Below are 115,343 nucleotides of genomic sequence, written 5' to 3' on the forward strand. Positions count from 1 at the left end.
GAACTTACTGTCTTAACATAACGGTTCTTAGATAGTGTTGCGATGTCTTTCTCTGTAAACAGTTTTTTACTCATAATTCTCCGTCTCCATGTATATCTCTATGTTGTTCTTTAAATTATACAAAAAATACCCTATAGAAAGAGCACTTTTTTAAAGTGTCTATACTATAGGGTACATTTTACATTTCGGAATGCTTGTTTTTTTATCATCCATTATGGAATTTATAAAGCCAAAGGACACCGGATTTTAATAGACGTGCAACCCGGCCGGTAATGGCACGGTCTGCCATCATTCCAAATCCTTGTTTTTTTCCAAGAGATCCGAGTACACCCTTCAGCTTAATTGGCGGGAATTCAGCCGGAGGTTCTTCTCCATTCCAGCGCTTTTGTAAAACCTCGACAATTTGTACGGCCTGACCTTCTGCTAGCTGAGCACTTGGGGCATGCGGCAGGCTGGCACAGTCACCAAGAATAAAAATATGTTCATCATTTGGCAGGTGATGGCGAGGAGTGATGACCATCCGTCCGGAACGGTCCTTTTCGCCTTCCATATCCCGGACAACTTTATTTGCTTGAATACCAGCAGTCCAAACAATAACATCGCATTTTACTGGTACGTCATTATTATAAAGTGTATTTTCTTCTACTCTTGTAATATTAGAATGATTGATAATTTCAACATTATGTTCTTTAAACCAGCCTTCAACAAATTTACTTAAACGGTCTGGAAAGGCTGAAAGAATATGGTTACCGCGATCAAATAATTTTATTTTTAAATCTCCGCGGCTCTCGCTCAACTCACTTGCAAGTTCAACGCCGCTTAGGCCGGCCCCGACAATGCCGACAATAGATCCAGGTCCCAAATTATTTAAGGCTGAATAGGTTTTACGTGATTTTTCGATACTCTGGATACTAAACGAAAATTGTTCTGCACCAGGAACGTTATGATATTTATCCTCACAGCCTAAACCAATGACCAGGTCATCATAGGAAATGGACTCATCATCCTTTAGAAGGACCTTTTTTTCTTTAGCATTGACACCGATTACTTCACCATATTTTACCGTCAATTTTGGGTGCTCAGGAAATTCGACACGAACCTCTTTATCTGGAACAGTTCCAGCCGCCAATGCATAGTATTCCGTTTTTAAACAATGGTATGGGACACGATCAACCATGGTAATTGAAACATCTTCAGGCAGATTATTAGGCAGAAGTTCACTTAAAATCTTCATGCCGCCATAGCCGCCCCCGAGAATAACAAGATTTTTCATTTAAATTCCCCTTTGCGAAGCATTTTGAAGGTTTTACTATTTGTCATATTTAGCCGTTTCAAAAATAAAAAAGTTCTTCAGAAATATTATTCAAATATACTCTCCCTATTTAACACACAAATATGAGTATATCGAAATTGTGTCAAAATAACAACACTTAAAGGGAAATATCTTGACAAATATACCAGTAACATGGTATTTGACGTTGTTGTCGAAAAATAGTAGGATATGTAGTGGTGGAGAGGTGAAAATATGTTTAAACCGATCATAGAATTCTGTGTCAGCAATCTCGCTTCAGGGTCACAAAAGGCACTTGAAAAATTAGAAAAAGATCCTAATTTGGATGTTATTGAATACGGCTGCCTAAGCTATTGCGGGATATGCGCAAGAAATTTGTATGCTCTTGTTAATGGAGAAGTGGTAACTGGAGAGACACCAGATGAATTGGTAGATAACATTTATCAATACCTGGAAGAAAATCCGATGTTTTAGATAGATGGGGAGCAGATGCTCTCCTTTTTGATTTTGGTTCATATACTGTTTATAAGGTTTAAACATTTGTGCCTTTATAAAACGGTGTTATACTATATGAAAAGCAATAAAGTCAGGAGGGGAATTTCTTGAGTAAAGATGTCGTTATTTTAACAGAAGCAGCATCACTGCACATTAAAGAAATGATGAAACATAATGAAGAAGAAGGTGCATTTCTTCGCGTCGGTGTACAAGGCGGCGGATGCAGCGGATTATCATATGGCATGGGGTTTGAACATGAAGTTAAAGAAGATGATCTCAAGTCTGAACAATTTGGAATTCAGATCATAGTGGATAAAGAAAGTGCCCCCATTCTCAACGGTACGAAAATTGATTATAAAGAGTCCATGATGGGCGGCGGCTTTACCATCGATAATCCGAATGCTATTGCATCCTGTGGCTGCGGATCCTCATTCCGCACTGCAGTAAATGCCGGCACACCGGAAGAATGCTAATAAAATACTGAGTGTACACAAGACTAAAAAGATGACTTAAACCAACATCTGCAAATAGGATGTGTTTTGCCTTCCCGGTAGTTAATGCCAAAACATTACTAATCGGGAAGGTTTTTTTATGGATAAAAATCGAACGCATCTGAAGAAAAGCGCAGGACCTTCATAGGATTATGCGGCACTTAAATATTCTTACTTTCAGGGGGGCGCGGAAATAACAGAGGATTCGGCGGAAATGCAGCGGATGAAGGACAAAACGGGGTTCAAGAATCCGGAAATAGTCCTTCATCCAAGCGATGAAGGACAAAACGGGGTTCAAGAATCCAGAAATAGTCCTTCATCCAAGCGATGAAGGACAAAACCAGGAACAAGAATCCGAAAACAGTCTTTCATGAAGGTGATGAAGGACAAAACGGGGTTCAAGAATCCTTAAACAGTCTTTCATGAAGGTGATGAAGGACAAAACGGGGTTCAAGAATCCGGAAACAGTCTTTCATGAAGGTGATGAAGGACACAATGGGGTTCAAAAATCCGGAAACAGTCTTTCATAGAGATGATGAAGGACAAAACGGGGTTCAAGAATCCGGAAATAGTCCTTCATCCAAGCGATGAAGGACAAAACCAGGAACAAGAATCCGAAAACAGTCTTTCATGGAGGTGATGAAGGACAAAACGGGGTTCAAGAATCCGGAAACAGTCTTTCATAGAGGTGATGAAGGACAAAACGGGGTTCGGGCAGGCGAAAACAGTCTTTCATAGAGCAAACCCGCGGAATCAAGGAGCAGACCCCCGCGGAATCAATGGCCCAACCCGCGGAATTAATGAGCAAATCCGCATAATCAAGGCCAAAACCCGCGGAATTAGCCTTTGTGCCGAATTGAACAACCCGCTAAATTGGGGATTCGCGAATAGAAGGCTTGGACTCGCTAATAAATGAGCTGAATTCGCTAATAAATAGTCATTTGCCGCTAATAAGGGTTGAGAGCTGAGGACTGATTTTTTCACTATTATTAAGTATTTTTTTAATATTGCCGGTATAGGTCAAACGTGCTATATTTATTTAGAACCAAATATTCCGAATAGTTAACCCGAGATATGTAAAAAAACACAAAAGATTTATTTTAACTAAATCAGCAGTAAATCCTGATTTTGTATACATATCAACTTTTGATTCATTTGAATCCTGATTGAAAAATCAGAAGTTGATGTAAAGGCGGTTTAATACAATGACCCCCTTTACTAACAAAAATACATATCGGGGGGAATACGAAATGTTTATTAAATTTGAAAGGAATATACACAAGAGCAGTAATGGAGAAGTGAAGGAATCCAGCAGATTAGATATATCATTTTCTGGTAAATCTGATAAAAGGTTAAGCTTTATTTCTCTGTTACCGGCAGTATTGTCATTCCTTGGGGATATTAATGCATTTCATTGGTTCTAAAAAGAGGCTTTGTCTGTGTGACAAGTCTCTTTTCTAATATAAGCCAAACAGAGTCTAAACAGGCAGGAATAAGTTGGATGGAAAACAGCTGAAAGCTTCTGAAGAATGATAACAATATACAGTAAAAGGGCGTCCATGATTTGGACGCCTTTTGTATAACTAATGATCAAACATAGAAGAACTATGCAATGGCTGAATTCTTGCTTTTGGATCCATGTATGCTTTTGCATTGTTTACGGCTGTCGGGGCTTCGCCAAAACCGGAAGCAATTAATTTTACTTTGCCTTCATACGTGCAGATATCACCTGCAGCATAAATTCCCGGGATATTTGTCTCCATTTTGGAATTCACGATAATGGAGTTCTTTTGAATGTGAAAACCCCAATTTTTGATCGGTCCAATGGAAGAAACAAAACCATAGTTACAGATGACTGCATCAACATCAATCGTTTCTTTGCTTTTGTCGCTTACAGATTCAAGGACAACTTGTCGGATGCCTGCATTATCGCCAATCAATTCTGCCGGAACAAATGGTGTTTTTACATCTACTTTTGAATGAAAGAGGTTTTCGACACTGTGTTCATGGGCACGAAATTTATTACGGCGGTGAACAATGGTTACTTTTTCAGCAATAGGTTCAAGCATAAGGGCCCAGTCAACTGCAGAATCACCGCCGCCAAATACAACAACCTTCTGACCGGCAAATTGGTTAAGGTCATTAATAAAATAGTAAAGGTTTCTTCGTTCATATTGTCTTGCACTTTCCAATTCTAAACGGCGCGGCTGGAATGCACCATTGCCTGCAGTAATAATAACTGTTTTTGCATAATGAATTTCTTTATTGGTTGTTAATTTAAATGTCCCATCTTCCTGTTTTTCAAGCTTTTCAACGGATTGTTCAAGCACAATCGTTGGTTCAAACTTTGCCATTTGTTCTTTTAAGTTATTAATCAATTCCTGTGCAAGGATTTTTGGAAAACCGGCAACATCATAAATATATTTTTCAGGATATAGCGCAGATAATTGACCGCCCAGGTGTGGAAGGCTTTCGATGATCTTTACGGTTGCTTGTCTCATACCCCCGTAAAAGGCAGTAAAAAGACCAACGGGGCCGCCGCCAATGATGGTAATATCATAAAGCTTCTGATCTTCCAGCATTTATGTACCCCCCTAACAAGTAATAAATTCCCCATCTACCACAATACCATAAAATGGAAATAATTGTACTTTACTCTGGCAATATTCATAAAAGTTTCAAAAAAGATAATTTAGTATATTATATTTATGGAATTGTATGAAAATACTTGAAATAAATACTAAAACAGCATAAGATGTATTAAAGGATATTGTTTAAATTTTGTGACAATTTAAAGTGTGCTCTTATGAAAAAGCAGGGAAAATGCTCTCCTTTTTATGCCAGATGAAACAGTATTCTTTGTTAATGTCAGATTATGATTATTTCTATGCATCCATTCGTGAAATTCATCACAAACATTTTCCCAGTTAATAAGAATGCACTAAAAAAATAAAAAGGTGGCAGTGATAAAGATGAGGAAACCAAAAATCGTCATTCTTGGTGCTGGATATGGAGGATTGTTAACAACTGTTCGTTTGCAAAAAATGATGGGATTTAATGAAGCAGAAATAGTTTTAGTAAACAAAAATAATTATCATTATGAGACAACTTGGCTTCACGAAGCTTCGGCCGGCACATTGCATCATGATAAAGTCCGCTATGATATCCATCATGTACTGGACAGTAGCAAAGTTCACTTTATCCAAGACACTGTTATGGAAATTAATAAAGATGAAAAGAAAGTGATTTTAGAAAAAGGGGAAGTCGAATATGACTACCTGGTGATTGCCCTTGGAGGAGAGCCGGAAACATTCGGGATTAAGGGTTTAAAAGAATATGCCTTAGGGATTACAAATGTGAATTCAGCACGCCAAATCAGGGAGCATATTGAGTACCAATTTGCAGTTTATCAGATGGAGGAAGAGAAGAATGATAACCGCCTATCGATTGTCGTCGGCGGTGCCGGCTTTACAGGAATTGAATTCCTAGGTGAATTAACGCAACGAATTCCGAAACTTTGCCAGGAATATGATATAGATCAGCAAAAGGTAAGAATTATTTGTGTAGAGGCAGCTCCAACCGCACTTCCTGGTTTTGATCCAGAGTTGGTAAACTATGCCGTTTCCCAATTACAGCGGAGAGGGGTAGAGTTTTTAATCGGTACAGCCATTAAGGAAGCGACTCCAGAAGGTATTTTAGTGGCCAAAGGTGATGAAGAGCCATGGGAGATTAAAGCTTCCACGGTTGTCTGGGCTGCCGGCGTACGCGGAAATTCCATCATCGAAAAATCCGGAATCGAAGCAATGCGGGGGCGGGTAAAGGTACAGCCTGATCTAAGAGTGCCTGGATTTGAGGATGTATTTGTCATTGGTGACTGCTCTTTAATCATTAATGAAGAAAACAATCGTCCTTTTCCGCCGACCGCACAAATAGCCATGCAGCAAGGGGAAGTAACGGCCCGTAATATTATCGCCTTAATCCGCAATATGCCGCAGCTCGAGACATTCAAGTTTGATAGTAAAGGAACCATTTGCTCGCTTGGCGATGATGATGCAATAGGGGTTGTTTTCGGGAAGAAACTGACGGGTATGGCAGCATCCATAATGAAGAAAGCTGTGGATAATCGTGCTCTTTTTATGATAGGCGGAACATCTCTGGTATTGAAGAAAGGGAAATTTAATTTATTTTAATATTCTCTTAAGGACAGGTATTAAAAAGTGCCTGCCTTTTTTCTGCTGTCATCATTATTTCATTGACTCCCTTTCATACGTTCAGTTACACTAAAGAATGATGTAAAAAGGGGGATTTCAATGAACATTGTCGTATTATTGATATCGATATTGTTATTTTTTGTTTTATTTTTTGGAATTGGCTTCATTTTAAATATGATTCTCCGAATGACATGGATTATGGCAATAATTTACCCAATTGTTGCAATTTTAATCATAGATAAAGTAAGATTTCTTGATTATTTTACTGACAGCAAACATGCCTTCGTAGAATTGGGGCACCGATTTAGTTCATTGGCTTCTGCAGATATTATCATTTTAGTGAGCGGGCTGGCAGGAGCTATAGCATCCGGAATTACGATCAAACTTTTAAGAAAAAATGGATATCAAATGTTTTAATGACCTGTTGCTTTCTTAGCGAAGGTCTTTTTTTTTATACCTTTAAAGGATTACCACTTCTTTTTTGAATAATTCCTTCCATCTTGGGAATGAATATTTTGGGAGGAGTGAAAATTTTAATGAATAAAATGAAAAATTGGGCAATACGTTTGGCAATGACATGTCTTTTTATTATGGCATTATTAGTAACTTATGAATCCCTATCAGGTGTGAACGCTAAAACTTTAGTCCACCATTTCACAAATGCTCTTTCTGCCAGCGAAAATGTATCAGGGACAGCTAATTTGGAAGATGCATTTGATTGGTCCAAATATCCTAAACATACTGTGACGGCAACAGGCTACACGGCAGGCTATGAATCTACAGGAAAAAATAAAAGTCATCCTGAATATGGAATCACTTACTCAGGTGTGAAAGTGAAACGTGACCTGTATTCTACCATTGCAGCAGATTTAACTGTGTTCCCAATCGGCACCATTCTATTTATCCCTGATTATGGCTATGGTGTTGTCGCTGATAAAGGCGGTGCAATTAAAGGAAATAAATTAGACCTTTATTTTGAAACAGTTGATGATGTGTATCGTTTTTGGGGGAAAAAACAGGTTGATGTTTATGTTGTCCAAAAAGGGAATGGAAAATTAACGGAACAGCAGCTGCAGGCATTAAATGAAGATAAAGCCATGCAGGTCTTCAGACAGGCATATATTAAATCTGAAAAAAGATAAAACAGGCGGGCAATGCCTGTTTTTTTGCGTTCCCATTCACTATTTCTTAAAATAAAGAGAAGGATGCAGGAAAGCGGGGACCTGATAGTGGAGGATTATCCAATCGAGTATTATGAGTTTTTTGTCAGCTTTAATGAAGGCGATTATTATACATGTCATGATTTATTGGAAGAAATGTGGATGACTGACAAACAGAATTTATTTTTAAAAGGATTATTGCAGATGAGTGTCGCGATTTACCACTATGAATATGGAAATGTAAAAGGTGCGAGAATGATGATGCTGACGGCTTATTATTATTTACAAGAATACCGGCCGAAGCATTGGGGCCTTGATTTGGAAAAAGTCTATCCGTTTATAGAAGAATGCTTGATGACTTTCCCGAAAGATATTGACAGCATTCCCTATGAAAGAATTGATGAACTGCCAAAGCTTCCAGCATTGGTCTTATACATGGAAGATGATTAAAACTAATTTTTTGACTATAATGGAACACGAATAATGTGGAGGTGGCTTGATATGTTTCAGGTAAAGAAAGAATTAGATTTAACGGCTGAACATGAAGGGTTGGTGATTGGACTAATTGATAAACCCGAGAAGTTTTCCGGGTCGCTGGCTAAATTGGATGAAAGTTTTCATGGACAGCTGACAGAGCTCGTAAAATCAGGTGATATTTCAGCAAAAGTTAAACACATCAGCAAAGTACATAGTTTAGGCAAAATAGGATCCAAAAGACTCTGGTTTGTCGGCCTTGGTAAGGAAAAGGAGCTGTCCTTTGATCAGATGCGTGAGGCGTTTGGCAGACTGTTTAAAGAAATCCAGAGCAATCAATTAACAGAGGCGGCTGTTTATTTAGATTCTTTTGTAACGGAAAAAATAGATCAGTTAGATGCAGCCCATGCGTTAAGTGAAGCAGCTGTACTTTCCATGTACCAATATAATGGATACAGGCAAAAATCAAATATACCGGAGAGAAAGCTTTCAGAGCTTACTATATATAGTGATAAAGCAGAGGCAGACGAGGCTAAGGCTTCTTTAACGGTTGGCTATACGTTCGGAAAGGGAACGAATTCTGCAAGAACGCTTGTGAATACCCCAGGGAATATGCTGACGGCAGCTGATTTGGCAAACTATGCTGCAGAACTTGGCGCTAAATATGATTTTGAAGTAGAGATTTTAGACAAAGACGAAATTGAAAAGCTTGGCATGGGGGCGTTATTAGCTGTCAACAAAGGTTCTGCAGAGCCGCCAAAAATGATCGTGTTAAAATATCAAGGTAAAGAGGAATGGAAGGACGTCATTGGTTTAGTTGGGAAAGGAATTACCTTTGATACAGGCGGTTATTCAATTAAAACGAAGGCCGGTATTGTCGGAATGAAGACGGATATGGGCGGTGCTGCCGCTGTTCTGGGAGCAATGGAAATCATCGGGGAGCTTAAACCAGAGCAGAACGTGGTTGCTGTTATTCCTTCAACCGATAACATGATCAGCGGTGGAGCTTTTAAGCCGGATGATGTCATTACATCCATGAGCGGTAAGACCATTGAAGTGTTAAATACAGATGCTGAAGGACGATTAGTGCTTGCTGATGGCATTACCTATGCGAAACATCATGGAGCTGAATATTTGGTTGATATCGCGACCTTAACCGGTGGTGTCATTACAGCGCTCGGACTTCATACAACCGGGGCAATGACAAATTATGAACCATTATATGAACAAGTACTGGAAGCATCCATGGAAGCTGGTGAACAAATGTGGCAGCTGCCATTGTTTGAGTCCGAAAAAGTGCGGGTGAAGAGCAGCCAGGTGGCAGATTTAAATAACTCACCAGGACGTGAAGGCCATGCCATTGTCGCTGGTGCCTTTATTGGTGAATTTGCCGAAGACACCCCATGGGTCCATTTAGATATCGCTGGAACCGCCACCACATCCAAAGCCTGCGACCTTGGCCCGGCTGGCGCCACAGGGGTAATGGTTCGAACACTGGCACTGTTTGTGGAACGATTTGAACCGATTGAAAAATAAGGATTTAAGGAATTGCTTATGAGGACTTAAAGAGGAAAAAAACGAACGATTTGTCCTCATGAAGAGATCATAAGAACATTAAACAGGAAAAAGGCGAGCCGGTTGTCCTCATAAAAGGATCAAGAGAACTCAAAGAGGAAAAAAACCGAGCGGGTTGTCCTCAGTAAACTAAAATATAAAAATCTGGCACTGGATATATAGCCCGCCCACTCCAAATGGCCCCTCCCCGCATATGAAATAGTATAGGCAAATATAAAGGAGGTAAGGCCTTTTATGCACCCTTATTATTATCGAAATGCATATCCGGTTGCTGATCAACGGTTTATTGGAGGCTGGGGATGGCCGCTGTTAGCGGTTGGCGGACTTGGCTTTTTAGGAGGATTAATAGGCGGTGGTATCGGGGGCGCTTGGGGAGCTTCTACTGTAATGCGCCCGCCATTTGGCTATGGCTATGGCTATCCAGGTTATGGAGGATATCCTGGCTTTGGTGGTTATCCTGGATATTACTAGTAACGAAAAAACAGCTGCGGCTGTTTTTTCTTTTTTAAAGGCTCTTTTCTAAAAGATTGTTGCTTTTTGCACCCCTTTTTAAGATTCGTTCAAAAAATAGAGGTAGAAATTCCCCTTATTTAGGAAATTGGATGTTAATTAGCTGAAATAGACGGAGGAATTTCCCTTATTTGATTTTAAACTGCTAAAATCGGGTGCTTTTCATTGAATAACGGAAAAAACTCCGCTTATTTTTTACTATTTAAGCTCTTAATTTTGCAAATAACGGGAAAACTTCCGCTTATTTTTTACTTCCAAGGGGGCTATCCTGTAATCCAGCTTTTTCGCAGAGTCCGCTTATTCCTAAATAGAATAAACTTGGCATAACAACATAGTTTACGAAAACAGCCTTTTTAAAAGAGGAAAATAAGAATGTAAAAAAGAATAGTTGTAATGAAACTATTTAATATCGGAGGAAGAAACATGATAGAAAACACATTAATCGCAGCTCTAGGAATTGAACTAACACATGTAGGAGAGGGAAAGGTTATTGCCACAATGCCGGTTGATGAAAGAACGCGCCAGCCGTTTGGAATCCTTCATGGAGGTGCATCGGTTGCATTGGCAGAGACGGTTGCTAGTCTTGGTGCCTATGAACTGGTGGACAAGGAAACGCAGGGGGTTGCTGGTCTTGAAATCAATGCCAATCATGTCCGTCCGAAAGCGGAAGGGGTTGTCACGGCTGTAGGAACAGTGCTTCACCGCGGCAGAACAACACAGGTATGGGATATCAAAATAACAGATGAACAGGACCGTCTAATCTGTGTCTCTAGATGTACAATGGCTGTTATTAATAAATAAAGTGAAACTTCAATAAGTTGGGGTTTTCCCAACCCCCGCTGATTGTTAGTTGAACCATTCGGGTATTTACGGGAAGTTATCCCCCGCTTATACTTCCTGCTTGTGCTTTGTCTTGTAGCGGGGGTCTTACTGCCCGTAAATGCAGAATAAAAATAAATAAAACGAAAAAATGGAGGCTCCCCCGGCCTCCATTTTTTCGTTCCATTGTAGAAAAATTTAAAAAAATCACTCTTGAAATCTGTTATAATAAAAGAAATAAAAAAATAGCAAAAAGCACAGTTTTTTGTACATGTTTCTCTATATAATGTACTAAACAATTTATGTAATAAATAGGGGGTGGAAATGATGAGAAAACGGCAGTATTTGTTTATTGATTTTGAATTTTCAATGCCTGAGAGAAAGGTTCGAATGAAGGACTTTTATCCAGAAATTATTGAGGTGGGGGCTGTCTTGGTCGTGGATGAGCAGATCGTTGAACAGTTTTCCTCGTATGTTACTCCTCTTAAATTCCCTAAACTATCTGAACGTTGTAAGTCATTCTTACATATTACACAGCAGCAAGTGGACTCTGGGCTGTCCTTTTATGATTTTATCCGAAAACTGGAGGAATTTAATAAAAATCATTTAGAAACTACCATTGTTACTTGGGGAAATATGGATATGAAAGTGCTAAGGCATAATTGTCTTCATGCTGGGGTTAAATTTCCATTCCATGCCCATGAATTAGATCTTTCCATGGAATATAAACGTTTCTTTGGAGACCAAAATCAAACAGGTCTGTGGAAGGCTGTTCAGGAATATGGAAAGGAAGGGACAGGCCGGCATCATCGTGCACTTGATGATGCTTTGACTACCTACAATATATTCAAGCTCGTGGAAAAGGATAAACGTTATTTAGAAAAACCGAAACCAACAACTATTGGAGACCGGGTGGATTTCTCCAAATTATTAAATGAATTTGCTTAAATGGCCAAATCACTTAAAACGATTTGGCCATTTACTATTTTAAGATTTCTGGAATGGTCCTGCTTCCAATGGGCTCAAGGTCACAAGAGGGATCTGAAGAAGGGAAAAAACAGCCTTCTCACCAGCCTGTCTTGTGTTTAGTGACACCCTTGGCCCAAGCTATTATTTAAAATAATCCTTTTCTAAAGATTCAATGGCCTGCAGACTTAATTTTGCCCAATCTGATGGTTTTTCTTCAAGCTCCTGCTTCATTTTTTCAACAGCCTCTTTAAGTGACTCCTTGTAATGAGGGACTTCACCCTCAAAAGGTTTTACCATCTGCTTTGGAATATTGGTCTGCTCCCTAAAGGCGAGGGCACGGCGCTCATGGAAAATCAGGACATCCGCATCTTTCGGGCTGTGTAAGTCCCCTTGCATCGGATGCTTTAAAACCCCGAGTACTTTAACTAAATAATGCTGCGGGCGTATTTCAGTAATTTCTCCGATATATTTACCTGTCTTATAAATCCCTGTGACAATTGTACCAATTTCTAGTTCTGCCATATCAAAACACTCCTAACCAGTGGTTTACTACTTCCATTTTAGTATGAAAACGTTAAAATGAAAAACATAGTGTAATAAAGTGAGATTTGGAGGAAAGATATATGAGGAAGAGCCTGTTAAATCTAGTTACTCTTTTCGTCATTGTTCTCGTGCTTTCCGCATGTGGGACAAGCAATAAAACCAAACCGGAAAATGGAACGAGTTCCGCATCCAAAACAGAGCAGAAAGAAGGAGATCAAAAAGTGGCAAATTCCGTTTATCCTCAAGCATCAAAAGAGGTAGCAGAGAACGAAAGACTGGTTGAAATGCAAACATCGATGGGGAATATTAAAATAAAGCTATTTCCGGAATATGCTCCAAAAGCTGTAGAAAACTTCGTCAAGCATGGTGAAGAAGGCTATTATGATGGTTTAATTTTTCACCGTGTCATTAAAGACTTTATGATCCAGGGCGGTGATCCAAATGGCAATGGAACCGGCGGCGAAAGTATTTGGGATACCCCATTTGAGGATGAGTTTTCAAATAATCTATTTAACTTAAGAGGGGCATTATCGATGGCGAACTCTGGCCCGAATACAAATGGCAGCCAGTTTTTCATCGTACAAAGCAGCAAGCTTGATCCATCCATGAAAGAGCAGATGGAAAAGGCAGGGTATCCAAAGGAAATGATTGATGTCTATGATAAATATGGCGGCACACCATGGCTTGATCACCGCCACACCGTCTTTGGGCAAGTGATTGAAGGAATGGATGTTGTTGATAAAATCGCCAATACTCCAGTTGACGCGAAAGACAAACCGAAAGAAGACGTCGTCATTCAGAAGATAAAAGTATTGAAATAACCTGTCACTTGGAATGATTCCCTTTTTACTGATATAATGACTCTTGATAAGGTCCTTTAAAGAGAGGAAGTAAAAAGATGTTTCATTCGTTAGTATTGTCCTTGTTTTTATATTTTCCAGAGGATAAAAGAGAATATATTCCTGCCGCGATTACTTTTGGTATATTCCTGATAGGGGCAGTGATTGCAACATTTTTAATTATGAAACATTCCAAAAAGGAAGAAGAAAAAGCGAAGAAGTTTGAAGAACAAATTTTAAATAATCAATCAACAGATAAGAACAGTTAATTCCGGCTGTTCTTCTTTTTTATTTTTACTGACTTCTTCATTCCGAATAAGTGTCCAGCCGTTTGCCTATACTAGAGACAAATTGTCGATTTTGGGGGTTGTATACTTGAAGAAAATTTGGGCTATCATTCCGCTCCTTTTACTGACAGGCTGTATGGAAAAGGATGTCACGAAAACAAATGTGAAGATGTATAATGCGGCTGGGGATTCGCTTGGCTCGATTGAACTGCAGGAACAGTCAGGGGGCGTAAAACTGACCGGCAAAGTAAAAGGGCTGCCTCCGGGTGAACATGCGATTCATATTCATAACAAAGGGAAATGTAAGGCACCAGATTTTAAATCTGCGGGTGACCACTTTAACCCGGAAAGTAAAGAACATGGCCTTCTCCATCCCAAAGGATCTCATGCAGGTGATTTGCCAAACTTAATTGTAGAAGATGATGGCTCTGTCAGCATTGATTTGATGGCACCTAATGTCACACTATCAGATGGAAAAAAATCATTGTTTACAAAAGAAGGGACATCCATTGTCATTCACCAGGGGAAAGATGATGGGATGAGCCAGCCAGCCGGTAATTCCGGAAAACGCATTGCCTGCGGTGAAATTTCCACTGATAAAAAGAAACCAGGACAAAAGGAATCACAGGACGATTAAGAGGGAAACAGAAATCACTTAAAAATTAAGCCGGTAATAGGTTAATAAGGGCATTTTCCAACAAGGAAAAGTGCCCTTTTTTTCTTTATATGGGTACAAATCTATGCTTATCCGAAAAATTGTACATACACTACCATGAGAATAAATAGGAGGGATTTACATGGGAAAAAGACAATTTAACCCAATGTTTGGCCAGTTAATGGGGCAAATGGGTTATCCGCAAATGGGCGGCTATCAAGGCTATCCACAAATGGGAGGATACCCGCAAATGGGAGGATACCCTCAAATGGGCGGCTATCCACAAATGGGAGGATATCCTCAATCAGGCGGTTTTCCTCATTATCCGCAGACTGCTGGCGGATACCAGCAATATCCACAAATGGGCGGCCATCAAGGCTTCCCAGGAATGATGGGCGGCACTCCACAAGGATATCCATCTCAAACGGCTTATCCGTATCATGGGCAGCGAAGCAAAGGAAAAAAGGATAAGAAATAACCGGATTTTTTAAAGAAGGAACTTGTTCTGAGGGGACAGGTTTTTTCTTTGTCATTAATATTACTAGACTGCTGAATCAAAATATTATTTAAAATAGCCTGATTCATGTAAAATGAGTAACGGATGAAAAGTGATTCAATAGCAGCAAGGGAAAGAGGAACATTACAAGGATGAATGCTTTTCATAAGGTGAATACTAAAATAAGCGAAAATAACACCACGAAAGGATGGTTCAGATTGGGTAAACAACAAATAGGTGTGGTTGGTGTAGGAGTTATGGGAAGAAGCCTTGCACTGAACTTTGAAAGCAAGGGCTTTTCTGTTTCCATATACGACCTTTCTGAAGAAAAAGTAAACGAAATTTTAGAACATAATAAAGGAAAAAATATCGTTGGTTCGGCGAATATTCAAGAATTCATCCAATCACTTGAAAGTCCGCGGAAAATATTATTAATGGTCAATGCGGGTGTCATCACTGATAAAGCCATTGAATCACTTCTTCCATATTTAGAAAAAGGCGACATTCTCATCGATGGCGGCAATACATACTTCCAAGATACGATTCGCAGAAACAAAGAGCTTGCGGATAAAGGAATTCTGTTTATCGGTGCAGGGGTATCCGGCGGTGAGGAAGGGGCATTAAAAGGCCCGGCCATTATGCCGAGCGGACAGAAAGAAGCTTATGATGCTGTTGGACCGTTACTTACTGCTATTTCTGCAAAAGTAAATGGAGAACCATGCTGTACATATATCGGCCCGGATGGAGCAGGACATTATGTGAAAATGGTTCATAATGGGATTGAATATGGCGACATTCAGCTTATTTGTGAGTCCTACCATTTAATGAAATCACTGCTTGGTTTGTCCGTAAACGAACTGCATGAGGTATTTAAGGAATGGAATCAAGGGGAGCTTGACAGCTTTTTAATTGAAATTACGGCAGATATCTTCACAAAAATGGACCCTGAAACAGGCAATCCATTAGTCGAGATGATTCTTGACCGTGCGGGCCAAAAGGGTACCGGTAAATGGACAAGCCAAAATGCCCTTGATATTGGTGTACCATTAACCATGATTACCGAATCTGTTTTTTCCCGCTATCTGTCTGCTTTGAAAGACGAGCGTGTGAAAGCCAGCAAGGTATTAAAGGGGCCTAATCAGAACCAATTTAATGGTGATAAGAAAGAATTTATTGAGCAAATCCGCAAAACATTGTATTTCAGTAAGCTTATTTCCTATGCACAAGGTTTCTCCCAATATAAAGCAGCTTCCAAAGAATATAATTGGGATTTAAAACCAGGTGAGATTGCAAAAATCTTCCGCGGAGGCTGTATCATCCGTGCGGCATTCCTGCAAAATATCATGGATGCCTATGATCGCAATCCTGATTTGGATAATCTCCTCATGGATTCTTATTTCCAATCTGTTACCGCAGATTATCAGGATGCAGCACGTGAAGTGGTGGCAATGGCTGTCAAAGCAGGAATTCCTGTTCCAGGCCTTTCAAGTGCCCTTGCATATTATGACAGCTATCGTACGGCAGTTCTTCCTGCCAATCTTCTGCAGGCACAAAGGGACTATTTCGGTGCCCATACTTACGAGCGGATTGATAAGGAAGGAACCTTCCATACAAACTGGCTTGAAAAATAATCCTAGGATCCAGGCGTGGCATTGTTTTCACGTCTGGCTTTTTTATGTTTGGGCAGTTTTGTATAATGAAGAAATCAACAGCATAAAGGAGTGGTATGGATGGGATTTTTAGATGGATTAATGGGAAATGCCTCTGAAGTGAATGTGACGGAGGTGCAAAATGATTTTGCAAAGGTTTTAGCACCAAATGAGCAAATCGAACGGGCCTATAAGTTGATTCGTGATCTATTTATCTTTACGAATAAACGTCTTATCTTGGTGGATAAACAAGGGGTAACCGGCAAAAAGGTGGAGTACCATTCGATTCCATATAAAAGCATCACTCATTTCAGTATTGAGACTGCCGGCAATTTTGATTTGGATGCTGAATTAAAAATTTGGATTTCCGGCAGTGCACAGGCTCTCCAAAAGCAATTTAATAAAAACTTAAATATCTATGAGCTGCAAAGTGTACTTGCCGAGTATGTTCTAAAATAGGGCTATCGATATGAGGAAAGATATTCAAACAAACTTAAAGCTGGTTGATATCCTAACGGAATGGAACCCATTCGATTTAGAAAATGAAAGCTACGAAACAGAGATTGCCGATGTCATTCAAGCGGTTCATATCTATGATCATCCATTAACGTTAGCGAAAAAGATTCAAAACATATACGAATTCTCTTTTGAAAAAGTAATCCCGCTTAAGAGCTGTATGGAAACAGCTGTGGCATTATTAAATGTAATGGAGAATGAAACCTGCTCTTTTTAATAAAAAGGTGTGTTAAACAAGGCTGTTGGTTCAGTCAGCAGGTACAAGCGGTTCTCAGATGGTTCTGGGAGCCTCTTTGGCGTTTAATGCCTTTTGGGGTTCCCCCCTGCTCTCCCGCAGGACAATAGCATCCTTGAATCCCTCGCGCACGAAGGAAGTGCGTCAGCATTTGCGAGGACACGGAAATAGCATCCTTGAATCGCCCGCGCACGAAGGAAATGCGTCAGGATTTATGAGGAGTCTTTGCCTTCCGCTCCAATCAACTGAGTTAATTCAATCAACAATCCCTCTAATACAGCAAATAAAAAAAGTGGACAAACCAATTGGTTGTCCACTAAAAAAGGGGGGAATACTAGAAAGCTTATGGTAGTATATTTGCCAAAATTCCCCTGTCTTATACATAAAAAAGCAGAAATTTCCGCTTTGTTTTTTAATTATTTGCTGGTTCACTGTTTTTCAATTTATCTAAAAGGTCTGATGCTGCGATATCTAGAACAGTAGATAATTTTAAAATTGTCTGGGTACTTGGGATTTGTTCTCCTGATTCATATTTCTCAATTGTTTGTGTACCGACTCTGGCCTTCTGCGCCAATTCTTCCTGGGTCATTTTCCGCATTTCTCTAGCCATTTTAATTGTTTCACCAATCGTATTCATACTGTTCACCTCTCATTGAAATATAATTTCTCATTATAAGTTTATCATGATATCAAATCGTTTTCTTATTCCTTATTTGAACATTATGTTACAATCTTCTGATATCAACTAATTTTTCTTCGCAAATTGGGTAAGCTTTTGTTTTAGTTCCATACTTGTGATATAATTTTATACTGCGTATATAAAGATATAAATAATATCGATTTAGGAGTGTTCTCATGACAGGAAATATTGAAACGGGAAGTATTATAACAGGTAAAGTTACAGGCATTCAGCCCTATGGTGCGTTTGTGGCAATAGATGAAAATACACAAGGACTTGTGCATATTTCAGAAATTACACACGGATATGTAAAAGATATTAACGATCACCTTAAAGTGGGCGACGAAGTAAAGGTGAAAGTTTTATCTGTTGATGAAGAAGCTGGAAAAATTGGCTTATCAATTAAGGCCACAGAAGAAGCTCCTGCACAACCATCACGTCCAAGAAAGCCGCGCAGACGCCAGGCTGCAGCCATCATTCCAGAAGGTGACGGCCAGCAAGGATTCAATACCCTAAAAGAAAAACTACAAGATTGGATTGACCAATCCCAGCGTGAAGATTTAATTAAAAAATAAATTATTTTTGGAAAAGCCTAGGAGCCTAATGGTGAACCTGGGCTTTTCTTTGTTTAAAATTTGTTAACATTCTTTTTCCACTCTAAGCTACAATAGAATTATGTAAGAGATTACATTAGAAGGTGAGGCGTAAGTGTGGAAAACAATGTTCATTCTCAGCAAATTATTGAGTTAACCGATAAATATGGGGCTCATAACTATCATCCCCTGCCAATTGTGGTTTCACATGCGGAAGGGGTATGGGTGAAAGATCCGGAAGGCAATAAATATATGGATATGCTGAGTGCTTATTCTGCTGTTAACCAAGGCCATCGTCATCCAAAAATTATTCAGGCTTTAAAGGATCAAGCAGACAGAGTTACACTTACATCACGTGCCTTTCATAATGATCAGCTCGGACCTTGGTATGAAAAAGTCTGCAAATTAACAAACAAAGATATGGCTCTTCCGATGAATACGGGTGCAGAAGCTGTTGAAACGGCTTTTAAGGCAGCGCGCCGCTGGGGGTATGATGTGAAAGGAATCCCTGAAAATCAAGCGGAAATCATTGGCTGTAACGGAAATTTCCATGGCAGGACAATGACTGCCGTTTCACTCTCCTCTGAAGAAGAATATAAACGCGGCTTTGGACCCATGCTTCCAGGAATTAAGCTTGTTCCATATGGCGATTTAGAGGCTCTAAAGCAGGCGATTACACCGAATACAGCAGCTTTTTTAGTGGAACCAATTCAAGGAGAAGCGGGGATTATCATTCCGCCTGAAGGATATCTCAAGGGAGCATATGAGCTTTGTAAAGAAAATAATGTATTATTTATCGCTGATGAAATCCAAGCAGGTCTGGCACGTACGGGAAAAATGTTTGCCTGTGAATGGGAAGGAATAGAACCGGATATTTACATTCTCGGAAAGGCACTTGGCGGAGGAGTATTCCCCATTTCCTGTGTCACCGCGAACCATGATATTTTAGGCGTGTTTAATCCTGGCTCACACGGCTCGACTTTTGGCGGAAATCCAATGGCCTGTGCCTGTTCCATTGCTGCGCTGGATGTCCTGATTGATGAAAAATTAGCAGAACGGTCTTTAGAACTTGGAGAATACTTTATCAATAAGTTGAAAGAAATCAACAATCCAATAATCAAAGAGGTCCGCGGCAAAGGTTTATTTATCGGGATGGAATTAAGTGAAGAGGCGCGTATATATTGTGAGCAATTAAAAGAAGAAGGACTTCTTTGTAAGGAAACTCATGAAAAGGTCATCCGCTTTGCCCCTCCACTTGTGATCACCAAAGAAGAACTAGACTGGGCCATCGAACGAATCGCCAAAGTGTTGAGTGCATAAAAATCAGCTGAAAAGAAAACCGGGTTACTTCCTTCCCGGTTTTCTTTGTTAAGTCCGCTTTGCCTCTGTTTCGATTATGTACCCATCTTGCGTTTTAAAAAATAGTCCTAGATTGATAAATCCTGCGATTCCAATGACACCATAAATAATTTTTGCCAGCTCATCATTCCGGCCGCCAAAAATACCTGAGATAAGATCGACTTGAAAAAAAATAATTAACCCCCAGTTGATGGCGCCGATAATGGTCAGCAGGAAAGCGATCCGCTGAAACGCGCTCATACAAATTTCCTCCTTTTCAAATTTTATTATTAGGTTTTTACATGCCGTCTGGAATCTATTCAAACTGAAAAGGCAAAACTAGATTTTTGCAATAAAGCACATATTAAATAATAATAATATAGAATTAGGAGGGATTTAGATGCAAAACTTTACATTTTATAATCCGACCAAATTAATTTTTGGCAAAGGACAGCTGGAACAATTAAAAGAGGAAGTACCGCAATATGGGAAAAAGGTGCTTCTAGTATATGGCGGAGGAAGCATTAAACGAACAGGTCTATATGATCGAGTAATGGAAAAGCTTCAGGAAATCGGTGCAGAGGTTTTTGAACTTTCTGGTGTTGAACCAAATCCAAGGGTTACAACGGCCAGAAAAGGGGTTGAAATCTGCAAACGCGAAGGAATTGAATTTTTACTGGCTGTTGGCGGCGGAAGTGTCATTGACTGTACAAAACTGATAGCGGCAGCAGCAAAATATGAGGGGGACCCTTGGGATTTAGTGGTGAAGAAAGCTTTTGCAAACGAGGCTCTGCCATTTGGGACTGTTTTAACGATTGCCGCAACCGGTTCTGAAATGAACTCCGGTTCTGTAATTACCAATTGGGAAACAAATGAGAAACATGGCTGGGGCAGCCCATTTACTTTTCCTAAGTTTTCTATCTTAGATCCGGTTCATACCTTCTCCGTTCCTAAAGATCAAACGATCTATGGAATCGTTGATATGATGTCACACGTCCTTGAACATTACTTTCATTTGGAGGAGAAAACGGAGTTTCAGGATCGTATGTGTGAATCATTGCTCCTTACCATCATGGAAACAGCTCCTAAATTGTTAGAAAATCTGGAGGACTATGATAATCGGGCAACCATTCTTTATGCAGGTACCATGGCATTAAACGGAGTCCTAAATATGGGGTACCGTGGGGACTGGGCCACACATAATCTTGAGCATGCCGTATCTGCTGTGTACGATATTCCACATGGCGGCGGTCTTGCTATTCTCTTCCCGCACTGGATGGAGCATAATCTTCAGGTTAAGCCCGAACGCTTTAAACAGCTTGCTGTGAGGGTCTTTGGGGTCAACGCAGAAGGGAAAAGTGCGGAACAAGCAGGACTTGAAGGAATTCATAAGCTGAGGGAATTCTGGACCAGCATTGGCGCCCCAGAACGCCTGGCGGATTATGATATAGATGACAGTAAGCTCGATCTTATGACAGACAGAGCGATGATTAACGGAGAATTTGGCAACTTTACACAATTAAATCGGGAAGATGTAGCAGCCATTTATCGGGCAGCCCTTTAGAACAAGTGACCGGCAATCCAAACTGCCGGTCTATTTTTTTGAAGTAAGGATACGAATGATGGAATTGGAAACTTTATATAAAGATTGGTCGAAGGAAATTAACCGATATTTTTTTAGAATAATTTTTTGTTGTGATTTACAGTCATAGCATGCAAAGATTCTATTTGGTAATGAATCATTAAAAAACAGGAATAATGGCCGTTTATCAGCAAAAAAATAATTTTTGAAAGTGGACACGCTTTCACAATATTGGTTTCTTGATAATCTCCAAAGCATAGGTTAAAGTGATTATTGGATAATACAAGAATGGAGGATTTATATGGCACATATTCGTTTTGATTACTCGAAGGCCCTAACCTTCTTCAAAGAACATGAACTGAACTATTTACAGGACGCTGTGAAAGTTGCCCACCATTCCTTACATGAAAAAACAGGTGCAGGCAGTGATTTTTTAGGATGGATTAACCTTCCGACTGATTATGACAAGGAAGAATTCTCCCGAATCCAAAAAGCAGCGGAAAAAATTAAGAGTGATTCCGATGTTCTTCTGGTAATTGGAATCGGCGGTTCCTATCTTGGGGCAAGAGCTGCAGTGGAAATGCTTCATCACAGCTTTTACAATGCGCTGCCAAAAGAAAAAAGAAACACACCGCAGATTATTTTTACGGGTAATAACATAAGTTCTACATATATGCGGGATGTGATGGATCTTCTTGAAGGTAAAGACTTCTCCATTAATGTCATTTCAAAATCCGGCACCACTACTGAACCAGCTATTGCCTTCCGAATTTTCCGCAAGTTGTTGGAGAAAAAATATGGAGCAGAAGAAGCTCGCAAACGAATTTATGCAACAACAGATAAAGCGAAAGGCGCTTTAAAAACATTAGCCACCGAACAAGGCTATGAAAGCTTCGTCATTCCGGATGATGTCGGCGGCCGTTATTCTGTATTAACAGCAGTTGGTTTGCTTCCGATTGCTGCCAGCGGTGCTGATATTGTTAAAATGATGGAAGGTGCAGCTGCGGCGCAAAAGGAATACAGCCAATCAGAACTGCAGGAAAACCAAGCATATCAATATGCTGTAGTTAGAAACGCTCTATACAACAAAGGCAAAACCATTGAAATGCTGATTAACTATGAGCCAGGACTGCAGTATTTTGCGGAATGGTGGAAACAGCTATTTGGTGAGAGTGAAGGAAAAGACCAAAAAGGCATTTATCCTTCTTCAGCAAATTTCTCAACAGATTTACATTCACTTGGTCAATATGTCCAAGAAGGACGCAGAGATTTGTTCGAAACGGTGATCAAGGTAGAAAATCCGCGCCGTGAGTTATCCATTGAAGCCGAAGATAATGATTTAGACGGGCTGAATTATTTGGCAGGCAAAACAATCGATTTTGTCAATAATAAGGCATTTGAAGGGACCATGCTTGCCCATACAGATGGCGGCGTGCCGAATTTAATCGTCACCGTTCCTGAGATGGACGAATATACCTTTGGCTACCTCGTTTATTTCTTTGAAAAAGCTTGTGCCATGAGCGGCTACTTGCTTGGTGTTAATCCATTTGACCAGCCTGGTGTGGAAGCCTACAAAGTGAACATGTTTGCACTGCTGGGTAAACCTGGATACGAAGAGAAAAAGGAAGAATTAGAAAAACGGTTAAAATAAGAACAGCGGAAAAAACCGTTTGATTGCGGGGCATTTCTGGCTGGACAATTATTGATCATAAAGGAGTTATTTAATCATGGCAGAAAAACAATTTACAGTAATCGATGAAACAGGAATTCACGCAAGACCAGCAACTTTATTAGTACAGGCAGCAGGTAAATTTAATTCAGATATTAATCTTGAATATAAAGGTAAATCTGTTAACTTAAAATCCATTATGGGTGTTATGTCATTAGGTATTCCAGTTGGTGCCGAAATTAAAATTACTGCAGAAGGCAATGATGCAGAAGCGGCTCTTAATGCACTTGCAGAAACCATGGCAAAAGAAGGCCTGGCAAAGTAAAAGACAGCGCATATGCGTGACTTGAAATATGGGAAGCCATTTATCATGGCTTTTCAATTTTAATTTGAGGGGTGGATTTGAAAGAAATCCTCCCCTTTTTTAATGTCATCGGCAAATCCCGCTTTTGCTGAAACCTCTGTACAATTTTTCATTTCAAATATTCCTCAACCTTCATCAGGCAGCTCCCTCTCATGTTTTCAAGAAATTGGATTCCCTCCAACCTATGATTCCAGAATAATTTAATCCCATTAAGCAAAGTTTAAAGGGAAAATGGATTAAAAGGGTATTAGAGGTGTGAAAAAGTAATGATGGAAACAAGAAATGAGCGAAGATATATCATTTTTGCTTTGATTGTTGTAGCAATTTACCTTGCGCCGCTATTTATCTTACAAGAAAATGCTCATATTCGGGTCCATGATAATTTGGACTCAAATCTTGCGTGGTATAAAGTACTGGCAAAAAGCGGAGAGCTGTTTGGGGGAGTCAATGGAGTCATTCCTCAAATTATGAATGGATTATTATCAAGGAATGCATTTGGAACAGAATACAGTGTAATTGTCTGGCTGTATGCTGTTTTTCCAACGATGACCGCTTATGGATTAAGCCAGGCCTTGACGCGGATTACAGCCTTTTTTGGGATGTATTTATTATTAAAACAACATCTCCTGCCAGGGGAAAGATGGATGCCGTTAAATATTTTTGCCTCCCTTGCTTTTGCGCTGACCCCATTTTGGCCTTCCGGTATGCTGAGCACATTAGGGATGCCGCTAGCTTTATGGGCATTTCTTAATATTCGTAATGGAGAGGGATCGCTTAAGGATTATCTTACACTTACGTTATTACCGCTTTACTCCAGTATTGTTTTAGGATTTTTCTTTTTCTTGAGTGCAATGGGCGTATTTTGGCTGGTCGATGTTGTAAGGGGAAAGGGATGGAATCTTCGCTTTTTATCATCGATTGTTTATATGTCACTGATTTATATGCTTGTAGAGTATCGGCTGATCTATTCCTTTTTATTTAAGGGCGAACCGAACAGCAGGGATGAATACTTTCATGCCCATTTACCTTTCTGGAGAGCAGTGCGCTTGACTCTTAAAAACTATGTATTGGGACATACCCATGTTATGACTGTACATACTTTATTTATCCTGCCCGCAACCTTGATCGCCATTTATTTCGTTTATTCGAAAAAGCTGTGGAGGCAGGAAAAAATATTTGTCTCTTTATTTGCCTTAAACTTTTTCTTGTCCCTTTGGTATGCCTTTTGGTTTTATGAGGGCTGGCTCCCGTTAACAAAGAAATTCCACTTTATGGACACCTTTAATTTTGCCCGCTACCATTTTTTACGGCCGCTTGTAATCTATGCAAGCTTTGCCCTTGCATTAAAGATTATTTCCCTCCAAGGAATCAGCTGGGCAAAAACGGCAAAATGGCTGGCTGTGATGCAAATTTTATTGCTGGGATTATTTAATGATGAAATCATTTACCATAAAAAGCCAGCCGTAGGGGAATTTTATGCGGAAGAATTATTTCAGGAAATCAGGGACCATATTGCCCTGCCGCAGGACAAATATCGGGTAGCGAGCATTGGCATCCACCCTGCAATTGCACAGTATAACGGTTTTTATACACTGGATTCTTACAATAATTTTTATCCGCTAAGATATAAACATGAGTTCAGAAAAATAATCGAAAATGAATTAGCAAAAAATAAAACCATTCGCAAGTACTTCGATAAATGGGGCGGACGCTGTTATATTTTCACGGCACAGCTTGGAAAACGGTACATGATCAAGAAAGATTCGAAGCGCCGATTAAAAGATTTACAGTTAAACACAGATGTTCTAAAGCAATTGGGCGGAAATTATATCTTTTCGGCATTGCCGATTGAGAATGCAGAAGAAAATCAGTTAGCACTTGATAGAGTATTTGTTTCGAAACAATCTGCATGGAAAATTTACTTATATAAGATTTTGTAGACATCGGGGGTATACAGCATGAGGGAAGCAGTCCTAACTATTGTTGTGCCATGTTATAACGAAGAAGAAGTTTTGCCAGAGACGATTACGAGACTAGACCAGTTATTGGACGAGCTGATAGAAGAAGCACTCATATCTGACAACAGTAAAATCCTATTTGTCGATGACGGGAGTAAGGATCGGACATGGGAAATTATTTATAAAGAAGGATTGAAAAATAGATATGTGAAAGGCCTTAAATTAGCGCGCAATGTCGGGCACCAAAATGCACTGCTTGCAGGGCTTGAAACAGCAAAAGAGCACTCAGACTGTGTCGTTTCGATTGATGCTGATCTACAGGATGATATTCGAGTCATCCGCGAATTTATCATGAAATTCCATCAAGGCTGCGAAATTGTTTACGGCGTTCGTAAAGGCCGGGAAACAGATACCTTTTTTAAAAGAACCACAGCGCAGGGGTTTTATAAAATCATGAAGGGTCTGGGAGTTGATCTTGTCTATAATCATGCAGATTTCCGGCTGATGAGCAAGCGGGCTTTAAAGGAACTGGAACGGTTTAAAGAGGTGAATCTATTTCTCAGAGGGATTGTCCCCCTCCTCGGATTCCGGACGGATATTGTCTATTATGACCGCTTAGAACGGAAGGCCGGTGAAACAAAATACCCGTTGAAAAAAATGCTTGCCTTCGCCTTCGATGGCATTACCTCTTTTTCAGTATCGCCGATTCGTTTTGTTCTGGTCATTGGATTTATCTCATTCTTAATGAGCCTTGCCTTTGGCACCTACTTTTTAACATTGAAGTTTCTTGGGGCCACACAAACAGGATGGACGTCTCTGATCACCTCCATCTGGCTGATTGGTGGCCTGCAGTTAATAGCTATCGGCTTGATTGGAGAATATGTCGGCAAAATCTACAAAGAAACAAAGCAGCGGCCTAAGTTTATTATTGATATTGATACGTTAAATCTGCCAATCCCCAAGCACCAGCTGTTAAAGAATACCGGAGAGGATGAGTTGGTCAGCCTTGATTATCGCAAAGTATCTGAAACCGGCAAATAGAGACTTCATCCGTTTTCTTTTAGTTGGAGTTGTGAATACATTCGTTGGACTCGTGATGATGTTTGTTCTGTTAAATGTACTCGGAGTTTCGTATTGGGGTTCAACCTTTATCGGAAATACGACCGGTGCCTGTGTCAGCTTTTTCTTAAACAGAAGCTTCACTTTTAAGAGTGGTGTTTCCTGTCAAAAGGGATTGCCGCGCTTTTTTGTCATCATCTTGGTTTGCTATTTTAGTTCTTATTTTATCAGCGAAAAAATGATTGGGATGTTTGGTTACGTGCTGGCTTTAGATCAAGGTTTAGCACAAAACAGTTCGGTGCTCCTGGGAAGCGGGTTCTATACGCTGAGCAATTATGTGGGCCAGAAGTATGTGGTTTTTCGGAAAATGACCGCTGCCTAGACTGTTTGTTGGTTTTATCGGATTTAGTTCAAATGAGCTAAATACGATTTTTTTAGATTTTGAAATGGGGGTATAAGAACTGCTCTTATAAGGATGATGAAGGACAGAATGAGGATGGAAGTGGTGAAACCTGTCTTTCATAAGGCGAATGAAGGACAGAATGAGGATGGAAGTGGTGGAACCTGTCTTTCATAAGGAGGATGAAGGACAGAATGAGGATGGAAGTGGTGGAACCAGTCTTTCATAAGGCAGATGAAGGACAGAATGAGGATGGAAGTGGTGGAACCAGTCTTTCATAAGGTAAATGAAGGACAAAATTGGGATGGAAGTGGTGAAACCAGTCTTTCATAAGGCAGATGAAGGACAGAATGAGGATGGAAGTGGTGGAACCAGTCTTTCATAAGGCAGATGAAGGACAGAATGAGGATGGAAGTGGTGGAACCAGTCTTTCATAAGGCGAAAAAGGACAGCTGTATTAAGATTGCCCAATCTGTCTTTAAGGCAAACTCAATTCTTTTTGTCGTACAACCCCCTGCACCTGAATATGATTGTGTAGACAGGCTTTTTTGAACAGTAGGGGGAGAATGAAATGAACGTCTTTTTGAGCTATATTTTGTTAGGACTATCGCTGGCTGCACCGATTGGTCCTGTGAATGCAGCCCAGATTGACCGCGGCATTCGAAGCGGATTTATGCATTCGTGGCTGGTCGGCGTGGGAGCAGTCTTGGCGGATGGCATTTATATGCTGGTTGTTTACATAGGAGTTGTAAGGTTTCTAGAAATAGAATTTATGCAGACATTTCTTTGGTTGTTTGGCTTTTTTGTTCTTATTTATACTGGGATAGAAACGATGATGAATGCAGGAAAAGTTCATTTGGAATATGCGAGGTCTAGTGAGCCTTTAATAAAATCGTTTTTTACCGGCTTTTTTATGTCTATTTCTAACCCATTAACAATCTTGTTTTGGCTTGGAATCTATGGCTCTGTCCTTGCTAAAACCGCTGCCACCTATGAGACAGCTCAATTAGTGCTGTACAGCTGCGCCATTTTTATTGGGCTGATTCTATGGGATATCACGATGGCAAGTGTGTCCAGCAGCTTCCGTAAATATTTAACATCCCATTTATTAGTGACCATCTCCATGCTTTCCGGTGTTTCCATGATTGGCTTCGGCATTTATTTTGGCTTTCAAGCATTTCAAAATTTATTTGGGTAAAAAACAGCCAGCACACTGGCTGTTTTTGTTATGCGGTTGGCCAAGGATACAGCACCCGCTTCCGCTTCTTTTTCCACCTAACATTCATGATCAGGGTAATGCCGCCGATAATGGCAATAAACGCTAGACTGATAAAGAATCCTGGCCTGCTTGTTTCGTGAAAAAGAGTACCACTTACCGCGATTAAAACAAATACGGCTCCAATCAAATGCTTTACCTTATCCATTTTCTTCAGCTTCAGCAGTTTTCTAGGCGATGCCAAGATAAATAACCAGTTATATAGCAGCATTAATCCGGCTGCGGTTGTGATATACTCGTATACTTTATTGGGCATTAACAAAGCCGAAAGGACTGAAGCAGTAATACCAAGCACTGTCAGAATCAAGGTCGGCAGCGGGACTTTTAATTTCCCAGTCTTTCCAAAACTGGCCGGCGCATCCCCTTCCTTCGCTAATGTGACCAAAATGCTGGTTACACCAAAAAGAGAAGCAACCATGGTGGAAAAACCGGCAATGATCAAGGCACCGTTAAAAATATGCGGCACAAATGAAAGGTTGTAGGTATCAAGGGCAATCACAAACGGGCTTTCCTTATCATTGAATCTATGCCAGGAAACCATTGTTACAGCCAGTCCGATGGATAGGGCGTAGATAATCATAAGGGAAAATAGCATGACCCGTCCAGCTTTTGGAGCCTCTTTAGGATCTTTTAATTTTGTTGCCATTAATCCCAAAATTTCAATTCCCCCAAAAGCATAGTAAGCGAAAATAACGGCTGACCATAAACCAATTATTCCGCCTGGCAGAATCTCCTTTTTACTATTGGGGTACTCAATCGGCCGGTCGCCGTCAATGACTCCAAAAATCGCCAGAAAAGCAATGATAATAAACATAAGAATGGCAGAAATTTTAATAACGGCCAAAATATTCTCAAGCTTATTCAATAAACCTACCCCAATGATAATGACAACTAGTCCAAGAAAGGCATAACCTGCAGCAAACAGCCATAGCGGGACTTTCGGAAACCAGAACCTTGAAAAAATGGAGAGTGCCGTCATTTGGCTTCCCATAATCAAAACTTCCGAGACCCAATATACCCAGCCGCTGCTAAAACCAGCCCAGCGGCCGTAAGCCTTTTTTGCGTAAGATCTGAATCCGCCCTCCAAAGGTTCTTGAGCTGTCATTTTCGAAAGGGCATCAAAAACCATGTAAGTTCCTATAGCTGCAATCACATATGCAATCAATAGGGAGGGTCCAGTCATCTTAATCGCTAAGCTTGAGCCTAGAAAAAAACCTGTTCCAATTGTGCAGCCAACCCCAAATAGGGACAGCTGCCACCATTTCAAATTATTCTCCTGTGCTCCTGACTTTGGCTTTGCCATTTATCTTCCAGTCGCTCCTGGTGATTGATCTGTGATGCTTTGGTTATTATAATCCCGGTCATTACGACCGCGCTGCTGTTTTTGATTGGTACCTAAATAATCAGGCTCGTGCTTTTTCTGTTCCTGTCTAAACTTATCAAAATCCGGATTAATCATATCTGATCCCCTCTTTTCATTATAAGTTATTCTTTTTTAAGATACACTTACGTCTATTTCTTATACGACACCGCCGTTTGATTTTTATGGAATTATATTTTTAGTACATAATCAGCCGCAAAACTAATGAAAATATAGAAGAGCTATTTATTCTTGGAAACAAACTGATGAAATAGATTATAAAATGCGCTTTTCTCTGAAAGGAGTAGGTACCAATGTTATCGACTGAAAAGCTTTCTGAATTAAGACTGCAGCTGCTGGAGGAAAAGGAAGAACTAAAAGGCCATCTAGATCAAAATGATCATTTTGATTATGAGCGAGGCTTCTGGCATGAATCAATGGGAGAGCTGTCCAGCTATGACAACCATCCTGCTGATGAGGGGTCATCTCTTTTTGAAAGAGAAAAAGATAATGCCTTGTTGGAGCATTATAAACTGCAGCTCAGCAATATCGACAAGGCCCTTCATGCAATGGAGAATGGGACGTATGGAAAATGTGAAGTATGCGGCAAAGAGATTCCATTGGAACGGCTGGAGGCACTGCCAAATACCACATATTGTAAAGAGCATACCCCAGATAGGGTTACTTCCCATGACCGTCCTGTTGAAGAGGGAGTCTTAATGCCGCCTTGGGGGAAATTCGACATGGACAATCAAGATGAAGATGTCGCTTTTGATGCCGAAGATTCGTGGCAGGCTGTAGCAGAATGGGGAACATCAGAAACACCATCTGATTTAGCCTATCCGAAGGACAATTATAATGATGTTTATATTGAAGCTGAAGAGAACATAGGTTATGTAGAGGATTACGAAAACTTTGTCGGAACCGATATGTATGGAAAAAATATTACAGTCTACCCAAATAGTCAGCATGAAAAATATGAGGATGCATTAGATGATGAAGGCATTATGACTACTTTCGGAGACCTCCCAGCATATGAACATGATCCATATGTCGAGGATGATAAGTAAGTAAAAAAGAAAACAGCTTTCGATTGAAAAGCTGTTTTCTCTGCTTTTATCCTTGGTCATTGCTGTTCAATGGAATATCATTACCATCTATATTATCAACAACAGCGCCAATTTCACCTTCTGCATAGACATCACTAACTTGCTCATGTGTCTCTGCCAACCCGGAAGAAAGAGTATCTTTTTCCTGATAGTAACTTGGATGATAAAAGCTCCCGGCTACCTCTTTTTTGGGATTTGCTTTCTGTTTTTGTTTATCCAATTGAAACACTCCTTTTTAAAATGGATTCAACCGTATTTTCGTCTATTTTGTTTATTATTACTCATATAAAGTGAAACTTCCATCAGCGGAGGTTTTGTTTTCTTCTCCTCCGCTGATGGTTAGTTGAACCAATCGGAGCTTTACCGGCGGTTGATCCCCCACCTGACTTCTTCGTTTACTCATAATCTTGAGGCGCGGGAGTTTTAATGCTAGTTAAGACGGAATAAATTGAAAGGAGATGAGGGCATTGAACAAAGAAAATCATTTTCCATCTCGTGAAGAGCTTGATGAAGCCTTCCACTTTCTTCATGATCAAATTAATAGGATTTCTATTGTAGAAGATATTGAGATGATGAAGCAGGAAAAAGACAGTGAAAAGGAATGAATTTGCCCGAACAGGATCTAAGGCTGCCTTCCCGGTAAAAATATGGAGCTGATTTTGCCTGAATAGCGGTGTTATGGGCTTTGGTGGGGAATCTAGAACATGATTTTACCCAGAGATGGATGAAACGGGACTCATAGGTAAAAATCAAGGCTTGATTCTTCCCAAGAGGTAGACAAGATGGACCTTAGCGGTAAAAATAAAGCCTTGATTTTGCCCGAAAGGTGGATGTTGGGGGCTCCATCGTTAAAAACAGGGCCTGATTCTGCCCCGGAGGTAGGTTAGAGGGATCTCATCGGTAAAAATAAAAGCCTGATTTTACCCAAGAGGAGATGAGAAGGACCTTAGCGGTAAAAATAAAGACTTGATTTTGCCCGAAAGGTGGATGTTGGGGGCTCCATCGTTAAAAAAAGGGCCTGATTCTGCCCCGGAGGTAGGTTAGAGGGATCTCATCGGTAAAAATAAAAGCCTGATTTTACCCAAGAGGAGATGAGAAGGACCTTAGCGGTAAAAATAAAGACTTGATTTTGCCCGAAAGGTGGATGTTGGGGGCTCCATCGTTAATAAAAGGGCCTGATTTTGCCCCGGAGGTAGGTTAGAGGGATCTCATCGGTAAAAATAAAAGCCTGATTTTACCCGAGAGGAGATGAGAAGGACCTTAGCGGTAAAAAAAAGCCTTGATTTTGCCCGAATGGAGGATGCTGAGGGCTTCGGCGGTAAAAAAGAGGGCTTGATTTTGCCCCGGAGGTAGGTTAGAGGGATCTCACCGGTAAAAATAAAAGCCTGATTTTACCCGAGAGGAGATGAGAAGGACCTTAGCGGTAAAAATAAAGACTTGATTTTGCCCGAAAGGTGGATGTTGGGGGCTCCATCGTTAAAAAAAGGGCCTGATTCTGCCCCGGAGGTAGGTTAGAAGGATCTCATCGGTAAAAATAAAAGCCTGATTTTACCAGAGAGGTGAAGAGATGGACCTTAGCGGTAAAAATAAAGATATGATTTTTCCCGAAAGGTGAGTGTTGAGGGCTTGGCAGTAAAAAAGGGGGCCTGATTTTGCCGGATGATGATTAAAAAGGATAGGAGCGGTAAAAATGAAAAACTGTTTCTGCCCGAAAGGTAGAGGAACCGGGCTTCAACCGTAAAAAAAGGGCCTGATTTTGCCCAAGAAGCAGCTGAAACGGGTCTCAACGGTAAAATTAAAGTTTGATTTCCCATAGTCCCAAGGCTGAACAACCGTGTAACATAAAGCCAAAAATCCCCAATCCAATGCCCCAGCACACCAGTGGTAATAATCAGCAAAACCAGCTCCAAATATTACCGCCTCAGTTGTTTTCAGGCATTAATTGCGGTATAGTTGCTAGTGTTCTAAAGGTTTGTTAAAAGGTGGTTACTAATTACAATGGTCATCATGAGAGAAGCCCTTGCGAAGAAAATTGCCTGGATCAGTGTGATAAGCAATTTGATCCTTACATTAGGGAAAATCATAATTGGCTGGTATGGAAAAAGTGATGCTGTATTTGCAGACGGGATTCACTCTGCTGCCGATGTATTTGCTTCTGTCATTGTTTTACTGGTGATTAAAATAGCCAATAAGCCTGCAGATAAGGAGCATCCATATGGACATGGAAAAGCAGAAGTAATTGTTTCGGAGATTGTCGGGATTCTTCTTCTCCTTGTTTCCCTTTATGTTGTTTATGAAGGGGTTTCCGGCTTTTTTGAAAAAGTGGAATCACCGAGTGTCTTGGCAGTGTGGGTTGCCCTTTTTTCTTTTGCTGCCAAACTGGTTTTGTACCGCAGTTCAATGAAGGTAGCACAGGAGAATAGCAGTAAAGCGATAGAGGCCATCGCTTATGACCACAAAGCCGATATTGTCGCATCCATTGCCGCGGCCATTGGAGTGCTTTTATCAATTATGGGCGATCGGCTGGCTATTCATTTTTTGCTTTACGGGGATAAAGTTGCAAGTATTTTTGTCGCCTATTTAATATTTCGAATTGCTAAAGACATGTTAACAGAAGCATTCGATATTTTATTGGAGCGTAATATTAACACGGAAACGATTCTAGAATATATTGCTATTATTAACGAATTTCCAGAAGTAAAGCGGATTGACCGAATTAGAGCTAGAGAGCATGGACATTATGTGTTGGTGGATCTGCGGATTTCCATTGACCACTATAAAACCATTAAAGAAGGGCATGACCTTGCTAAAAAGATAAAAGGAAAAATAATGGATCAATATGACAATGTGCGTGAGGTACTGATTCATTTAAATCCATATTTTCCGGAAAAGAAATAATGGTTTGTAGTTTCAAGAAAAGGGGTTTATGATAAAATAGAATGATGAAGATAACCAGCGGTATTTTCTACTGCTGGTTTTACACACTTTGAACATGTAAGGGAGTTGATATTTTTGAGTTATTCCATGGATCCAGACCCTGGAAGTAGGTGGGGGGAAGTCAATCTTTTCTTTGAACTTATATTCAAGAATATCATCTCTCAAAGGGTTGTTGGCTTCCTCAATTAAGCTATGCGAGGAGGTTTTTACATGTTAGAAATTTATAAAAGCACAGAAACCAGGGAATTGGAAAAGGTTGATGCAGTCTCAAAAGGCTGCTGGGTCAATATGTATGCCCCAACAGCAGAAGAGATTAACAAAGTATCACATGATGCCCAGGTTGACATTGATATTATTAAAGATGCATTGGACGATGAAGAACGCCCGCGTATTGAACGGGATGACGGCAGGGTTTATATTATCGTCGACTTTCCCTATATCGTTCATGATGAAACCGGAATGGCCGTATATGAAACCATTCCAATCGGCATTATTTTAACTCAGGAAAATATTATAACGGTTTCCTTGAAGGATTCCCCGATTATTGATGAATTCCGCAGAAATCGTGTGAAGGAGTTCTTTACCTTTAAAAAGACACGGTTTGCCCTGCAGCTATTATTTATGATTTCATCTTACTATCTTCGTTACCTAAAGCAGATTAATAAGAAAACCAATGAAATTGAAAAAGTGGTCCATCAATCATTAAAAAATAAAGAACTATATGCATTTTTAGCATTGGAAAAAAGTTTGGTCTATTTTACGACTTCGTTAAAATCCAATAAAGTTGTTTTAGATAAAATTTTGCGTTTTAATTACGTAAAAATGTATGAAGAAGATAAAGATTTATTAGAAGACGTCATTATTGAAAAAACACAGGCTATTGAGATGGCTGAAACGTATCATACGATTTTAACAGGCATGATGAATGCTTTTGCTTCTATCATTTCGAATAACTTGAACATCGTTATGAAGTTTTTAACCTCGATAACTATTATTCTTGCATTACCGACAATGGTGGCAAGTTTTTATGGGATGAATGTTGATATCCCATTTCAGCATGTTGCTTATTCTTATGTCATCCCGCTTGTCATAGCAGGAGTTTTTGCTTGTTTAACGGCATTTATTTTTTGGAAAAAGAAATACTTTTGAACAGCTGCCAGTCCATATGGGCTGGTTTCTTTTTTTTTCGACATTTCCTCTGCAAATTTTGTAAAAAATATAATTTTCCCAACTTTTTAAATAAATTAGAAATTATTTCAGCAATAGTGTAAAATAATGAAAAAACATAGACTAGCCAGGTGGTAAAGTTATGGAATTTGGAGCCATGATTAAATTCTATCGCACCCAGAAGGGAATGACCCAAGGAGAGCTTGCGAAGGGGATTTGTTCAGTCCCTCACTTAAGTAAAATAGAGAATAATTCTAAGGAAGCTAACGAAGAAACCATCGCTCTTCTGCTGGAACGCTTAAACATCAGCATGGAGGAAGTGGAAGAGAACGAGGAGCAAATTAAATTTCTTTTAAGGGAATTCAGCAGCCATATTAACTTTTTTTTAACAGAAAAGGTGGAACAAACGTTTCAGAAGTTACAAGAAATCGAACATCTTATACCATTTTCCAAGTATATTTATATGTGGGAACTATATAAATATAGATATCTATTATTTAAAGGATTGCTGGACGAAGCGGTACAGAAAAGGGATCACTTACAAAAACAAAAGAAAAATTTTTCCCAACATGAAGACTATTTATTTCGGTATTATAATGCGGTATTTTTAATATTAAAGGGTCAGTACAGACAGGCTGATGAGATACTTGAAATGTTATATATGGAAAATGAACATGATACGACAAGCGGTGAATTTTATTATCATCTTGCGTTAATCAAAACATCACTTGAGCAATCAGGGTATGCTATTCATTTTGGCAAAATGGCTTTGCAAATTTTCATGAGTGAGTATAATTTTATTCGGATTCTTCATACCCTTATGCTATTGGGGATCAATTACACTCATTCTAATATTTTGGAAGAGGCCGAATCCTGCTTTCAGCATTTGATTCGAAATGCTGAAATTTTACAGGAGGAAAGCTTGCTGCCGCAGATCTTTCACAATATGGGCAATTTGCAGCAAAAAATGGGTAATTCGAAAAAGGCCCTTTATTATTTTGAAAAAAGTTTAGCCATCCAGCCGGCCCAAAATCAAGATTATCTCGTAACCCTCTATGTCATTGGAGAACTCCATTATTCTCTTCACTCTGATGAGAAAGCAAGGGAATGTTTTCAAGAGGTATATACATTAGCCAAGAAGTTTGGCATAAAGAAACTTTGGTTATTAGCGGAATTTTATCTGCTTTATATCACAGCACCGGCGAAGGGTTTGAAGTTTTTGGAAACAAGGGTTATCCCTTATTTAGAAGAATCAAATGAACATGCAGATTATTTATTTCTTTTTTATAAAAAGCTTGCCGATTTTTATAACCAGGAAGGAAAGGCAGCAGAAGCAGTTAAATATTTGAGTAAAATAACTGAATAACTAAGGAGGCACCATCTATGAAAAAGTTAGCAGTATTATTGGTATCAATATCATTGGTTTTTATTTTTACAACGAATAAGGGTGTTGAAGCACCAAAAACAACAGATACAGCAGCAGTAAACAGTGTCCAATCCATTCCAATTCTTCCTCCTGTAGGCTGATTGTAAAATCCCTGATGTCAGGGATTTTTTTCTCGGGAAAAAACCGGAAATGTTTCATGGGAATTTAGGGTATACTTGTACTATGTGTGTTAGTTAAAGGAGGATTTTTATGAAATCATTTGTGGTAAGTTTCCATCAAGAAGACAATGTCGATACAATGCAGATTCAAAAATTGAGTGAAGCGGATTTTGAAAAAGCAACCGAAGGCGGAACACGTCATTTATTTGAACTCGATACGAACATCGGCTTTTTCGTATTTTTTGATGGTGCCGATAAGGATGGCACGATTTCCTATATGATGCTTCAATATGAAGAGGACAATGAGGATCCATCTGCTTGTTATGCGTTTCAATTAAGTGATTTTTACGAGTTTATGGCCTTGTATCTAAATGATCTGGAATTTGCTGAGGAAATGGATGAAGAGGATGAAGAGCAGGAATACGGTCCGATTCATCATCTAGCCCACCTATTATTCCATATTGTAGAAGAGGGCAAAGATTTAGCAGTATAAAAAATAAGCACTGGAACATTTGGTTCCAGTGCATTCTTTATTATCCTTTGACGGTCTCTTTCGTTTCTTCAATGCGCGCTTTCCCCATGAAAAAGATAGTAACTGCGGCAAGCGCAATTGGAATTAAAGCGAGCAGGAAGGTTTGAGTAATCGAAGCTGACATGGCATGAACAATCTTGTCTAGGATAAAACCCGGAATTTTCGCCCGTTCACTTGCCTCGAATATTTCACGTGGATCTCCCATTTTAAAAGTTTGCCCCCCTGCCCCGCTCATTCCCTTAAATGCTTCTTTTAATTGGTCGGTAAATACGTTGTTCTGAATGGTTCCAAAGATGGTAACGCCAAGTGTCATCCCAAATGAGCGCAGAAAGGAATTGGTTGAATTAGCTGTGCCGCGGAATCGCGGTTCTAGATTGTGAATCGAGGCTGTCGGAAGCAGTGAAAATGAAAAACCGACCCCAAAGCCTACAATAATCATATACAAAGTAAGCAGCCATCTGGCCGTTTCAACGGTCATCGTCCCAAGCAGGTACATCCCCGCCACATATGAAATGATGGATAAAATCATCAAATTCCGGTACGAGGTTTTGGTTGAAAAGATACCGCCAATCGCACTGCCGGCAACTGAACCAAGCATCATTGGCGTCAGAATCAACCCGGCATTTTTAGCACTGCCTCCATATACCGCTTGAACATAAATGGGAATAAATACAGTTAAAATGATAAACGTGCCGCCATATAAAAAGGCAAGAATTTGAGAAGCGGCAAACAGCCTGCGTTTAAACAGCCAAAGAGGCAAAATCGGTTCCTCTGCTTTCATTTCTGCTATGAAAAACAAGACAAACAAAATGAAAAAGCCTGCAAACAAGCTGATAATGGGTGCCCCGTCCCAAGCGAATTCCTTACCGCCCAATTCTAGTGCAAACATAAGGCAGACAACCGAAATGACTAATGTAACCGCTCCAAGCCAATCAATCTTTTGTTTGGAATGCTGTAAGGATTCATGATAATAGCGGATAATAAGAATAATAGAAATCAAGCCAAGCGGGATATTGACATAGAAAATCCAGTGCCAGCTGATTGTATCTGTAATATAAGCGCCTAAAAGCGGCCCCAAGACGCTTGATGTACCAAAAACAGCTCCAAGTAGGCCAGTCATTTTTCCACGTTTATCAGGCGGGAAAATATCAAATACAATTGTAAAAGCAATCGGCATCAGAGCACCGCCGCCAATTCCCTGAATCGCCCGGAAAATACTTAGTTGGACAATGGATTGAGCAAGACCGCATAAAGAAGAACCAATCAAAAATACCGCTAATCCAAAAATAAAAAAGCGTTTCCGTCCATACATATCCGACAGCTTTCCAAAAATCGGCATTCCCGCCATCACCGCGACCATATAGGCAGATGTGACCCATACAAATTTGTCCAGGCCTCCCAGGTCAGAAACAATCGTTCCCATCGCTGTAGCCACAATCGTGTTATCCATGGCTGACATGAGAATGGCCAGTAACAGGCCGGTCACTACCAAATTAATATTAGTATTTTTATTAATCATGTAAAATCCCCTTAAAAATAGAAATTTTTTGAAATATATAGCGATTTTAAAGGGAAGCAGCTTAAACTGTCAATAAAAATGTTGAACGGGGGAATTCAGGGTATAGAAAAAGCCCTCAGGAAAAACGAGGACTTTCATCAACTATTTATGATTTTAAAATATCATGGTCAACATAGCGTTCGCCATTTATTTCACTAATAACATTGATTGCCACTTTTGCTCCATCGCCCGCTGTAATAATCGTGTGCATGCTTACACCAGCAATGGTGCCAGCGCCCCATACACCCTCAACATTTGTTTTTCCAGCAGTATCAACGTCAAGAATGGTTTTCACTCTTGGCTCAGTACCAGGTTTTGTGTTAAGACCAGCCTTTTCAGCAAGATCTGCCATCATTCCAGTTGCTACGATCACGTGTTTAGCTTCATATTGCTCGCCGTCTGTTTCTACTTTTACACCATTGTCTGTTTTACTGATATTAGTAACAGTAGCTGCAACAAACTCAGCACCAAAGCTGCGTGCTTGTTCTTTACCAATTGCAACAAGGTCTGGCCCTGTAATATCTTTTACACCATAATGATTTAAAAGCCAAGCTCTTTTGGTAACACTTTTGTCATTATCAACCACAAGTGTCTTTTTGCCAGCCTTAGCTGTAAAAAGAGCTGCACTCGCCCCGGCAGGACCGGCACCGATTACAACAACATCATACATTGTAATACCTCCAAATAAGATTTTCATAACACCATTATTATTATCCAAGAAATGCTAAAAGTAAAATAAACTGCTTGATTTGGAATCTTAGGAATTCGAAGAAAGTTAGACTTGAATTTTTTCAAGCTTCCATATACGGTAAAGTCAAAGGAAACTAGGTGATAGTTATGTTTGAGATCAAGCCGCTTGGTGATGCAGCCATCCGGGTTTCATTCAGCAATGATATTAGTATCGCAACCCATCAGAAAATCAAGCGCTTCATTTCCGTGCTGGAGGTTGAAAAGATAAAGGGAATCTCAGAGTATGTCCCAGCCTATAACACGGTCGCTATTTATTATCTTCCGTACATCATCTCTTATAACGAGCTGGCCGGCAAATTGGAAGAGGTTTATAATACTTTACCCCCGGAAGCCAGATATCAGCCAATCGTTTATGAAATTCCGGTTTATTATGGCGGAGAAACTGGGACTGATCTGGCCTATATTGCAAAATATCATAAATTGAAGGAAGAAGAGGTAATCGACCTTCATTCCAGTCAAGAATACCTTATCTATATGATGGGATTTATCCCCGGATTTCCCTATCTAGGCGGCCTTTCAGAGAAGCTTTCGGTACCAAGACTAGAGCATCCAAGACTAAGTGTAGCAGCTGGGTCTGTTGGAATTGGCGGGAAGCAGACAGGGATCTATCCAGGATCGGTTCCATCGGGGTGGAGAATTCTCGGGATCACCCCTGTGAAACTGTTTGACATCCACAATACACCGCCAAGTCTATTTACAATGGGGAATTATATTAAGTTTTTTCCAGTAGATAAAAAGGAGTTTACTAGAATTAAAAATTTAGTTGAAAAGAAAAAATATAGGGTTAAAACGTACATAAGGAGTTGTGAACATGATTGATTTGAACTGTGACCTTGGAGAAAGTTACGGGGCATTTAAAGTAGGTAATGATCACGAGGTATTAAAGTATATTTCCTCCGCCAATATTGCCTGCGGCTACCATGCGGGTGACCACAATGTCATGTTTGAAACGGTAAGATTAGCGAAAAATCATGGGGTGAGAATTGGTGCGCACCCTGGCTTTCCGGATCTTGCTGGTTTCGGCAGAAGGGAAATGAAATGTACACCTCGAGAAATATATCATTTTATCGTTTATCAAATCGGGGCATTAGCAGCGGTCTGTAAAGCCTGCGATACTGAGCTTTCTCATGTAAAACCGCACGGGGCGTTGTATAATATGGCAGCTAAGGACGTAGAAATTGCTGCAGCCATTGCCCAAGCGGTTGCAGACTTTGATTCATCCTTAGTATTATACGGCCTTGCCGGCAGTGAATTAGTACGTGCGGGCAGGGAAAAAGGGCTTTTAACAGCTGAAGAAGTGTTTGCCGATCGAACTTATCAGCCTGACGGAACTTTGACACCGAGGTCGGACAAAAACTCCATGATTCATGATCCAGCTCTGGCTATTTCACGGGCCATTCGAATGGTGGAGGAGGGCTGTGTCGAGGATGTTAATGGAATGGATATGGTGATAAAAGCCGACACCATTTGTGTTCACGGCGATGAACCGCAGGCACTGGAATTTGTGGGGAGATTAAGGAATGCTTTTGCCAAAGAAAAGATCTCCATTAGAAAAAGCTGGCGTAACGAATGACAGCAATATTAAAGGTGATAAAGCCAGGGCTGCAAACGACCGTTCAAGACCTGGGGAGACATGGTTATCAGCAATATGGAATCAGTCCATCAGGTGCAATGGATTCCTTTTCAATGCAGATTGCGAATATATTAGTTGGAAATGCCGTCGGGGAAGCGGTGCTGGAAGCTTCTTTTATCGGTCCGGAATTAGAGGCATTGACAGATATAGTGATAGCTGTCTGCGGCGGCTTTTCACCTAAAGTGGACGGGCGAAAAGTACCGATGTGGAAGAGTTTCCTTTTGAAAAAAGGACAGAAACTCCAAATAGGTCCAAGCGTTAATGGGGCAAGAGCTTACTTAGCCATTGCCGGAGGAATCGATGTACCGGTGGTGCTGGACAGCAAATCCACTTTTTTAAGCAGCGGGTTTGGCGGATATAAGGGAAGGGCACTGCAAAAAGGAGATCGTTTATCAGGAAGTCCCGTGATCCGAAAGCCGTTTAAATCGCTGCATCCCGGGCTTATTCCACAATTTGAAAAAGAGCTAAACATCAGGGTGATCATAGGTCCCCACGAGGAGATGTTTTCTGAAAAGAGTATCATCCGTTTTTTTTCGGAAACGTATACGGTTACACCAAAATCCAACCGGATGGGCTATCAGCTAAAGGGTCCCAAGCTTGAGCATATCAATGGCCCTGACATTATTTCAGATCCTGTTCCATTAGGCGGCATCCAGGTCCCGGCAAGCGGTCAGCCCATCATCCTTATGGCAGACCGGCAAACCACCGGCGGTTACACAAGAATCGGCACCGTTATATCTGCGGATTTGCCCCTGCTTGCCCAGGCAGTGCCTGGAACTAAAATTATGTTTAGCAAGGTGTCAATAGAGGAGGCACAGCGGTTCTATTTGGAAAGGGGCAGGCTGATAAAGCTTTTGGCGATGACAGTAAAATAGTTATTGGGTCTATGGGGCAAAAAGGGTTTTGTGATAGGAAGGACCAGTCCTATAGAAGCTGTCTATGGGACAGAAGTAGTTCAGGGGAATAAGAAACAGTCGCATAGGAGAGGCCTCTATGGGATAAAATGTGTGGAAAAGTAATTAGCAGTCCATAGGAAAGGCCAATGGGACAAAATGGTGCGGAAAAGTAATAAGCAGTTCCATAAGATGGTGTGAAAAAGTAAGAACCAGTCGCATAGGAATGGTCTATAGACAAAAATAGTAAAAAATAAAAAGTCCCATAGCAAAAAGCTACAGGACCAATATTAATATCAACCAAGTTACATTTCGTGCACTTGCTGTTTGCTAGGAACCTTTTCAGCAGCTTTCTTTGTCCTCTTCGTATGAAGGAAATAATAAAGCACGCCTCCGATTAAAACATAGAACGAGAAAACGAAAAACAGTGAACTGTAACTCATATGTGCAGCAATCAAGCCGACGATAAATGAGCCAAGGGCCATCCCTGTATCATAAATAGACAAGAAGGTGGCTGTGGCCAATCCTCTTTTTCGAGGCTCGGCATTTGAAATCGCGATGGTTTGGAATGTTGGAAAAAGAGTTCCCCAGCCAAGTCCAATAATTCCAGCAGATAGCAAGAAGGTAAAAGCACTGCCGCTTTGGCTTAAAATGAACATTCCAATCCCGAACAATGCGACACAAGGAAAAGTAATCACGTTTGGACCGTAAGTATCCAGCCATTTTCCTGTAAAAGGCCGTGAAAGCAATAGAACAACTGCATAAACCACAAAGAATAAGCTGGCAGCACTTTCTACATGAATTTCACTAGCGTAGATTGAGATAAACGACAGAAGCGACGAATAAACAATGGCCATAAAACTGCCGACAACGGAAATTGGAACGGCCGATAATTCAAATAATCCTTTAAAGGAGAACGAAGATAAAACTTCAATCTCATCGTTCTTTTCCGGTTCCGTAACCTTAACACTGAGAGCAGCGAATAATGAACCAAAGGAAATAATGACCGCAAGAACAAATAGTATTTGGGAACCCCATTGCTGCATCGTCATTAGTCCAATAAAGGGTCCTAATACCATGGCCATATTTGTTGATAAAACGAAATACCCCATTCCTTCACCACGGCGTGATGCTGGGATGATATCAGCTACAATTCCCCCAATGGCGGTTGTGGCCATCCCAAATCCGATACCGTGTAAAAGGCGGATAATTAAAAAGCCGGTAATGGTGGAAGGGAAAAAGTAAAAAAGGGAAGCAACTGCAAATACAATAACAGCTGTAAGCAGCACCTTTTTATTTCCAGCACGCTCAAGCCATTGTCCTGCAAGTGGACGTGATACAATTGCAGAAAGCAAAAAGATAGTGGTCATTAATCCTGCCATAGATGCACTTGTATGTAATTGATCTAATGCATAGCTGGGCAATGTGACCAGCAGGATATAAAAAGCAAAGAAAACAAAAAAGTTACTTAACGAAATACTGATAAAGTTTTTCGTCCATAATTTAGGCTGGTCCATTTAATCCTCTCCTTTTAGTAGTTGTTTTAACCAGTTGTTTTGGAGTGTGAAAAGCACTTCCCCCGAGCCCTCCGGCAGATATTGAAGCAGGTCCTGATTCATTTTATTGACAGCCTGCTCCCACTTTGGATACTCCTGTAGTGCCTCTTCAGTTAATTGAATATGTTTCTCCCGTCTGTCCTGACCGGGTAATTGCCGGACATATCCTTGTTTAACGAGACGCTGAATCGTGCGTGTCATCGGCGGTGCTTCAACAAACAGATAGTCACATAATTCTTTTTGGGTTAATGAGCCTTTTTTTTGTAAAATAAAAATAACGGCCCATTGCGAACCGTATAACCCCATTGGTTTTAATGTCTCATTGAGTTTGTTGGTGAGATGTCGTGATAGCTGGTGAAGAGTATGAAATAATTGGTGGTTGGTCATGAAATGCTCCGATACATTAATTAGTTACCTAGGTAAGTATAGTGGGTATATGAGGAAATGTCAAGGGGCCTGCGGGAGAGTATTCAGTATCAAGGCAAGAAAAAAAGGCAGAATGAACACCCATCCCGCCTTAAAAAACCTAATTGCAATACCATTTTTTCCAAATTTCTGCAGAGTCTAGGCAGCCATCATCATTACCCCAGCTCCATTTTTTCTGATCCGTGCACTGATTGTTATCTCCGCCATTATGATAATCCCCTTTGTCATAATCGCACAACCAGTCCCAAAAACTCCCCCACCAATTTTTGTCATTCTTGTAATTATCATAAGAGCTAAAGTCATTTTTATCACTGCTATAATCTTGATAATTTTCCCCATCTAAATGCAAGTATGAAAGAATGCTGGTAAAAGAAGACGTATCAAAAAATTTGGCATCATCATCTGATGATGCATAGGCGGAAGCAGGGGATAGCAAAACCCAACCTAAGACCATGAAAAAGAATAAATTTCTAATTAACATACATCCCCCTTTAGAAAGCGTTCTTTATTTTTTATTAATTGTTCTTTAATAAGAATTTTATTATAAGACTTACCGTTTGTAAATAAAAATTAGTTCCTAGGACCTAGGGATAATCCGGGAATCAGTTTCTTTTTGCGGAAACATTCCTAAAGCCGGTGTAATGTACTCCGCAAATAGCGAAGGCAATATAATTGTCGGAAAGCAGTCAGCAAATAGCGGAAAGCATTCTAATTAGCGGATAAGCGGTTGCAAAAAGCGGAAGTCAATTCAATTGGGGATACCGGTCTACATTAAGCGGTATAAAAGAAAAATCCCGCGGAATCGCAAATCGGATTCCCACGGGATACATCAAAATCATATTAACTTATCGCAGCACATTAAAATATCTAGCCTCTGGATGGGCAAATACAATCGCCGAAACAGATGCTTCCGGTTCCATCATGCAGCCGTCGGTTAACTGAACACCGATTTCTTCCGGATGAAGCAAGCCAAATAGTTTCTTTTGATCCTCTAATTCAGGACAGGCAGGATAGCCAAAGGAGAAACGCTGGCCTTGGTATTTAGCAGCAAACCGGTCCTGCATCGTGAAGTCCAGTGAATCTGGGAAGCCCCAGCGGTCGCGCATTTGCCGGTGAATGAACTCGGCAAGGCCTTCCGCACTCTCAAGCGCCAATGCCTGCAAGGCGTGGGACTCCAAGAAGCGGCCGTCTGCCTTTAACTTATCTGCCACCTCACGGATCCCTCTGCCAGCTGTAACGGTAAAGAATCCAACATAATCCATTACTCCGCTGTCGACTGATTTTAAGAAATCAGCTAAGCAGAGATTTGGTGCTGCGTCCTGACGCGGAAAATCAAAGGTTTCAATGATCTTGCTATGATTTTCAGGGTCATAAATATAGATTTTATTCCCATCTGACTGTGCTGGGAAAAATTGATATAGAGCACGTGGTGTGATCCATTCATTTGCACCAGCATCAGCGATCAGCTGATCTACCATATTTTTAACTTTCCATGCCTTCTCATCTTTCTCTGCCAATAACTTGGCGATTTTCCCTTTGACGCCCAAATGATGACCAAGCAGCATCTGCATATTAATATATGGTTCAATATGGCCCAAGGAATACGAGGTAATCACATGGCGTTTTGTATCTTTTGGAACAAATACCGGAACTTCTGTTGAAATGGCCGGTTTTGTTTTTACTGCGACAGATGAAGCAGGGCGTGCAGGCAGATCAACCGGTATATTGGCTTTTGCCAATTTTTCCTCTTTTTCTGCAAACAGCTTTTCCTTTTCTCCAGGTGTCTGGACCTGATTGGCAAGGGCTAAACCGTTCATCGCATCTTTTGAATAAAGAACAAGTCCGTCGTATTCCTTTGCAATTTTTGTATCAGTGAATTTCCGAGACAGGGCAGCACCGCCGACAAGGATAGGAAGAGAGATTCCTGCTGCTTTCATATCCTGAGCGGTTAAAACCATTTGCTGTGCTGATTTTACCAAAAGTCCAGAAAGACCGATGATATCCGGCTTTTCCTCCCGGATAGCTTTAATCAAATCAGCGGGTGCCACTTTAATTCCCAGGTCATGAACATCGTAGCCGTTATTGCTCAAAATAATGTCTACCAGGTTCTTCCCGATATCATGGACATCACCTTTAACGGTTGCTAATATAACTTTCCCCTTCGATGCTGAGACATCGCCTTTTTCCATATGAGGCTCAAGGAATGAGACCGCCGTTTTCATTACTTCCGCACTTTGCAGCACCTCAGCAACAATCAGCTGATTATCATTAAACAATCGGCCGACTTCCGCCATTCCGTCCATCAATGGACCGTTAATAATATCAAGCGGGGCAGGGTACTTAGCCAAAGCTAATTCCAAATCAGGCAGCAGTCCTTCTTTTGTTCCTTCCACAACATAGTAAGCAAGACGCTCTTCAAGGCTTAAATTGAGAACAGTCTTTTTCGATTCCTTCTTTTTATCACGGTAAAAATCAGTAAATACCGCAAGTGACTCATCATTGGTTTTAAATAATAAGTTTTCGGCTAATTCCACTTCCTCTTTCGAAATGGAGGCAAATCTTTCAAGCTTTTCGGTATTCACGATCGCATAATCAAGACCAGCTTGTGTACAGTGGTACAGGAAGACTGAATTCAAGATTTCACGGCCGACCGGAGGCAGACCGAACGATACGTTACTTATCCCAAGAATCGTTTGAACACCAGGAAGATTTTCTTTAATCAATCTGATTCCGTCAACGGTCGCTTTCGCAGAGCCGATATACTGCGCATCCCCGGTGCCGACAGGGAAGACCAATGGGTCAAAAATAAGATCCTGCGGGTTTACTTTATATTTATTGACTAAAATATCGTAGGAACGTCTGGCAATTTCCAATTTCCGCTCAGCTGAAACACCCATTCCTTCTTCGTCAATGGTTCCAACTACAACCGCCGCACCATAGCGGTGGATTAACGGAACAATGGCTTGAAACCGGTCCTCGCCGTCTTCCATGTTAATTGAATTGATAATTGCTTTCCCTTGTGAATATTTCAGGGCTCTTTCAATAACCTTCTCATCAGTTGAATCGATCACAAGCGGTACTTTTACCTTTTTCACGACTTCTTTGATAAAATTCTCCATGTCTTCAAGCTCATCACGGTCAGGGTTGGCTAAGCAAAGGTCGATCACATGGGCCCCGCCTTTTACTTGAGCACGGGCAATTTCCGCTGCTTCTTCAAATTTTCCTTCCACAATTAACCGTTTAAACTTACGGGAGCCGATGACATTGGTCCGTTCGCCGACAAAAATAGGGCGGAGTGTTGGGTCATCATATATGAATGGCTCAATGCCGGAAACCATGTGGATAGAAGAATCTTTTAGTTCCCTTGGAGCAAAGTCTTTCATGGCTGTAGAAATCGCCCGGATATGATCTGGTGTGGTGCCGCAGCAACCGCCGACAATATTCAGCCAGCCATGGGCAGCAAAATCAGATAGTTTCTTCGCTAATGTTTCCGGTGTTTCATGGTAATGTCCTTCCTCATCAGGCAGTCCGGCGTTTGGATAACAGCTGACGGCTGTTGAAGCCAAGCCTGAAAGAGAGCGGATATGGTCCTGCATGAATTCCGGGCCGGTTGCACAGTTCAAGCCGACAGCAACGGGATTCATATGCTGAACAGAAATAAAGAATGCTTCAATTGATTGTCCTGCAAGAGTCGTTCCCATTGGCTCAATCGTTCCAGAAATAAAGAGAGGCAGAGTTTTGCCTGTTTTGGAAAAAGCGTTTTGAATTCCGACAAAGCCTGCTTTGACATTCAGCATATCCTGGCTTGTTTCGAGAAGCAAAAGGTCAACACCGCCGTCGATTAACCCGATAGCCTGTTCTTCATAAGATTCGGCCAGGGCATCAAAGGTTGTTCCGCCGGTGACGCTTAATGTTTTGGTTGTAGGTCCCATCGAACCAGCCACATAGCGGGGCCAATCCTCAGTCGATACTTTTTCCGCTTCACGTACAGCAATCTGTGCGGATTTTTTATTAATTTCATAAGCTTTAAAACCAAGATCATATTCATCAAGAACAATGCTGGTGCCGCCAAATGAATTGGTTTCAATAATATCGGCTCCCGCTTCCAAGTATTCGCGGTGGATTTTCGCAATCACGTCAGGTGCAGTTAAGTTTAAGTTTTCGTTACAGCCTTCATATTGTTCGCCGCCAAAATCATCGGCAGACAGGTCAGCCTGCTGGAGCATTGTTCCCATGGCACCGTCCATAACGAGGATGCGTTTTTTTAATTGATTAGTAAATGGTATTTTCGGCATAGCTGTTCCCCCTTAGAACATTCGCCCGCTCTTTGGTGTAAAGGGCCAGTTCAAGTGTAAGTTCATATCGTAAAAACGGTGTAATCAAATAGATTCCATTGAATAAATCAAGGGCAGTATCAATTAAATGTTTCGTAATTTCAATTCCTTCTCTTGCAGCCTGAAGCGGATTGTCATTTAAGGCAAACATCCGCTCGCGAATCGAATCGGCAATCTTGATTCCAGGCACCTCATTATGAAGGAACTCGGCGTTTTTACTGCTTGTTAATGGCATTAAACCGATATAAATAGGTGTTTCTAAATGTTTCGTATTTTCATAGACTTCCAGCAGCTTTTTCTCGGAATAAACAGGCTGGGAAATAAAGTAGTCAGCCCCATAGCTGATTTTTTTCTCCAAGCGTTTTACCGCTTTTTCAACAGAGCGGACATTTGGGTTGAAGGCAGCAGCCACGCTAAACGCTGTTTTAGCCCCTAAATCTTTCCCGGAAAAAGATAATCCTTCATTCAGCTGCTTAATCATTTGGATCAGCTCAAAAGATGAAACATCATAAACCGAAGATGCCCCAGGAAAGTCGCCGACTCTTGCAGGGTCACCAGTAATGGCGAGCACGTCATTCAACCCAAGTGTATGAAGCCCCATTAAATGAGATTGCAGTCCAATGATGTTGCGGTCACGGCAGGCAAGGTGGATAAGCGGGCGCATTCCCAGTTCCTGCTTCACTAAATAGCCTAATGATTCATTCGAAATTCTTACCGTTGCCAGGGAATTGTCTGCAAGTGTCAGGGCATCAATCCCGGCTTTTTTAAACGCCTTTGCCCCTTCGAAAAATTTATCCGTATTCAGTTTCCTTGGCGGATCTAATTCTACAATAATAGAAGGACGTTCTTTTACAATTTCATGGAGCGGCTCATATTCCCGTTCTGGAGCATGCTCTTTCACAGATAGTTGTTTCCGTTCAAATTTAACCACTTTCTCAACTACGGGAGTGCGGTCTTTGAGACCTGCCGCAAATGCCTTAATATGCTCTGGTGTTGTACCACAGCATCCGCCTAATAGCCGGACGCCCTGCTCGCGAAAGCTTTGAGCTGATTTTTGAAAATAATTGGCATCCCCATCATAATGGAATTTCCCGTCCGTATAAGCTGGCAGACTGGCATTTGGATAGGCAGAAAGAAATGCATGCTTAGGCAGTTCAATTTGCTCCAGTGAAAGTAACATATGGTGCGGGCCAAGCCTGCAGTTGAGACCGACGACATCAGCACCAAGCCCTTCAAGCTGTTTCAAGGCATCATTGACAGGAGTCCGGTTCTGGAGAACTCCCGGTTCTTGGTGTGAAACCTGGGCAATAATCGGCAGCTTGGTTTCCTTTCGTGCAATCGCCAAAACCGTTTCAAGCTCCTCCAAATCATAGAAAGTTTCAAGCAGCAAGCCATCCACTCCTTCGAGTAGGAGGCAATAGAGCTGTTCACGGAAGCTGCGCTTAATTTCTTCTATTGTAATGGAATCGGGCTTAACCCCGCGGTTCCCTCCAAGGGTCCCAAGAACAAATGTATTGGAACCGGCGGCTGCCTTGGCATGGCGGACCGCCGCACTGTTAATTTCCTTCACCGAATCTTCCAAACCATAGCGCATTAATTTTAAATAATTGGCCGCATAGGTATTGGTCTGAATGACGTCGGCACCTGCGTCAATATAGGCACGGTGAATGGTTTGAATTTGCTCTGGGTGGGAAAGATTTAATTCCTCAAAACAGCAATCTGTGCCATATGAGTAGAGCAGGGTTCCCATTGCACCATCTGCAATTAAAATTTCACTTTTTAATTTTTCTAATAAGTTCATCATCATTCTCCTTGCTGCAGTACCAACTCATTCTGACTGCTTTTCTATGCTTGTGTAAATGAAATCTGGAATCATGATGCTGAGTAATATATGAAGCCCAATGTTCGGAGCTTCCTTTATTTTTGAACAGTTAATTCTTCATTCACTTTTGCTAAAGCATGATTAAGGTCGTGAATAATATCATCTGCATCTTCAATTCCAATTGAAAAACGTAATAAACAATTGTCAACACCCAGCTGAAGACGTCTTTCCAACGGAATATCGGCATGGGTCTGTGTGGCTGGATAAGTGATAAAGCTTTCTGTGCCGCCTAAGCTTTCGGCAAAACAGATCAGCTGTAAGTTTTGCAAAAATGGATTGACCATTGTTTCATCCTTGACTCTAAAAGAAACCATTCCGCCTCTCCCTGGATAAAGCACATCTGTAACAGATTCATGGTTTGAAAGAAATTCCACAACGGCTTTTGCATTTTTCTCATGCCGTTCCATTCTAAGCGACAAAGTTTTCATTCCGCGCATTAATAACCAAGAATCAAATGGACTAAGAACTCCTCCGGCACCATTGTGGTGAAAAGCTAATTCCTTACAAAGTTCCTCACCCTTTGCGACAATCAATCCGGCAAGGACATCATTATGACCGCCTAAATATTTCGTTGCACTATGAATGACAATATCAGCACCAAGCTTAATTGGCTGCTGCAACAGCGGGGTATAGAACGTGTTGTCGACAATCAGTAAAACACCATGACGCTTGGCAATATCCGCAATCGCTGCAATATCTGCCTGCTGCATAAGTGGGTTGGTTGGTGTCTCCAGGAAAATCGCCTTTGTCTGCGGTGTGATGCTGCTTTCAACGACTTCCGGACGACAGGTATCAACATAATGACAATTCAATCCCCATTTTTTGAACCCCTGCTCTAATAAACGATAGGTTCCGCCATACAAATCCTCGCTCACTAACCATTCATCTCCGGATTTAAATAAGGAAAGGATGGTAAAAATCGCCGCCATACCTGAACTGCAGGCATAACCTTGATCGCCTTCCTCTAGATCAGCAATTGTTTTTTCAAGAAGCTGCCGCGTCGGATTTCCGGTTCGCGAATAATCAAACCCCGTAGACTGCCCGATTCCCGCATGACGAAAAGCGGTTGAAAAATATACCGGCGGATTCACCGTTCCTGTAACATTCTCACTGCGGTTTCCGATTTGGGCTAATTTTGTGTCAATTTTATACATAATGCATGCTCCCTTTGAAATGTAATGATGCGGCTTTTTTTATTGTTTTTACTGGCGCTAGGCCATTACATTAAAAAAAGCCTTCTTATAAGAAGAAGACTTTTGTAAATTACTCAATTGTCATTCTTCTTATCTTGCAAATGAGTATTTGCAGGACTTAGCACCTTTTCAATGAAACTGCCATTGAAGGTTGCTGAGGTGTCATCGGGCCCTTCCCTCAACCTCTCTTGATAAGAAAACTATATATTCGATTATTTTTAAAATTTACTACAAATTTTGCGGTATGTCAATGGATTTAGATATTTATACATAAATTTATTTCATTTGAAACTTTTGTTTAAAAAAGTCGAAAAGAGGAAGAAAATGAATAATCCATAGGAGTTTTTGACTAATAAATTTAGTTTATAAATCCCTTAAATAAGAATATAATAATTTTGTTCTTATTTAAGAACAAATTATGGGGTTATAGTTCATAATAGGGAATCTATTTTAAGTTGATAGCATTAATCAAATTAATAAACAAGAATTAAGGGAGGTGGTTGATGGAATCTAACTGTAGTCTAAGTTTAAAAGATAATTTATTTTTGGGTAGGAGGTTAGAAATGGGACGAAAATTTAGAAAAAAGTTGTCTGTAACACTAGTTTTAGTTATGGCTATGTTTACCTTGATTCAAAGCGTAGTTTTAGGGGCTGAGGAGGAAACGAAGAATGTTAAGGAAACACCTTTTCCATCTCAGTCTTCAACATTAAAAATGGCGGCTCTTAACTCAGGTAATATTGGAAATGATTTTGTTCAGGCATTGGTTGGGTCGACAGGAAGGTTTAATGCTGGTCTAAAAAGAGTAGATTCAGATAATTGGTATAACATTATATATAGTTGGCCGTCATCGCCAAATACATCATTTACCACTCTCAAAATTGACGGAAAAGACTTAGTCTACGGAAATAATCCGGATGGAGTTTTCACAAAGGCTCCGACAAATGAAGACAATAATACTAAAAATGAGTCAATCTGGAAAAGTGGTGATATTACTGTAAAGCAAGTTTTACAGCCATCAATTAATCCTGCTACTGGGCTCCCGGATGCTTTGCAAATTAGATATATCATAACGAATACCGGTACTGAAAATCATGATGTCGGTTTAAGGATAATGCTTGACACAATGGTTGATAGAAATGATTCCGCACCTTTTAAAGTCCCTGGTGCAAATGGAGTAGAATCTATAAATTATGAAAAGGATTATCTGGGTGATGAAGTTCCAGCGTTTTGGCAGGTATTTAATAATTTTGATAATCCTGACATTAGTGCTCAATTCACAATGAGCGGTCGTAATGTTTCTACACCTGACCGTTTCACCATTGCAAGATGGGGCAGTATTAATGGTACGAAATGGGATTATAGAATCAGCCCTGGATCCCAAACAGGTGATAGTGCGGTAGGAATGTGGTGGAATCCAAAAGCATTGGCTCCAGGTGAACAAAAAATTATTACCACCTTTTATGGCAGACCGGGAGTTGGTGGAGACCGTGCACTTGTATTAAGCGGAAGAAATAAATTAACGTATGAAGAGTGGTCCACTACACCGTTTAACCTAATTTCATATTTTACAAACAATTCTCAGTCTACTTTAAATAATGTTAGATTGGTACTTGAAGCTGAGCCAGGGGTAACACTTGTTAATAACGATTCTCAGCACTCGTTAGGAGATGTTCAAAGAGGCACAACTTCACAATCTTCCTGGAAACTTAAGTTAACAAAGGCAGGTAAACATAAAATAACCGTTAAAGCAATTGCCGATGGTTCAAATGAACCGTTTGCAACTGCAGATTATGAAGTAGAGGCGCTTGAACCGGTCGTTCCACCAAATATCACTCTTGGAGGAAGTAATGGAGTTTCCGCAGATGGTACTCCAATTACAGGACGGGTAAGCCCAGTAACAATCAATGCTTCTTTTGATGATCCGCAGGCAGCAGGAGTGACATTAGTTGCAACGGATGGAAATGGAACGACATACCGACATGATATGGATTCTACGAATAGAGTGGATTGGTCGCATACCTTTACACCGAGTCGTGTGGGACTTTGGGAGTCACCTATGACCATAACAATTACTCCGCGCTATCCAGATAATACTACAGGTCCATCTCAAGAATTTCCAGTTGTTCTAATTGATCCAAGCGGTTTTATTTATAATGCGAATAAGGGCGAAGATTGGAAATTACCAGGTGCAAAAGTAGTGTTACAATATTTTGATCCAGAAATTGGAACTTGGGTAAATATGAGTGAAGAAGCTTATCCTGGCAGAATGTCACCAATTACGAATCCTCAAACCTCAGGAGAAGATGGCAGGTATGCTTGGGATGCAGCTGCAGGAAAATACAGGGTAGTTGTAAGCCGTTCGGGATTCGCTAGTAAAACTAGTGATGAAGTAATCATCCCGCCTCCTGTAACAGATTTAAATATTGCCTTAACTCCTACTGACAATGTTAAACCTTCAATTACTTCAACGGGTGTATCGGAAGGGACAGTATATACAGAACCAGTAAAGGTAAACTTTACTTCAAGTGATGATGAAGCTGGTATCCGTTATATCACCTATAAGATTGATGCAAACGCTGAAGTTAAAAATAATGGGGATAGCGTAAGGTTGCCTGAAGTAACTACTCCAGGTAAACACACTATTTCATTAACAGCGGTAGACCATGCAGGAAATGAAGCGGTGAAAACCATTAACTTTGAAATCAAGAGTCCTGAACAACAATCTGAAGATATGATGCCAATCGTAACTTCAGCTGTTGAAAAGAGCAAACTTGCTCAAGATAGTATTAAAGCAGCTTTAGCTAAAATAAGTCAAAATGCGACAAAGGATTCAATTAATGAGGATTTAAATAAAGCAAAAGCAACAAATGATGAGGCAAAAGTGAAAATAACTAAATTAAAAGAACTGCTTGCAGCCTACAAATCAGAAAAAATTCCTGCTAATCAATTAACCGTCCTGCGTAACTATGTCCAAACAGCAGAACAGCAAAATATCCTAGCAGGGACTAAGCTTGGCGAATCAATTGCCACAGAATCACTTTCTACAGCTAAATCACGTGCAAATGATGCTCTCAAGGCAAATGCATATTCTTTGAATTACTTAGAATATGTAAAATCTAATTTCAAGGCATATGGAGTTAAATAGAATCTAAGAAAAATAGATTATTTGGCCTAAAATCAATTTGGGTTTTAGGCCCTTTTTTAATAAATTTGAAATTAATAAATAAATATTGAGTAGTAATAATTGACTATAAATATTTTAGGTATGAATTCTTATTATTTTTAAATTTCCTAGTTGACACTAAATTACATAGGTGGTAATTTATTAATAAGGTGTTCTGAATAAAGAACAATATAATTCTTATAAAAACAACATCAAATACTTATAATTGAGCTAGTGTAACTAAATATGGAGCTTCAGGGAATAGGGTGAAGTAATGAGTGCAATTGCTGGGATTGTTCATTTTAACAAACAGCCGGTTCTAGTAGAGCATAGTAAAAGTTTAATAAAGTCTTTGCAGGAATTTCCGGCAGATGATATTCAGGTCTGGAGTAAGGATAATGTCTTTTTGGGATGTCTTGCTCAATGGATTACGCCGGAATCTATCGGAGAAAAATTGCCATATTATGATTATGAAACTCAGTGTACCATCACAGCAGATGCAATCATTGACAATCGTGATGAATTATTTGAAAGGCTGCAAGTAAAGCGGGAAGATAGAAAAACAATAACAGATAGCAGGCTAATATTACTTTCTTATTATAAATGGGGAGAAAAGGCACCTGAATTTTTAGTTGGCGATTTCGCCTTTATGATTTGGGATGCTAATAAGAATAGATTATTTGGAGCAAGGGATTTTTCAGGCTCTAGAACTCTTTATTATATTAGGAATCAACAGCATGTTGCTTTTTCCACATTAATAAAACCGTTATTTACGCTTCCGTTTGTTGAAAAACAATTGAACGAAAATTGGTTGGCAGACTTTTTAGCCATTCCAGACATGATAGATTCTGCAGAACCTGCTACTACGATTTATAAAAATATTGCACAAATACCTCCATCCCATATCATTTTAATTGAGGAATCAAATGTTACCTTAAAAAAGTTTCGGGTAATAGATTTTGAAAAAAAACTGCGATTCAAGTCAAATGGAGAGTATGAGGAAGCATTACGTGAAGTTTTGCAAATCGCAGTAAATGAAAAAATTAGAACTCATAAAAATGTAGGTGCCCAGCTTAGCGGTGGCTTAGACTCAAGCACTGTTGCTGGCTTTGCAGTAAATACTTTAAGGAAAGAAAATAAGAAATTGTATTCATTCAGTTATATTCCAACAGAAGATTTTAATGATTTCACTCCACAATATAGAATAGCAGATGAGAGGCCATACATTAATTCAATCGTAAATCATTTGGGAAATATTGATGCTAAATATTTAGACTGTGATGGAAAAAGTCCTTTAACAGAAATAGATGATTGGCTAGAAATAATGGAAATGCCATATAAGTTCTTTGAAAACTCATTTTGGTTAAGAGAAACTTATGTAAAAGCTAATGATTATGGTGTTGGTGTATTACTTAATGGGGCTGGTGGTAATTTTACAATTTCCTGGGGTCCTGCAATTGAATACTATTCTATCTTATTAAAAAAGTGCAGATGGATAAAGCTACAGCATGAAATAAAATTACATAGTAAAAATACAGGGGCAGGAAGAAAGAGAATTTTTTCTGCAATTAGAAAAAACACATTACAATCAATTTTTACTAACTTTAAATCAGGAAATTCATTTCAATTTCCAATAATTATTAATGAGAAATTTGCAAAGGATCTCAACATAATTGAAAAACTACAACAATATAACATAGATATTACCAACTCTTCTAATATAAACGGCTATGAGGCTAGAAAAGAGTGGTTCCTAAGGGAGTATTTTAGGAATGCGTCTGGAACGGCTGCTACAAAATTATCACTTCGCTATGCATTATGGAATCGAGATCCAACTAATGATGTAAGGGTAATTCAATTTTGCTTAGCAGTACCAGAAAATCAATATGTACAAAACGGTTTTAACCGTTCATTGATAAGGAGAACAACAAAAAATTTGTTACCTGATAAAGTTAGACTAAACCAAAGGATTCGTGGAATACAGGGGGCAGATTGGGTCCATCGTATAATGCCCTCATGGAAACCATATATGGAAGAACTTCATCATATGGTTCAAGACCCTATTATTTCAAGCTTTCTAAATATTGAATTACTGAAGAATCTATTAGTAAAATTTGAATCAAATCCTCGTAGTGACTATGCTTTTGATCCAGAATTTAGAGTAATAATGCGAAGTTTAATTTTCTATCGTTTTATAAAAAATTTGACATGAGAGGGGGTGAGAAAATGAAAAAGGAATGGCAAAAACCAGAATTAGAAGTACTTAATATTAGTATGACAATGCTAGGAGCAAATAATGGAGGCGTTGATCTTACAGTAAGAGATCCATTTGATGGTGAAGAAGCACACCTTTTTAGCTAATCAAAATGTTGCGGTAATCTGCCCTTATACAGTCTTGGACGGTATAAGGGCTTTCTAAAAACTCATTATTGAATTACTGGGATGTGTATAAATGATTAGAGTTAGCCAGAGGGTATTCTACAAAGCTTTTGGATTAAATATAGTAAGTGATATTATTTTTCCAGAACTAGACATAGTGAAAGGGAAGCTTGATAATGTTGATGTTACTTTGCAAATAAAGGATTTATCAAAAGAATGGGACGAATTACTTTTTGATAATGAGACCTTCAGGGTTAAAGAAGATCTTGTTTTATTTAAAATTTTAGAGACTGCTATTTTTTGTATAAAGAATGGCAATGAAATTTTGGTTTCGCCTATGAATGGAGCAGATTTAGATAAGATTAGGCTCTACATTCTAGGAACTTGTATGGGAGCATTGTTAATTCAGAAAAAAATAATTCCATTACATGGAAGTGCGATAGAGATAGAGGGAAAAGCCTATGCTATTATCGGGGAATCAGGTGCAGGGAAGTCAACTCTTGCCTCTGCATTTATCAACAAAGGTTATAAATTGTTAAGTGATGATGTAATAGCTGTGACATTATCTAAGAATCATGTGCCAATAGTTACTCCTTCGTATCCTCAACAAAAGCTTTGGAAAGAAAGTTTAAATGAATTTGGGATGGATTCTAGCCAATTTCGCCCAATTATAGAAAGAGAAACTAAATTTGCTATACCGGTTTTAGAAAACTTTAACTCAGAGCCGGTACCATTAGCAGGCATAATCGAATTAATTAAATCAGAGAATGATGAACTAAACTATCGTAGAATTAATGGGATGGAACGCCTGCAAACTTTATTTGCACATACTTATCGGAATTTTTTAATAGAATTATTAGATTTAATGGAGTGGCACTTTACCAGTTCTGCAAAAATTATTGATCAAATTGATTTTTTTCAATTACAACGCCCAATTTCCACATTTACAGCAAACCACTTAGTTTCGTTAATTTTAGAATCTATTACCAAGGAGAATGTTGAATGTTAAAGGTGCAAAATATCTCATATAATAGCATCATATCACAAAGTCAAGGAAATATTGCTGCTGATATGGATGGAGAAAAAGTGTTAATGAGTATCAAGAACAGTAAATACTATAACTTAGGAGAAATAGGAGGAGAAATCTGGAGTCTAATTAGTAAACCAAAGTCTATCAAAGAAGTGATAGATCATTTAACAAGTGAATATAATGTGGGGCATGATGACTGTGAGCAGCAGGTTATTACCTTTCTAAAGGAATTAAAAAAAGAAGGATTAGTTATTATTGAATAAAAATTACTTTAAAAGATTAATTAAATTTTGAAAGGACTAATTGTTCTTTATGAAGAAGGTAAAACTATTTATCACATTTGGATGGAAAACAAAGCTTATGCTTTTAGAGGCTTTCCTATTTCTTGGGTTAGCCAATATTTTTAAAAAAATGCCATTTCATAAAATTGTACCAAAATTGGGTAGGTCAATGGATGAAACTTCTTTCTCAAGTGGAAATACTGACATAAAAATCTTAAAGAGTGTATCCCAAGCTGTTCACATAATGAGCCGTCATACATTTTGGGAAAGTAAATGTTTAGTGAAAGCAATTGCAGCGATGAAAATGCTTGAAAGAAGGAAGATTGAAAGTACTTTATATTTAGGAACCGGGAAAGATGATTCCGGAAAGATGACTGCCCATGCCTGGCTTCGCAGCGGACCGTATTATATAACGGGTGCAGATGGAATGGAGAAATTTACCGTGGTTGGAAAGTTTGCTAAAAGATTATCCGAGTATGAAGGAGAAAGACATGGATCATAATTTCTCTTTAGACCTTAAAACAGTGCCTAATGAATTAAAATTTTTGTTAGAAATATTAAGAAATAAAAATCGAGAGGTTATAGAAACTTTACTTCTTGGGGAATATCAAAAAATTAATTGGGATTTATTTTTAAAATTAGCGGTTCATCATAGAATTTATCCAATTATTTATTCAAGATTAAAACAGTTTAATTGTGAATTAATACCTTCTTATATTATTCAATCACTTTTCCAATTATATAAAAAAAACACATTTCAAATGTTATTTTTATGTTCAGAAATGGAACAGATAAACAATATGTGCTCAGAAAATCAAATTCCAGTTATTTTTCTAAAGGGACCAATCCTGGCATATGAACTATATGGAGACATCTCTTTAAGGACTTCAGTAGACCTTGATATTATAATTCCAATCAAAGATTTGAAAAAAATGGAGGATTTATTAATCAACTATGGATTTGAAAAAGATGACTATATTGAAACAGTGTTAAATGACTGGAAATGGAGGCATCATCATATTACCTTTTATCACCCGAAGAAAGGTATAAAAATGGAGGTGCATTGGCGATTAAATCCGGGTCCCGGAAGTGAGCCATCTTTTAATAAGCTGTGGGAAAGAAGGAAACGAAGCACAATTACTACCAATCCTATCTTCTTTTTGGGAGTTGAGGATTTATTCTTATTTCTAGTAACTCATGGCAGTCGTCACGGCTGGTCACGCCTTCGTTGGTTAGTTGACATAGATAGAATTGTAAAATCTAAACCTGATTGGAATAAAGCCTATATACATTTAAAACATTATCATTATCAACATATTGGCGGGCAATCATTATTACTAGCGGCAGCATTACTAAAAACACCACTTAATAAAAATGTAATCCCCTTTATAAGAGGGAATAAACCAGGACGCTTAGCTCAAGAGGCAGTCTTTTATTTTAGGAAAATGGTTAATTTACATACAAATCCGGTTCCATTGGATGTATCCAATTACCATAAACATCACCTATTTTCGTTAATGTCAATTCAACAAAGAACTTTCTTTATTCTTAGTTTTCTTTATCCATATCCAGATGACGCAAAAACTTTGCCATTGCCTAAATTACTGCACTTTTTATATTTTCCCTTGCGCCCCTTATTATGGGTATGGAGGAAATCCAAAAGCCATGCATTTCAATAGGAGGCTAATATAATGAAATATGTCCTTTATTTTACAAAGCAAATTCATTCTTTTTCCGGGAAGATCCTCTATGTAAATCTTATTGGCATGGTTTTAATCGGTTTATTTGAAAGCGTTGGTATATTTTTACTAATTCCTCTAATTAGTCACACAAATATTATAAACCTTAGTTCAAATGATTCATCAGTAATCTCATGGATAATAGGTATATTTAAAGATTTACCTGAAACAATAAGCCTGGTGGTTATATTAGGAGTATATGTTTTATTAATGATTGTTCAAAGTTTTTTTCAACAGCAACAATTGATATTAAATGCAAAAATTCAGCACGGATTTTTAAGGTATCTTAGGGAACAAACATACAAAAACCTTTTACAAGCAAATTGGAGTTTTTTTCTATCAAAAAGGAAATCGGATATTATCAATTTAATGTCGACTGAAATTGCCCGAGTGGGTAGTGGAATTCAATTATTTTTACAATTCATTGCTTCTGTAATATTCTCAATAATCCAAATTGGGGTATCTATTTGGCTCTCGGCCAAAATTACTATTTTTGTTTTAATTTTTGGAATCGCACTCATTTATTCTTCAAGAAGATTTATTAAGAAGTCTAATACAATCGGGAACCATACACTGAAGTTATCACAGGCTTATTTAGCAGTCATAACTGACCATTTTAATGGTATAAAAGATATTAAGGGTAACACGCTCGAGGAAATACATTTATCCTGGTTTTTGAAATTAAGCAGGAAAATAGAAAACAATATTATTGACTTTGTGAGATTAAGAACCTATTCACAACTTATTTATAAAGTGGTTTCTTTTATATTAATTGCAATATTCGTATTTTTATCTGTAAAAATGCTCCAAGCCCAGCCAGCACAATTAATGCTGATAATTGTTATATTTTCAAGATTGTGGCCAAGATTTTCAGGGATTCAAGGAAATTTAGAACAATTGAGCTCAATTATACCATCTTTTAAAGCTTTAGTTGATTTGCAGAATCAATGTATTGCAGCCAAGGAATTAAACGTGGAAGACTTGCAAAAAATTAAAGCTATTAAATTTGAAAAAGCAATTGAGTTCAAAAACATATCTTTTCAATACAACGAAAAGCTACCCAAGTATGCATTGAAAAATATTAATTTACAAATACCAGTGAATCAAATGACGGCCATTGCCGGTCCATCTGGTGCAGGAAAAAGCACTTTGATTGATATATTAATGGGTCTGAATAAGCCTGAAAGCGGCGAAATAATAATGGATGGTACATCCTTAAATAAGGAAAATTTATTATTATTAAGACGATTAGTAAGCTATGTCCCACAAGATCCATTTTTATTTAATACTACAATACGCGAGAATTTATTAATTATTAACAAAGACGCTAGTGAGGGGCAAATATGGGAATCACTAGAATTTGCCGCAGCTTCTGAATTCGTAAGGAAATTACCAAATGGTTTAGATACACTAATTGGAGACAGAGGGATAAAATTATCGGGTGGGGAAAGGCAAAGGTTGGTACTTGCAAGAGCTATTTTAGGTAGACCTTCTATTCTTGTTTTGGATGAGGCTACTAGTGCCTTAGATACCGAAAATGAGTTTAAGATTCAGGAAGCACTTGAGAGGCTTAAGGGAAAAATGACCATTATTGTTATTGCCCATCGCTTATCAACTATAAAAAATGCAGATCAAGTGGTGGTTTTAGACCAAGGAAAAATTGTTCAACAGGGACAGTTTAGTCAGCTTGCAGGTGAAAAAAGAGGTTTGTTTAGTCGTTTACTTCAAAAGCAATTAGAAGTAAGTGTATAAATGGGACTTTTTTCATGAAAAACAGTTGACTTGTTCGTTATAATGAACTAAAATATAAGAGTAAAAAGAACGATCTAAAGGTTTATTAAACCTCTATTTTTTAGCCTTGCACGTTCTTTATTTAGAATAAAATTATCAAAAAATTCTTAAATAAAGGTGGTTTAATGAGTAATTTACAAAGGATGGGAAGTGCAGATCAAAGGAGAGCCAAGGACATAAATTTAAAAGAATTGTTTCTTATAATCAAAAGGCGGTTTTTGGTTATTGTAATAACGATTTTTATCGCTAGTTTTGTTGGTTACATTTTAGATCAAGCAACAGTAGTACCATTGTATAATTCTTCAACCAGAATCATTATTGGAGCGGATGGCGAATCAAGAAAGACCCTTCAGGTCATAATTAGAGATTCCTCTATTTTAGACATTGTCATTAAGAAATTAGGATTAAAAGAAACGTCTGATCAACTGGCAGATAAAATTTCAGTAGCCAGCCTAGAAAATTCCCAGGTAGTTAGCATAACCGTTGTTGACACAGATCCCGTAATGGCAGCAAAAATTGCTGATACAACTGCGGAGACTTTTAGACAAGAAGTTCCCAAAATTGTTGGTGAGGATTATATACAAATTTTATCTAAGGCAAAGGTGAATTCAGTTTCAATTAACCCAGAAAACAAAAACAAGGTGTTTTATGGGATAATTGGTGGTCTAGTTATTGGGATAGGGCTAGCCTTCTTTTTAGAGACATTAGACGACAGAATTCGTTCAAAAAAAGAGATTGAAGAATTATTAGGTATACCAGTCTTGGGAAGAGTACCGAAAATTAATAATAGAAATGTAAAAAAGGCAGCCAAAACAAGTAAATTAGAAGTAAAAATGAGGGGGGAAACAGTTGATTACAAATAAAAAAATATTAAAGCTTGGGAAAAAAAACCCCCCCTTTGTAACTTATCATTACCCTGAATCTGCATTAGCCGATCAATTTCAAATGATTCATACAAATATAAACTTCCTAGTATCTAAAAAAACACAGACATTTTTAGTTACATCACCTGAAGAAAGGGATGGGAAGTCAACTATATTAGCAAATATTGCTGTTTCGATGACTCAGCAGAAAAAAAAGGTACTTCTAATTGACGCTAATTTAAGAAACCCTTCCTTACACAAATTCTTTTATACGTCTAATTCTACAGGGTTGACGGATGTTTTGACAGGGAGAATGAGTTTTAGAGAGGTTGTCTATCATACGAAAATATGGAGGTTAGATCTTCTTCCCAGTGGTGCTGTTCCGAAAAATCCTGTTGAGCTACTAGGCTCAAAGATGATGAAGGAATTGATGGAAACATTAAAAGAAACTTATGATGTTATTTTATTTGATTCTAATTCCCTTCTAAAGCTACCTGATACAAAGCTGTTATCAAGCATCAGTGATGGTGTCATATTGGTAGTTAGAAATGGTAAAACGAAATTACAAAAAGCGGCTGAAGCGAAAGAAATGATTGAATTCACCAAATCAAGATTAATAGGTGTTATTTTAAATCAATAGTGAAGGTATAAATTTTTTTTAGTGTTTATGTTCTCTATTAGGCACATTTGTGTTTTTCTTAAAGATTTAGGAGATGTCTCCTTTCCACTATCAATGGAGGCACTCGGTCATGCTGTGGGTCTATTATACGATAGACCTTAGACGCAGGTCGTCAAGAGTGTGATGTGAGGACGGGTTAGATGCCCGATTTTAATAAAAAATATTAATCATGTGCTTTCTCTATAAAGCACATGATTAATATTTTTTAAGGAAGTGAGAAATTGAGGAATTTTGACGATTATCCTAAATGCATCAAAAAGGCAGTAAGGTACATTAAACAAGATGCTACGAAAGATCAGCTGATTGAAATTAGCAAACTATTAGAACAAGCTATTCAAGCAAAAATGGAAAGAGTAACTACAGTCAGATAAATCTTTAAAATAAGGGGGGATTCTATGACTTATCGGCAAAGAATTTCTTTATTTATATTACTGGATTCTTTTATCGTTGTAACAGCTATTTTTATAAGCAGATTTTTAGTAAATGGCACGATTCAAGTTATTACACCCCAAATGATAGTCAGTTCAATTGTCATTTTAATAAGTCATTATATCCTATCGTTTAAATTCCATCTTTATATTAAAGCATGGGAATATGCCAGTGTTGGGGAATTATTAAGCATTTTAAAAGTAGTTACTTTATCCATTCTAATAGCGGGATTGGTGCAGCAGCTCATTCTTCATGAAATTTTCTTTCGCTTACTAAGTGTGACTTGGCTGCTGAATATGTCATTAATTGGGGGATCACGTTTCTGCTGGAGAATGCTGAGAGATCATCATCTTTATAAAATCGATAATAAAAAGCGAACATTAATTATTGGAGCAGGATCTGCTGGAACAATGGTTGTCAGGCAATTATTAAATAATAAAAATGCAGACCTCTTACCTGTAGCATTTATTGATGATGATAAAAAGAAACATAAGCTTGATATTTTGGGTATTCCTGTTGTAGGCGGAATTAATGAAATTGAAATGGCTGTTTCAAATTTAAAGATAAATCATATTGTCATTGCCATTCCATCATTAAGTAAAAAGGAATTAAATACGATTTTTCTAGAATGTGCCAAAACAAAGGCGAAAACGCAAATTCTTCCGAAACTTGAGGATTTGATGACCGGAAAAATAGAGGTTAATCAATTTCGTGATGTCCAGGTAGAGGATTTACTTGGCAGGGAACCAGTTGAATTAGATATGGAGAGTATTTCCGAAAACATCACAGATAAAGTTGTATTGGTAACAGGGGCCGGCGGGTCAATCGGTTCAGAAATATGCCGCCAGATTTCAAATTTTAACCCTAAAATACTTATCTTGCTGGGTCATGGAGAAAATAGCATCTATTCCATTGAAATGGAATTAAGAGAAAACTACAAACATACCAATATTAAATTTGTCCCTGTTATAGCAGACATACAGGATGCAAGAAAAATGATGTCAGTTATGAGTTTGTATCAACCTGAGACGATATACCATGCTGCTGCCCATAAACATGTTCCGTTGATGGAAGAGAATCCAGAAGAGGCCATCAAAAATAATATGATGGGGACAATGAATGTCGCAAAAGCTGCCAGCTGGAATGGGGTAAAAACATTCGTTATGATTTCCACGGATAAAGCCGTTAACCCAACAAGTGTCATGGGCTCAACCAAAAGGCTTGCTGAAATGATCATCCAGGACATGAACAAAGAAAGCGTTACGAAATTCGTTACTGTTCGCTTTGGAAATGTCCTAGGAAGCAGAGGCAGTGTGATCCCTCTCTTTAAGAAACAGATTGCCAAAGGGGGTCCTGTTACTGTAACACATCCTGATATGGTTCGATATTTCATGACGATTCCCGAAGCTTCAAGGCTGGTCTTACAGGCAGGGGCACTTGCAAAGGGCGGGGAAATATTTGTATTGGATATGGGAGATCCGGTAAAAATTGTGGATTTGGCGAAAAATATTATCAAACTTTCCGGCAACTCCATAGAAGAAATTGGGATTGATTTTACCGGAATACGACCTGGTGAAAAGCTTTTTGAGGAATTATTAAAAGAAGATGAGGTTCATGATCAGCAAATCTATCCAAAAATATATATAGGAAAAACATCTGAATTATATATGAAGGAAATTGAAGAAATCATCTCAACTTATTCAATGTTAGAAAAGGAAGAAGTCCGAGAAAGACTTTTATGGCTTGCAAATTATAAACCAAAATTATCAGTATCCGTTTAAAGGGGTGGGGACATGAGAGTTAGAAAACCGATCATACCGGCTGTCGGACTTGGAGACTATTGATAGGATGGATGTTTATAATGAAAAAAAGAGTACTTTATTGTGCTACAGTAGATTATCATTTTAAAGCATTTCATTTACCATATTTAAAATGGTTTAAAGAGCAAGGATGGGAGGTTCATGTTGCAGCAGCTGGAGATATGAGTCTTCCATATGTGGATAAAAAATATAATATCCCAATTCAAAGAACACCTTTTCATCCATTGAATATGACTGCATATAAAGAACTAAAGAAAATCATTGGTAAAAACGAATATAAAATTATTCATTGTCATACACCAATGGGCGGGGTTTTGACAAGAATGGCAGCGAGAAAAAGCAGAAAATTTGGCACAAAGGTGCTTTATACAGCCCATGGATTTCATTTCTGCAAGGGAGCTTCATTGATGAATTGGCTCCTTTATTATCCAATTGAAAGATTTCTTTCGTTGTTTACAGATTGTTTGATAACCATTAATGAAGAGGACTTTCATCTTGCAAAAAATCACCATTTTAAAGCTAAAGAAATTAAACATGTACATGGTGTCGGAGTTAATTCAGAAGTTTTTAGACCGATAGAGAAGTCACAAAAAGATATTTTAAGAAAGAGTCATGGGTATGAAGCCCATGATTTTTTATTGTTTTACGCTGCTGAATTTAATAAGAATAAAAATCAAAAGTTATTGATAGAAGCAATGGCTCTAATAAAGGATCAGGTGCCAAATGCGAAATTATTATTAGCTGGAAATGGAGCTTTGCTTCAGGAATGTCAGGACTTGGCCAAAAAATTAGAGGTTGATAGAATGATTGATTTCCTAGGGTTTAGAAAAGATATTGTGGACCTGCTGAAAATAAGCGATGCGGCAGTGGCATCAAGCCTACGTGAAGGGCTCCCTGTCAATATTATGGAAGCGATGTCTTGTGGACTTCCGGTAATCGCTAATGATAATAGAGGACACAGAGAATTAATTGAAAGTAATATCAATGGCTGGCTTATTAATAACAATCCTTCTGAATTTTCCAGAAGAATAAAAGAGCTTTATGAAAATATGAATCTTCGATTATCCTTTGGGCTTCAGGGACGTAAGCTAATTCATGCCAAATACAGTATTTACAGGGTTCTAGATGAAAAAAGTAAAATTTACAAACAGGAAATGGCGGAAATGGGGGAAACAAGGTGGGCAGTCCATTAAGAATATTACATGTTGTGGTCAACATGAATAGAGGAGGAGCCGAAACCCTTATAATGAATTTGTATCGTAATATGGATAGAGAAAAAGTTCAGTTTGACTTTTTAACATGTAAAGAAGGCGTGTTTGATTCTGAGATTCAAGAAATGGGCGGAAAAATCTATAGAATTCCTTATGTTTCAGATGTTGGCCATTTTAAATATGTAAAAGAGCTTGATCGGTTTTTTTCTAAGCATAACGATTACAAAATTATCCATGCCCATATGGATAAAATGAGCGGGCTAGTTCTTCGCGCAGCAAAAAAAGCAGGTATTCCAAATAGAATATCCCATAGCCACAGTACAAGCAGTGAAGGTAATGTTGTAGCGAAATGCTACAAATGGTATGCAGGGAAACACATATTAATTAACGCAACTAATTTACTTGCGTGCTCAACTAAGGCGGCGAAGTGGCTGTTTTTAGGTGAATATTCAAGGTCCAAAATAATTAAAAATGGAATTGAATGTGGAAAGTTTAAGTATTCAGAGGAAGTAAGAAACGAGGTAAGAGATAAATTAAATTTTGAAACAGATACTCTTGTACTGGGGCATGTAGGAAGATTTTCTACCCCAAAAAACCACAAGCTTTTAATTGATATATTTAGGGAAGTTATTAAAACGAACCCAAATACTGTTTTGATTCTAGTTGGTACAGGGCCATTACTTCCAGATATTAAAACTAAGGTAAGGGAGTATAAATTAACAGATAAAGTAAAATTCCTAGGTGTACGAGGAGATGTTGATAAATTGTTAAATGGATTCGATGCCTTTATCTTCCCTTCCTTATATGAGGGGTTGCCCGTTACCTTAATTGAAGCACAGGTTGCGGGGCTCCCATGCTTCATTTCTGATTCCATTACCCAAGAGGTGGATATAGGAGCAAATTTAGTCGAATTTATCCCATTATCCAACAAAAATGGTTGGGTTGAGAGGATTAATAATTTTAAGAAAGATACACCAAGGATTCAACTTGGTAAGGACTTGGTAAAAGAAGGATATGACATAAAACAAACAGCAAATATATTACAAGATTACTATAGTGCAATTTTGAGGTGAGGTAATTGAAGCCACTTACGATTTTTACTCCAACTTATAATCGGGCATATTGTCTCCATAAATGTTATGAAAGCCTAAAAAAACAAACCTGTAAAGATTTTGTGTGGTTAATAATTGATGATGGTTCCACAGATAATACGAAAGGATTGGTTCAAAAATGGATAAATGAAAGTATTATAGAAATTATATATCATTATCAAGAAAATCAGGGAATGCATGGTGCACATAATACTGCATACCAATTAATAGAAACGGAATTAAACGTTTGTATCGATTCTGATGATTATATGCCAATTCAGGCTGTAGCAAAAATTCTTGCCATGTGGAGTACATTTGGTAGTGAACATGTAAGTGGAATAATTGGGCTTGATTCATTTCCTAACGGAGAAATCATTGGCTCCAGACTTCCAGATAACATAAAATCATCTAACTTGTTTGATCTTTATTATTTTCATGGTGTGACGGGGGATAAAAAGTTAGTTTATCGAACAGAGTTAACAAAAAAGTATCCTTACCCTGTATTTCAAGATGAAAAATATGTTGGTCTTGCTTATAAGTATTATAAGATTGATCAGCAATATAAGATGTTATTAATGAATGAAGTCCTTTGCTGTGTTGAGTATTTACCTGATGGCTCATCATTAAATATGCTGAGGCAGTACCGAAAAAATCCTAATGGATTTTCATTTTATCGTAAGGAACTAATGAAGCTCCCTTATACAAGTAATTCATTCAAATTTAGACAGGCAATCCATTATGTTTCAAGTAATTTGATGTTAAGAAATTGGAGATTTTTAGTTGATACACCCTACAAGGGATTAACAACTTTGGCTATTCCATTAGGGTTTTTATTGTATTTATATATTCATACTAAAACAAGGAATATTTAAATTCAGCACTCGTTATTGACCCCATTGAAAGGAAATAAAAAATGACCATTCTATGGATGAATCTAGCTATTGTTTTTATTTTTTCATTTTTTGCAAGATATTTTGCAACCCCTAACTCCATGATCTCATTACCGATTTATCGACCTAATTTGCTTCTTAGCATTGGGGCATTACTTTCTTTAGCATTAGTTTCTGGATTACGGTCAAATATTGGTGATACATATTTTTATAAACATGCTTTTGAGGTAAATAATTTTGACTGGGACCAAATGAGTGATCAGAAAAATGTTGGATTTTGGTTATTCCAAAAGGTATTAAAAAATGTATCTGATGATCCTCAAATTTTAATCTTAACAGCGTCTATAATAACGAATGTACTTATTATAATAGTTTTTCTAAAATACTCCAGATTTTTTGAACTAAGTACCTATGTTTATATAACCGGTGGTTTATATTTAGTATCGATGAATGGATTAAGACAGGTCATGACAGCAGCAATTATTTTTACTACAACCAAATTTTTAATAAATGGAAATTGGTTTAAATATACTATAGTAGTTTTAATAGCTTCGACGATTCATGAAAGTGCATTGGTACTGATTCCAATTTATATTATTGCTCGATATAAAGCGTGGTCAAAAGCAACCTTTATTCTTCTGGGGTTCTCAGTTCTTATTGTTATTGGGTTCGATAAATTTTCTGCCGTTTTATTTTCAACCATTCAGGATACTCAATATGGTCATTACCAAAGCTTTGAAGAAGGTGGGGCAAGTAGTCTCCGTGTTGCTGTATATGGAGCGCCATTATTTATTGCTTATCTAGGAAGAGAAAAGTTAAGGGAGATTTTCCCTGAAAGTGATTACATTGTAAATATGGCTCTAATTGGGTTGGTTTTTATGATAATATCCACCCAAAATTGGATATTTGCAAGATTTACTATTTACTTTAACTTATATCAACTAATCTTACTTTCTTGGGTTGTAAAGTTATTCCGTGAGAAAGAACAAAGATTTGTCTATTTTGGAATTATAATTTGCTATTTTCTTTACTATTACTTTGAAAGTGTAATAAGTTTAAATATTTTATACAAGAGCAATTATTTGACTCTTTAAGGTGATGGAAGTGATATAAAAAATGAAACAGCAAAAAATAAAAAGAGTATTACATATTGTTAGTGCTATGAATCGAGGTGGAGCAGAAACTCTGATAATGAATGTTTATAGAAATATAGACAAATCTAAGATACAATTTGATTTTGTAGTTCATCATCCCGACCAAGGAGATTATGATGAAGAAATAATAAAGCTAGGTGGGAAAATATTTAAAATCCAAAGTCTTGGGAAGTTAGGTCCAATAAAGTATATTAAAGAATTAGTTAAAATTTTAAAATTGCATCCATATATTGCCGTTCATTCTCATACCGATTATCAAAGTGGATTTCCGGCATTTGCTGCAAAGCTAGCCGGGGTTCAAAATCGGATATGCCATTCCCACAGTACTAATTGGCAAAAGGGTACAAAGATCAAGGATAAAATTATTCTAAAAATACTGCAGGCAATAATAAAAATTTCAGCAACAAGATATTGCAGTTGCAGCGAGGAAGCTGCAAAATTTTTGTTTGGCAAACATGTTATAGAAAATAGAAAATACATTATTTTAAACAACGGGATTAATGTCATTGAATTTATAAAAGTAAATAAAGAAAGTAAAAAAAAGTTACTACAATCGCTTAATCTTTCTGAAAATAAGATTATTATCGGTCATGTTGGAACCTTTTCAGAATCAAAAAATCAATTCTTTATTATTAAGGTTTTAAAAAAGTTATTGGAAAAGGATTCCCGTTTTGTAGCATTATTTGTTGGAGAAGGGCCGTTAAAGTTCAAAATTATGTCCGAAGCAGAAAATCTCGGAATTAAAGATAATATTCGCTTTTTAGGTGTCCGAGAAGACATTCCAGAATTAATGAATGCTTTTGATATCTTTTTATTTCCATCTAAATTTGAAGGATTTGGGATTGTCACAATTGAGGCCCAAAGCGCTGGAACACCATGTGTTCTTTCGCAAGCCGTCCCCAAAAGTGTTGATATGGGGTTAGGATTGGTTTCCTTCGTTGACCTTAATAGAAATTTGGAAGTCTGGTGTGATGCCGTCCTGAAAAATTTAAATATTGGAAGGCCAGATAAGAATAAAATAGTTCAACAAGTAAAAAGTAAGGGATTTGCCATTCAGGAAAATATTCAAGAATGGCTTAAATTATATGGATTAAGTGCAGTTTAAATGGAGATGGATAGAAAGTGGAAAAAAAGAGTATTTTGATTACCTCCTTTGATCTCGCCATTGGCGGTGTAGAAAGAAGTCTTATTGGCCTATTAAGCCATATAGACTATAACAAATACGATGTTGATTTAATGCTTTTTAAGCATGAAGGAGAGTTCTTTCCTTTTCTTCCATCAGGGCCAAATTTAATACCAGAAATGCCGCAGTATGCAACGTTTCGGATGCCAATAGGACAAATTGCCAAAAAAGGTCTTATTCCAGTTGCCGTTTCGCGGACAATGGCAAAGTACTTTGGTTCATTTTATGGGGATTTTAGAGGAGTAGATGAGCCTGGCTATCTCGAAATTCAATATGGATGGGAATTTACTACTCCTCTTCTGCCAAAATTAAATAAAGAATATGATGTGGCCATAGGTTTCCTGTGGCCACATCACTTTATTACGCAAAAAGTAAAAGCCAAAAAGAAAATCGGCTGGATTCACACGGATTATTCTAATATTTACCTGAACCAAAAATTAGAAGCAAAGATGTGGCGTAAGCTGGACTCAATTGTTGCCGTTTCAGAGGAGTGTGCGAATACATTTTTAAAAATATTTCCTGAGTTTAAACAAAAGACATGTGTAATCGAAAACATTCTCTCTCCGGCATTAATCTCGAAACAATCTATGGATAGCCGTTTGGATGACATGAAAACAACAAATGGAAGAACAACCATACTAACGATAGGACGGCTTTCACATGCAAAAGGTTTAGATAATGCAGTTAAAGCCTGCCGTGAATTAGTTGATGAAGGTTTTGATGTAGGATGGTATGTTGTTGGATACGGGCCACTTGAAAATGAATTAAAGGATTTGATTAATGAGCTGAACTTGAATGATCGATTTTTCCTGCTGGGGAAAAAGACCAACCCGTATCCATACTTAAAAGCTTGTGATATTTATGTCCAGCCATCCCGGTATGAAGGGAAGGCTGTTACCATCCGCGAGGCTCAAATATTAGGGAAACCGGTAGTCATTACTAATTTTCCAACTGCTAAAAGCCAAGCAATTCATGGTATTGATGCGATTATTACTGATCAAGGGGTATCCGGAATTGCAGCGGGTATTAAGACATTACTAACAGACCGGAATCTAAAAGAGAGATTAATATCCAATGTTCTTTCTTCTGATTATGGAAACGAGCAGGAAATTGAAAAATTATATAGTTTAATTGGATAGGAAGAAGGTGAAAAAAATATGGCAATACTAGTTACAGGCGGGGCCGGTTATATCGGCAGCCACACATGTGTGGAAATATTAAATGATGGCTATGAAATTGTTGTGGTCGATAACCTAATCAATAGTAAGCCAGAATCCATAAACCGCATAGGGAAAATTACAAAGAAAGAATTTAAAACCTATTATATTGATTTATTGGATGAGGAAAAACTAAACCAGGTATTTGAAGAAAATCAGATTGATGCCGTGATTCATTTTGCCGGTTTAAAGGCAGTTGGGGAATCTGTTCACATTCCACTTAGATACTATCATAATAACATTACTGGGACACTTATCCTTTGTGAAATAATGAAAAAACATAATGTGAAAAAGCTGGTTTTTAGTTCATCCGCAACTGTTTATGGAATGCCGGAGCAGTTTCCCATTTCCGAAGATTTTCCGTTAAAGGCCCTAAATCCATATGGCCGTACCAAGCTAATGATTGAAGAAATATTAAATGATCTTTATGCATCAGACCATCAATGGAGTATTGCCTTACTAAGATACTTTAACCCGATTGGTGCACATGAAAGCGGGCTTATCGGAGAAGATCCAAATGGCATTCCAAATAATCTCATGCCGTATATTACACAAGTGGCTGTTGGAAAGCTAAAAGAATTAAATGTCTTCGGAAACCAGTATTCAACAGTTGACGGTACAGGAGTGCGTGATTATATCCATGTAGTAGATTTGGCAAAAGGCCATTTAAAAGCACTTGAGAAAATTTCCATTTCCAGCGGTGTTGAGGCATATAATCTTGGTACAGGAAAAGGTTATAGTGTGCTGGAGACCGTTTCAGCTTTTGAAACGGCATCTAATAAACAGATTCCTTATAAGATTGTTGACCCAAGACCGGGAGATGCAGCGATTTGTTATGCAAATCCAACAAAGGCTGAATTTCAGCTTGGATGGACTGCGGAAAAGGGAATTCAAGAAATGTGTGAAGATGCATGGAGATGGCAGGAAAAGAATCCGAATGGTTATGATAGTGAAACTGTTATTGACGACCCTTACTTTTCAAAAAGTGAGGGTATTTTAATGGAAAAATAGTGATTGGTTATTGGAGGAAAGGAATTGACTATATCTGAGAAATTAACACAACAAAAATTCCAAGAAATTTTAGTCAGTACTTATTTAATGGGAAGAGAAAAAGAGAGGTTGACAGTCAATGAAATGATTGAAGAAATAAAACAGCAGATTTTAAAAGAGAAAAATAATTAATTGAGCAAAACCGAAAGGTGCCAAATAAAATGAAACGGGCTTTTGATTTCATTATTTCATTACTATTATTGGTGGGGTTGTCACCAATTATTTTGGTAATCGTATTGTTAATAAAAATAAAACTTGGTTCCCCTATCATCTTTAAACAGTTGCGGCCAGGTTTATATGAGGCTCCATTTTATTTATATAAATTCCGGACAATGACGGATGAAAGGAACTCCAAAGGTCAATTGCTCCCGGATAGTTTAAGGTTAACACCCTTTGGAAAGTTTTTAAGGAAATATAGTTTAGATGAATTCCCGCAGCTCATTAATGTTTTAAAAGGGGATATTAGTTTAGTAGGACCGAGACCATTATTGATGGAGTATATTCCGCTTTATTCATTGGAACAGGCCAAGCGGCATCATGTAAGACCAGGGATTACAGGATGGGCTCAGGTTAACGGCCGGAATGCTATAACTTGGGAAGAAAAATTTAAATTAGATGTTTGGTATGTTCATAACCATTCTTTCATGTTAGATTTGAAAATTTTGTTTATGACTGTCATCAAAGTGATGAAATCGGAAGGGATTAATCAGCCAGGCAATGCAACAGTGGAACAGTTTACCGGTACAAAAACTACTGTAAGGGGTGGCCATGGATGAAAATTGTGGTGATAGGTCATGGCGGTCATAGTAAAGTCGTAAATGATTTGCTATTAGCCCAGGATGGACTCGAGGTTATTGGTTACTTAGATGATAAGTACAAAGAGGTAACGTCTGAAAATATATTTTTTGGCCCCATTATATATGCTAAACAGCTGGTTGAGTATGCCAATGAAATAAAATTCATCGTAGCCATCGGAGATAATAAAATTCGCAAGAAGATTGTCTGTGATTTAAATTTTCCGGAAAGCCTTTATATTACCTTGATTCATAATACGGCTGTTATTAGTCCTAGCAGCAATATTGATATTGGAACCGTTGTAATGCCAAATGCAGTAATCAATGCAAACAGTAAAGTGGGAAAACACTCAATAATTAACACAGGTGCCATTATTGAGCATGATTGTAAGGTTGGCGATTTTACCCATGTATCACCAGGAGCGGCGTTAACAGGAGCTGTGGAAATTGGCGAAGGAGTTTCTGTTGGTGCTGGTGCCGCCGTTATTCCAAATATAAGAATCGGAGAATGGTCCGTGATTGGAGCTGGAGCAACGGTCATTCATTCCATTCCTTCAAATTGCACAGCAGTCGGAATACCTGCAGTCATTAAGAAAGTGAACCAGGAAGGGGGTAAATTACTTGCCTAATAGTGTCAATAAAAGCAGAATTTTTCTCTCGCCGCCGCATATGAGCGGAAATGAGAAAAAATATATAAAGGAAGCGTTTGATACAAACTGGATTGCTCCATTAGGACCAAACGTGGATGCATTTGAAAAGGAAATTGCCCATTATGCAGGAGTCAATGAAGCTGTTGCTGTTAGTTCAGGCACTGCAGCGATTCATTTGGCTCTTTCTTTATTAGGAGTAAAAAAAGGTGATAAGGTATTTTGTTCTAGTTTAACCTTTATTGCGAGCGCCAATCCCATTATTTATCAAGGGGCCGAACCTGTATTTATTGATTCAGAGCCCGAAACATGGAATATGTCGCCGGAGGCATTAGAAAGAGCATTTCAGGATGCTGTGTTTGAAGGGACACTTCCAAAGGCAGTTATTGTAGTTAACTTATATGGCCAAAGTGCCAAGATGGATGAGATTGCTGGAATTTGTGATCAGTATCAGGTCCCCATAATTGAAGATGCGGCAGAATCATTAGGTTCCACTTATAAGGGGAAGGCTAGCGGAACGTTCGGTAAATTTGGCATTTATTCATTTAATGGGAACAAGATCATAACTACCTCCAGCGGTGGAATGCTTGTATCAAATGACACTGAAGCATTAAGAAAGGCTAGGTTCCTTGCTACACAAGCACGCGACCCAGCACCACACTACCAGCATAGTCAAATAGGATTTAACTATCGATTGAGTAATATTTTAGCAGGTGTGGGAAGGGCGCAATTAGAAGTGTTGGATCAAAGGATTGCAGCTAGAAGAACGATCTTTAAGAGATACTTTGACACTCTTGGTCATTTACACGGCTTTACATTTATGCCTGAATTGGTGGGGACTTATTCCAATCGATGGTTATCAACTCTTACCATTAACGAGAAGGCAGCGGGAGTATCTGTAAAAGAGTTATTACATGTCTTAAGTGAGGAGAATATCGAGGCAAGACCTGTTTGGAAGCCGCTTCACCTTCAGCCGGTATTCCAAGGGATAAAATATTACCCGCATAATAATAGTGTCTCTGAACAATTATTTAAAAACGGAATTTGTTTACCATCCGGTTCTAATATGACCGAAGAAGATCAATTTCGAGTAATTAATTGTATAAAGGATACGGTGATGCATAAGAAATCAAATCAAAAAGTAGTTTAATATGTTATAAACGAGGTATGTTTAGATGATAGGAAACAATATACAAGAAATAAGAAAAAGCAGGGGACTGACCTTATCTGAACTGGCGGACAGAGCTAATATTTCAAAATCATATCTAAGTAATATTGAAAGGAACTTGAATCGCAATCCTTCCATTCAGGTGATTAAAAAAATTGCCTCTGTCCTGGATGTTGATCTTAAAGCCATTATTTCTGCAAATGCACGTTATGAAGAAAACCAAATACCTGATAAGGAATTAATTGAATTAGTGAAAGAACTAAAGGAATCGGGAATAGATAAAAAAGAATATAAAACATTGATTGAATTTATTAAATGGCAAAATCAAAATTTAGGGGCAAATAAAAATTAGGAATTTGTCTCACCATTTAAAAATGAAGGTGGTTTGAGACAGTTGAATCAAAAAGTTAGTTTAGTAGTTCCCATATATAAGGTTGAAAAATATATGTCCCGCTGCATTGAAAGTATATTGACCCAGACATATAAAAATTTAGAAATAATTTTGGTTAATGATGGATCTCCTGACAGCTGTGGAGTCATTGCTGATGACTATGCTAAAAAGGATAATAGAATTATAGTAGTACACAAGGAAAACGGCGGGCTGTCTGATGCCAGAAATGTTGGAATGAAATATGTAACCGGTGAATTTACTCTTTTTGTGGATAGTGATGACTGGTTAGATCAAACAATGGTTGAGAAACTCGTTAATGCGATTACTACATACCAAGCAGATATTGTACAATCAGCCTTTTATTATGCTTATGAAAAATATTTAATGTTTGACACAAGGGTATATAAAAGAGGAGAAACTCCGGAAACTTTAGATAATAAGGAAATAATGAAACAACTGGTTATTAATGAGAAGGTGAAAAATTTTGCCTGGGGGAAATTATACAAAACATCTTTGATTCAAAACATTCCATTTAAAAATGGAGTTTTATTTGAAGATGTTTTTTGGGCTCATCAAGTCATGCAAAAGGTAAAAAGATTTGTTATTCTACATGATCCATTATATTTCTATGCTCAACGGGAAGATAGTATTGTTGCCACCTATAGTGTAAGAAACTTGGATATTTTAAAAGGGTTGAAAGAAAGACACAGCTTTATTGAAAAGAATTATGGGGAATTAACAAATGAGTCATTAAAGCTGCTGTTAAAAACTAACTTAATTCATTACAATCTTTTATTGAGAAATAGAAAAATAGATTCAAAAGGTTTATATAGAAAGGAAATACGACAATATATTTATAATCATTATGAAAATTTTATAAAGGCTGTTAATGAGGATCAGGCATTAAAAAGGCAATTAATATTATTTAGACTTCACCCATATTTAAATGTTTTATATCTAGTATTTGAGAAATTATTAAGGAAATCTAGATTATTATCCCAACCTTCCGGGTTGGAGCAGATTGAGCTTTAAAAAATTGTATATTCAATGAGACGTGGCACCCCTGCAAAAAGGGTTGCTTTTTTTATTCTTAACGGGGGCGCATTCAATTGATAAAAAAATTATTGGCTTGGGCTATCATCTATTTATTTAACTGTTTTCCCATAAAGAAAAATAAAATATTTTTCTTTAGTTATTATGGAAGCCAATATGGTGATAGTCCTAAGTATATAACAGAGTATATTTTGAAAAATTATCCTGAGGACCGTTTTGATGTGGTATGGGCCTTTAATAATATTGAAGAGAAAGCCCATTTAACGGATTTTCGAAAAGTGAAAATAATGACACTCAGGTATTTTTATGAGCTATGTACATCTAAGGTGATTATTACAAATTTTAGAACTACTGATTTATTTGTAAAAAGAAAAGGTCAATATTATATTCAAACATGGCATAGCTCTTTACGATTAAAGCAAATTGAAAAGGATTCAGAAAAATCATTGTCTCCACAATATATACAAATGGCAAAAAAGGACTCATTAAAATGTGACCTTTTACTATCCGGCTGTGAATATAGTACAAAAATTTTTAAAAGATCTTTTTGGTATGATGGGGAAATACTTGAGTGTGGTACTCCGGCAAACGATATATTATTTAAAGATGAGTTGAATATTAAAGATAATATTTTTAAACGGTTAAGTATTCCAAAGGATTATAAAATAGTGTTATATGCTCCAACTTTTCGGAAAAGTAGTGATATATCGGTATATAATTTAGAATTTCAAGAGCTTTTAACGTCCTTATCAACTAGATTTGGAGGAAAGTGGATGTTGTTATTAAGACTTCATCCACACTTAACAAATCTATCTAACGAATTTAAGAATACAAAAAATTTTTTAAATGTAACACTATATGATGATGTACAAGAATTAATGTATATCTCAGATGTACTTATCACTGATTATTCTTCTGTTATGTTTAGTTTCTTATTAACTAAAAAGCCTTGTTTTCTATATATGCCTGATTTGCCAGACTATTTAAAGAACGATAGAAAGCTCTATTTTGATATTGAAGAACTACCTTATTCTTACGCAAGAACCAATCAGGAGTTATTAGAAAATATTAATGGGTTTAACGATAAAAAATATGAAAGAGATATTTTAAATATGCTGACTAAAATTAATTCTTATGACGATGGAAATGCAAGTGCTCGATTATTAAATAAGATTGAAAATGAATTGAAGATATAAGGGGGAAGTTTTAATGAAGAAATATCAAGTTGGATATACTACAGGTGTTTTCGATTTATTTCATGTAGGACATTTAAATATTTTACAAAAATCCAAAGAACTCTGTAATTACTTAATTGTAGGGGTTAGTACCGATGAATTAGTTCGAAGTTATAAAAATAAAACGCCAGTAATTACATTAGAAAACAGAATGAAAATTGTAGAGTCAATAAAATATGTTGATAAAGTAGTAGTTCAAGGAACCATGAATAAACTTGATGCATGGGAGCAACTAAAATTTGAGGTAATGTTCCACGGTGATGATTGGAAAAATACTACTATGTGGAAAGAATACGAAGAGAAATTCAAAAAGGTTGGTGTCGATCTTGTATATTTTCCTTATACAAGAGAAACCTCATCGACAATTTTAAAAAGTAAAATATTAATTTAGCAAGCATTGAATGGAGAAGTCAAATATGAAAAAGAATTTATTGTTTGTAATAGATTCGTTGGATTGTGCAGGAGCGGAAAAGAGTTTAGTTACATTATTGTCGTTGCTAGACTACTCTAAATTCTCAGTCGATCTAATGTTATTTGGACACGGCGGTGTATTGGAAGAACTTGTTCCAAAAGAAGTAAATATATTAAAACCATTAAAGTATACGGATTATGCCTCTTTACCATTAGCTTATGCATTTAAAAACTCTATCACACATTTTAACCTTAAAATGTTATCTTCCCGAATGAAATATTCTGTAAGAATAAGGAAGAGAGAATGCAGCAATGCCCAAAAGGCTAGAATCTTTTGGCAAAGCGTTTCAAACGTTATTGAAGAAAATCCTAAAAAATATGATATTGCAATAAGTTACGCACAAGGAGTTCCAACTTTTTATGTAGCTGACAAAGTAAAGGCAAAGAAAAAATTCGCCTGGGTGAATGTTAGTTATAGATTAGATGAGTATGAAAAGGGATTTCAAAAACAATTCTATAATCAATACAATAAAATTGTAGCAGTATCCGATTCTGCAAAAGAAATATTTGTAGAAACATTTCCATATTACTATGACAAAGTTGAAATCATTTATGATATTAATAATCCGGAGTTTATTTCAAGAATGTCAGAACTTGGAGAAGGATATAATGATAATTTTGATGGAATTCGCATATTAACCATTGGAAGACTTGCCCATCAAAAAGGCTATGATATTGCGATTGATGCATGTAAAAAGCTGAAGGATAAAGGTGTAAACTTTAAATGGTATGCACTTGGTAAAGGGCCATTGAGAGAAGAAATTGAAAAAAGTATTATCGATAATAATTTATCTGAGCATTTTATATTATTAGGTGTCAAGGCAAATCCATATCCTTATATAAAAAATGCTGATGTATATGTTCAAACGTCTAGGTTTGAAGGATTCGGACTTGCAATTGCAGAGGCAAGGATGCTGAATATTCCAGTTGTAACTACGAGATTTGATGCAGTTTACAATCAGATGGTTGAAAGGAAAAATGGACTGGTTGTTGATATGGATGCGGAAGCAGTTTACAAAGGTTTAATTGAAATACTTAAAAATAAAGGATTAAGGAGAAACATTGTAAAATATTTACAAGAGGAAAGGAAAGGAAATGTTGAGGAAATAGAAAAATTTTATAAATTAATTGGATAAAATAAAGCTTGGATATTAAAAAATCAATGGACTAATAAATTTTTATTTAAGGGGAAAGTAATTTGGAAGGAAAAAGGATTTTAGTTAACGCCTACTTCGCTAAAAATTTGGGAGATGATTTATTTCTAAAAGTCTTGTTCGATAGATATCCAGATGTCAAATGGGACTTATTGACTACCGATAAAACCTATTTGAAAATCTTCAATAGGAATAAGAATGTTAATATAATTAGAACCCTTAAACTAAATTTAGGAGTTAGAAATATTAACTTATTTTATAAAATTAATGAAAAACTCCTGAATTTTAGAAAATACGATGCCTTCGTTACAATAGGTGGATCAATTTTTATGGAAAGTAAGGATTGGGAAGAAGGATTATGTTCTAGAGGATATTTACCGAATAAGTTTAAAAATAATAAAAAGAAAAATTTTATTATTGGAGCTAACTTTGGACCATATAAAAATGAGTTATTTGTAGAAAAACATAAGGAGTTTTTTTTGAAATTTGATGATATTTGCTTCAGGGATAAGAATTCTTATAATCTATTTAATGATTTAAAAAATGTAAGGTTTGCTCCCGATGCAGTGTTTAACTTAAAAGTGGATACCAAAACAGCATCCGAAAAATGTATTGGCTTTTCGATTATTAATTTGGAGAAAAGGTCAGAGTTTAAAAAAAATTATATTATGTATAATAAAAAAATTATTCAATTAGTTGAGAGGTATTTAGAACTTGGATATAAAATTAAATTTTTCTCCTTTTGTGAAAAAGAAGGAGATATTGATGCTATTAAAAATATTATTAAAGATATAAATTTAGAACTTTTAGATCGATTGGAAATAATTAACTATGAAGGTGAAATAGATTCATTTTTAAATAAGTATAAATCTTGCGAACTAATAATAGGCACAAGATTTCATTCAATCATATTAGCGTTATTGTTAAATCAGGGAGTATATCCAATTATTTATAGTAATAAAACTTATAATGTTCTTAAAGACTTGGGTATGGAAAATAATTGTTGTTTCATTAAAGACATGGAAGAATTAGATATTAATGAACTTATATCAACAATTAATACTAATCAATTAAAAGATAGATCAATTATTTCACAAGCTGCATTACAATTTGAAGAATTAGATTCATATATTAAGGGAAAGAAGTAAGTATAACTTGAAATAATTGAAAGAGAGATAATAAAATGAAGAAAAAATTATTATTTATGCTTATAAATATGAATATAGGTGGTACTGAAAAGGCCTTACTTAACATGCTTTCTGAGATTCCAAGAGAAAAATATGATATAACAATATTTATGTTGGAAAAATACGGTGGATTTTATGATTATATACCTAATGATGTAAACATTGAAGTATTTCAAGGATACGAAAATATTAAGGGTATTATAAATAACCCACCAAAAATAACAATAATGAAATATTTTAAGAAAGGAAAACCTCTTAAGGCAATTATATTATTTTTTTTATTTTTACTATCAAATATTTTTAGGGATCGGAGATTTCTTTTTAAATATATTTTAAAAGATATTTATAGGAAGGAAATCAAATATGACATGGCAATAGCTTATGCAGGCCCAATGGACTTCATAAGCTATTTTATTTTAAACAAAATTAGAGCTAGGAATAAGGTTCAGTGGATTCATTTTGATGTTACTAAAATTGGTTTCAATAAAAAATTCGCTTCCAAGGTTTATAAGAAGTTCGATAAAGTTTTTGTTGTTTCAGACGAGGCGAAATCTAAGTTAATTAAACTTGTGCCCTCAGTCAAAGAAAAAACCTATATATTTAAAAATATTGTTTCTTTAGATAATATTAGGCATCTTTCACTTGAAGCTAATGGATTTCCTGATGAGTATGATGGTATAAGAATCTTAACGGTTGGAAGGCTTGCGCCGGAGAAAGGTCAAGATATTGCTATTAGGGTATTGGCGAAATTAATAAAGGAAGGATATAAAATAAGATGGTATTGCTTAGGTGATGGAAGTTCGAAAAAAGAATTAATGGAGTTGGTAAAAAAACACAATCTAAAGGAATCATTTATTTTTTTAGGCTCAACCCCGAATCCGTATCCTTATATAAAGCAGTGTAATATTTATGTACAGCCATCAAGATATGAAGGTTATTGTATAACTTTGCTAGAGGCAAAAACTTTAAATAAACCAATTATAACTACTGATGTAAATGGTGCAAAAGAACAGATAATCAATGGGAAAACTGGGTTAATAGTAAAAATAGATGAAAATGAAATCTATAATGCAATTGTGAAATTAATAAATAATAAAAATATGTGTGATAAATTTACTAAAAATTTATCTATCGATGAAACCAATCAATTAATTCAGGTGGATAAACTATTAGGTATTATGTAATTAAACTTATTTATGAAATTAATGGTAGATAAGACGTTCACTTTATTAGAAAGGATAGTAAGAAATGCTGAAACTTAGTATAGTTGTACCTATTTATAATGTAGAACAATACTTACCTAATTGTATAGAATCAATACTTTCACAAACCTATAAGGATTTTGAAGTTATATTGGTTAACGATGGTTCTCCTGATAATTGTGGAGAGATTTGTGAAAACTATGCAAAGAAAGATAATAGGATTAAGGTAATTCATAAGGTGAATGAGGGGGTTTCATCAGCAAGAAATTGTGGAATTAACCTTTCAAAAGGGGAATATATTGGATTTATTGATCCCGATGATACCGTTGAGCCTGAAATGTACGATGTATTACTGCAAACTGCAAAAAAAAATAATGCGGATATCGTAGTATGTCCCATTAAAACTAAAAATTTTATTAACAACACCGTATCTATATCACCAGTTTGGAAGGACGTAGGCTGCGTATTGGATCAAGAAATAATCCGAGATTATATAATACCATCAGTGCTAGTGGAAAGAACATATAGTTTAATATCATGTGTTAATAAAGTCTATAAGAAATCTTTATTTATTGATAATCAAATACGATTTGAAAATCGTAAAAGCCATAGTGAGGATGCAATATTAAATTGGACATTGCTTAACAAAATAAATAAGTTAATTTTTATTGATAAGCCTTTATACAATTATCAAATAAATAAAAGAGACTCTCTAACCCAGATTTTTAGAGAAAACTTTTACGAATATATTTTGGATAATAAAAATTTTAAGTTAGAAATTTGCAAAATATATAATTTAGAAAAGTATTCCAGTACGATAAAAAATCATTACGTAGGAGTGACTTTATCGTTTATGCAAAATGTAGTAATAAGAGAATTAAAGGAAAAAAAGAAAATTAATATACTTAAAACGATTTTTTATGATAAAGAGTTTAATAAAGATATTTTACATTATAAATGTCCATCTTTTTATTATAAATTATTAAAAAGAATTTGTATCCATAAAAATGTCAGATTGTTTTATCAAATTGTGAAGTTTAAAAACATGTTCCAATATAATATTAATAGGGTAAGAAAAAATGAGAACAAAAAATTCAATTAAAAATATTTTAGTGATTATAATTTCCCAGGTGGTTATTGCAATATTGGGCTTTGTCTCCAGAAAAGTTTTTTTAGATAATTTAGGTGCAGAATATTTAGGGGTTAATGGATTGTTAACAAATGTTCTTGCAATGCTCTCCTTGGTTGAAAGTGGAATTGGCACAAGTATTGTATTTTCCCTTTATAAACCACTAGCAGTTAACGATAAATCAAAAATTATTGCCCTAGTACAACTATATAAAAAAGCATATTTTTGTGTTGCAATTATTGTTCTTTTACTTAGTTTTTCCTTTTTCCCATTTCTAGATATTTTTATTAAAGGTAGTGATACGATACCTTATTTATCGCTTGCTTACTTTATTTTTGTAGGTAAAAATATAATTTCCTATTTAAATGCACATAAGGTATCTTTAATAAATGCTGATCAAAAAGGATATGTAATATCTAGTATAAATTTATCCTTTCAGGTTATAACAACAATTGCAAAAATTATTATATTAATCATAACAAAAAGTTTTATTTTATATCTATTATCAGAGATATCTATTTATTTACTACAAGCATTATTCATAGGACATGTTGTTGAGAAAAGATACTCCTATATAAAATCTAAAGAAAAACTATCTATTGATGAAACGGAAAAAAGAGGTATTATTACAAAAATAAAGGCACTATTTCTGCATAATATTGGCGGTTATGCATTAAATGGAACTGATAATATACTGATATCATCATTTGTTGGTATTATTTCGGTTGGAATTTATTCTAATTATGCAATGATTATAGGTCAATTAAGCCAACTTTTATCACCTGTTTTCAATGGAATTGGAGCAAGTGTTGGAAATCTGATTGCTACTGAAAGTAATGAAAAAAAATACTTCATTTTTAAAGTAGCTTTTCTAATTAATTTCTGGATATATTCAATTGGTGCTATCATATTGTATGTTTTATTAAATCCTTTTATTATTTGGTGGATCGGTGAGAAATATTTATTAGATTCTTTAACTGTATTAATAATAATTTTTAATTTTTATATCTCAGGATTAAGATCAGCAATTTTTACATTTAAAACAAAGGGTGGAATATTTGTTGAAGATAAATATATGCCTTTAATTGGAGCCGCTATAAATTTAGGATCATCAATTATGTTGGCTAAACTTATGGGTATTTCAGGCATTTTCTTAGGTACAACTATTAGTATTATCTGTATTTTTTGGAAGGCACCTCGTTTAGTTTATAATAAAATTTTTAATAAACCAATTTACTTGTATTTAAAGACTTATTTAATTTATTTATTCTTGACAATAATGGCTGGCTTCGTTAGTGTTTGTACCTGTAATTTAGTTACTTTAGAAGTAAGTTTTTTTTCTTTGATTGTGAAAGGAGTTATTTGCTTATTAATTCCAAACATAATATATATTTTAATATTTTTTAGGACTGAGGAATTTAAGTATTTAAATAATTCATTTGGAAAATTCACTTTAAAAAAGTTTAATCTTATTAATTCAAAAGGTGTTTAAAAATACTGGGGAATTTTAAAACAGGATAATATAATATAAATAACAATGGGAGTAGCCATAATATTTAATTATGCTTCTCCTTTATTCATTTCCCAATAAAAAGTTGATTTGGAACCCCATAGCGCTCATATACGTCATACAATATTAAGAGTAGGAGATTCGAATCAAATGGAAATTCTTCTAGGAAGAGATCTTTTACTAATATTGAGGAGAGTCTTATATTGAACGATTTCAAGAATTGGATTCAATAAGAGGATTGGCTACAATGATGGTTGTTCTTAGTCAATTTATTTGGACTTTTCCTTCATTAGCAATGGCCTTTAATATAAGATTAGAAATACTATAATACATTTTTTTGGAACGGTCATGCGGCCGTCATATTATTTTTTATAGGTTAATTTAATACTAGTGCTTTTATTATGGTATCTGGTCGCTTGTCCATGAAATGAGGATTTCTTTGGTGCATCCATTTGTGTATTATTTTATCTTAAAAGTCAGTTGGAGTACAAGTGTATTAATCTTTATCCTATTAGTGGTATTTAGCTTATCTAATGTCAAACATCTCGATAAAAATTAATGGCCCAATAAGACTAACTACTTTAACCTCTACATTATCTAGGAATGTTTATTGTTGGAGCATTGCTTGCAAAAAGCATAAACAATCTATTTTTAAAATGGATATCATCTTCTAAGTTTAAATATGTTATTGGTTTTGGTGGCTTTATTTGTTTCTTTATTCAGGGATTCCTTATAAGTTGGCTTCATTTAGGTTTAAGTTTAAAAAGAGTATTTGCTTTAATTATAAAAAATTCCTTAACAAAAGGGGGATATGTTAAAGAATAAAAAAACAAAACCCTTTATCATATATATAAAGTATTCCATATATGTTAATTATTGGATAATTTTGTGAAGGTCATGTACATATTCTCTTCAATATAAACCTTAAAAATTCCCACTTATTAGTTAGTGGGGAAGGAGGAGATGAAAATTGGAATTCACCAAACAGGATATGAAAATAACAAAAGGAATAGCCATATTATTTATGCTGCTCCTTCATCTTTTTTGTCGGAAAGATATAAATGGGTTATATGAAACTTTCCCAATGATCAATGGAGTTCCTTTAGTTTATTATATCGGCTTATTCGGTGATGCTTGTGTGCCCATGTTCTGTTTTGCAAGTGGTTATGGTTTGTTTGTTAGTCTTCAAAATGGGAAAGGTTCGGTTATCAAGAAAAATTTAAACAGGATTTTAAAATTACTCGTTAACTATTGGATAATATTAATATTATTTGTATTCATAGGTGCTCTAGCAGGAAAATCTAATATACTACCCGGTAGTCCTATAAAATTTTTTCTTAATCTTTTTGTACTTTCTAACTCATACAATGGTGCATGGTGGTTTGTCCAAACATATATCCTCCTTGTACTCTTGACCCCGTATCTTTTTATGGTTGTAAAAAAATATAATTCCATTATTCTGTTGTTTATATCTGGTTTTATATATTTAGTAACATATATTCAAAGAATTAAGCATGTGATTGATTTTGGGGATCATACAGTACTAATTACATTCGTAAATGCCATCGTTCTAGTTGGAACATCCCAGCTGCCATTTATTGTTGGGGCTATATTTGCGAAGGAAAAAATATACTCCAAAATTTCCAATATGTTTAATAAATTTCCACGTAAAAATTTACTATGCATTATCGGGATTATTTTGCTGATCCTCATCCATTCCCTGTATGAATCGATGATCATTGCACCAATTACAGGGATAGCGTTTATTTGCTTTTTCAATTTGATGAACAAGAGCGGTCCAGTATTAAAGGTTCTAGATTATGTAAGTACACATTCAACTAATATTTGGTTAACCCATATGTTTTTTTATATGATAATTTTCCCCAACGTGACATTTGCACCAAAATATCCAATTCTTATTTATGTCTGGCTTATAATTCTATGCCTAATTTCTTCGTATATTATTAATTTCTTTTATAAACCTATAATAAACATGATAGACACAAAGAACTTATTTCGGAATAACATTAAGAGAGCAATTGGATAAATTTAAAGGTTAAATGATATGGGTTGGTAAGAGGATTATTAATGAATGGTCCTTTTCCTTTAAAAAGGTTTTATCAAAAAATCATAGTATTTATTTAAGTAGCGATGACTGGTGTTTATGGTATTTTGTTGAAGCAAGAATAGAGTTAGAATATTCTTGCTTCATTATAAGTGGTTTTCGCTCAATCTGGAACAGCCGTATGTTTTGGTTTAAAATTTATTTAATTTTATTGGTAATATACTTCTATAGAAGAAGGTAGAACTGTGTTATAAAAAGCAATTAATTAGGACCAAGAATTTAGTATGTCAGCATTTGTCGTAGTCGGGGATTTTTCTTTTTATCCATGTGCAGCCAAAGATAATGTTTTATCTTCTTTGCTTTGGAAGTGTAATTGGTTTAAATTTTGATATAAACCCGGAGTTTGGATTAAGTCATCATGTTTACCTATTTGAACAACTTCACCTTTATCTAGAACGAGAATTATATCAGCATTTTGTACGGTTGATAACCGGTGGGCAATCACAAGAGTGGTTCGCCCCTTCATTAATTTATCTAATGATTCTTTTACATAAAATTCTGTTTCATTATCTAAAGCCGATGTTGCCTCATCAAGTAGCAAAATTGGTGCATTTTTTAAGATAGCTCGGGCGATGGCAATACGTTGTTTTTGTCCCCCAGATAATTTAACTCCCCTTTCTCCTATTTCCGTATCATATCCTTTCGGAAGCCCCATGATAAAATCATAAATACATGCGTCCTTTGAAGCAGCAACCATTTCATCCTCAGTTATATCTGGTCTTGCTATTAATAAATTTTCCTTGATTGTGCCTGCAAATAGAAATGTCTCCTGAGGTACATTAGCGATAGTACTTCTTAGTTCAGATAAAGTAAAGTTATCAATTGAAACGTCGTCAAAGAAAATGGATCCTATTTGTGGTTTGTAGAAACTTTGCATAAGGTTAAACAACGTACTTTTTCCAGCTCCACTTGGACCGACAATAGCAATAATCTTACCAGCGGGAATTGTAAGGTTAAAATTATTGAATACCTTTTTATTTTCATCGTAACTAAAGGTAATTTTTTTGAATTGAATATTTTTCTTAATCGGCTTGGCTATAGTATTAGATGGCAGTTCATCAGAATTAACTGGTACTTCTAGGACATTGACAAGTCTCTCCACAGCCGCTATCGACCGTTGAAAATGCGCCCATTGTCCAGCAAGACCAGTTAATGGATAAACTAAATGATTTACAAGGTTAACAAACGTTAATAATGCACCAACTGTCATAATTCCTTTTGAAACATAATAGGCCCCTAATAGGAGACATACATAAAAGGTAATTGAACTTACTAAGCTGCCTCCACTATTGAACCATCCTTGGAGTTTGGCATTTTGTAATTCTAATTGATATAAAGATTCATTTTTGTAAACGAATTTTTTAAAAAACACTTTTTCAAGTGTAAATGAACGAATGACAGAAATCCCATTGAATGTTTCATTAATATGAGTATTAATACGCCCAATTAAACTGTGAATTGTTCTGCTATTATTACGAAGCAATAGGCCAAATACTACACCTGCAACAACAGCAATTGGCGTAACAAGCAAACTAAGCAGAGATAATGTAACATTAATTTGAATGAGATAAATGAAGACCGAGATAAAAATGACTGGAAGCCGAATTAAATTGATTAGACTATATCCAATTACTCCTTCTAAACTATGAATATCATTTGTAAAATGAGAAATTAATTCCCCAGACCTAAAATCAGAGGTCTTATTAGTAGGAAGACGTAAAATATGACTAAATAAATGATTTTTAAGATCCCTCTTTACACCATTTGTTGCTATCGTTTCGAAGTAAATTTCCACAAAGGAAGAAATAATACTGATTGCAACGAGTAAGAATCCGATTGAGACCAATGATTTTATCTTGTTAAAGTCTGCCCGCACAGCAGCATCGGCAATATCTCCAAAAAATGTTGCAAAGGCGATTGTTAAAATAATATCTATACCTAATAAAAAGATTAATAATAGATAGGCATTCCGATGATTCATAATAAAAGGTCTTAATAAAGTGAAGGTTTTTGAAATGCCCTTCATTGTAAAATACTCTTTAAATATCTGCAACCTGTGTTCTTTATTCATCTTACACCCCGTTATACTTTTGCCGCTGTGATTGCTTGTTTTCCTAATGCTGAGACACTATTTTAATTTTTTAGGTCACCCAAAAATAAGATATGAGTCTCCCTTTTTAGGGCATGAAGTTTCATTTAGGAACTGATTTGTGGTGGTTGTACTTTTTGAAGAGAGTTCTTTAATATATGCTTACGTTTTTATTTATAAGGATTAATCACCCATTGACTACAAACCGAGGGCCATAGTTTACAGCCAATGAGTGGTGGTATAATTTTGATTACACCTTAATGTTACAATTCGTCATCCAGTGAACGGACTTTTTAACTGCAATCGTAAACATTGGAGCATTAAAAAAAAGAGGCGTTTTCCACCATTGGCGTAACTTATTCGAAAAAAAGTAAAAGGCTTTCATTTATTGTAAAGTTTTATGGGTTTATCAATTTGGTTTGAAGATTAACGTTTTTATGAGTCAAAAAATTGGCCATTTTTCCAATGCCCTTTTCCCAAGCCATTCCCAGGACCCATACCAGGACCATCGTCATAGCCATGACCTGGTGCAGTAGTACCATCATGCTTATCATGTCCGTATCCATTGCCATTTGCCATTGTATGTTTAATATCAAGAATTTCTAACTCTGGCTTTTTCCAAACCTTCCTCATGTGTTTTCCTCCCCCCATTGGTATTTCGAATTAAATGGTTAGATGTCATTAAATTCAAAGAGTAATTCTAACTAAAAGTATAACTCAAAGTAGGTTCTTAATAAAGAATATTTTTAGTCTGATTACAGAATATTTTTTGAAATTTAAAGTATAAAATAGTGTGTAATTAATGAAGCAATTTGTACTATGACGTTAATTCAATGGAGTGATAAATTTTAACTATAAATATTCGTTATTAAGAAAAGAGGTGGTTTTTATGAGTAATTAGGCCCATGTTTAATAAAAATGCATTTTCTGTGTTGTCATGCTTTCTTCTTAGATTGGAATCTTAATTTTAAGCTAAATTTTCCCAAAAAGACGTATAAGGTTTTTTATTTATTAATGAAGGAATTATGTTAAATAATCAAAATAGAGTTTTTTAAAAGCATTTGGGGCTAGACATATATAGTGAGATTCAATTACCTTAGTTACCTAAAATGAATATGCAAAAAGAGTTAATAAATATCGAAATTAGTATTAAGATTTAATATCCCAGTGGGCTTAACTAGAAATACGATTGACGATTGAGGATTTTTTTGTAAAAGAAATGTAGTCATGTTTCAAATACCCAATATGCCATTTTCTCTGTACAGAATGGAAAAAGATTATCGTATCACCTCTGGATAATTTTAGTGAGGATGCGGTCAGCCAATATTTATTAGGAACATGTATGGGGGCCATCTTATTTCAAAAGAAAATTCTTCCGGTACATGGAAGTGCTATTGACATTGATGAAAAAGCCTATGGTTTTATAGGAGATTCAGGAGAGGGTAAATCTATTCTTGCTTCGGCATTTAAATAGCGGGTATCAACTGCTTACCGATCATTATAAAAATCATTTAATAAGGACGCTTATAATAGAAATTTAGGAATTGTAATAGAGATAGAAGCGGGAAGGGCAGTGGATACTAACCATTTTCTTATGGATCTATTTCAGGACTGTATGGAGGATGTCTCTTAAATGATAAAAATGGATAGGAGCAGCAGATTACCACCAACAAAACTAGGTTTGCAGGTGGTGTCATTTTAAGTAAAAAACTGCTCCATTTTATTTGAATCAGGATTTTCTAGAAGATATATAGGGTTAGATAATGGGGAATGTTTAAATAAGATTTCGAATTTAGTACCTTATGAATTTTATTATTATGTATCCACTGCAAGAAAAGAATGTGAAGAAGTAGCAGAGCTTAAGGCGAAAGAATTTCGTGGTATTTGTGGAAGGATAATCAGTACATAGAAAGTCGTAAAGAATATCGGGTGAAAATTCCAAGTGACTTAAGCCTTAATCAAAAAGTTAAAAATAAGAAAGCTTCAAAAGGTCAGTTAACTGACCTTTTGGAAATCCCCTTTTCTTTGAAAAGAATACAAAAACGCTTTAAATGGAGACAAATTCGATACCTATGATCCGGGTCCAAAATCTATATCATTATTGATTTTATAAGGTTTCACGGAATGTTCTGCAAATTAATTTGTTTGGCTAGGTTCTTGCTCTTTCACAATTTTCGCAGCGTATTTCATCTTATCCTTCCAATTGATTGAACGTTGAAGGACTACTTTTTGTGCTTGTGGTGAACCAGCACCATGCATACATTCAATTATTGGTGTTGAACCTGTCATATTCTCAACTAAGCGCGCCATTTTGATTCGTTCAATTGCATCCACATTTTCACCTGTACTAAAGTATTTATGCATGTATGGAGCCACTCGCGGATTATCAAATTCTTTTTCAGATGGGATTGTTGCTACAAATCCGCCAGCAATATCTTGAGCCAGTTTGGTGACTTCTGGATAATAGCGGGCTGTATTTAGTTTTGATGAATTCGCAAGCACCGGATCAACAAACGCAGTTCCACACCCATTTTGTGAGCAATTAAATGAACAGGAAAGGGCCCCGCTATACATCGTTTCAACTAAATGAGCCATTTCAGAAAGCTTATCCTTTACGTGGCTTGCTTTGGCAATACCTTGCATTCCAGCAAGTGTGGCAGTGGCACCAATCAGCACATCGAGATTCCCAGCCTTACATGCACCATAATTTTGGCGGTGATAGGAGGCAAAACGATCCACCAGCCTGCCGGTGTATTGGGTCTCCTTATACATAAAAACGCGGTTCCACGGAACAAAAACATCTTCAAAAATAATCAGTGCTTCCCCGCCAACGACACCATACTTAGCATTTCCTTGGTCAATCGTCCCTTCCCATTTACGGCTGTCGTTCACTTGACGGCCAAAGACGTAAATAATTCCTTTTTCGTCTGCAGGAACTGCAAAGGAAATGGCATAATCCTCATCATTTGGTGACATTGCCATACCAGGCATTACTAAAATCTGATGAGAATTAATGGCACCCGTTTGGTGCATCTTGGCTCCGCGTACAATAATTCCGTCTTGCCTTTCCTCCACCACTCTGACATATAAATCAGGGTCATGCTGTTCAGATGGTCTCTTCGAACGGTCTCCTTTTGGATCAGTCATCGCACCGTCCGTCATATAATCATTGTTTTGGGTCTCAATTAAAAACTCTTGAAACCTCTTATGATAGTTAGTTCCTAATTCTCGATCCATTTCCCATGTGGTTGAGTAAACAGTGATTAACCCGTCCATTCCTACACAACGCTGGAAACAGGTCCCTGTAATTTGACCAGCCACACGCAGCATCATTGCTTTTTTAACAAGATCTTCTTGGTTTTGTGGAATATGAGTCCATCTGTTAATCTTTTTACCTGTTAAATGGGATACAGCACTTCCAAGATGTTGATATTCTTCTTCTGTTCCCAGCTTATAGGTTACCGATGCAGCATTAATGTGCGGTCTCATAGCAGGATGGTCCACAACATTATTAACCTTTTCCCCCATAAAATAAACTTCCTTCTTTTGCTTACGAAGACTATCAATATATTGCTCAGGTGTCATCATGGTTTTTTCCTCCCCGAATATAGTAAACTTACGAAAATATTTTTGGTTCAAGGCGTAAACGGTTATATGTTTGTGATTGAAAAACATCTATTTAACTGCTATTACTCATTAAGCGGTTATATGTTAGAATTTAAAAGATTATTCCTATTATTGAGCTAACCATCCTCCATCAACATAGATCGTTTGACCTGTGATAAAACTGCTTGCATCCGAAGCAAGTAATAGTACTGCACCTTCCAGCTCCTCTGGGGTTCCCAGCCGTTTTAGCGGTGTTTTACTAATAATTTTATTTTTTACTTTTTCGTTACTTAATTCCTTTTGGTTCATTTCAGTTTCAATATAGGCGGGGCCTATTGCGTTTACAGTAATTCCGTATCTAGCCCATTCTAACGCAAGGGATCTTGTTAAATTAATAACCGCACCCTTGCTTGCCGTATAGGCACATATTCCTACATCCCCAACAGCTCCTACAACGGAAGCAATATTAATAATTCTCCCATGCCCCTGTGACTTCATCATCTTTGCGGCTGCCTGTGAACAAAAGAATAAGGATTTGACATTCAAATTCATAACCCTATCCCACTCTTCCTCTGTCACCTCTAACGCAAATTTTGTTTCGGAAATACCTGCATTATTCACTAAGATATCAAGCATTCCAAACTCTTCTATCACCATTGAAACCATATTTTGGATTGAATCAATCTTAGTCAAATCTGCAGAAATTCCGATTGCTTTTCTGCCCAAATGTTCTATTTCATTAACTACCTCTGTATTTCTGACTTCATCACGTCCAACGACCGCAACATTTGCTCCATTTTTCGCTAAAGATAGGGCCATTAACCGCCCTAACCCACGGTTGCCTCCTGTGACAATAGCTGTTTTATTCTTTAAATCAAAGATATCTGTCATTTTCATCAACTCCTAGTTTAAATTTCTTTCTTACCTATCTAATTCGCAAAAATCATGCCAAAGTGAAAAGTATTAAATAAATAGAGATAGAGCAGTCCTAATAGGAGTAACAGCCTCGAAAAAGTAAGGAGTTGAAAATAAAAAATCTTTTCCAGGATCATCTTTGGGATAGTATTTATTATTATTTATTAGAATTCTATTACTATATTCCATTTAATATGATGAATATCGTATTACACGTTTGGCTCTAATTCCGCTTCTATGGAGATGTACTTAAACAATGGTAGGGGTGAATTATGATGAATTACTATCTAGAATTAATTTTTTATGATCTGATATTTTAATTCTTTCTGCTGCAAAATATTTAAAATAATTCCTTGCTTTATCTAAATGATAGACACTCCTTCTGGGGGAATATCCTTAATTCACTCGTACTATGCAATTTCTCCTGTGATAAGCCAGTTAAAGAAACTACGAAAATCTCACACATAATGAAATAAGGTAATGGGGCAGCCGATGTATTGTTTGGCATCCTCATATTCACCACCATAATAGTGGAAAATTTTAGGCAGTTAGTCCATTTTTTATAGCCAGTTGATACATTTATTTATTCCTAAATACATATATTAATTCCAGCTTATAGTGCAATTAAATATTTTATTTAATAGAGAAAGTCACATACCACCAATGCAGTCGCCCCCTCTATAGTCTGTTAATCCACTAATAGTTTTATGGTATTTTTCAATCCTTTTTTTATTCCATCAGATAAAATATTTTATTAATGGACAGAAAATTTTATATATTCAAAAAAGTTCTTGACATTCAGATTGTGGATAAGTTAAATTAAGATTACAAACTGTTGAGTAGACTGGTCAGTATACCTGTTGGTTTCACTTAAATTCTTTACATTTAGGGGAGGAACAAAGATGACTTATCAGCTAACACAAGACCAAGTTGCATTATGGGAACATGTATACCACTTAGGCAAGAGATATGTAGAGCCACATGCTTCAAAATGGGATCAAAATTCGGAATATCCTTGGGCTATTCATGAAATTCTTAAAGAACAGCTTTTGTTTGGAGCACTTGTACCAAAAGAGTATGGTGGTCTGGGACTTTCAGTTGTGGATTTCACGGTTATATTGGAAGCGATTGCATCATCCTCGGCATGCGGCGCAACATTAGGGACACTTGAAACACATTCATTAGGGGCACAGCCTATTTTAATTGCGGGGACTGAAGAGCAAAAGAGGAGGTGGCTTCCGCAAATTGCAAGTGGTGACTCTCTTTGTGCATTTAGTCTAACGGAGTCTGGTGCTGGATCAGATGCTGGGTCTATCACCACAAGGGCGGTAAAGGATGGAGACAGCTATGTCATTAATGGAAGCAAAGTCTTTTGTACGTTAGGTAACCTTGCTCGTTATGTTACTGTTTTCGCTAAGACGCAGCAGGACGTTGGTACACGTGGAATTACGGCATTTGTGATTGATACTCAAAAAGCTCCTGGATTTAAAGTGGGTCGTGTTGAAAAGAAAATGGGATTACGAGGTTCTCCAACTGTTGAGCTTATTTATGAAGATGTTCGAGTACCGGTTGAGAACAGACTTGGGAATGAGGGTGAAGGATTTAAAATTGCAATGGAAACATTATCAAAGGGAAGAGTTGCTGTAGCTGCAGATTCGGTAGGAATTATGGATTACGTAACGAAGTATGCCGCTGATTACGCAAAAACACGTACTCAATTCGGACGGCCGCTCTCAAATTTACAAGCGATACAATTTATGCTGGCTGATATGGAAATTCAAACAGAAACAGCACGACAAATGACCTACGCTGCTGCTAATGCTCTTATTTCAGGCGAAAAAACAAGATCAGAAATAGCTAGGCTAACGGCTATTGCGAAATGTTACGCTACTGACGTAAGACAAAAGGTTGTAAGTGATGCCATACAAATATTAGGCGGATACGGTTACATGCAAGATTATCCATTAGAAAGAATTCATCGTGATAGTAAGATTTATCAAATTTTTGAAGGTACAAATCAAATCCAAAGATTGGTTATTGCTAGATCGGTTTTAGCTAAAGAAAAATAAATGTTTGTTTGAAAGTAAATTTAAGAGGATTAAAAATCCTTTTCGGATAGTAAATATATACCAGGTGGTTGGGACTTTCAAAGTATATAGAAGGGAAGGAATTTAAAATGAGTAATAGTTTGCCATTACCATCAGAGTATAGTCCGCGGACAATCAATGAGCTTCTTTTGGACCGTGCGAATCAATATCCAAATAAGCTCGGTTTTGTTGGAAAATTTCATGATGGAGAATATCATTCTGTAACATATTTAGAATGGATTAGGCTCACTGATAAATTGGCTGGATCCCTATACCATATGTTTGGTGTAAAAAAAGGCAGCAAAGTTGCATGGGTTCTAGATAATAGAAATGGAGGGGAGGCTGTACTTCTATATCATGCGGTACTAAAACTGGGAGCGATTAATGTTCCTATTAATCCACGGTTAACAACAACTGAGATCAAATATATTCTTGAGCATTCTGAGGCTGATTTATGTTTTTTTAGTATAGATTCGAAACATGTAATGCAAGCAATTGAGGCAATGTCTATTAAAACTATTCCAATCGTCATTGGTGATGAAACCATTCAATCAAATACTAGTAATTGGGATGAGGTGATGAAAGATCCAGGCTTCACCCCCCCAGTTATTGACATTCAAAGTGAAGATGACGCTAACCTGCTTTATACTTCGGGAACTACAGGCCATCCTAAAGGAGTTCTTCATACCCATGGGTCATCTATAGCCGCGGGAATCGGCTGGTGTGATGCACTAAGAATGCGGCAGCAAGATGTTAATCAAACGCCCTTTCCAATTTTCGTTGGGGGATGTCTTCATTTTAATGGACTGGCGATTTTATGGGCTGGGGGCACCTTTGTAATAGATGACTATCAAACTGAGAGCAGCCTGATGCTAATGGATAAATACCGTACTACTGTTTATGTTGCAGTTCCTTCTATCTATCAATATATCTTGGAATCTCCAATTTTAGAGGATGTTGACTTAAGTTGTTTAAGGATTCTGGATTATGGAGGGGCAAGCATGGCTCCTTCGATAATCAAAAGGATGCAGGAGGTTTTTCCTAACACTGGCTTAGTCCAATCATATGGTTTAACCGAGGCAGGCCCAGGTGGACTTTATCTGAGCGAGGATTATGCTCTTTCTAAGCTAGGGTCAGTAGGAAACCGTGGAATGTATCGTCATATGCATTTCAGGGTAGTTGATGAAAATGGTAATGATGTAGGGCCGGATACTATTGGGGAATTTATTCTTCGTGGCCCATCTATTATGAAGGAATATTATAAAAACCCTGAGGCAACCGCAAACGCCTTACGTGACGGATGGCTCTATACTGGGGATCTTGTCAAAATGGACGCAGATGGTTTTGTATATCATATTGATCGAAAGAAAGATATTGTTGTGCGGGGAGGATATAATATTTCCTCTGCTGAGGTAGAAGCAGCTTTATTAGATCACCCGGCCGTTTTGGAAGCAGCAGTTGTAGCGAAACCACATGAAAAGTTAGGTGAGGACATTAAGGCGTTTGTGGTTCTACGAAGAGGCCGCAACATTAAGGAAGCTGAGTTGACAGAATTCTGCAGAAAAAAACTAGCCGATTTTAAGGTCCCAAGGGATATTACTTTTCTAAGTGAATTACCTAAAAGTGCCGTCGGGAAGGTCCTAAAACGTGTTTTAAGGGAGGACTTACTTTTAAAAGGTGAGGATCTTTAAACTTTGTAAAGCGTAATATCCTGTTCGAAACATCAATGGGTTTCTGATTTTCCTGTTTCAGTGTATTTATCTTAAATCAAAGTAACTATTAATTATTAGAGTTAAATATTGGGTTCCTAATTTCCCCTATTGGTTGTGGTTTATGAAATAAAATCATTAAATTAACTTTAAAAACGATGGAGGAATGAAAATGAAAAAACGGAATTCATTAGTCCGGTTACTCGGTTTGATTTTCACTATATTAATAGTTTTAACTGCTACTGCATGCAGTGGTCAAAAAGCTGGGACAGGGGGAAAAGCTGGAGAAAGTACTTCAAATAGTATTAGTAACTCCAGCTCTGGTGATAAAGATACAATTAAGATTGGGCTGATTACGCCAATGACCGGCGGCTCCGCTTCCCATGGAGCAGATACGGTGGATACAGCGAAACTAATTGCTAAGCAAATAAATGATGCCGGCGGGATCCTAGATGGAAGGAAAATTGAGTTCGTAATTGAAGATGACAAATCTTTACCAGAACAAGGTGTCACAGCATTCAAAAAACTGTATTCACAGGGCATTAAATTTTTTACCGGAACGATGAATAGCAGCGTCGCAATTCCAATTACAAATGTGGCGAAAGATTCGGATGCCATTTACCTTATTAGCGGAGCACAGGCACCACAGCCTTTAGAAATGCAAACAAAAGGGAATATTTTCGGTATCCACCATACCAATATTATGTTTGGCCAAAAATTCCATAAGTGGATAATGGATAATTTAAATTTGAAAACCGTTGTTGTGGTAGCAGAGAACACGGATTTCGGGAAAAATGAAATAGCTGCTTTAAAAGCAAATTGGAAAGGAGAAAATGCACCGAAAATTATTGCAATTGAGCATTTTGAACGATCTCAAACTGACTTCAGTGTACTGTTGACAAAGGTACGCAGTCTAAAGCCAGATGCTATATACCTGGCTGCAGCCGGAACTAGTTTGACAGCGTCGTTTTTTAAGCAAGTGGAGCAATTAGGTATTACTTCCCAAAAGCTTATGAATCCAGGAAACATGGCACAGGATTTTGTAAAAGAAGGCGGAAGTGCCGTTGAAGGCGTAATAAGTGCTGATATTTATCATCCTTCCTTGGACAATAAGGTTAATAAGCAGTTTGTAAAAGATTTCAAGGAAATGTATAACAAACTTCCTACTCCTATTAATGTTACAACATGGGAATCACTCAAATTATTGCTGAACTCGATTGAAAAGGCGGGAACAGCTGATGATATTGCTGCTATTAGCAAGGTGTTAAAAGAAACCACTTGGGAAACTCCACGGGGAACACTGACCTTTGATGAAAAAGGAAGGGCACATACGGACAGCTTGATCCTTGAAGTGAAAAATGGAGAAATTGTACCTGTAAAGTAAGCAGTCAGATTAAAAGGGCTTGAAATCAATAGGCAATGTTTAACAAGGGCCGGAGAGATTTGTGCTGTAAGAGGATTCAAATAGAGGGATTTTGAGAGAATGTAACACAGCTGCTCCGGTCTTGTTTTTTAAATGAATATAGGAGGAGAGTTACCATGAGTGAATCTATTTCACAATTTGCTTATATTGCGATCGCAGTAAAAAATCTAGAAAAGGCAGCAAGCTTTTTTGCCGATACATTTGGAGGCGTTATTCATAAATATGGTGGAGTAGAATCAGAAGGCTACAAAGACGTTTTCGTGAAAATTGGAAACTTTAATTTATATTTGATGGAACCTTTAAAAGAGGACAGCGTAATTGGACGATATATAGCCAAACATGGGGAAGGAATCCATCATATTTGCTTTAAATATGAAGATTACCATAAAGCAGTAGCTGGTTTAAAAGAGAAGGATTTACAAATTTTAGAGCGAAACGGAGACTTTTCGTTTGTGCATCCAAAAGATGCATTTGGCGTATTAATAGAACTTGCCCCAGTACCAAATAGTCCACAGTAATGAATTATTTATTTAGAGGTAGGTGTAATCACTATGCTTGAAAGCATTATTCTAGAGGGAATTGTAATTGGCATTGGGTATGCGTTGGTTGCAATTGGTATTTCAATTACATTGCATGTGCTGGATATTGTTAATTTTTCGCATGGAGAACTCTACATGTTGGGTGGATTCTTCACCTTTTTTATTATGCAATGGTTGAACCTGCCTTATGTTTTTGCTGGAATACTTGCGGTAATCTTAACCTCATTGGCTGCTTGGCTCATTCTAGGAAGTATAAGCAAAGTTATTTCCACCGACCGCATGAACACCCTATTAGCAACGTTTGCCATCAGTTTAATGGTGAGTAATGCTGTTAACGTAATGCTGCAGGGCAAATCTGGGACAATAGCAACCCCATTTGTTAAACCTATAATCGTTGGCTCAATGTTTATTCCGGGACAAAGGGCGGTATTACTTATAGTTGGACTAATTACAATTGTTACAATTTGGATTTGGCTCCGGAAAAGTTTTATGGGAAAGAAAATTCGTGCTGTGGCTGAAAATAGCGATGGGGCCCAAATTATTGGGATCGCCACTAATAGAATCTATCGATTTGTATTTATTGGCGGTGGAGCCGTTGCAGGTTTAGCGGGTGTTTTACTCTCTCCGATTACACAGGTTACCGCAGATATGGGACTAAGTACTTTAATCAAAGGTTTTGTGGTACTCGTAATTGGCGGTACTGGCAATATATTTGGGGCTGCAATAGGCGGACTCTCTCTTGGTATCATTGAGTCCTTAGGTGCTGCTTATATTAATAGTGCCTGGAAAGATGTTTTCGGGTATGCGTTACTAATTATTGTTCTTTTGATTCAGCCTTCAACTATTCTTTATTTTGTACGCAGGAAGTTATCAGGGATGAGGAATTCAGATAAAAAGGCAGTAAAGGGGGGGACAATATGAAGAAAATATATTATTTACTAGCAGTCCTGATATTTCTTCTTTTCCCCTTCGTAACGACATCCCCATACCTTCAATCATTAATGATATTAACAGGAATTTTTGCCTTACTTGCCTTTGGATTGGACTTAATGTTTGGATATACCGGAGTTGTTTCCTTTGGTCATGCGGCGTTTTTTGCTATAGGGGCTTATATAACAGGTATCCTAACAGAGCGGATGGAATGGTCACTGGCAGCAACAATTCCATTTGTTATTATAGGTTCAACTATTTGCGGGCTTTTGATTGGTTTAGCTACGATCCGTATTGGAGGAATATATTTTTCCTTGGCCTCCTTAGGGTTTGCTGAAATTATTAGATTAGTAGCATTGAATTGGTCTGAACTAACACATGGACCTATGGGATTGGTGTTGAATCCGGAAAAACTTCGACTGATTGGGTCTATTCCATTAAAAGGCGAGATGGCGTTTTATTATCTAGTTTTGATTACGGTCCTTATTACGATTTATTTTGTGTACCGTATGCGGAAAAGCTGGATTGGCCGGGCACTAATGTCTATTCGTGATAACGAGCCTCTTGCTTCCTCAATTGGCATAAGTCCTGTACTTTATAAAGTTATTATCATTTCAGCAGGAGGAGGGATTGCTTCAATTGCGGGTTCTTATTATGGTTATTACTACGGATTAATCACTCCTATGGTTTCGGGTGTACACTATACAACTATCGCCCTTCTTGCAGTAATGGTAGGAGGCCGTGGAACCCTTGCAGGACCTTTGTTAGGAGCCGCTATCTTCGCATTAGTTCCAGAACTTATTCCAGGAGAGTTCAGCGATTTAATTTTTGGGGCAATCTTACTTATTGTTATCCTATTATCACCTAACGGTTTAGCTCCAGTATTAACCCGTACTTTTCTTTCCTTTCGAAAAAAGTTTAATAGGGTTAAGAAAAAAGAAGAAGGGGAATTAGATGTAGGCACTTAAAAAGGAGGGGGGAATCCGATTATGGCATTATTTGTCGAGGAATTAACAAAGGATTTCGGAGGACTGCGGGCATTAAGCGGGATATCATTTAGTGTTGAGCCTGGAAAAATTGTAGGTCTTATCGGTACAAATGGTGCAGGAAAGACGACTTGCTTTAATGTGGTTACTGGTTTTTCAAAACCAACTTCGGGCAGAGTGATGGTAGATGGAACTGATATAACTGGAAAACCAAGCCATCAATTAGCTCGTAAGGGAGTGATACGGACCTTTCAACAAACGAGCCTGTTTGGAAAGTTAACTGTTTATGATAATGTTCGTGCAGGTCTGCATCGTCATAGAGGATCTTCCGCGTTGGATGTTCTTTTCAATACGAGAAAATATCGCGAGGATGAAAAGAAGATCAATCAACAAGTGGATAATGTACTTGTGCAGCTCGGTTTGATGGGCAGGTCTGGTATACAGGCAGATGAACTGTCATATGGCGAGCAAAAAAGACTGGCAATCGCTGTAGCCTTAATTTCTAAGCCTAAGTATCTTCTTTTAGATGAGCCTGCTGCAGGCTTAAATCCCCAGGAAACAAGTGAATTATCGTCATCGTTAGCATCTTTAAGAAGTGATCAATTTGGCATTTTACTGGTAGAACATGATATGAAAATGGTAATGGAAATCTGTGATTATATCGTAGTCTTAGCATCCGGGAAACTTTTAGCGAAAGGAACACCTGAAGAAATACGTACAAACACTGCTGTAATTGAGGCCTATCTGGGGGGAGGAAAAAAGGAAAGTGTTAATAGTAGATAATATTTCGGTCAATTACGGGAAAATGCCAGCAATTCGTAACCTTTCCTTTTCTGTTCAAGAAGGGGAGTTTATTACGATTCTGGGATCCAATGGTGCTGGAAAAACAACAACATTAAAGGCAATTTTAGGTCTGCTTCCATCTCGTACAGGAAAGATTTTATTTAATGATGTCGATGTTACCAATATGTCTCCTTCTGAAAGAATACGAATGGGACTGAGCCTGGTGCCTGAAGGCCGTCAAGTGTTTCCAGGACTATCTATTGAGGAAAACTTAGAACTTGCTTACTTTGTTTCCCATCCAGGAAAACGAAATCGTAGACATTATAAAGAAATGATGGAAAGAATGTTTACACTCTTTCCTAAGTTGAAAGAAAGGTTAGTCCAAAATGCCGGCAGTTTAAGCGGAGGAGAACAACAAATGCTTGCGATAGCAAGGGGACTGCTTGCAGAACCAAAACTTCTGATGCTGGATGAACCTTCTTTAGGTCTTGCCCCGGTAATTATCGATCAAGTTTTTGAAATTTTAAATGAATTAAATAAAGAAGGATTAACCGTCATTATCGTTGAACAGGATGCACATCGTGCACTTGAGGCCTCTCAAAGAGGCTATATTCTCGAAACTGGTACTGTCACTCATGGCGGCAGGAGTAAGGATTTACTTGAAAGTCAAATTGTACAAAATGCATATCTAGGTCAAACTTAAGGGGGAAGGAAACTTTGAAACCTTATAGCATGCACAATCAAGTTGCGGTTGTGACAGGAGCAGGAAGAGGAATAGGGTTTGCTATTTCTCGTACTCTGTTAAACCACGGAGCAAAGGTAGCATTATTGGATTATCACTTACCACAAGTAGAGGAAGTAGCTTTGTTACTGGATAAAAGCGGAGAAAATGTAATTCCGTTAAAAGTTGACGTTTCGGAACAAAAACAGGTAGAGAATGCCATAGGAAAAATCAAAGAAACCTGGGGACGAATCGATGCCATTGTTAATAACGCGGGTGTTCACGAACTAATACCATTACTCGAATTAACTGATTTACAATTTGAAAGAATGCTAGGGATTAATTTACTTGGAACCTATCATTGCACTCAAACAGTACTTCCAACAATGGTTTCCCAGGGAGGCGGTTCTGTTGTTGCCATCTCTTCAGTTGCCGGTGTTTTAGGTTCTAAAATAGGGGCAGCTCATTACTCTGCTTCTAAAGGTGCTATTATTCCATTTATAAGATCCATAGCCAGAGAGATGGGGCCATCTGGAATAAGGGCTAATTGCATTGCTCCAGGTTTGATTTCTACACCGATGACTGCTGGATTTGGTGAGTTTGAAATAGATGCCTATACAAAAGGGATTCCTCTTGCACGTATTGGAAAACCAGAGGACATTGCGGATGCTGCAGTATTTTTATGTTCTAATGCCAGTCGTTATGTTACAGGTCAGGTTTTAAGTGTATGCGGTGGGGCGTTAATGGCTTAATGTTTGAGAGGTGGTAATAAAATATGGACGCTTTTAAGATGGATGGTAAGGTTGCATTAATTACAGGGGCTCGCAGGGGAATCGGTTTAACAATTGCACGAACTTTTGCAAATAATGGTGCACGATTAGCATTAATAGATTTAAATTCTGGAGAGTTGGAAGAGGCTGCTGAGGAATTGGTCTCCAATGGTGTTGAGGTTCTTGCTTTACCAGGGGATGTGACGAATAGTGAAGGAATAAAATCAATTACGGAACAGGTAATAAAGAAATGGGGAAAGGCAGATATACTCGTGAATGCCGCGGGAATTCATGATCATGTTCAAATTGAATCTCTTACTACAGCTAAATTTAAAAAAATGCTGGATGTTAATATTATGGGAGTTTTTCATTGTACTCAGGCGGTACTTCCTTATATGATACAGCAAAAAAGTGGTTCTATCGTTTCAGTTGCCTCTTTAGCAGGACTTCGCGGGCACCCTACAGGTGCATCACATTATGCTGCATCAAAAGGAGCCGTCATCTCATTTATGAGGTCGGTAGCCAGGGAAATGGGTGAGTATGGTATCCGGGCAAATTGTGTTGCCCCGGGTATGGTAGATACCGCTATGATAGAAGGGTATACTAAGGAGGAACGAGAAAATTATGCGCGGAGCATTCCTTTAGGGCGGATAGGTAAACCCGAAGATATTGCAGACGTGATTCATTTTCTTTCCTCAGATGCCAGCAGTTATGTAACAGGGCAAGTCCTAAATGTCTGTGGTGGTGTCTTAATGGCCTAAAATTATATTCGATGCACAGAATTTGAATGGAGGATATTTATGGGTAACAAAACTCGTGATGAAATAGTTAATGCAGCAGTTAACTTGTTTCAAAAAAATGGATATAGGAATACCAGTGTAGATGAGATTGTAAAGGAAATTAACAAGACAAAGTATTCATTTTATCGAGTTTTTGATGATAAGGAGGAAATTTTATACATTATCCACGAAAGCATAATTAGTGATCTACTGTCAGATGGAGAAAGAATTGTGGAAAAGGATATTTCAGTTGAAGAAAAGATTGGTCAATTGATTGGTCTGATAATGAATAACATGCAAAACTACCTATCATATGTTACGGTCTTTTTAACAGAAATGCAATCATTAACAGGTGAACGATTGGCTGACGTTGTTGATAAAAGGAATCGTTTCTTCCAAATAGTATATAATGTTCTCTCAGAAGGAATAGCGAAAGGTAATTTGCGGGCAGATTTAAATCCGAAAATGTTAACGCTCGCATTGCTTGGAATGTGTAATTGGATGTATACCTGGTTTTCACCTGAAGGGGAGTTTGAAGCTGCTGAGATTGGTAAGATGTTTTTGACATTATTTCTTGAAGGGGCTTCGGCAAAGAAATAAGAGATAATTTCTCTAAACAATTCATTGGTCGAATAGTTGTATATGAATAACTAATAATCTTAAATAGGAGTGTTAGTGAATGGAATATACTGGTTACGAACATATAGTGTTTGAAAGAAAAGAGAATGGTGTTTTGTTTGTAATATTGAATCGTCCAAATGAGTTAAACACGATAAACGAACATCTTCACGAGGAATTATCAAGGGTTTTTCTTGATATTTCCCGTGATACCAACACAAAAACGGTTGTCCTTACTGGAGAAGGAAAGGTATTTTCTGCTGGAGGGGATATTAAATGGATGAACTCTCTTAAAGATTCATCCTATAAGATTATTAAAGAAGGAATAGATATTATTAGAAGATTAATAGAGGTACCACAGCCTGTGATTGCCCGGATTAACGGACATGCGACAGGTCTTGGCGCTACAATTGCACTATACTGTGATATGATAATCGCTTCGGATAGAGCAAAAATTGCAGACCCACATGTTTTGGTCGGGCTGGCTGCAGGAGATGGAGGGGCTGGAATATGGCCAATGGTTTTAGGTCCAGCCAGAGCAAAACAATACCTATTAACCGGGGACCCTATTAAAGCTGAAGATGCTCTTAAACTTGGATTAATCAATGAAGTTGTTCCATTTGAGGAACTAGACAGCCGTGTAAATTATTGGGCGGAAAGGCTGTCAAATGGCCCGCAATTGGCGATTCAATTAACAAAGAGATCTATTAATCGTCATTTAAGGAAAGTAGTTGATGAAATAGTCGAACCATCTATGCTGTATGAAGCACTTACCTTTTATAGCGAGGAACTTAAAGAAGGTGTAAGTTCATTTTTAGAAAAAAGAAGTCCTGACTATAACAAATTCAACATTGAATAGAACATATGGATGACCTCATGTAAAAAAGGAGATATATCAATATTTTAAACTAGTGAGGAATAATCATGGACTTTGAAACTATTTTATTTAAAAAAGAGGATGGCATCGCTAGAGTAACTATGAATCGACCTCATGTCAGGAATGCACAAAATGGCCGAATGATTGAAGAAATGGATGAGGCATTTAGGAACGCTGAACATGATCCGGAAGTGAAAGTAATCATTCTTGCCGGGGCAGGCACATCCTTCTGTTCTGGTCATGATTTAAAACTTTATCCTGTAGAAGACGGTGCACTATACCGTGCTCCCAATGTAGAAGGAAAATGGGAATATGAAAGAGAGTACTTCTTTAAAAAAATGTTAAGAACTTGGCGAATGAAGAAACCAGTTATTGCCCAAGTTCAGGGATATTGTTTAGGCGCAGGCTTTGTCATCGCAAATATGTGCGATTTAATTGTTGCTTCCGAGGATTCAAAATTTGGCGATCCAGTAGTTAGAATGGGAGCAGCTGCAGTCGAAGTATTTTGCCATCCATGGGTATTACCGCCGAGAATTGCAAAAGAAATATTATTTACAGGTAATTATATTGAAGCCGGCCGGGCACTGCAATATGGCATGGTTAATAAGGTGGTTCCCTTAGAGAAATTGGAAACTGAGTCACAAGCAATGGCTGAACATATTGCCAAAATGCCGCCATTTGCAATTGGAATGATTAAACAATCCGTTAACCGGACACTTGATATCATGGGATTTTATAATTCGATTAATGCTCACTTTGATACTCACGCGCTTTCACACTGGACGGACGAAACGCTGCACTTATTTGAAGAAAATAGAAAAAAAAATAAAAGCATAAAAGACTTTATAAAGGATCGGGATCAAAAATATTAAGTGAGGAGTGATTGACAGGTGGAGAATATTGCAGTGCTCCGAACACCCCAGACCATTATTTATAGACAAAATTCTTTTAGAATGGTTGGAAAAGAAGCAAATAATCGGGGAAAAAAGGCCCTCATAGTCAGTGATAAAGTTATGGAGCAATTGGGGAATATTGAACAGTGCTGTAAATACCTCCGGGAAATGGGGGTAGATAGCAGCATCTACAGCGGGGTAAATACAGAACCCATAGATTGCTATGTTGATGAGGCAATGGAGATTTTAAAAAGTGAAAAATGTGATCTAGTAATTTCCCTTGGTGGAGGGAGCTGTATTGATACGGCAAAAGCTGTATCGGTCTTGGCTTCAAATGGCGGTTATATTGGGGATTATATGGGAGGTAAAAAGATAGCCGAAAATAAGCCAATTCCACACATAGCGATTCCTACAACCAGCGGTACCGGATCAGAGGGGACCGATGTGACTGTCATTACAAACACAAATAGTGATGTCAAAATGATGATTAAACAACCTTTATTTCTGCCTGAAGTGGCAATTGTCGATCCTATTTTAACATTATCCTCGCCACCGCAAGTAACTGCTGCGACCGGGGTAGACGCATTAAGTCATGCAATTGAAGCATACATTTCAAAATTAGCTCATCCCATGACAGACATGCTTGCACTATCAGCCATGAAATTAATTGTGAATAATATTGAAGATGCCTATATTAATGGATCCAACCTTAAAGCCCGTGAGGCAATGTCTTTAGGCTCCCTGCAGGCAGGTATGGCTTTTTCCAATTCTTCTGTTTGTTTGGTACATGGAATGTCAAGGCCGATTGGAGCATTATTTCACATTCCACATGGAATTTCCAATGCCATGTTATTGCCAGCTGTTTTAGAATTTAGCAAGGAGGCTTGTATCGAACGGCTAGCCGACTTGGGAAGAATTTTTAAGCGAAATAATGATAGTATTTCTAATGACGATGCAGCAGATATAGCTGTAGAATCGGTGAAAAAACTCTGCTTAAACTTGAATATCCCTAATCTTAAAAATTGGGGAATAGATAAAAAGGATTTTGATCTAGCCATCAGAAAAATGACTAGAGATGCTATTAATAGTGGAAGCCCGTCAAATAATCCAAGAGTTCCAACAGAAAAAGAATTAGAAGAACTATATCAAATTTGTTATGATTATCAGTTTACTTCAAAACAAAAAGCATAATATTATGAAAAGTGCACAATAAATTTACGAAAAATTCTAATAAAGGATCTATATCTAATGGAATTAATTAATAACGTAATAGTGAAATAAACTTGGAAGTAAAATAGTTTTGAAATAAAAGACTTTTTCATGAAAGCATATAAATTTATAAACCTGATACCAAAAGATTGGCGGAACCCTTACTAGAGAAATGGAGTTCTTTGTGTTTAAGCAGGTCATTCCTGTAGGTTTTTTTGAAAATTCCCAAAAATGATATAAGAGTAGAGAACATTTAGAAACTCGAAAATTAGTTACTAATAATTAGTTAGGAGCGTATTAAAATGGTAAATTATTTAAAAAATTTAATTGGAGGACAATGGGGTGAAGCAAAAACTGAAAAATCAGAGCCAGTGTATAATCCTGCTACCGAAGAAGTCATTGCTTATGTTCCATTATCTACAAAAGAAGATTTGAATGAGGCTGTCAAAGCAGCTGCTGAAGCATTTGAAACCTGGAAGGAAGTTGCTGTACCAAAACGTGCCCGCATCTTATTCAAGTATCAGCAACTATTAGTTGATCATTGGGAAGAGCTGGCGACATTGATTACAAAAGAAAATGGTAAAAGTTTCACAGAGGCTTACGGTGAAGTACAGCGTGGAATTGAATGTGTAGAATTTGCTGCCGGTGCACCTAATTTAATGATGGGTAACCAGCTTTCGTCTATTGCTACTGATCTTGAATCTGGTGTTTACCGCTATCCTATCGGAGTGATTGGGGGGATTACGCCGTTTAACTTTCCTATGATGGTTCCATGCTGGATGTTCCCTATGGCTATTGTAACTGGTAATACTTTTATACTAAAACCATCTGAACGTACCCCGCTTCTTGCTAATCGTTTAGCGGAACTTCTTGAAGAAGCAGGACTGCCTAAAGGTGTATTTAATATCGTTCATGGAGGCCATGATGTGGTAAATGGACTCCTTGATCACGAAAATGTTGCAGCTATCTCATTTGTCGGTTCTCAACCAGTTGCGGAATATGTTTATAAAAGAGGTACACAAAACTTGAAACGAGTTCAAGCACTTGCAGGAGCGAAAAACCATTCAATCGTCCTCAAAGATGCAAATCTTGAGAATGCCACAGACCAAATTTTAAGTGCAGCCTTTGGTTCTGCAGGAGAGCGCTGCATGGCATGTTCGGTAGTTGCAGTTGAAGAGTCCATTGCTGATCAATTTATTGAAAAGCTTGTTCAAAAAGCGAATAATATCAAAATTGGAAATGGTTTAGATGAGAATGTATTTCTTGGGCCGGTGATCCGTGAAGGCCACAAGCAACGGACACTGCAATATATTGAAACTGGGGAAAAAGAAGGGGCAAAACTAATCCGTGATGGCCGCAATGATGATGCAGCCAAGTACAATGGGTATTTTGTAGGACCTACTATCTTTGATCATGTCACCAGTGAAATGAAAATATGGCAGGATGAAATTTTTGCCCCTGTGTTATCTATCTGCCGGGTAAAAAATCTTGATGAAGCTATTAATCTAACAAATAAATCAAAATTTGCAAACGGTGCATGTATTTTTACAAATGACGGAGGCAGTGTCAGAGCATTCCGCGAAAGAATGGATGCTGGCATGCTTGGAGTTAATATTGGTGTACCAGCTCCAATGGCGTTCTTCCCATTCTCGGGCTGGAAGGATTCATTCTATGGAGATCTTCATGCCAATGGAAAAGACGGGCTGGAGTTCTATACCCGTAAAAAAGTCATTACCACTCGATGGGTGTAGTGGGTAATTAAATCGTTGGGCTTTTGAGTTGCTTTAAAAGATTCCACTCTTTCAATGTAACCATTAACAGCAACTAATTTAGTTTTTCTAAACTTTTGGTCATAATAAAAACTGCACATCCCATTGTTAATGTGTCTAACAATGGGATGCAGTTCAGGGTGACTGGTCCTTTCATTACAAATCATGCTTTTTTTAAATGAAACACCGTAATCTCCGGCCTGCACAAAAAACGTATCGGCAGGTTTGTCGTCCCAATCCCGCGGTTCACATACAGCGCCATTTGACTGTCCCCAACATGATAGAGCCCATCTGCATATTTTTCAGCCATTTTTTGTTTGATGATGGACCCGAAATACGGAAGCCGCACCTGGCCGCCATGGGAATGTCCGGAAAACTGGGCACTGATCGGGTACTTACAGCTCTTATCGGCAATATCGGGTTCATGGGCTAAGAACAGCACACAGGAATTCTGTGGAATGCCTTCTACTGCTTTAGCGATATTCGGAAACCCGTACATAGCATCATCGATCCCTGCAATATATAGCCGCATACCATCCGCTTCGATAAAATCATACCTATTTTCTAACACTTCAAATTGGGACTTTTGTAAAGCGGAAACAACCCAGTTCTTTATCGACATATCATGGTTCCCAATAACGGCCCATTTTCCTCCTCGTCCTGCTTTTATTTCTTGCAGAATGGGTATGTAGCGATCTGGCTGCATATTTCCGGCCTGAATAAGATCACCAGTAAAGAAAATGATATCTGGCTGAAGGTCATTAATCATTTTTACAACAGGTTTAAATTCGTCACTATCATAGTGAAATCCCATATGAATATCGCTGAATTGGACAATCTTCCAGCCCTCAAAAGCGGCTGGAAGGTTCTTGACCTTTAAATTGATTTTCTTTATTTCATACCAAAAACGTTCAATTCTATAGGAATAGCCGCCAAGCATACTGCTTGCTGCGATGAAGCCTAAATATAATTTGGTTGATTTTTTTAAAAATGTGCGGCGGGAAATCCGTTTTGGTTCACCTTGTAGGTTGTTCATAATACTCCTTTCAAACAGATTTTACCTGTTTGAATATAAGTTCTTTTTTAAGAACATTATATAAGTTCCAAAGGAATTATACAAATTAAAAAAAGGAATTTTTTAGGTAGGAAAAGAGCTTCAATAGCGACTTTAGTTATAAAAAAAGAGACCCTGCAATGGTCTCAATTCCTATTAAGAAAGTCTCTAATTTCATCCATAGATAATCCTAAATTTTGAGCTTCCTTAATGAGTTCCACCCACTCGATATCTAGTTCTGTGTCACAATCAAGTGCAGCCAAAATCTAACCCCCTAAAATATGGACTATTTTAGGCAGCACAGCCGTCATAGTTTTTTAGACCTTAGACCTGTAGCTTTGCGTCCCCAATTTTCAAAAGGTTTGCCTTTATCTAATTAACGTAGTAAATAAGAACTATCTTAATTGTACTATACACATAGTAAAAACCTACCAAATAAAATCCCAAAAGTTTCGACAAATTTTTCCAGATGTTTTGCCTATTCTTTTTCGATAGACACAAAAAGCATTAGAATCCGTGAAGATTCTAATGCTTTTTGTCGACATTTATTTATACAAAAAAACTGATAATTTTTTCTGTGAGTCTACTGTGCCCAACAATACATTCGTAACTTCCGCCTGATATGCAGACTTCAAACGATTAATGAGCTGAGCTTCTTTCATATCGATTTCCTGCAGGACAGAGCGTTGAATTTTTCCTTCCTTAATTACAATTCTTGGCAGTTCAAAAGCCCCTGGATTTGCTGGATTGGTTGCTGGAGTCATTGGTTCGTATTTTGGATCCGGGAAAATGGATATTTCTCCACCTGATTCCCATAGGGCCAATGCGACTTTATTGACGTCCTCTATTTTTTCCTTCCTTAATACAGATAACAAATAATCAATTGAAATTCGTGCCTTTTTTAATCCCTCATAAATAATTTTTCCATCCTTAATCAGTGGAAAGGGGACAGAATCTATTTTCTGCCGCAGTCTGGGGAAGCGTAAGGTTAAAAAAATACCGAAAATGTACATTATGACGATGACTACCGTCGAAATCAATGCCCCCTTTAACCCTATGTGAGGATCTGAAAGGGGGTGTGCGATTATATTTCCCAGCATTAATGCCACCAAAAAATCGAGAAACCGCATTTGCGATATCGACCGCTGCCCCATTATTTTTACAGTAATAAGCAGGAAAAGGAAGGTAATAACCGACCTTATGATCCATCCCAATGCTGACAATGACTCCTGCCCTTGAAAGAAATCTACCATCGCTGCACCCTGTTATATATGAAGAAATTTAACGCAAACCGGATAAGGAACCTTACTATTAGACGAAATCAAGGTGAGTCTTCCAGATTCTTGATCTCTTTTATATAGAACAAGATTTCCTGATTCCTGGTTGGAACCGACAATAAATTTTTCACTCGGATCTAAATCAAAATCCCTCGGCCAATCTCCTTCAGAAGAAACTTGTTCCACAAAGCTTAGTTCACCTGTTGCTTGATTGACACTAAAAACAGCAATACTGTTATGACCGCGGTTGCCGGCATATACAAACCGGCCATCGGAAGAAATATGAATCGCGCTGCCCTGGTTGTTCTCTTTAAAATCTTCAGGGATGGTGGAGATATACTGCTTTTCTGTAAAATGACCGTTTTCAGCATTATAATCCAGTACAATCACTTCGGAGCTGAATTCCGTCATGATATAAGCAAATTTTTCATTAGGGTGAAAAACCAGATGCCTTGGACCGCTCCCTGCTTTTAACGGAAGCAGCTTCACTTTTTCAAGTGTTGCATCCTCATTCACCTTATATGTAATGAGTGCATCAATTCCCAGTTCAACCACCATCAGATATTTTTCATCCGGGGTAAGTCCTGCATAATGTGAATGTGCCTTATCCTGTCTTGGATCCGGACCGCGGCCTTCATGTTTGATGGAAGAAGCTGCAGGTAAAATCGAACCGTCAGCGTTAATGCGGTGGGATTCCACTGCTCCTTTGTGGTAGTTCGCGCTGAATACATATTGGTTCTTATGATCCACACTTACATAGCATGGAGAGGCCCCTGGTGAAAGCTGGCGATTCAATTCTGTTAATTCGCCTGTCTGCCCCAAGGAAAAAGCTGCAACACCGCCATTATCACCATCTTTTACAACTGAGTAAAGATATTGATTATCCTGGCTGATGGCTAGGTAGGTAGGGTTCCCTAATTCAGCCGCTGCCTGGACATCCTCGATGTTTCCTTCATCTGTATTTAACGTAAAAGAATAAATTCCTTTACTATCACCTTTTGTATAAGTTCCGATAAACCCTTTAAATTTTTCTGACATCGTTTGATTCCCCTCTAAGATTGTTATCTGTTTTATTCTACCAAACTGGATGGAAATTTATAAAAAATAGGTCTTTACAAAAAGTCTTGAATTAAAAGAATTTTTATTTGCAATCTTTTTAAAGATAGGTGATATTTAATCTAGGAAAGAATATTGCTTTTGCATTTTTACATAGTTTTTTAAAAGGAGTTTGATCATGGCAAATAAAAAAAACACAAAGCAAACAAAGAATTCCTCATCCAAATTTGTATTTTGGATGATTGGACTGGTAGCAGTAGGCGTATTGGCATTAATTTTCCTCAATAATTTTTCCGACAAAAAGGAAGAAACCAAAACCCAAACATTTGATATCGATTACTCGAATCAGCCGTTCCTGGGTGATGAGAATGCGCCAGTTTCCATTATTGAATTTGGGGATTACAAATGTCCGATGTGTAAAGACTTTACTCAAAATGCCGTACCGTTTATTCAAAAAGAGCTTGTGGATACTGGAGAAGCCAAGTTTTACTTTATGAACTATTCATTTATTAATATTGATTCTAAACGTTCCGCGCAATTTGCAGAATCTGTCTATCAGGAACTTGGAAATGATACATTCTGGAAATTCCATGAAAATCTATATAAAAAGCAGCCTAATGATGCAAAGGCTGAAAAAGAGGATATTTATACCGAGCAATTCTTAATTGACACCTTAAAAGAAGTGGCAAGTGATGCCGATGTCGATAAAGTGGTGAAAAACTTTAAAGCACAAAAATCCATGGATGCCTGGGAAAAGGATATGGATTATGTGAAAAAATTGGGTGTAACAGGAACACCAACCATGTTTGTGAATGGAAAGATGTTTACAGGACAAACCATGGACGATTTAAAAGATATGGTAGATAAAGCGGCAAAGGAGTAGTCATATGAACAAATCTTTGCTTCTGTCTTGGATTGCGGCTATTATTGCAACGCTTGGCAGTTTGTATTTTAGTGAGGTTATGCACTTTGTTCCCTGTACATTGTGCTGGTACCAGCGGATTTTTATGTACCCGCTGGCGATTATCTTAGGAATTGCCGTTTACCGGAATGATACAGGAATCTCGAAATATGTTCTTCCAATATCGGTCATTGGTCTCCTGATCAGCGGTTATCATACATTGCTGCAAAAGATTCCGGCGATGAAACAATTTGAAATGTGTACATCTGGTGTGCCTTGCTCACAAGATTATCTTAACTGGTTTGGGTTTATCACCATTCCATTATTGGCGTTTGTTGCGTTTGCTATTATTACGGTTTGTATGGTAATTTTAGCCCGTAGTAATAAAGAATAAATTTGCTAGAAAGATATCACAGTACTAGTTACTGTGGTATTTTTTTGCCAAAAAAGAAGAGTACATTTTTCTCTTTCAAGAAGTTTCCAATTAGTGTAAGGTGGAATTTAGAACAAATGAAAAAGAGAGGATTGCAATGAATCAATTATCAAAATCCACACAGTTCTTTGCAGGACTTCAGTGGCTGTTTTTTATGTTTGCGAATACGGTTGTTATTCCGCTGACAATTGGGGATGCCTTTGATTTATCATCCGTAGAGGTGGCCAGTGCCCTGCAAAGATCGTTTATTTATACGGGGATTGCCTGTATTCTTCAAGCTGTTTTCGGGCACAAATACCCGCTGATGGAAGGGCAGTCAGGTTTATGGTGGGGAGCCATTTTAAGTTTAAGTGCCTCTGCCTCCTCTGCAGGAATTAGTGTAGGAGAACTTGGCGGAGGGCTGGCCGTTGGAATTATTTGTTCAGGCATTTTAGTAATGATTCTAGGGGCACTTGGAATGGGGAATGTATTAAAACGTTTGTTTACCCCTGTTGTCATGAGTACCGTATTATTCCTGCTTGCCTGCCAGTTAATTTTGATTTTTACCAAAGGGATGCTGGGCCTTGCCACGAGGGATGAAATACATATACCGACCGCTTTGTTATCGATCTTCTTAATTCTTTTAACAGCCTGGTTGAACATAAAAGGACCAAGAGCGATTCGGAATTTTTCGATTCTGATTGGGATTGTGTCCGGCTGGATTATATATGTTTTATTGTTCCCGGCCCCTGCTGCAGACGAGCATGTGTCGACAAAGCTGTTTAATCTTTTTCCATGGGGAACACCAACATTCAGCCTTGGCCTGATCATTATGGCTGTCATAACGGGTTTGGTAAACACGACGAATACGATTGCCGCGGTAAAAGGAGTCGAA

General features: G+C 37.5%; 115 protein-coding genes and 2 riboswitches (1 of these 117 running past the window's edge). Of the genes, 90 read left to right on the top strand and 25 right to left on the bottom strand.

Going from position 1 to position 115,343, the window contains the following annotated elements; translation table 11 throughout:
• Positions 1-205: 205 nt before the first annotated feature.
• Complete coding sequence (locus M3183_RS08585) at positions 206-1,273, bottom strand: NAD(P)/FAD-dependent oxidoreductase (protein WP_251468528.1); 1,068 nt, start codon at positions 1,271-1,273, stop codon at positions 206-208.
• Positions 1,274-1,525: 252 nt separating this feature from the next.
• Here M3183_RS08585 and M3183_RS08590 point away from each other — a divergent pair, with 252 nt between their 5' ends.
• From M3183_RS08590 to M3183_RS08605, 4 genes are all read left to right on the top strand, one after another.
• Positions 1,526-1,765: a YuzB family protein gene (locus M3183_RS08590; RefSeq protein WP_251468530.1), complete on the top strand. Its 240-nt coding sequence runs from the start codon at positions 1,526-1,528 to the stop codon at positions 1,763-1,765.
• Positions 1,766-1,893: 128 nt separating this feature from the next.
• Positions 1,894-2,259: a HesB/IscA family protein gene (locus M3183_RS08595; RefSeq protein ID WP_285879110.1), complete on the top strand. Its 366-nt coding sequence runs from the start codon at positions 1,894-1,896 to the stop codon at positions 2,257-2,259.
• A gap of 709 nt (positions 2,260-2,968) precedes the next feature.
• Positions 2,969-3,193, top strand: a complete 225-nt coding sequence (locus M3183_RS08600; RefSeq protein WP_251468532.1) for a hypothetical protein — start codon at positions 2,969-2,971, stop codon at positions 3,191-3,193.
• 334 nt (positions 3,194-3,527) lie between these two features.
• Positions 3,528-3,701, top strand: a complete 174-nt coding sequence (locus tag M3183_RS08605) for a hypothetical protein (protein WP_251468534.1) — start codon at positions 3,528-3,530, stop codon at positions 3,699-3,701.
• A 159-nt stretch (positions 3,702-3,860) separates the two neighbouring features.
• On the opposite strand, the gene M3183_RS08610 is transcribed toward M3183_RS08605, so the two are convergent.
• Entirely contained in the window at positions 3,861-4,859 is a 999-nt protein-coding gene (locus M3183_RS08610; RefSeq protein WP_251468536.1) for an NAD(P)/FAD-dependent oxidoreductase, read from the bottom strand.
• 390 nt (positions 4,860-5,249) lie between these two features.
• Between M3183_RS08610 and M3183_RS08615 the strand changes: the two genes are divergently transcribed.
• From M3183_RS08615 to kapD, 8 genes are all read left to right on the top strand, one after another.
• Positions 5,250-6,467, top strand: coding sequence for an NAD(P)/FAD-dependent oxidoreductase (locus tag M3183_RS08615; protein ID WP_251468538.1), 1,218 nt, complete (start codon positions 5,250-5,252; stop codon positions 6,465-6,467).
• A gap of 120 nt (positions 6,468-6,587) precedes the next feature.
• Positions 6,588-6,905, top strand: coding sequence for a YuiB family protein (locus M3183_RS08620; RefSeq protein ID WP_285879114.1), 318 nt, complete (start codon positions 6,588-6,590; stop codon positions 6,903-6,905).
• A 119-nt stretch (positions 6,906-7,024) separates the two neighbouring features.
• Positions 7,025-7,630 (top strand): 3D domain-containing protein, encoded by a 606-nt coding sequence (locus M3183_RS08625; RefSeq protein WP_251468540.1) that lies wholly within the window; start codon positions 7,025-7,027, stop codon positions 7,628-7,630.
• Positions 7,631-7,717: 87 nt separating this feature from the next.
• A complete protein-coding gene (locus M3183_RS08630; RefSeq protein ID WP_251468800.1) occupies positions 7,718-8,098 on the top strand; it encodes a DUF309 domain-containing protein in 381 nt (126 codons plus the stop codon).
• A 51-nt stretch (positions 8,099-8,149) separates the two neighbouring features.
• The gene (locus M3183_RS08635) at positions 8,150-9,658 is read left to right on the top strand and encodes a leucyl aminopeptidase (protein WP_251468542.1); all 1,509 of its coding nucleotides are present in this window, start codon (positions 8,150-8,152) and stop codon (positions 9,656-9,658) included.
• A gap of 273 nt (positions 9,659-9,931) precedes the next feature.
• Positions 9,932-10,168, top strand: coding sequence for a hypothetical protein (locus M3183_RS08640; RefSeq protein WP_251468543.1), 237 nt, complete (start codon positions 9,932-9,934; stop codon positions 10,166-10,168).
• 462 nt (positions 10,169-10,630) lie between these two features.
• Positions 10,631-11,008 carry a hotdog fold thioesterase gene (locus M3183_RS08645; RefSeq protein ID WP_251468545.1) on the top strand — a complete coding sequence of 126 codons (378 nt, stop codon included), beginning with the start codon at positions 10,631-10,633 and terminating at the stop codon, positions 11,006-11,008.
• Positions 11,009-11,350: 342 nt separating this feature from the next.
• Positions 11,351-11,974, top strand: coding sequence for a 3'-5' exonuclease KapD (gene kapD, locus M3183_RS08650; protein ID WP_251468547.1), 624 nt, complete (start codon positions 11,351-11,353; stop codon positions 11,972-11,974).
• 162 nt (positions 11,975-12,136) lie between these two features.
• On the opposite strand, the gene kapB is transcribed toward kapD, so the two are convergent.
• Positions 12,137-12,517: a kinase-associated lipoprotein KapB gene (kapB, locus tag M3183_RS08655; protein ID WP_251468549.1), complete on the bottom strand. Its 381-nt coding sequence runs from the start codon at positions 12,515-12,517 to the stop codon at positions 12,137-12,139.
• Between the two features lie 101 nt (positions 12,518-12,618).
• Here kapB and M3183_RS08660 point away from each other — a divergent pair, with 101 nt between their 5' ends.
• From M3183_RS08660 to M3183_RS08690, 7 genes are all read left to right on the top strand, one after another.
• Positions 12,619-13,359 (top strand): peptidylprolyl isomerase, encoded by a 741-nt coding sequence (locus tag M3183_RS08660; protein ID WP_285879122.1) that lies wholly within the window; start codon positions 12,619-12,621, stop codon positions 13,357-13,359.
• A 77-nt stretch (positions 13,360-13,436) separates the two neighbouring features.
• Positions 13,437-13,646, top strand: coding sequence for a hypothetical protein (locus tag M3183_RS08665; protein WP_251468551.1), 210 nt, complete (start codon positions 13,437-13,439; stop codon positions 13,644-13,646).
• A gap of 106 nt (positions 13,647-13,752) precedes the next feature.
• Complete coding sequence (locus tag M3183_RS08670; protein ID WP_251468553.1) at positions 13,753-14,301, top strand: superoxide dismutase family protein; 549 nt, start codon at positions 13,753-13,755, stop codon at positions 14,299-14,301.
• Between the two features lie 160 nt (positions 14,302-14,461).
• Positions 14,462-14,797 carry a spore coat protein gene (locus M3183_RS08675; protein WP_251468555.1) on the top strand — a complete coding sequence of 112 codons (336 nt, stop codon included), beginning with the start codon at positions 14,462-14,464 and terminating at the stop codon, positions 14,795-14,797.
• Positions 14,798-15,033: 236 nt separating this feature from the next.
• A complete protein-coding gene (gene gndA, locus M3183_RS08680; protein WP_251468556.1) occupies positions 15,034-16,446 on the top strand; it encodes an NADP-dependent phosphogluconate dehydrogenase in 1,413 nt (470 codons plus the stop codon).
• Positions 16,447-16,545: 99 nt separating this feature from the next.
• Complete coding sequence (locus tag M3183_RS08685) at positions 16,546-16,923, top strand: PH domain-containing protein (protein ID WP_251468558.1); 378 nt, start codon at positions 16,546-16,548, stop codon at positions 16,921-16,923.
• Positions 16,924-16,933: 10 nt separating this feature from the next.
• Positions 16,934-17,197: a DUF1871 family protein gene (locus M3183_RS08690; RefSeq protein ID WP_251468560.1), complete on the top strand. Its 264-nt coding sequence runs from the start codon at positions 16,934-16,936 to the stop codon at positions 17,195-17,197.
• 430 nt (positions 17,198-17,627) lie between these two features.
• Here the strand turns inward: M3183_RS08690 and M3183_RS08695 are convergent, their stop codons facing one another.
• Complete coding sequence (locus M3183_RS08695; protein WP_251468563.1) at positions 17,628-17,852, bottom strand: helix-turn-helix domain-containing protein; 225 nt, start codon at positions 17,850-17,852, stop codon at positions 17,628-17,630.
• 218 nt (positions 17,853-18,070) lie between these two features.
• On the opposite strand from M3183_RS08695, the gene yugI reads away from it, so the two are divergent.
• Together yugI and M3183_RS08705 are read left to right on the top strand one after the other, a co-directional pair.
• Positions 18,071-18,469, top strand: a complete 399-nt coding sequence (gene yugI, locus M3183_RS08700) for a S1 domain-containing post-transcriptional regulator GSP13 (protein ID WP_251468565.1) — start codon at positions 18,071-18,073, stop codon at positions 18,467-18,469.
• Between the two features lie 135 nt (positions 18,470-18,604).
• Complete coding sequence (locus tag M3183_RS08705; RefSeq protein WP_251468567.1) at positions 18,605-19,807, top strand: ornithine--oxo-acid transaminase; 1,203 nt, start codon at positions 18,605-18,607, stop codon at positions 19,805-19,807.
• Positions 19,808-19,855: 48 nt separating this feature from the next.
• Here the strand turns inward: M3183_RS08705 and M3183_RS08710 are convergent, their stop codons facing one another.
• Positions 19,856-20,086: a DUF378 domain-containing protein gene (locus M3183_RS08710; RefSeq protein ID WP_251468570.1), complete on the bottom strand. Its 231-nt coding sequence runs from the start codon at positions 20,084-20,086 to the stop codon at positions 19,856-19,858.
• 139 nt (positions 20,087-20,225) lie between these two features.
• Between M3183_RS08710 and M3183_RS08715 the strand changes: the two genes are divergently transcribed.
• From M3183_RS08715 to M3183_RS08750, 8 genes are all read left to right on the top strand, one after another.
• The gene (locus tag M3183_RS08715) at positions 20,226-21,389 is read left to right on the top strand and encodes an iron-containing alcohol dehydrogenase (protein WP_251468572.1); all 1,164 of its coding nucleotides are present in this window, start codon (positions 20,226-20,228) and stop codon (positions 21,387-21,389) included.
• A gap of 319 nt (positions 21,390-21,708) precedes the next feature.
• Positions 21,709-23,058: a glucose-6-phosphate isomerase gene (locus tag M3183_RS08720; RefSeq protein WP_251468574.1), complete on the top strand. Its 1,350-nt coding sequence runs from the start codon at positions 21,709-21,711 to the stop codon at positions 23,056-23,058.
• Positions 23,059-23,134: 76 nt separating this feature from the next.
• Positions 23,135-23,401: a phosphocarrier protein HPr gene (locus M3183_RS08725; RefSeq protein ID WP_251468576.1), complete on the top strand. Its 267-nt coding sequence runs from the start codon at positions 23,135-23,137 to the stop codon at positions 23,399-23,401.
• 308 nt (positions 23,402-23,709) lie between these two features.
• Positions 23,710-25,380 carry a DUF6044 family protein gene (locus tag M3183_RS08730; protein ID WP_251468802.1) on the top strand — a complete coding sequence of 557 codons (1,671 nt, stop codon included), beginning with the start codon at positions 23,710-23,712 and terminating at the stop codon, positions 25,378-25,380.
• Positions 25,381-25,398: 18 nt separating this feature from the next.
• Positions 25,399-26,439 carry a glycosyltransferase gene (locus tag M3183_RS08735; RefSeq protein ID WP_251468579.1) on the top strand — a complete coding sequence of 347 codons (1,041 nt, stop codon included), beginning with the start codon at positions 25,399-25,401 and terminating at the stop codon, positions 26,437-26,439.
• The gene (locus M3183_RS08740) at positions 26,390-26,839 is read left to right on the top strand and encodes a GtrA family protein (RefSeq protein WP_251468581.1); all 450 of its coding nucleotides are present in this window, start codon (positions 26,390-26,392) and stop codon (positions 26,837-26,839) included. Before M3183_RS08735 ends, M3183_RS08740 begins: the two co-directional genes overlap by 50 nt.
• Positions 26,840-27,259: 420 nt before the next feature.
• Positions 27,260-27,409 (top strand): hypothetical protein, encoded by a 150-nt coding sequence (locus tag M3183_RS08745; RefSeq protein ID WP_251468583.1) that lies wholly within the window; start codon positions 27,260-27,262, stop codon positions 27,407-27,409.
• 19 nt (positions 27,410-27,428) lie between these two features.
• The gene (locus tag M3183_RS08750; RefSeq protein ID WP_251468585.1) at positions 27,429-28,055 is read left to right on the top strand and encodes a LysE family transporter; all 627 of its coding nucleotides are present in this window, start codon (positions 27,429-27,431) and stop codon (positions 28,053-28,055) included.
• Between the two features lie 28 nt (positions 28,056-28,083).
• On the opposite strand, the gene M3183_RS08755 is transcribed toward M3183_RS08750, so the two are convergent.
• Positions 28,084-29,436, bottom strand: coding sequence for an amino acid permease (locus M3183_RS08755; RefSeq protein WP_251468587.1), 1,353 nt, complete (start codon positions 29,434-29,436; stop codon positions 28,084-28,086).
• A complete protein-coding gene (locus tag M3183_RS08760; protein WP_251468589.1) occupies positions 29,437-29,592 on the bottom strand; it encodes a hypothetical protein in 156 nt (51 codons plus the stop codon).
• A 215-nt stretch (positions 29,593-29,807) separates the two neighbouring features.
• Between M3183_RS08760 and M3183_RS08765 the strand changes: the two genes are divergently transcribed.
• Positions 29,808-30,563 carry a TraR/DksA C4-type zinc finger protein gene (locus tag M3183_RS08765; protein ID WP_251468591.1) on the top strand — a complete coding sequence of 252 codons (756 nt, stop codon included), beginning with the start codon at positions 29,808-29,810 and terminating at the stop codon, positions 30,561-30,563.
• Positions 30,564-30,609: 46 nt separating this feature from the next.
• Here M3183_RS08765 and M3183_RS08770 read toward each other — a convergent pair whose 3' ends face one another.
• On the bottom strand, positions 30,610-30,822 hold the full coding sequence (locus tag M3183_RS08770) for a YozQ family protein (RefSeq protein ID WP_251468593.1): 213 nt from the start codon (positions 30,820-30,822) through the stop codon (positions 30,610-30,612).
• 247 nt (positions 30,823-31,069) lie between these two features.
• Here M3183_RS08770 and M3183_RS08775 point away from each other — a divergent pair, with 247 nt between their 5' ends.
• Entirely contained in the window at positions 31,070-31,207 is a 138-nt protein-coding gene (locus M3183_RS08775; protein ID WP_251468595.1) for a hypothetical protein, read from the top strand.
• Between the two features lie 969 nt (positions 31,208-32,176).
• Here M3183_RS08775 and M3183_RS08780 read toward each other — a convergent pair.
• Complete coding sequence (locus M3183_RS08780) at positions 32,177-32,512, bottom strand: hypothetical protein (RefSeq protein WP_251468596.1); 336 nt, start codon at positions 32,510-32,512, stop codon at positions 32,177-32,179.
• A gap of 88 nt (positions 32,513-32,600) precedes the next feature.
• On the opposite strand from M3183_RS08780, the gene M3183_RS08785 reads away from it, so the two are divergent.
• From M3183_RS08785 to M3183_RS08805, 5 genes are all read left to right on the top strand, one after another.
• A complete protein-coding gene (locus tag M3183_RS08785; protein ID WP_251468599.1) occupies positions 32,601-33,500 on the top strand; it encodes a cation diffusion facilitator family transporter in 900 nt (299 codons plus the stop codon).
• Between the two features lie 249 nt (positions 33,501-33,749).
• Positions 33,750-34,688, top strand: a complete 939-nt coding sequence (locus M3183_RS08790) for a magnesium transporter CorA family protein (RefSeq protein WP_251468600.1) — start codon at positions 33,750-33,752, stop codon at positions 34,686-34,688.
• 160 nt (positions 34,689-34,848) lie between these two features.
• A complete protein-coding gene (locus tag M3183_RS08795) occupies positions 34,849-36,072 on the top strand; it encodes a tetratricopeptide repeat protein (RefSeq protein WP_251468602.1) in 1,224 nt (407 codons plus the stop codon).
• Between the two features lie 17 nt (positions 36,073-36,089).
• A complete protein-coding gene (locus M3183_RS08800) occupies positions 36,090-36,233 on the top strand; it encodes a hypothetical protein (protein WP_251468604.1) in 144 nt (47 codons plus the stop codon).
• A gap of 109 nt (positions 36,234-36,342) precedes the next feature.
• A complete protein-coding gene (locus tag M3183_RS08805; RefSeq protein ID WP_251468606.1) occupies positions 36,343-36,744 on the top strand; it encodes a cytosolic protein in 402 nt (133 codons plus the stop codon).
• 40 nt (positions 36,745-36,784) lie between these two features.
• On the opposite strand, the gene M3183_RS08810 is transcribed toward M3183_RS08805, so the two are convergent.
• Together M3183_RS08810 and M3183_RS08815 are read right to left on the bottom strand one after the other, a co-directional pair.
• Positions 36,785-38,302: an MDR family MFS transporter gene (locus M3183_RS08810; protein ID WP_251468608.1), complete on the bottom strand. Its 1,518-nt coding sequence runs from the start codon at positions 38,300-38,302 to the stop codon at positions 36,785-36,787.
• Positions 38,303-38,447: 145 nt separating this feature from the next.
• Positions 38,448-39,011: an FAD-dependent oxidoreductase gene (locus M3183_RS08815; protein ID WP_251468610.1), complete on the bottom strand. Its 564-nt coding sequence runs from the start codon at positions 39,009-39,011 to the stop codon at positions 38,448-38,450.
• 167 nt (positions 39,012-39,178) lie between these two features.
• Between M3183_RS08815 and pxpB the strand changes: the two genes are divergently transcribed.
• From pxpB to M3183_RS08830, 3 genes are read left to right on the top strand one after another with little or no spacing between them, the layout of a single operon-like run.
• On the top strand, positions 39,179-39,910 hold the full coding sequence (gene pxpB, locus M3183_RS08820; RefSeq protein ID WP_251468612.1) for a 5-oxoprolinase subunit PxpB: 732 nt from the start codon (positions 39,179-39,181) through the stop codon (positions 39,908-39,910).
• The gene (locus M3183_RS08825) at positions 39,903-40,664 is read left to right on the top strand and encodes a LamB/YcsF family protein (protein WP_285879139.1); all 762 of its coding nucleotides are present in this window, start codon (positions 39,903-39,905) and stop codon (positions 40,662-40,664) included. Before pxpB ends, M3183_RS08825 begins: the two co-directional genes overlap by 8 nt.
• On the top strand, positions 40,661-41,599 hold the full coding sequence (locus M3183_RS08830) for a 5-oxoprolinase subunit C family protein (RefSeq protein ID WP_251468614.1): 939 nt from the start codon (positions 40,661-40,663) through the stop codon (positions 41,597-41,599). The genes M3183_RS08825 and M3183_RS08830 overlap by 4 nt, the downstream gene beginning before the upstream one ends.
• A 323-nt stretch (positions 41,600-41,922) precedes the next feature.
• On the opposite strand, the gene M3183_RS08835 is transcribed toward M3183_RS08830, so the two are convergent.
• The 6 genes from M3183_RS08835 to M3183_RS08860 all read right to left on the bottom strand — a co-directional run bounded on the left by M3183_RS08835 (position 41,923) and on the right by M3183_RS08860 (position 50,969).
• Positions 41,923-43,134, bottom strand: a complete 1,212-nt coding sequence (locus M3183_RS08835; RefSeq protein ID WP_251468616.1) for an MFS transporter — start codon at positions 43,132-43,134, stop codon at positions 41,923-41,925.
• Entirely contained in the window at positions 43,135-43,560 is a 426-nt protein-coding gene (locus M3183_RS08840) for a MarR family winged helix-turn-helix transcriptional regulator (RefSeq protein ID WP_251468617.1), read from the bottom strand.
• A 139-nt stretch (positions 43,561-43,699) separates the two neighbouring features.
• Positions 43,700-44,080, bottom strand: a complete 381-nt coding sequence (locus tag M3183_RS08845) for a hypothetical protein (protein ID WP_251468618.1) — start codon at positions 44,078-44,080, stop codon at positions 43,700-43,702.
• A gap of 364 nt (positions 44,081-44,444) precedes the next feature.
• On the bottom strand, positions 44,445-47,894 hold the full coding sequence (metH, locus tag M3183_RS08850) for a methionine synthase (protein ID WP_251468619.1): 3,450 nt from the start codon (positions 47,892-47,894) through the stop codon (positions 44,445-44,447).
• Entirely contained in the window at positions 47,872-49,734 is a 1,863-nt protein-coding gene (locus tag M3183_RS08855; protein WP_251468620.1) for a bifunctional homocysteine S-methyltransferase/methylenetetrahydrofolate reductase, read from the bottom strand. The genes metH and M3183_RS08855 overlap by 23 nt, the downstream gene beginning before the upstream one ends.
• 116 nt (positions 49,735-49,850) lie before the next feature.
• On the bottom strand, positions 49,851-50,969 hold the full coding sequence (locus tag M3183_RS08860; RefSeq protein ID WP_251468621.1) for a methionine biosynthesis PLP-dependent protein: 1,119 nt from the start codon (positions 50,967-50,969) through the stop codon (positions 49,851-49,853).
• Between the two features lie 126 nt (positions 50,970-51,095).
• Positions 51,096-51,206, bottom strand: a riboswitch (SAM riboswitch).
• 365 nt (positions 51,207-51,571) lie between these two features.
• Between M3183_RS08860 and M3183_RS08865 the strand changes: the two genes are divergently transcribed.
• The 33 genes from M3183_RS08865 (at position 51,572) to M3183_RS09025 (ending at position 86,967) form a co-directional block, all read left to right on the top strand.
• Complete coding sequence (locus M3183_RS08865; RefSeq protein ID WP_251468622.1) at positions 51,572-54,154, top strand: carboxypeptidase-like regulatory domain-containing protein; 2,583 nt, start codon at positions 51,572-51,574, stop codon at positions 54,152-54,154.
• 292 nt (positions 54,155-54,446) lie between these two features.
• On the top strand, positions 54,447-56,384 hold the full coding sequence (locus M3183_RS08870; RefSeq protein ID WP_251468623.1) for an asparagine synthase-related protein: 1,938 nt from the start codon (positions 54,447-54,449) through the stop codon (positions 56,382-56,384).
• A gap of 14 nt (positions 56,385-56,398) precedes the next feature.
• Positions 56,399-56,533, top strand: a complete 135-nt coding sequence (locus tag M3183_RS08875) for a paeninodin family lasso peptide (RefSeq protein WP_251468624.1) — start codon at positions 56,399-56,401, stop codon at positions 56,531-56,533.
• 91 nt (positions 56,534-56,624) lie between these two features.
• Positions 56,625-57,560, top strand: coding sequence for a phosphoenolpyruvate carboxykinase (ATP) (locus M3183_RS08880; protein ID WP_251468625.1), 936 nt, complete (start codon positions 56,625-56,627; stop codon positions 57,558-57,560).
• Positions 57,554-57,844, top strand: a complete 291-nt coding sequence (locus M3183_RS08885; RefSeq protein ID WP_251468626.1) for a lasso peptide biosynthesis PqqD family chaperone — start codon at positions 57,554-57,556, stop codon at positions 57,842-57,844. Before M3183_RS08880 ends, M3183_RS08885 begins: the two co-directional genes overlap by 7 nt.
• A 49-nt stretch (positions 57,845-57,893) precedes the next feature.
• Entirely contained in the window at positions 57,894-58,364 is a 471-nt protein-coding gene (locus M3183_RS08890; protein WP_396953708.1) for a lasso peptide biosynthesis B2 protein, read from the top strand.
• Complete coding sequence (locus M3183_RS08895) at positions 58,354-59,541, top strand: nucleotidyltransferase domain-containing protein (RefSeq protein WP_251468803.1); 1,188 nt, start codon at positions 58,354-58,356, stop codon at positions 59,539-59,541. The genes M3183_RS08890 and M3183_RS08895 overlap by 11 nt, the downstream gene beginning before the upstream one ends.
• A gap of 12 nt (positions 59,542-59,553) precedes the next feature.
• Positions 59,554-61,353: an ABC transporter ATP-binding protein gene (locus M3183_RS08900; RefSeq protein ID WP_251468628.1), complete on the top strand. Its 1,800-nt coding sequence runs from the start codon at positions 59,554-59,556 to the stop codon at positions 61,351-61,353.
• A gap of 164 nt (positions 61,354-61,517) precedes the next feature.
• Entirely contained in the window at positions 61,518-62,255 is a 738-nt protein-coding gene (locus tag M3183_RS08905) for a YveK family protein (protein WP_251468629.1), read from the top strand.
• Complete coding sequence (locus M3183_RS08910; protein WP_251468630.1) at positions 62,242-62,895, top strand: CpsD/CapB family tyrosine-protein kinase; 654 nt, start codon at positions 62,242-62,244, stop codon at positions 62,893-62,895. Before M3183_RS08905 ends, M3183_RS08910 begins: the two co-directional genes overlap by 14 nt.
• A 260-nt stretch (positions 62,896-63,155) precedes the next feature.
• Positions 63,156-63,305: a hypothetical protein gene (locus M3183_RS08915; protein ID WP_251468632.1), complete on the top strand. Its 150-nt coding sequence runs from the start codon at positions 63,156-63,158 to the stop codon at positions 63,303-63,305.
• Positions 63,306-63,329: 24 nt separating this feature from the next.
• Positions 63,330-65,144, top strand: a complete 1,815-nt coding sequence (locus M3183_RS08920; RefSeq protein WP_251468634.1) for a polysaccharide biosynthesis protein — start codon at positions 63,330-63,332, stop codon at positions 65,142-65,144.
• A gap of 80 nt (positions 65,145-65,224) precedes the next feature.
• Positions 65,225-66,376 carry a glycosyltransferase family 4 protein gene (locus M3183_RS08925; protein WP_251468636.1) on the top strand — a complete coding sequence of 384 codons (1,152 nt, stop codon included), beginning with the start codon at positions 65,225-65,227 and terminating at the stop codon, positions 66,374-66,376.
• Entirely contained in the window at positions 66,361-67,467 is a 1,107-nt protein-coding gene (locus tag M3183_RS08930) for a glycosyltransferase family 1 protein (RefSeq protein ID WP_251468638.1), read from the top strand. Before M3183_RS08925 ends, M3183_RS08930 begins: the two co-directional genes overlap by 16 nt.
• A gap of 5 nt (positions 67,468-67,472) precedes the next feature.
• Positions 67,473-68,357 (top strand): glycosyltransferase family 2 protein, encoded by an 885-nt coding sequence (locus tag M3183_RS08935; protein ID WP_251468640.1) that lies wholly within the window; start codon positions 67,473-67,475, stop codon positions 68,355-68,357.
• A gap of 41 nt (positions 68,358-68,398) precedes the next feature.
• Entirely contained in the window at positions 68,399-69,469 is a 1,071-nt protein-coding gene (locus tag M3183_RS08940; RefSeq protein ID WP_251468642.1) for an EpsG family protein, read from the top strand.
• Positions 69,470-69,491: 22 nt separating this feature from the next.
• Entirely contained in the window at positions 69,492-70,634 is a 1,143-nt protein-coding gene (locus M3183_RS08945; RefSeq protein ID WP_251468644.1) for a glycosyltransferase family 1 protein, read from the top strand.
• Between the two features lie 17 nt (positions 70,635-70,651).
• Complete coding sequence (locus M3183_RS08950) at positions 70,652-71,851, top strand: glycosyltransferase (protein ID WP_251468646.1); 1,200 nt, start codon at positions 70,652-70,654, stop codon at positions 71,849-71,851.
• Between the two features lie 18 nt (positions 71,852-71,869).
• Positions 71,870-72,940 (top strand): UDP-glucose 4-epimerase GalE, encoded by a 1,071-nt coding sequence (gene galE / locus M3183_RS08955; protein ID WP_251468648.1) that lies wholly within the window; start codon positions 71,870-71,872, stop codon positions 72,938-72,940.
• A gap of 24 nt (positions 72,941-72,964) precedes the next feature.
• Complete coding sequence (locus M3183_RS08960; protein WP_251468650.1) at positions 72,965-73,111, top strand: hypothetical protein; 147 nt, start codon at positions 72,965-72,967, stop codon at positions 73,109-73,111.
• A 29-nt stretch (positions 73,112-73,140) separates the two neighbouring features.
• Positions 73,141-73,755: a sugar transferase gene (locus M3183_RS08965; RefSeq protein WP_251468652.1), complete on the top strand. Its 615-nt coding sequence runs from the start codon at positions 73,141-73,143 to the stop codon at positions 73,753-73,755.
• Positions 73,752-74,402: an acetyltransferase gene (locus M3183_RS08970; RefSeq protein WP_251468654.1), complete on the top strand. Its 651-nt coding sequence runs from the start codon at positions 73,752-73,754 to the stop codon at positions 74,400-74,402. Before M3183_RS08965 ends, M3183_RS08970 begins: the two co-directional genes overlap by 4 nt.
• Positions 74,403-74,442: 40 nt before the next feature.
• Complete coding sequence (locus tag M3183_RS08975; protein WP_251468804.1) at positions 74,443-75,570, top strand: DegT/DnrJ/EryC1/StrS family aminotransferase; 1,128 nt, start codon at positions 74,443-74,445, stop codon at positions 75,568-75,570.
• A 25-nt stretch (positions 75,571-75,595) separates the two neighbouring features.
• A complete protein-coding gene (locus M3183_RS08980; protein ID WP_251468656.1) occupies positions 75,596-75,940 on the top strand; it encodes a helix-turn-helix domain-containing protein in 345 nt (114 codons plus the stop codon).
• Between the two features lie 42 nt (positions 75,941-75,982).
• Positions 75,983-77,011: a glycosyltransferase family 2 protein gene (locus tag M3183_RS08985; protein ID WP_251468659.1), complete on the top strand. Its 1,029-nt coding sequence runs from the start codon at positions 75,983-75,985 to the stop codon at positions 77,009-77,011.
• Between the two features lie 77 nt (positions 77,012-77,088).
• Entirely contained in the window at positions 77,089-78,228 is a 1,140-nt protein-coding gene (locus tag M3183_RS08990) for a CDP-glycerol glycerophosphotransferase family protein (protein WP_251468661.1), read from the top strand.
• A gap of 13 nt (positions 78,229-78,241) precedes the next feature.
• Entirely contained in the window at positions 78,242-78,658 is a 417-nt protein-coding gene (locus tag M3183_RS08995; RefSeq protein ID WP_251468663.1) for an FAD synthase family protein, read from the top strand.
• A gap of 25 nt (positions 78,659-78,683) precedes the next feature.
• The gene (locus tag M3183_RS09000) at positions 78,684-79,874 is read left to right on the top strand and encodes a glycosyltransferase (RefSeq protein ID WP_251468665.1); all 1,191 of its coding nucleotides are present in this window, start codon (positions 78,684-78,686) and stop codon (positions 79,872-79,874) included.
• Positions 79,875-79,936: 62 nt separating this feature from the next.
• Positions 79,937-81,040 carry a polysaccharide pyruvyl transferase family protein gene (locus M3183_RS09005; RefSeq protein WP_251468667.1) on the top strand — a complete coding sequence of 368 codons (1,104 nt, stop codon included), beginning with the start codon at positions 79,937-79,939 and terminating at the stop codon, positions 81,038-81,040.
• A 35-nt stretch (positions 81,041-81,075) separates the two neighbouring features.
• Positions 81,076-82,263 carry a glycosyltransferase gene (locus M3183_RS09010; protein ID WP_251468669.1) on the top strand — a complete coding sequence of 396 codons (1,188 nt, stop codon included), beginning with the start codon at positions 81,076-81,078 and terminating at the stop codon, positions 82,261-82,263.
• A gap of 64 nt (positions 82,264-82,327) precedes the next feature.
• Positions 82,328-83,383 (top strand): glycosyltransferase family 2 protein, encoded by a 1,056-nt coding sequence (locus tag M3183_RS09015; RefSeq protein WP_251468671.1) that lies wholly within the window; start codon positions 82,328-82,330, stop codon positions 83,381-83,383.
• Positions 83,361-84,902 (top strand): lipopolysaccharide biosynthesis protein, encoded by a 1,542-nt coding sequence (locus M3183_RS09020; protein WP_251468672.1) that lies wholly within the window; start codon positions 83,361-83,363, stop codon positions 84,900-84,902. Before M3183_RS09015 ends, M3183_RS09020 begins: the two co-directional genes overlap by 23 nt.
• 988 nt (positions 84,903-85,890) lie before the next feature.
• A complete protein-coding gene (locus tag M3183_RS09025; RefSeq protein WP_251468674.1) occupies positions 85,891-86,967 on the top strand; it encodes an acyltransferase family protein in 1,077 nt (358 codons plus the stop codon).
• 337 nt (positions 86,968-87,304) lie between these two features.
• On the opposite strand, the gene M3183_RS09030 is transcribed toward M3183_RS09025, so the two are convergent.
• The 4 genes from M3183_RS09030 to M3183_RS09045 form a co-directional block, all read right to left on the bottom strand.
• On the bottom strand, positions 87,305-89,071 hold the full coding sequence (locus M3183_RS09030) for an ABC transporter ATP-binding protein (protein WP_251468676.1): 1,767 nt from the start codon (positions 89,069-89,071) through the stop codon (positions 87,305-87,307).
• Positions 89,072-89,569: 498 nt separating this feature from the next.
• The gene (locus M3183_RS09035; RefSeq protein WP_251468678.1) at positions 89,570-89,767 is read right to left on the bottom strand and encodes a paeninodin family lasso peptide; all 198 of its coding nucleotides are present in this window, start codon (positions 89,765-89,767) and stop codon (positions 89,570-89,572) included.
• Between the two features lie 1,503 nt (positions 89,768-91,270).
• Complete coding sequence (locus M3183_RS09040) at positions 91,271-92,722, bottom strand: 4-hydroxyphenylacetate 3-hydroxylase family protein (protein ID WP_251468680.1); 1,452 nt, start codon at positions 92,720-92,722, stop codon at positions 91,271-91,273.
• Between the two features lie 147 nt (positions 92,723-92,869).
• The gene (locus M3183_RS09045; RefSeq protein ID WP_251468682.1) at positions 92,870-93,631 is read right to left on the bottom strand and encodes an SDR family NAD(P)-dependent oxidoreductase; all 762 of its coding nucleotides are present in this window, start codon (positions 93,629-93,631) and stop codon (positions 92,870-92,872) included.
• Positions 93,632-94,557: 926 nt separating this feature from the next.
• On the opposite strand from M3183_RS09045, the gene M3183_RS09050 reads away from it, so the two are divergent.
• The 15 genes from M3183_RS09050 to M3183_RS09120 all read left to right on the top strand — a co-directional run bounded on the left by M3183_RS09050 (position 94,558) and on the right by M3183_RS09120 (position 109,730).
• On the top strand, positions 94,558-95,724 hold the full coding sequence (locus M3183_RS09050; protein WP_251468684.1) for an acyl-CoA dehydrogenase family protein: 1,167 nt from the start codon (positions 94,558-94,560) through the stop codon (positions 95,722-95,724).
• Positions 95,725-95,831: 107 nt separating this feature from the next.
• Positions 95,832-97,433: a class I adenylate-forming enzyme family protein gene (locus M3183_RS09055; RefSeq protein ID WP_251468686.1), complete on the top strand. Its 1,602-nt coding sequence runs from the start codon at positions 95,832-95,834 to the stop codon at positions 97,431-97,433.
• 190 nt (positions 97,434-97,623) lie between these two features.
• Positions 97,624-98,835 (top strand): ABC transporter substrate-binding protein, encoded by a 1,212-nt coding sequence (locus M3183_RS09060; RefSeq protein ID WP_251468689.1) that lies wholly within the window; start codon positions 97,624-97,626, stop codon positions 98,833-98,835.
• Positions 98,836-98,990: 155 nt separating this feature from the next.
• Positions 98,991-99,392 (top strand): VOC family protein, encoded by a 402-nt coding sequence (locus M3183_RS09065; RefSeq protein ID WP_251468691.1) that lies wholly within the window; start codon positions 98,991-98,993, stop codon positions 99,390-99,392.
• A 33-nt stretch (positions 99,393-99,425) separates the two neighbouring features.
• Entirely contained in the window at positions 99,426-100,334 is a 909-nt protein-coding gene (locus M3183_RS09070; RefSeq protein ID WP_251468693.1) for a branched-chain amino acid ABC transporter permease, read from the top strand.
• Entirely contained in the window at positions 100,331-101,311 is a 981-nt protein-coding gene (locus M3183_RS09075) for a branched-chain amino acid ABC transporter permease (protein ID WP_251468695.1), read from the top strand. The genes M3183_RS09070 and M3183_RS09075 overlap by 4 nt, the downstream gene beginning before the upstream one ends.
• A 21-nt stretch (positions 101,312-101,332) precedes the next feature.
• Positions 101,333-102,112 (top strand): ABC transporter ATP-binding protein, encoded by a 780-nt coding sequence (locus M3183_RS09080; protein ID WP_251468697.1) that lies wholly within the window; start codon positions 101,333-101,335, stop codon positions 102,110-102,112.
• Positions 102,096-102,815, top strand: a complete 720-nt coding sequence (locus M3183_RS09085) for an ABC transporter ATP-binding protein (RefSeq protein WP_251468699.1) — start codon at positions 102,096-102,098, stop codon at positions 102,813-102,815. The genes M3183_RS09080 and M3183_RS09085 overlap by 17 nt, the downstream gene beginning before the upstream one ends.
• Positions 102,816-102,829: 14 nt before the next feature.
• Positions 102,830-103,585, top strand: coding sequence for an SDR family NAD(P)-dependent oxidoreductase (locus M3183_RS09090; RefSeq protein ID WP_251468701.1), 756 nt, complete (start codon positions 102,830-102,832; stop codon positions 103,583-103,585).
• Between the two features lie 23 nt (positions 103,586-103,608).
• Entirely contained in the window at positions 103,609-104,364 is a 756-nt protein-coding gene (locus tag M3183_RS09095; RefSeq protein ID WP_251468703.1) for an SDR family NAD(P)-dependent oxidoreductase, read from the top strand.
• A gap of 39 nt (positions 104,365-104,403) precedes the next feature.
• Entirely contained in the window at positions 104,404-104,982 is a 579-nt protein-coding gene (locus M3183_RS09100) for a TetR/AcrR family transcriptional regulator (protein WP_251468704.1), read from the top strand.
• Between the two features lie 79 nt (positions 104,983-105,061).
• Positions 105,062-105,859, top strand: a complete 798-nt coding sequence (locus M3183_RS09105) for an enoyl-CoA hydratase/isomerase family protein (RefSeq protein WP_251468706.1) — start codon at positions 105,062-105,064, stop codon at positions 105,857-105,859.
• A gap of 65 nt (positions 105,860-105,924) precedes the next feature.
• Positions 105,925-106,749 carry an enoyl-CoA hydratase gene (locus tag M3183_RS09110; RefSeq protein ID WP_251468708.1) on the top strand — a complete coding sequence of 275 codons (825 nt, stop codon included), beginning with the start codon at positions 105,925-105,927 and terminating at the stop codon, positions 106,747-106,749.
• Between the two features lie 18 nt (positions 106,750-106,767).
• Positions 106,768-107,961, top strand: coding sequence for an iron-containing alcohol dehydrogenase (locus M3183_RS09115; protein WP_251468710.1), 1,194 nt, complete (start codon positions 106,768-106,770; stop codon positions 107,959-107,961).
• 320 nt (positions 107,962-108,281) lie between these two features.
• Complete coding sequence (locus M3183_RS09120) at positions 108,282-109,730, top strand: CoA-acylating methylmalonate-semialdehyde dehydrogenase (RefSeq protein WP_251468712.1); 1,449 nt, start codon at positions 108,282-108,284, stop codon at positions 109,728-109,730.
• 181 nt (positions 109,731-109,911) lie between these two features.
• On the opposite strand, the gene M3183_RS09125 is transcribed toward M3183_RS09120, so the two are convergent.
• The 4 genes from M3183_RS09125 to M3183_RS09140 form a co-directional block, all read right to left on the bottom strand.
• Positions 109,912-110,784 carry a metallophosphoesterase gene (locus M3183_RS09125; protein ID WP_251468714.1) on the bottom strand — a complete coding sequence of 291 codons (873 nt, stop codon included), beginning with the start codon at positions 110,782-110,784 and terminating at the stop codon, positions 109,912-109,914.
• Positions 110,785-110,948: 164 nt separating this feature from the next.
• Positions 110,949-111,065 (bottom strand): anti-repressor SinI family protein, encoded by a 117-nt coding sequence (locus tag M3183_RS09130; RefSeq protein ID WP_251468717.1) that lies wholly within the window; start codon positions 111,063-111,065, stop codon positions 110,949-110,951.
• Positions 111,066-111,093: 28 nt separating this feature from the next.
• Positions 111,094-111,179, bottom strand: a riboswitch (cyclic di-GMP riboswitch).
• A 168-nt stretch (positions 111,180-111,347) separates the two neighbouring features.
• Positions 111,348-112,055 (bottom strand): DUF421 domain-containing protein, encoded by a 708-nt coding sequence (locus M3183_RS09135; protein WP_251468719.1) that lies wholly within the window; start codon positions 112,053-112,055, stop codon positions 111,348-111,350.
• 12 nt (positions 112,056-112,067) lie between these two features.
• Complete coding sequence (locus tag M3183_RS09140) at positions 112,068-113,117, bottom strand: lactonase family protein (RefSeq protein ID WP_251468721.1); 1,050 nt, start codon at positions 113,115-113,117, stop codon at positions 112,068-112,070.
• 196 nt (positions 113,118-113,313) lie between these two features.
• Here M3183_RS09140 and M3183_RS09145 point away from each other — a divergent pair, with 196 nt between their 5' ends.
• The 3 genes from M3183_RS09145 to M3183_RS09155 form a co-directional block, all read left to right on the top strand.
• Positions 113,314-114,018 (top strand): DsbA family protein, encoded by a 705-nt coding sequence (locus M3183_RS09145; RefSeq protein WP_251468723.1) that lies wholly within the window; start codon positions 113,314-113,316, stop codon positions 114,016-114,018.
• A gap of 4 nt (positions 114,019-114,022) precedes the next feature.
• The gene (locus tag M3183_RS09150) at positions 114,023-114,430 is read left to right on the top strand and encodes a disulfide oxidoreductase (RefSeq protein ID WP_251468725.1); all 408 of its coding nucleotides are present in this window, start codon (positions 114,023-114,025) and stop codon (positions 114,428-114,430) included.
• Between the two features lie 136 nt (positions 114,431-114,566).
• Positions 114,567-115,343, top strand: partial view of a uracil/xanthine transporter gene (locus M3183_RS09155; RefSeq protein WP_251468727.1) — the 5' portion only. 534 nt of this gene lie beyond the right edge of the window; only the first 777 of its 1,311 coding nucleotides appear in the window; its start codon is at positions 114,567-114,569; its stop codon lies beyond the right edge, outside the window.

The sequence above is a fragment of the Neobacillus mesonae genome (genome assembly GCF_023715155.1).
In the GTDB taxonomy this organism is placed as follows: Bacteria; Bacillota; Bacilli; order Bacillales; family Cytobacillaceae; genus Neobacillus; species Neobacillus mesonae_A.

What these genes read in the sequence shown, in the direction of transcription:
- yugI (WP_251468565.1), top strand. Translation starts at nt 18,071, where the DNA reads ATGACAGGAAATATTGAAACGGGAAGTATTATAACAGGTAAAGTTACA.
- M3183_RS08995 (WP_251468663.1), top strand. Translation starts at nt 78,242, where the DNA reads ATGAAGAAATATCAAGTTGGATATACTACAGGTGTTTTCGATTTATTT.
- M3183_RS09035 (WP_251468678.1), bottom strand. Translation starts at nt 89,767, where the DNA reads ATGAGGAAGGTTTGGAAAAAGCCAGAGTTAGAAATTCTTGATATTAAA.
- M3183_RS08905 (WP_251468629.1), top strand. Translation starts at nt 61,518, where the DNA reads ATGAGTAATTTACAAAGGATGGGAAGTGCAGATCAAAGGAGAGCCAAG.
- M3183_RS08835 (WP_251468616.1), bottom strand. Translation starts at nt 43,134, where the DNA reads ATGGACCAGCCTAAATTATGGACGAAAAACTTTATCAGTATTTCGTTA.
- M3183_RS08715 (WP_251468572.1), top strand. Translation starts at nt 20,226, where the DNA reads ATGCAAAACTTTACATTTTATAATCCGACCAAATTAATTTTTGGCAAA.
- M3183_RS09135 (WP_251468719.1), bottom strand. Translation starts at nt 112,055, where the DNA reads ATGGTAGATTTCTTTCAAGGGCAGGAGTCATTGTCAGCATTGGGATGG.
- galE (WP_251468648.1), top strand. Translation starts at nt 71,870, where the DNA reads ATGGCAATACTAGTTACAGGCGGGGCCGGTTATATCGGCAGCCACACA.
- M3183_RS08685 (WP_251468558.1), top strand. Translation starts at nt 16,546, where the DNA reads ATGGGATTTTTAGATGGATTAATGGGAAATGCCTCTGAAGTGAATGTG.
- M3183_RS08940 (WP_251468642.1), top strand. Translation starts at nt 68,399, where the DNA reads ATGACCATTCTATGGATGAATCTAGCTATTGTTTTTATTTTTTCATTT.
- kapD (WP_251468547.1), top strand. Translation starts at nt 11,351, where the DNA reads ATGATGAGAAAACGGCAGTATTTGTTTATTGATTTTGAATTTTCAATG.
- M3183_RS08970 (WP_251468654.1), top strand. Translation starts at nt 73,752, where the DNA reads ATGAAAATTGTGGTGATAGGTCATGGCGGTCATAGTAAAGTCGTAAAT.
- M3183_RS08980 (WP_251468656.1), top strand. Translation starts at nt 75,596, where the DNA reads ATGATAGGAAACAATATACAAGAAATAAGAAAAAGCAGGGGACTGACC.
- M3183_RS09125 (WP_251468714.1), bottom strand. Translation starts at nt 110,784, where the DNA reads ATGAACAACCTACAAGGTGAACCAAAACGGATTTCCCGCCGCACATTT.
- M3183_RS08660 (WP_285879122.1), top strand. Translation starts at nt 12,619, where the DNA reads ATGAGGAAGAGCCTGTTAAATCTAGTTACTCTTTTCGTCATTGTTCTC.
- M3183_RS08605 (WP_251468534.1), top strand. Translation starts at nt 3,528, where the DNA reads ATGTTTATTAAATTTGAAAGGAATATACACAAGAGCAGTAATGGAGAA.
- M3183_RS08740 (WP_251468581.1), top strand. Translation starts at nt 26,390, where the DNA reads ATGAGTTGGTCAGCCTTGATTATCGCAAAGTATCTGAAACCGGCAAAT.
- M3183_RS08880 (WP_251468625.1), top strand. Translation starts at nt 56,625, where the DNA reads ATGATTAGAGTTAGCCAGAGGGTATTCTACAAAGCTTTTGGATTAAAT.
- M3183_RS09100 (WP_251468704.1), top strand. Translation starts at nt 104,404, where the DNA reads ATGGGTAACAAAACTCGTGATGAAATAGTTAATGCAGCAGTTAACTTG.
- M3183_RS08750 (WP_251468585.1), top strand. Translation starts at nt 27,429, where the DNA reads ATGAACGTCTTTTTGAGCTATATTTTGTTAGGACTATCGCTGGCTGCA.
- M3183_RS09095 (WP_251468703.1), top strand. Translation starts at nt 103,609, where the DNA reads ATGGACGCTTTTAAGATGGATGGTAAGGTTGCATTAATTACAGGGGCT.
- M3183_RS09040 (WP_251468680.1), bottom strand. Translation starts at nt 92,722, where the DNA reads ATGATGACACCTGAGCAATATATTGATAGTCTTCGTAAGCAAAAGAAG.
- M3183_RS08825 (WP_285879139.1), top strand. Translation starts at nt 39,903, where the DNA reads ATGATTGATTTGAACTGTGACCTTGGAGAAAGTTACGGGGCATTTAAA.
- M3183_RS08675 (WP_251468555.1), top strand. Translation starts at nt 14,462, where the DNA reads ATGGGAAAAAGACAATTTAACCCAATGTTTGGCCAGTTAATGGGGCAA.
- M3183_RS09015 (WP_251468671.1), top strand. Translation starts at nt 82,328, where the DNA reads ATGCTGAAACTTAGTATAGTTGTACCTATTTATAATGTAGAACAATAC.
- M3183_RS08855 (WP_251468620.1), bottom strand. Translation starts at nt 49,734, where the DNA reads ATGAACTTATTAGAAAAATTAAAAAGTGAAATTTTAATTGCAGATGGT.
- M3183_RS09045 (WP_251468682.1), bottom strand. Translation starts at nt 93,631, where the DNA reads ATGACAGATATCTTTGATTTAAAGAATAAAACAGCTATTGTCACAGGA.
- M3183_RS09050 (WP_251468684.1), top strand. Translation starts at nt 94,558, where the DNA reads ATGACTTATCAGCTAACACAAGACCAAGTTGCATTATGGGAACATGTA.
- M3183_RS08840 (WP_251468617.1), bottom strand. Translation starts at nt 43,560, where the DNA reads ATGACCAACCACCAATTATTTCATACTCTTCACCAGCTATCACGACAT.
- M3183_RS08925 (WP_251468636.1), top strand. Translation starts at nt 65,225, where the DNA reads ATGAAAAAAAGAGTACTTTATTGTGCTACAGTAGATTATCATTTTAAA.
- M3183_RS09080 (WP_251468697.1), top strand. Translation starts at nt 101,333, where the DNA reads ATGGCATTATTTGTCGAGGAATTAACAAAGGATTTCGGAGGACTGCGG.
- M3183_RS08690 (WP_251468560.1), top strand. Translation starts at nt 16,934, where the DNA reads ATGAGGAAAGATATTCAAACAAACTTAAAGCTGGTTGATATCCTAACG.
- M3183_RS08600 (WP_251468532.1), top strand. Translation starts at nt 2,969, where the DNA reads ATGAAGGACAAAACGGGGTTCGGGCAGGCGAAAACAGTCTTTCATAGA.
- M3183_RS08725 (WP_251468576.1), top strand. Translation starts at nt 23,135, where the DNA reads ATGGCAGAAAAACAATTTACAGTAATCGATGAAACAGGAATTCACGCA.
- M3183_RS09105 (WP_251468706.1), top strand. Translation starts at nt 105,062, where the DNA reads ATGGAATATACTGGTTACGAACATATAGTGTTTGAAAGAAAAGAGAAT.
- M3183_RS08865 (WP_251468622.1), top strand. Translation starts at nt 51,572, where the DNA reads ATGGGACGAAAATTTAGAAAAAAGTTGTCTGTAACACTAGTTTTAGTT.
- M3183_RS09140 (WP_251468721.1), bottom strand. Translation starts at nt 113,117, where the DNA reads ATGTCAGAAAAATTTAAAGGGTTTATCGGAACTTATACAAAAGGTGAT.
- M3183_RS09145 (WP_251468723.1), top strand. Translation starts at nt 113,314, where the DNA reads ATGGCAAATAAAAAAAACACAAAGCAAACAAAGAATTCCTCATCCAAA.
- M3183_RS09060 (WP_251468689.1), top strand. Translation starts at nt 97,624, where the DNA reads ATGAAAAAACGGAATTCATTAGTCCGGTTACTCGGTTTGATTTTCACT.
- M3183_RS08645 (WP_251468545.1), top strand. Translation starts at nt 10,631, where the DNA reads ATGATAGAAAACACATTAATCGCAGCTCTAGGAATTGAACTAACACAT.
- kapB (WP_251468549.1), bottom strand. Translation starts at nt 12,517, where the DNA reads ATGGCAGAACTAGAAATTGGTACAATTGTCACAGGGATTTATAAGACA.
- M3183_RS08805 (WP_251468606.1), top strand. Translation starts at nt 36,343, where the DNA reads ATGAAATCATTTGTGGTAAGTTTCCATCAAGAAGACAATGTCGATACA.
- M3183_RS08765 (WP_251468591.1), top strand. Translation starts at nt 29,808, where the DNA reads ATGTTATCGACTGAAAAGCTTTCTGAATTAAGACTGCAGCTGCTGGAG.
- M3183_RS08945 (WP_251468644.1), top strand. Translation starts at nt 69,492, where the DNA reads ATGAAACAGCAAAAAATAAAAAGAGTATTACATATTGTTAGTGCTATG.
- M3183_RS08965 (WP_251468652.1), top strand. Translation starts at nt 73,141, where the DNA reads ATGAAACGGGCTTTTGATTTCATTATTTCATTACTATTATTGGTGGGG.
- M3183_RS08610 (WP_251468536.1), bottom strand. Translation starts at nt 4,859, where the DNA reads ATGCTGGAAGATCAGAAGCTTTATGATATTACCATCATTGGCGGCGGC.
- M3183_RS08665 (WP_251468551.1), top strand. Translation starts at nt 13,437, where the DNA reads ATGTTTCATTCGTTAGTATTGTCCTTGTTTTTATATTTTCCAGAGGAT.
- M3183_RS09055 (WP_251468686.1), top strand. Translation starts at nt 95,832, where the DNA reads ATGAGTAATAGTTTGCCATTACCATCAGAGTATAGTCCGCGGACAATC.
- M3183_RS08830 (WP_251468614.1), top strand. Translation starts at nt 40,661, where the DNA reads ATGACAGCAATATTAAAGGTGATAAAGCCAGGGCTGCAAACGACCGTT.
- M3183_RS08720 (WP_251468574.1), top strand. Translation starts at nt 21,709, where the DNA reads ATGGCACATATTCGTTTTGATTACTCGAAGGCCCTAACCTTCTTCAAA.
- M3183_RS09030 (WP_251468676.1), bottom strand. Translation starts at nt 89,071, where the DNA reads ATGAAGGGCATTTCAAAAACCTTCACTTTATTAAGACCTTTTATTATG.
- metH (WP_251468619.1), bottom strand. Translation starts at nt 47,894, where the DNA reads ATGCCGAAAATACCATTTACTAATCAATTAAAAAAACGCATCCTCGTT.
- M3183_RS09010 (WP_251468669.1), top strand. Translation starts at nt 81,076, where the DNA reads ATGAAGAAAAAATTATTATTTATGCTTATAAATATGAATATAGGTGGT.
- M3183_RS08615 (WP_251468538.1), top strand. Translation starts at nt 5,250, where the DNA reads ATGAGGAAACCAAAAATCGTCATTCTTGGTGCTGGATATGGAGGATTG.
- M3183_RS08815 (WP_251468610.1), bottom strand. Translation starts at nt 39,011, where the DNA reads ATGTATGATGTTGTTGTAATCGGTGCCGGTCCTGCCGGGGCGAGTGCA.
- M3183_RS08735 (WP_251468579.1), top strand. Translation starts at nt 25,399, where the DNA reads ATGAGGGAAGCAGTCCTAACTATTGTTGTGCCATGTTATAACGAAGAA.
- M3183_RS08695 (WP_251468563.1), bottom strand. Translation starts at nt 17,852, where the DNA reads ATGAATACGATTGGTGAAACAATTAAAATGGCTAGAGAAATGCGGAAA.
- M3183_RS09150 (WP_251468725.1), top strand. Translation starts at nt 114,023, where the DNA reads ATGAACAAATCTTTGCTTCTGTCTTGGATTGCGGCTATTATTGCAACG.
- M3183_RS08870 (WP_251468623.1), top strand. Translation starts at nt 54,447, where the DNA reads ATGAGTGCAATTGCTGGGATTGTTCATTTTAACAAACAGCCGGTTCTA.
- M3183_RS08900 (WP_251468628.1), top strand. Translation starts at nt 59,554, where the DNA reads ATGAAATATGTCCTTTATTTTACAAAGCAAATTCATTCTTTTTCCGGG.
- M3183_RS08620 (WP_285879114.1), top strand. Translation starts at nt 6,588, where the DNA reads ATGAACATTGTCGTATTATTGATATCGATATTGTTATTTTTTGTTTTA.
- M3183_RS08860 (WP_251468621.1), bottom strand. Translation starts at nt 50,969, where the DNA reads ATGTATAAAATTGACACAAAATTAGCCCAAATCGGAAACCGCAGTGAG.
- M3183_RS08975 (WP_251468804.1), top strand. Translation starts at nt 74,443, where the DNA reads ATGAGCGGAAATGAGAAAAAATATATAAAGGAAGCGTTTGATACAAAC.
- M3183_RS08745 (WP_251468583.1), top strand. Translation starts at nt 27,260, where the DNA reads ATGAGGATGGAAGTGGTGGAACCAGTCTTTCATAAGGCGAAAAAGGAC.
- M3183_RS08590 (WP_251468530.1), top strand. Translation starts at nt 1,526, where the DNA reads ATGTTTAAACCGATCATAGAATTCTGTGTCAGCAATCTCGCTTCAGGG.
- M3183_RS08730 (WP_251468802.1), top strand. Translation starts at nt 23,710, where the DNA reads ATGGAAACAAGAAATGAGCGAAGATATATCATTTTTGCTTTGATTGTT.
- M3183_RS08640 (WP_251468543.1), top strand. Translation starts at nt 9,932, where the DNA reads ATGCACCCTTATTATTATCGAAATGCATATCCGGTTGCTGATCAACGG.
- M3183_RS08845 (WP_251468618.1), bottom strand. Translation starts at nt 44,080, where the DNA reads ATGTTAATTAGAAATTTATTCTTTTTCATGGTCTTAGGTTGGGTTTTG.
- M3183_RS08790 (WP_251468600.1), top strand. Translation starts at nt 33,750, where the DNA reads ATGTTAGAAATTTATAAAAGCACAGAAACCAGGGAATTGGAAAAGGTT.
- M3183_RS09110 (WP_251468708.1), top strand. Translation starts at nt 105,925, where the DNA reads ATGGACTTTGAAACTATTTTATTTAAAAAAGAGGATGGCATCGCTAGA.
- M3183_RS08635 (WP_251468542.1), top strand. Translation starts at nt 8,150, where the DNA reads ATGTTTCAGGTAAAGAAAGAATTAGATTTAACGGCTGAACATGAAGGG.
- M3183_RS09020 (WP_251468672.1), top strand. Translation starts at nt 83,361, where the DNA reads ATGAGAACAAAAAATTCAATTAAAAATATTTTAGTGATTATAATTTCC.
- M3183_RS09070 (WP_251468693.1), top strand. Translation starts at nt 99,426, where the DNA reads ATGCTTGAAAGCATTATTCTAGAGGGAATTGTAATTGGCATTGGGTAT.
- M3183_RS08795 (WP_251468602.1), top strand. Translation starts at nt 34,849, where the DNA reads ATGGAATTTGGAGCCATGATTAAATTCTATCGCACCCAGAAGGGAATG.
- M3183_RS09075 (WP_251468695.1), top strand. Translation starts at nt 100,331, where the DNA reads ATGAAGAAAATATATTATTTACTAGCAGTCCTGATATTTCTTCTTTTC.
- M3183_RS08760 (WP_251468589.1), bottom strand. Translation starts at nt 29,592, where the DNA reads ATGATTAATCCGGATTTTGATAAGTTTAGACAGGAACAGAAAAAGCAC.
- pxpB (WP_251468612.1), top strand. Translation starts at nt 39,179, where the DNA reads ATGTTTGAGATCAAGCCGCTTGGTGATGCAGCCATCCGGGTTTCATTC.
- M3183_RS08585 (WP_251468528.1), bottom strand. Translation starts at nt 1,273, where the DNA reads ATGAAAAATCTTGTTATTCTCGGGGGCGGCTATGGCGGCATGAAGATT.
- M3183_RS08920 (WP_251468634.1), top strand. Translation starts at nt 63,330, where the DNA reads ATGACTTATCGGCAAAGAATTTCTTTATTTATATTACTGGATTCTTTT.
- M3183_RS08875 (WP_251468624.1), top strand. Translation starts at nt 56,399, where the DNA reads ATGAAAAAGGAATGGCAAAAACCAGAATTAGAAGTACTTAATATTAGT.
- M3183_RS09065 (WP_251468691.1), top strand. Translation starts at nt 98,991, where the DNA reads ATGAGTGAATCTATTTCACAATTTGCTTATATTGCGATCGCAGTAAAA.
- M3183_RS08755 (WP_251468587.1), bottom strand. Translation starts at nt 29,436, where the DNA reads ATGGCAAAGCCAAAGTCAGGAGCACAGGAGAATAATTTGAAATGGTGG.
- M3183_RS08885 (WP_251468626.1), top strand. Translation starts at nt 57,554, where the DNA reads ATGTTAAAGGTGCAAAATATCTCATATAATAGCATCATATCACAAAGT.
- M3183_RS09120 (WP_251468712.1), top strand. Translation starts at nt 108,282, where the DNA reads ATGGTAAATTATTTAAAAAATTTAATTGGAGGACAATGGGGTGAAGCA.
- M3183_RS08785 (WP_251468599.1), top strand. Translation starts at nt 32,601, where the DNA reads ATGGTCATCATGAGAGAAGCCCTTGCGAAGAAAATTGCCTGGATCAGT.
- M3183_RS08710 (WP_251468570.1), bottom strand. Translation starts at nt 20,086, where the DNA reads ATGAGCGCGTTTCAGCGGATCGCTTTCCTGCTGACCATTATCGGCGCC.
- M3183_RS08800 (WP_251468604.1), top strand. Translation starts at nt 36,090, where the DNA reads ATGAAAAAGTTAGCAGTATTATTGGTATCAATATCATTGGTTTTTATT.
- M3183_RS08895 (WP_251468803.1), top strand. Translation starts at nt 58,354, where the DNA reads ATGGATCATAATTTCTCTTTAGACCTTAAAACAGTGCCTAATGAATTA.
- M3183_RS08890 (WP_396953708.1), top strand. Translation starts at nt 57,894, where the DNA reads ATGAAGAAGGTAAAACTATTTATCACATTTGGATGGAAAACAAAGCTT.
- M3183_RS08810 (WP_251468608.1), bottom strand. Translation starts at nt 38,302, where the DNA reads ATGATTAATAAAAATACTAATATTAATTTGGTAGTGACCGGCCTGTTA.
- M3183_RS09000 (WP_251468665.1), top strand. Translation starts at nt 78,684, where the DNA reads ATGAAAAAGAATTTATTGTTTGTAATAGATTCGTTGGATTGTGCAGGA.
- M3183_RS08625 (WP_251468540.1), top strand. Translation starts at nt 7,025, where the DNA reads ATGAATAAAATGAAAAATTGGGCAATACGTTTGGCAATGACATGTCTT.